General features: G+C 51.2%; 96 protein-coding genes and 1 pseudogene (1 of these 97 only partly in view). 23 read left to right on the top strand and 74 right to left on the bottom strand.

The window, feature by feature from the left end; translation table 11 throughout:
- The 8 genes from DFQ01_RS16905 to hemE form a co-directional block, all read right to left on the bottom strand.
- A protein-coding gene (locus tag DFQ01_RS16905) for an ABC transporter substrate-binding protein (protein ID WP_110045071.1) crosses the window boundary here: on the bottom strand, positions 1 to 177 show its beginning. It extends 1,632 nt beyond the left edge of the window; the window shows 177 of its 1,809 coding nt (coding positions 1-177); its start codon is at positions 175 to 177; its stop codon lies beyond the left edge, outside the window.
- Positions 178 to 263: 86 nt separating this feature from the next.
- Positions 264 to 1,163, bottom strand: a complete 900-nt coding sequence (locus tag DFQ01_RS16910) for a carbohydrate ABC transporter permease (RefSeq protein ID WP_110045072.1) — start codon at positions 1,161 to 1,163, stop codon at positions 264 to 266.
- A 13-nt stretch (positions 1,164 to 1,176) separates the two neighbouring features.
- Positions 1,177 to 2,145: an ABC transporter permease gene (locus DFQ01_RS16915; RefSeq protein ID WP_110045073.1), complete on the bottom strand. Its 969-nt coding sequence runs from the start codon at positions 2,143 to 2,145 to the stop codon at positions 1,177 to 1,179.
- A 562-nt stretch (positions 2,146 to 2,707) separates the two neighbouring features.
- A complete protein-coding gene (locus DFQ01_RS16920; protein WP_110045074.1) occupies positions 2,708 to 3,601 on the bottom strand; it encodes a DUF92 domain-containing protein in 894 nt (297 codons plus the stop codon).
- Positions 3,602 to 3,639: 38 nt separating this feature from the next.
- Positions 3,640 to 4,377, bottom strand: a complete 738-nt coding sequence (locus tag DFQ01_RS16925; RefSeq protein WP_110045075.1) for a glycerophosphodiester phosphodiesterase — start codon at positions 4,375 to 4,377, stop codon at positions 3,640 to 3,642.
- A gap of 182 nt (positions 4,378 to 4,559) precedes the next feature.
- Entirely contained in the window at positions 4,560 to 5,957 is a 1,398-nt protein-coding gene (locus DFQ01_RS16930) for a CapA family protein (protein WP_110045076.1), read from the bottom strand.
- Between the two features lie 404 nt (positions 5,958 to 6,361).
- Positions 6,362 to 7,321 carry a ferrochelatase gene (hemH, locus tag DFQ01_RS16935; protein ID WP_110045077.1) on the bottom strand — a complete coding sequence of 320 codons (960 nt, stop codon included), beginning with the start codon at positions 7,319 to 7,321 and terminating at the stop codon, positions 6,362 to 6,364.
- Positions 7,314 to 8,387 (bottom strand): uroporphyrinogen decarboxylase, encoded by a 1,074-nt coding sequence (gene hemE, locus DFQ01_RS16940; protein WP_110045078.1) that lies wholly within the window; start codon positions 8,385 to 8,387, stop codon positions 7,314 to 7,316. Before hemE ends, hemH begins: the two co-directional genes overlap by 8 nt.
- A 218-nt stretch (positions 8,388 to 8,605) precedes the next feature.
- Between hemE and DFQ01_RS16945 the strand changes: the two genes are divergently transcribed.
- Positions 8,606 to 9,817, top strand: coding sequence for an MFS transporter (locus tag DFQ01_RS16945; RefSeq protein WP_110045164.1), 1,212 nt, complete (start codon positions 8,606 to 8,608; stop codon positions 9,815 to 9,817).
- 46 nt (positions 9,818 to 9,863) lie between these two features.
- On the opposite strand, the gene DFQ01_RS16950 is transcribed toward DFQ01_RS16945, so the two are convergent.
- Positions 9,864 to 10,559, bottom strand: a complete 696-nt coding sequence (locus DFQ01_RS16950) for an O-methyltransferase (protein WP_110045079.1) — start codon at positions 10,557 to 10,559, stop codon at positions 9,864 to 9,866.
- A 143-nt stretch (positions 10,560 to 10,702) separates the two neighbouring features.
- On the opposite strand from DFQ01_RS16950, the gene DFQ01_RS16955 reads away from it, so the two are divergent.
- Together DFQ01_RS16955 and DFQ01_RS16960 are read left to right on the top strand one after the other, a co-directional pair.
- Complete coding sequence (locus DFQ01_RS16955) at positions 10,703 to 11,860, top strand: THUMP domain-containing class I SAM-dependent RNA methyltransferase (protein ID WP_110045080.1); 1,158 nt, start codon at positions 10,703 to 10,705, stop codon at positions 11,858 to 11,860.
- A gap of 440 nt (positions 11,861 to 12,300) precedes the next feature.
- The gene (locus tag DFQ01_RS16960; RefSeq protein ID WP_110045081.1) at positions 12,301 to 14,331 is read left to right on the top strand and encodes an LTA synthase family protein; all 2,031 of its coding nucleotides are present in this window, start codon (positions 12,301 to 12,303) and stop codon (positions 14,329 to 14,331) included.
- A 127-nt stretch (positions 14,332 to 14,458) separates the two neighbouring features.
- On the opposite strand, the gene DFQ01_RS16965 is transcribed toward DFQ01_RS16960, so the two are convergent.
- The 10 genes from DFQ01_RS16965 to DFQ01_RS17010 form a co-directional block, all read right to left on the bottom strand.
- Entirely contained in the window at positions 14,459 to 14,680 is a 222-nt protein-coding gene (locus DFQ01_RS16965) for a YuzB family protein (RefSeq protein ID WP_110045082.1), read from the bottom strand.
- Between the two features lie 12 nt (positions 14,681 to 14,692).
- Positions 14,693 to 14,995 (bottom strand): iron-sulfur cluster assembly accessory protein, encoded by a 303-nt coding sequence (locus DFQ01_RS16970; RefSeq protein WP_110045083.1) that lies wholly within the window; start codon positions 14,993 to 14,995, stop codon positions 14,693 to 14,695.
- A 105-nt stretch (positions 14,996 to 15,100) separates the two neighbouring features.
- Positions 15,101 to 15,370: a hypothetical protein gene (locus DFQ01_RS16975; protein WP_110045084.1), complete on the bottom strand. Its 270-nt coding sequence runs from the start codon at positions 15,368 to 15,370 to the stop codon at positions 15,101 to 15,103.
- 111 nt (positions 15,371 to 15,481) lie between these two features.
- Positions 15,482 to 16,690, bottom strand: a complete 1,209-nt coding sequence (locus DFQ01_RS16980) for a M14 family metallopeptidase (protein ID WP_110045085.1) — start codon at positions 16,688 to 16,690, stop codon at positions 15,482 to 15,484.
- Between the two features lie 189 nt (positions 16,691 to 16,879).
- Positions 16,880 to 17,689: a glutamate racemase gene (racE, locus tag DFQ01_RS16985; protein WP_110045165.1), complete on the bottom strand. Its 810-nt coding sequence runs from the start codon at positions 17,687 to 17,689 to the stop codon at positions 16,880 to 16,882.
- Between the two features lie 159 nt (positions 17,690 to 17,848).
- Positions 17,849 to 18,322 carry a YtxH domain-containing protein gene (locus tag DFQ01_RS16990; RefSeq protein ID WP_110045086.1) on the bottom strand — a complete coding sequence of 158 codons (474 nt, stop codon included), beginning with the start codon at positions 18,320 to 18,322 and terminating at the stop codon, positions 17,849 to 17,851.
- Positions 18,322 to 18,822: a DUF948 domain-containing protein gene (locus DFQ01_RS16995; RefSeq protein ID WP_110045087.1), complete on the bottom strand. Its 501-nt coding sequence runs from the start codon at positions 18,820 to 18,822 to the stop codon at positions 18,322 to 18,324. The genes DFQ01_RS16990 and DFQ01_RS16995 overlap by 1 nt, the downstream gene beginning before the upstream one ends.
- Positions 18,823 to 19,009: 187 nt before the next feature.
- Positions 19,010 to 19,699, bottom strand: coding sequence for a helix-turn-helix transcriptional regulator (locus tag DFQ01_RS17000; protein ID WP_110045088.1), 690 nt, complete (start codon positions 19,697 to 19,699; stop codon positions 19,010 to 19,012).
- A gap of 33 nt (positions 19,700 to 19,732) precedes the next feature.
- A complete protein-coding gene (locus DFQ01_RS17005; RefSeq protein WP_110045089.1) occupies positions 19,733 to 20,158 on the bottom strand; it encodes a DUF86 domain-containing protein in 426 nt (141 codons plus the stop codon).
- A gap of 173 nt (positions 20,159 to 20,331) precedes the next feature.
- Positions 20,332 to 20,619 carry a Dabb family protein gene (locus tag DFQ01_RS17010; RefSeq protein WP_110045090.1) on the bottom strand — a complete coding sequence of 96 codons (288 nt, stop codon included), beginning with the start codon at positions 20,617 to 20,619 and terminating at the stop codon, positions 20,332 to 20,334.
- Positions 20,620 to 20,842: 223 nt separating this feature from the next.
- Between DFQ01_RS17010 and DFQ01_RS17015 the strand changes: the two genes are divergently transcribed.
- Positions 20,843 to 21,100: a hypothetical protein gene (locus DFQ01_RS17015; protein WP_110045091.1), complete on the top strand. Its 258-nt coding sequence runs from the start codon at positions 20,843 to 20,845 to the stop codon at positions 21,098 to 21,100.
- 41 nt (positions 21,101 to 21,141) lie between these two features.
- Here the strand turns inward: DFQ01_RS17015 and DFQ01_RS17020 are convergent, their stop codons facing one another.
- The 3 genes from DFQ01_RS17020 to DFQ01_RS17030 all read right to left on the bottom strand — a co-directional run bounded on the left by DFQ01_RS17020 (position 21,142) and on the right by DFQ01_RS17030 (position 22,635).
- The gene (locus DFQ01_RS17020) at positions 21,142 to 21,525 is read right to left on the bottom strand and encodes a cupredoxin domain-containing protein (protein WP_110045092.1); all 384 of its coding nucleotides are present in this window, start codon (positions 21,523 to 21,525) and stop codon (positions 21,142 to 21,144) included.
- Positions 21,526 to 21,654: 129 nt separating this feature from the next.
- On the bottom strand, positions 21,655 to 22,056 hold the full coding sequence (locus DFQ01_RS17025; protein WP_110045093.1) for a YhjD family protein: 402 nt from the start codon (positions 22,054 to 22,056) through the stop codon (positions 21,655 to 21,657).
- A 102-nt stretch (positions 22,057 to 22,158) separates the two neighbouring features.
- A complete protein-coding gene (locus tag DFQ01_RS17030) occupies positions 22,159 to 22,635 on the bottom strand; it encodes a phage holin family protein (protein WP_110045094.1) in 477 nt (158 codons plus the stop codon).
- A gap of 234 nt (positions 22,636 to 22,869) precedes the next feature.
- Here DFQ01_RS17030 and trpB point away from each other — a divergent pair, with 234 nt between their 5' ends.
- Positions 22,870 to 24,036, top strand: coding sequence for a tryptophan synthase subunit beta (gene trpB / locus DFQ01_RS17035; RefSeq protein WP_110045095.1), 1,167 nt, complete (start codon positions 22,870 to 22,872; stop codon positions 24,034 to 24,036).
- 104 nt (positions 24,037 to 24,140) lie between these two features.
- Here the strand turns inward: trpB and DFQ01_RS17040 are convergent, their stop codons facing one another.
- The 3 genes from DFQ01_RS17040 to DFQ01_RS17050 all read right to left on the bottom strand — a co-directional run bounded on the left by DFQ01_RS17040 (position 24,141) and on the right by DFQ01_RS17050 (position 27,364).
- Complete coding sequence (locus DFQ01_RS17040; RefSeq protein WP_110045096.1) at positions 24,141 to 25,319, bottom strand: sn-glycerol-1-phosphate dehydrogenase; 1,179 nt, start codon at positions 25,317 to 25,319, stop codon at positions 24,141 to 24,143.
- Positions 25,316 to 26,125, bottom strand: coding sequence for an HAD-IIA family hydrolase (locus DFQ01_RS17045; protein WP_110045097.1), 810 nt, complete (start codon positions 26,123 to 26,125; stop codon positions 25,316 to 25,318). The genes DFQ01_RS17040 and DFQ01_RS17045 overlap by 4 nt, the downstream gene beginning before the upstream one ends.
- A gap of 438 nt (positions 26,126 to 26,563) precedes the next feature.
- A complete protein-coding gene (locus DFQ01_RS17050; protein WP_110045098.1) occupies positions 26,564 to 27,364 on the bottom strand; it encodes a DeoR/GlpR family DNA-binding transcription regulator in 801 nt (266 codons plus the stop codon).
- Between the two features lie 186 nt (positions 27,365 to 27,550).
- Between DFQ01_RS17050 and DFQ01_RS17055 the strand changes: the two genes are divergently transcribed.
- Positions 27,551 to 28,687 carry an NAD(P)-binding domain-containing protein gene (locus DFQ01_RS17055; RefSeq protein ID WP_281272020.1) on the top strand — a complete coding sequence of 379 codons (1,137 nt, stop codon included), beginning with the start codon at positions 27,551 to 27,553 and terminating at the stop codon, positions 28,685 to 28,687.
- Positions 28,688 to 28,806: 119 nt separating this feature from the next.
- Here the strand turns inward: DFQ01_RS17055 and DFQ01_RS17060 are convergent, their stop codons facing one another.
- Positions 28,807 to 29,736 (bottom strand): manganese-dependent inorganic pyrophosphatase, encoded by a 930-nt coding sequence (locus DFQ01_RS17060; protein WP_110045100.1) that lies wholly within the window; start codon positions 29,734 to 29,736, stop codon positions 28,807 to 28,809.
- A gap of 266 nt (positions 29,737 to 30,002) precedes the next feature.
- Between DFQ01_RS17060 and DFQ01_RS17065 the strand changes: the two genes are divergently transcribed.
- A complete protein-coding gene (locus tag DFQ01_RS17065; RefSeq protein ID WP_146216891.1) occupies positions 30,003 to 30,467 on the top strand; it encodes a CBS domain-containing protein in 465 nt (154 codons plus the stop codon).
- 91 nt (positions 30,468 to 30,558) lie between these two features.
- Here DFQ01_RS17065 and DFQ01_RS17070 read toward each other — a convergent pair whose 3' ends face one another.
- A complete protein-coding gene (locus tag DFQ01_RS17070) occupies positions 30,559 to 31,554 on the bottom strand; it encodes a glycoside hydrolase family 25 protein (protein ID WP_110045102.1) in 996 nt (331 codons plus the stop codon).
- 285 nt (positions 31,555 to 31,839) lie between these two features.
- Here DFQ01_RS17070 and fabV point away from each other — a divergent pair, with 285 nt between their 5' ends.
- Entirely contained in the window at positions 31,840 to 33,030 is a 1,191-nt protein-coding gene (fabV, locus tag DFQ01_RS17075) for an enoyl-ACP reductase FabV (protein WP_110045103.1), read from the top strand.
- Positions 33,031 to 33,647: 617 nt separating this feature from the next.
- Here the strand turns inward: fabV and dnaN are convergent.
- Positions 33,648 to 34,808: a DNA polymerase III subunit beta gene (gene dnaN, locus DFQ01_RS17080; protein WP_146216892.1), complete on the bottom strand. Its 1,161-nt coding sequence runs from the start codon at positions 34,806 to 34,808 to the stop codon at positions 33,648 to 33,650.
- 27 nt (positions 34,809 to 34,835) lie between these two features.
- Entirely contained in the window at positions 34,836 to 35,078 is a 243-nt protein-coding gene (locus tag DFQ01_RS17085; RefSeq protein ID WP_245946757.1) for a ribbon-helix-helix protein, CopG family, read from the bottom strand.
- A gap of 496 nt (positions 35,079 to 35,574) precedes the next feature.
- Here DFQ01_RS17085 and DFQ01_RS17090 point away from each other — a divergent pair, with 496 nt between their 5' ends.
- Positions 35,575 to 36,069 (top strand): P-loop NTPase family protein, encoded by a 495-nt coding sequence (locus DFQ01_RS17090; RefSeq protein ID WP_110045106.1) that lies wholly within the window; start codon positions 35,575 to 35,577, stop codon positions 36,067 to 36,069.
- A 414-nt stretch (positions 36,070 to 36,483) separates the two neighbouring features.
- Here DFQ01_RS17090 and DFQ01_RS31945 read toward each other — a convergent pair whose 3' ends face one another.
- Positions 36,484 to 36,744, bottom strand: coding sequence for a response regulator (locus tag DFQ01_RS31945; RefSeq protein ID WP_110045107.1), 261 nt, complete (start codon positions 36,742 to 36,744; stop codon positions 36,484 to 36,486).
- 483 nt (positions 36,745 to 37,227) lie between these two features.
- Between DFQ01_RS31945 and DFQ01_RS31680 the strand changes: the two are divergent.
- The 3 genes and pseudogenes from DFQ01_RS31680 to DFQ01_RS17105 form a co-directional block, all read left to right on the top strand.
- Positions 37,228 to 37,593 (top strand): annotated as a pseudogene (locus DFQ01_RS31680) (NucA/NucB deoxyribonuclease domain-containing protein); the annotation flags it as partial.
- A gap of 297 nt (positions 37,594 to 37,890) precedes the next feature.
- Positions 37,891 to 38,004 carry an excalibur calcium-binding domain-containing protein gene (locus DFQ01_RS31685; RefSeq protein WP_245946764.1) on the top strand — a complete coding sequence of 38 codons (114 nt, stop codon included), beginning with the start codon at positions 37,891 to 37,893 and terminating at the stop codon, positions 38,002 to 38,004.
- 69 nt (positions 38,005 to 38,073) lie between these two features.
- A complete protein-coding gene (locus DFQ01_RS17105) occupies positions 38,074 to 38,448 on the top strand; it encodes an NUDIX hydrolase (RefSeq protein WP_110045108.1) in 375 nt (124 codons plus the stop codon).
- 78 nt (positions 38,449 to 38,526) lie between these two features.
- Here DFQ01_RS17105 and DFQ01_RS17110 read toward each other — a convergent pair whose 3' ends face one another.
- The 7 genes from DFQ01_RS17110 to DFQ01_RS17140 form a co-directional block, all read right to left on the bottom strand.
- Entirely contained in the window at positions 38,527 to 39,486 is a 960-nt protein-coding gene (locus DFQ01_RS17110) for an aldo/keto reductase (protein ID WP_110045109.1), read from the bottom strand.
- A 141-nt stretch (positions 39,487 to 39,627) separates the two neighbouring features.
- Positions 39,628 to 41,100 carry a DHA2 family efflux MFS transporter permease subunit gene (locus tag DFQ01_RS17115; protein WP_110045110.1) on the bottom strand — a complete coding sequence of 491 codons (1,473 nt, stop codon included), beginning with the start codon at positions 41,098 to 41,100 and terminating at the stop codon, positions 39,628 to 39,630.
- Positions 41,101 to 41,189: 89 nt separating this feature from the next.
- A complete protein-coding gene (locus DFQ01_RS17120; protein ID WP_110045111.1) occupies positions 41,190 to 41,981 on the bottom strand; it encodes a Nif3-like dinuclear metal center hexameric protein in 792 nt (263 codons plus the stop codon).
- 51 nt (positions 41,982 to 42,032) lie between these two features.
- A complete protein-coding gene (locus DFQ01_RS17125; protein WP_110045112.1) occupies positions 42,033 to 42,599 on the bottom strand; it encodes a hypothetical protein in 567 nt (188 codons plus the stop codon).
- Positions 42,600 to 43,162: 563 nt separating this feature from the next.
- Positions 43,163 to 44,026, bottom strand: a complete 864-nt coding sequence (locus DFQ01_RS17130; protein WP_425452417.1) for a carbohydrate ABC transporter permease — start codon at positions 44,024 to 44,026, stop codon at positions 43,163 to 43,165.
- A gap of 60 nt (positions 44,027 to 44,086) precedes the next feature.
- Entirely contained in the window at positions 44,087 to 44,944 is an 858-nt protein-coding gene (locus tag DFQ01_RS17135) for an ABC transporter permease (RefSeq protein WP_245946765.1), read from the bottom strand.
- A gap of 184 nt (positions 44,945 to 45,128) precedes the next feature.
- A complete protein-coding gene (locus tag DFQ01_RS17140) occupies positions 45,129 to 46,790 on the bottom strand; it encodes a type 2 periplasmic-binding domain-containing protein (RefSeq protein ID WP_110045114.1) in 1,662 nt (553 codons plus the stop codon).
- A gap of 546 nt (positions 46,791 to 47,336) precedes the next feature.
- On the opposite strand from DFQ01_RS17140, the gene DFQ01_RS17145 reads away from it, so the two are divergent.
- On the top strand, positions 47,337 to 48,947 hold the full coding sequence (locus DFQ01_RS17145; RefSeq protein ID WP_174812595.1) for an S-layer homology domain-containing protein: 1,611 nt from the start codon (positions 47,337 to 47,339) through the stop codon (positions 48,945 to 48,947).
- A gap of 89 nt (positions 48,948 to 49,036) precedes the next feature.
- On the opposite strand, the gene DFQ01_RS17150 is transcribed toward DFQ01_RS17145, so the two are convergent.
- From DFQ01_RS17150 to DFQ01_RS17215, 14 genes are all read right to left on the bottom strand, one after another.
- Positions 49,037 to 49,822, bottom strand: a complete 786-nt coding sequence (locus DFQ01_RS17150) for an excinuclease ABC subunit UvrA (protein ID WP_110045116.1) — start codon at positions 49,820 to 49,822, stop codon at positions 49,037 to 49,039.
- Positions 49,823 to 50,015: 193 nt separating this feature from the next.
- Complete coding sequence (locus tag DFQ01_RS17155) at positions 50,016 to 51,383, bottom strand: ABC transporter substrate-binding protein (RefSeq protein WP_110045117.1); 1,368 nt, start codon at positions 51,381 to 51,383, stop codon at positions 50,016 to 50,018.
- Complete coding sequence (locus tag DFQ01_RS17160) at positions 51,380 to 53,236, bottom strand: sensor histidine kinase (protein ID WP_110045118.1); 1,857 nt, start codon at positions 53,234 to 53,236, stop codon at positions 51,380 to 51,382. Before DFQ01_RS17160 ends, DFQ01_RS17155 begins: the two co-directional genes overlap by 4 nt.
- Positions 53,237 to 53,257: 21 nt before the next feature.
- Complete coding sequence (locus DFQ01_RS17165; RefSeq protein ID WP_110045119.1) at positions 53,258 to 54,871, bottom strand: response regulator transcription factor; 1,614 nt, start codon at positions 54,869 to 54,871, stop codon at positions 53,258 to 53,260.
- A gap of 360 nt (positions 54,872 to 55,231) precedes the next feature.
- A complete protein-coding gene (locus DFQ01_RS17170) occupies positions 55,232 to 56,185 on the bottom strand; it encodes a DUF4871 domain-containing protein (protein WP_110045120.1) in 954 nt (317 codons plus the stop codon).
- 3 nt (positions 56,186 to 56,188) lie between these two features.
- On the bottom strand, positions 56,189 to 56,731 hold the full coding sequence (locus DFQ01_RS17175; RefSeq protein ID WP_245946758.1) for an RNA polymerase sigma factor: 543 nt from the start codon (positions 56,729 to 56,731) through the stop codon (positions 56,189 to 56,191).
- Between the two features lie 176 nt (positions 56,732 to 56,907).
- A complete protein-coding gene (locus tag DFQ01_RS17180; protein ID WP_110045121.1) occupies positions 56,908 to 57,894 on the bottom strand; it encodes a phosphotransferase enzyme family protein in 987 nt (328 codons plus the stop codon).
- Between the two features lie 44 nt (positions 57,895 to 57,938).
- A complete protein-coding gene (locus DFQ01_RS17185) occupies positions 57,939 to 58,727 on the bottom strand; it encodes a creatininase family protein (protein ID WP_245946766.1) in 789 nt (262 codons plus the stop codon).
- 157 nt (positions 58,728 to 58,884) lie between these two features.
- Complete coding sequence (locus DFQ01_RS17190) at positions 58,885 to 60,522, bottom strand: b(o/a)3-type cytochrome-c oxidase subunit 1 (RefSeq protein WP_110045123.1); 1,638 nt, start codon at positions 60,520 to 60,522, stop codon at positions 58,885 to 58,887.
- Positions 60,523 to 60,533: 11 nt separating this feature from the next.
- A complete protein-coding gene (locus tag DFQ01_RS17195) occupies positions 60,534 to 61,004 on the bottom strand; it encodes a cytochrome c oxidase subunit II (protein ID WP_110045124.1) in 471 nt (156 codons plus the stop codon).
- 16 nt (positions 61,005 to 61,020) lie between these two features.
- Positions 61,021 to 61,194, bottom strand: a complete 174-nt coding sequence (locus DFQ01_RS17200; RefSeq protein WP_110045125.1) for a cytochrome c oxidase subunit 2A — start codon at positions 61,192 to 61,194, stop codon at positions 61,021 to 61,023.
- Positions 61,195 to 62,188: 994 nt separating this feature from the next.
- Positions 62,189 to 62,674: a hemerythrin domain-containing protein gene (locus DFQ01_RS17205; protein ID WP_110045126.1), complete on the bottom strand. Its 486-nt coding sequence runs from the start codon at positions 62,672 to 62,674 to the stop codon at positions 62,189 to 62,191.
- A 30-nt stretch (positions 62,675 to 62,704) separates the two neighbouring features.
- Positions 62,705 to 63,250, bottom strand: a complete 546-nt coding sequence (locus DFQ01_RS17210; protein WP_110045127.1) for a DoxX family protein — start codon at positions 63,248 to 63,250, stop codon at positions 62,705 to 62,707.
- A 134-nt stretch (positions 63,251 to 63,384) separates the two neighbouring features.
- Positions 63,385 to 63,783 carry a cupredoxin domain-containing protein gene (locus DFQ01_RS17215; protein WP_110045128.1) on the bottom strand — a complete coding sequence of 133 codons (399 nt, stop codon included), beginning with the start codon at positions 63,781 to 63,783 and terminating at the stop codon, positions 63,385 to 63,387.
- A gap of 253 nt (positions 63,784 to 64,036) precedes the next feature.
- Between DFQ01_RS17215 and DFQ01_RS17220 the strand changes: the two genes are divergently transcribed.
- Positions 64,037 to 64,789 carry a Crp/Fnr family transcriptional regulator gene (locus DFQ01_RS17220; protein ID WP_245946759.1) on the top strand — a complete coding sequence of 251 codons (753 nt, stop codon included), beginning with the start codon at positions 64,037 to 64,039 and terminating at the stop codon, positions 64,787 to 64,789.
- Between the two features lie 89 nt (positions 64,790 to 64,878).
- Here the strand turns inward: DFQ01_RS17220 and DFQ01_RS31165 are convergent, their stop codons facing one another.
- Positions 64,879 to 65,022: a hypothetical protein gene (locus tag DFQ01_RS31165; RefSeq protein WP_174812594.1), complete on the bottom strand. Its 144-nt coding sequence runs from the start codon at positions 65,020 to 65,022 to the stop codon at positions 64,879 to 64,881.
- A gap of 71 nt (positions 65,023 to 65,093) precedes the next feature.
- On the bottom strand, positions 65,094 to 65,540 hold the full coding sequence (locus DFQ01_RS17225; RefSeq protein ID WP_110045129.1) for a DoxX family protein: 447 nt from the start codon (positions 65,538 to 65,540) through the stop codon (positions 65,094 to 65,096).
- Positions 65,541 to 65,818: 278 nt separating this feature from the next.
- On the opposite strand from DFQ01_RS17225, the gene DFQ01_RS17230 reads away from it, so the two are divergent.
- From DFQ01_RS17230 to DFQ01_RS31690, 6 genes are all read left to right on the top strand, one after another.
- Entirely contained in the window at positions 65,819 to 67,297 is a 1,479-nt protein-coding gene (locus DFQ01_RS17230) for an aspartate aminotransferase family protein (RefSeq protein ID WP_110045130.1), read from the top strand.
- Positions 67,294 to 68,496 carry a class II aldolase/adducin family protein gene (locus DFQ01_RS17235; protein WP_110045131.1) on the top strand — a complete coding sequence of 401 codons (1,203 nt, stop codon included), beginning with the start codon at positions 67,294 to 67,296 and terminating at the stop codon, positions 68,494 to 68,496. Before DFQ01_RS17230 ends, DFQ01_RS17235 begins: the two co-directional genes overlap by 4 nt.
- A 57-nt stretch (positions 68,497 to 68,553) precedes the next feature.
- A complete protein-coding gene (locus DFQ01_RS17240; RefSeq protein ID WP_110045132.1) occupies positions 68,554 to 69,759 on the top strand; it encodes an MFS transporter in 1,206 nt (401 codons plus the stop codon).
- A gap of 23 nt (positions 69,760 to 69,782) precedes the next feature.
- A complete protein-coding gene (locus tag DFQ01_RS17245; protein ID WP_110045133.1) occupies positions 69,783 to 71,390 on the top strand; it encodes a xylulokinase in 1,608 nt (535 codons plus the stop codon).
- A 204-nt stretch (positions 71,391 to 71,594) separates the two neighbouring features.
- On the top strand, positions 71,595 to 73,814 hold the full coding sequence (locus DFQ01_RS17250; RefSeq protein ID WP_110045134.1) for a methyl-accepting chemotaxis protein: 2,220 nt from the start codon (positions 71,595 to 71,597) through the stop codon (positions 73,812 to 73,814).
- Between the two features lie 280 nt (positions 73,815 to 74,094).
- On the top strand, positions 74,095 to 76,215 hold the full coding sequence (locus DFQ01_RS31690; protein WP_245946760.1) for a lytic polysaccharide monooxygenase: 2,121 nt from the start codon (positions 74,095 to 74,097) through the stop codon (positions 76,213 to 76,215).
- A 117-nt stretch (positions 76,216 to 76,332) separates the two neighbouring features.
- On the opposite strand, the gene DFQ01_RS17265 is transcribed toward DFQ01_RS31690, so the two are convergent.
- From DFQ01_RS17265 to DFQ01_RS17280, 4 genes are all read right to left on the bottom strand, one after another.
- Positions 76,333 to 77,865, bottom strand: a complete 1,533-nt coding sequence (locus DFQ01_RS17265) for an MFS transporter (protein ID WP_245946761.1) — start codon at positions 77,863 to 77,865, stop codon at positions 76,333 to 76,335.
- 68 nt (positions 77,866 to 77,933) lie between these two features.
- Positions 77,934 to 78,680 carry a TetR/AcrR family transcriptional regulator gene (locus DFQ01_RS17270; protein ID WP_110045135.1) on the bottom strand — a complete coding sequence of 249 codons (747 nt, stop codon included), beginning with the start codon at positions 78,678 to 78,680 and terminating at the stop codon, positions 77,934 to 77,936.
- A 91-nt stretch (positions 78,681 to 78,771) separates the two neighbouring features.
- Complete coding sequence (locus DFQ01_RS17275; protein ID WP_110045136.1) at positions 78,772 to 79,659, bottom strand: hypothetical protein; 888 nt, start codon at positions 79,657 to 79,659, stop codon at positions 78,772 to 78,774.
- Between the two features lie 172 nt (positions 79,660 to 79,831).
- On the bottom strand, positions 79,832 to 80,242 hold the full coding sequence (locus DFQ01_RS17280) for a VOC family protein (protein WP_110045137.1): 411 nt from the start codon (positions 80,240 to 80,242) through the stop codon (positions 79,832 to 79,834).
- Between the two features lie 275 nt (positions 80,243 to 80,517).
- On the opposite strand from DFQ01_RS17280, the gene DFQ01_RS17285 reads away from it, so the two are divergent.
- Positions 80,518 to 80,805, top strand: coding sequence for a hypothetical protein (locus tag DFQ01_RS17285; RefSeq protein ID WP_110045138.1), 288 nt, complete (start codon positions 80,518 to 80,520; stop codon positions 80,803 to 80,805).
- Positions 80,806 to 80,934: 129 nt separating this feature from the next.
- Here the strand turns inward: DFQ01_RS17285 and DFQ01_RS17290 are convergent, their stop codons facing one another.
- A complete protein-coding gene (locus DFQ01_RS17290; protein WP_110045139.1) occupies positions 80,935 to 81,558 on the bottom strand; it encodes a hypothetical protein in 624 nt (207 codons plus the stop codon).
- Between the two features lie 543 nt (positions 81,559 to 82,101).
- On the opposite strand from DFQ01_RS17290, the gene DFQ01_RS17295 reads away from it, so the two are divergent.
- Positions 82,102 to 82,755, top strand: coding sequence for a helix-turn-helix transcriptional regulator (locus tag DFQ01_RS17295; protein ID WP_110045140.1), 654 nt, complete (start codon positions 82,102 to 82,104; stop codon positions 82,753 to 82,755).
- A gap of 600 nt (positions 82,756 to 83,355) precedes the next feature.
- Here the strand turns inward: DFQ01_RS17295 and DFQ01_RS17300 are convergent.
- The 16 genes from DFQ01_RS17300 to DFQ01_RS17375 all read right to left on the bottom strand — a co-directional run bounded on the left by DFQ01_RS17300 (position 83,356) and on the right by DFQ01_RS17375 (position 106,534).
- On the bottom strand, positions 83,356 to 84,525 hold the full coding sequence (locus tag DFQ01_RS17300) for a sugar ABC transporter permease (RefSeq protein WP_110045172.1): 1,170 nt from the start codon (positions 84,523 to 84,525) through the stop codon (positions 83,356 to 83,358).
- Positions 84,526 to 84,623: 98 nt separating this feature from the next.
- Positions 84,624 to 86,144: a sugar ABC transporter ATP-binding protein gene (locus tag DFQ01_RS17305; protein ID WP_110045141.1), complete on the bottom strand. Its 1,521-nt coding sequence runs from the start codon at positions 86,142 to 86,144 to the stop codon at positions 84,624 to 84,626.
- 104 nt (positions 86,145 to 86,248) lie between these two features.
- On the bottom strand, positions 86,249 to 87,346 hold the full coding sequence (locus DFQ01_RS17310; protein WP_110045142.1) for a sugar ABC transporter substrate-binding protein: 1,098 nt from the start codon (positions 87,344 to 87,346) through the stop codon (positions 86,249 to 86,251).
- Between the two features lie 301 nt (positions 87,347 to 87,647).
- Positions 87,648 to 88,838, bottom strand: a complete 1,191-nt coding sequence (gene xylF / locus DFQ01_RS17315; RefSeq protein WP_245946762.1) for a D-xylose ABC transporter substrate-binding protein — start codon at positions 88,836 to 88,838, stop codon at positions 87,648 to 87,650.
- An 8-nt stretch (positions 88,839 to 88,846) separates the two neighbouring features.
- A complete protein-coding gene (locus tag DFQ01_RS17320) occupies positions 88,847 to 90,388 on the bottom strand; it encodes a response regulator (protein WP_110045143.1) in 1,542 nt (513 codons plus the stop codon).
- On the bottom strand, positions 90,363 to 91,829 hold the full coding sequence (locus tag DFQ01_RS17325; protein ID WP_110045144.1) for a sensor histidine kinase: 1,467 nt from the start codon (positions 91,827 to 91,829) through the stop codon (positions 90,363 to 90,365). Before DFQ01_RS17325 ends, DFQ01_RS17320 begins: the two co-directional genes overlap by 26 nt.
- Positions 91,826 to 92,806 (bottom strand): sugar ABC transporter substrate-binding protein, encoded by a 981-nt coding sequence (locus tag DFQ01_RS17330; protein WP_110045174.1) that lies wholly within the window; start codon positions 92,804 to 92,806, stop codon positions 91,826 to 91,828. Before DFQ01_RS17330 ends, DFQ01_RS17325 begins: the two co-directional genes overlap by 4 nt.
- Before the next feature lie 392 nt (positions 92,807 to 93,198).
- The gene (locus tag DFQ01_RS17335; protein WP_110045145.1) at positions 93,199 to 93,882 is read right to left on the bottom strand and encodes a TetR/AcrR family transcriptional regulator; all 684 of its coding nucleotides are present in this window, start codon (positions 93,880 to 93,882) and stop codon (positions 93,199 to 93,201) included.
- A 67-nt stretch (positions 93,883 to 93,949) separates the two neighbouring features.
- Entirely contained in the window at positions 93,950 to 95,149 is a 1,200-nt protein-coding gene (locus DFQ01_RS17340; RefSeq protein WP_110045146.1) for an FAD-dependent oxidoreductase, read from the bottom strand.
- A 142-nt stretch (positions 95,150 to 95,291) separates the two neighbouring features.
- Positions 95,292 to 96,098: an ABC transporter permease gene (locus tag DFQ01_RS17345; protein WP_110045147.1), complete on the bottom strand. Its 807-nt coding sequence runs from the start codon at positions 96,096 to 96,098 to the stop codon at positions 95,292 to 95,294.
- Positions 96,095 to 97,132 carry an ATP-binding cassette domain-containing protein gene (locus DFQ01_RS17350; RefSeq protein ID WP_110045148.1) on the bottom strand — a complete coding sequence of 346 codons (1,038 nt, stop codon included), beginning with the start codon at positions 97,130 to 97,132 and terminating at the stop codon, positions 96,095 to 96,097. Before DFQ01_RS17350 ends, DFQ01_RS17345 begins: the two co-directional genes overlap by 4 nt.
- 527 nt (positions 97,133 to 97,659) lie before the next feature.
- Positions 97,660 to 99,375: an assimilatory sulfite reductase (NADPH) hemoprotein subunit gene (gene cysI / locus DFQ01_RS17355; protein ID WP_110045149.1), complete on the bottom strand. Its 1,716-nt coding sequence runs from the start codon at positions 99,373 to 99,375 to the stop codon at positions 97,660 to 97,662.
- 82 nt (positions 99,376 to 99,457) lie between these two features.
- Positions 99,458 to 101,311, bottom strand: a complete 1,854-nt coding sequence (locus DFQ01_RS17360; RefSeq protein ID WP_110045150.1) for an assimilatory sulfite reductase (NADPH) flavoprotein subunit — start codon at positions 101,309 to 101,311, stop codon at positions 99,458 to 99,460.
- 463 nt (positions 101,312 to 101,774) lie between these two features.
- Complete coding sequence (locus DFQ01_RS17365) at positions 101,775 to 102,773, bottom strand: cell wall hydrolase (RefSeq protein ID WP_110045151.1); 999 nt, start codon at positions 102,771 to 102,773, stop codon at positions 101,775 to 101,777.
- A 441-nt stretch (positions 102,774 to 103,214) separates the two neighbouring features.
- Positions 103,215 to 104,120: a GNAT family N-acetyltransferase gene (locus DFQ01_RS17370; RefSeq protein ID WP_174812593.1), complete on the bottom strand. Its 906-nt coding sequence runs from the start codon at positions 104,118 to 104,120 to the stop codon at positions 103,215 to 103,217.
- Between the two features lie 110 nt (positions 104,121 to 104,230).
- Entirely contained in the window at positions 104,231 to 106,534 is a 2,304-nt protein-coding gene (locus DFQ01_RS17375) for a glycoside hydrolase family 127 protein (protein ID WP_110045153.1), read from the bottom strand.
- 131 nt (positions 106,535 to 106,665) lie between these two features.
- On the opposite strand from DFQ01_RS17375, the gene DFQ01_RS17380 reads away from it, so the two are divergent.
- On the top strand, positions 106,666 to 107,517 hold the full coding sequence (locus tag DFQ01_RS17380) for an AraC family transcriptional regulator (RefSeq protein WP_110045154.1): 852 nt from the start codon (positions 106,666 to 106,668) through the stop codon (positions 107,515 to 107,517).
- The last annotated feature ends 443 nt before the right edge of the window (positions 107,518 to 107,960 follow it).

Below are 107,960 nucleotides of genomic sequence, written 5' to 3' on the forward strand. Positions count from 1 at the left end.
GCTTGTGTCGCTAGTACTCGTTGTAGGACTGCTCGTAGAGCTGCTTGTGTCGCTAGTACTCGTTGTAGGACTGCTCGTAGAGCTGCTGTTGTCGTTGTTTCCACCACCGCATCCGCTAAGCAGCAGGATACTTGAAAGCGTTAGCACTGAAAGTGTTTTTGTGCTGTTCCACTTCATTGTACTTCCCCCTTATAGATGATCAAGCATATATTGTACTCAGGCAATTGCCTGTTTGTACCGAATGAGCGCAGACGAGCCGGAGGTTAAGACTTTACGGCTCCAAGCGTCATACCACCTACGAAATACCGCTGCAGGAACGGATACACGACCAAGATCGGTACGGTGACGACGATCGTAATGGCCATCTTGATAGATTCCGGCGATACTTGCGCCATTTGTTTCGCCAAGTCATTCGCATTGTTCATTGCGCTGCCTTGCTGCGTGCTGTCCAATATTTTCTGCAGCTCATATTGCAAGGTCGTGAGCGACGGTTTGTTGCCATTGTACAAATAAGTATCAAACCAGGCATTCCACTGTCCGACGGCCAAGAACAAGGCGATTGTCGCCAGCACCGGCTTGCAGAGTGGAAGAATCACTTTGTAGTAAATTTGAAAATCGTTGGCACCGTCTAGCTTGGCGGATTCTTGCAGCGCATAAGGCAATCCATCGATATAGGAGCGAATAACGAATACGTTAAAGGCGCTAACCAATCCCGGCAGCACATAAATGGCGAATGTGCCGATTAAGTGCAGGTCACGCATCAGAATATAAATCGGAACCAAACCCCCGGAGAAGTACATCGTGAGCGCCAAGAACACCGATATGAATTTTCGGCTCCTGAAGTCCGTCCGGCTTAGCGTGTATGCCAGCATCGAAGCGCTCATCAGGCCGATCAACGTGCCGATCAACGTCCGAAGGACCGAGATTTTGAATCCGGTGAGAAGAGAGGTATAACTGAAAATCGTATTATAGTTTTTCAGCGTAAACTCCCTTGGCCATAAATAAATGCCGCCGCGAACGGTGTCGATTGAATCGTTGAAGGATATAGCGAGCACGTTTATAAACGGATAGAGCGTGACGGCGACCATCAGTGCTATCACCGTGTAGTTGATGATATTGAAGGAGCGTTCGCCCCAATTCAAGTTAATAGATTTGCTGAACATATGCCTGTCCCCCTTACATGATGCTTTCTTTCGCGAATTTCTTGAAGAAGCCGTTCGCCGTAAACAACAGGAGGATGCTGACTACGGAATTAAACATGCTGATAGCGGTACCATAAGAGAAGTGTGCGATTTTTATCCCGTAGTTTAGTGCATACAAGTCGAGCACTTGCGAATAATCAACAACCAAACTGTTCCCGAGCAGCAATTGCTTTTCATATCCGTTGTTGAGCAGATGGCCGACGCTCAAAATGAACAGCACCATGATGGTGGATCGGATACCCGGAAGCGTAATGTTCCACATCTGCCTGAACCGACCGGCTCCGTCGACTTTGGCCGCCTCATAGAGTTCCTTATCGATACCTGTGATAGCCGATAAGAAGATGATCGCATTCCAGCCCGTTTCCTTCCAAATATCAGAACCCGTTACGATGCCCCAGAACCAATGCTCCTTGGCCATAAATTGGATTGGCTCGTGGATGATGTGCAGCCATATCAGCAAATTGTTGACGACGCCATCGAGCGACAGCATGCTCGTGACAATGCCGGCTACGACGACCCAGGACACGAAGTGAGGCAAATAAGTGATCGTCTGGGCTACTCGCTTGAAAGGCATGCTCTTCACTTCATTCAGCAATATCGCGAACAAGATCGGAATCGTGAATCCCGCGATCAACCCCAACACGCTCATCGCAAGCGTATTTCGAAGCACCAAATAGAAATCATGATCATGAAAAAGCGTTTTGAATTGATCGAAGCCAACCCATTTCTGTTCACTGAAAGATTTCGCTGGTTTGTAATTCTGAAACGCCATGGTCCAGCCCCAGATGGGGAGGTAATTGAAGACGAACAACCATAAGACAAAAGGAATAGACATCAACAACAAATATTTCTCACGTACGATTCCGGCCCAAAAGCGTTGTTTCTTCTTAAGGCCGGGTACGTCAACATTTTGGGTTGTTCCAGCAGATGGCAGCGTTTTCATTCATGTTGTTCCCCCTTTAAACTGAATAATTAAAAATGCTCGACTCCAACAGTTGTAATTAACTTGCTGCGATCCACACACTGCTCCCATTTCATTATTTAAAAGCCGCCATAAATGACGACAATTAGCAGATTTATGCATCACTATTCCATTTGCAAAACTTGTTCGATTCGGTTCATTCGGTTTAAACGATTGTGTAAGAGGTAAATGCGGGCATTCATTGTTTAATGAATTGATGCGAGAGGTATTACAAGATTTCTTTAGAGATTAAAGAGAGATTAAAGAAGGGTAACGATTCAGGCAGGTGAAGCAGATTTTGTCGATGCTTCGAAATCGTTTTCGTGTGGTGTGAATAAAAATAAGCGAATTGAACCGCATTCCACAAGTGTCAGCCATCATCACGATGTTATTGATAACTATTTTGGTAATGTAACTGCTTACAAACGCTTATACTCGTGATTATAGGATTGCTTTACGATCTTGTCAATGCTTTTATAAACCGTTTTCGGATACATTTTGTTGCACTACATAAATGCTTTTCGAAACAAAAAAATCAGCCAAATCATTGGCTGATTCCCCATGCAATGACTCCTCCGACAAAAGAAGAGACGATATTGACCGCATCATTATCCATGATTCGCCACCCCCGCAGAGGCTGAGAAGCCGCATCACAGTGAATGCTACGTTCTGTTTCAGAACCGCACACCGAGCATCGAAACATAACTTGTGCATAGGCACCGAGCAGTGAATCGAAAAAAGTTCCAGCGATCCCACCGAACAATGCTGCCACGATAACGCTAAAAATCGGTAGATCTGTCCATCCACCATACCCCTGCCAAGCCGACCCAACTAACATCAAACAAGCGGCAGCCAAACCAATTAACAACGACCCTGCCGCGGCTGCAAGACTGCCAGCCGCTGTAATTCCACCGCTCGTCCCAGGCGGAACGCGCTTCCCTGTCCGTATAGACACTGGCGGTTTTCGGCTCAACGAGCCCAGCTCAGTCGCCCAAGTATCGCCATTGACTGCTGCCATAACACCAACGAATGCATATAACCAGCCGATATGAGGGAACAGTGCATTCCCGATACAAAGCGCTAATCCGATGCCTCCATTCGCCCATACCTGGCTCGCATCCCTTGCGCCCGTTTTTTCGTATAACGATTCCGCCGCTGCTTTTCGATGCTGTTTTCGTTTCCATTTGGAAAGCAAGGAAGACGTCATGAAAAAGGCGAGCAGCGTGCCCATCCACACTAGCCCGCCAAATGCCGTATAGCCCATCCCCATTACGGCTGCAGCAATTGCGCCTCGTTTCGACAAGGCTCGATGCCGAACTGATACCCACGCAATCGCAGCTCCTCCTACTGCACCAATAATGGCTCGATAACCAATGCCAGAAGGATCATCGAACAGCCAAATCGGCGGCTGGAGTGTATCTATTAATCCATTTATCATACTTTCGCCTTACCTTTCACCTTATCCGTTTCGCTCCACTAGTTCTTCTTCTTCGGAATAACTGCTTCGCGCCACTTCTCAGGGTAGTTGGTACAAATCATAATTTCAGCATCCATAGCTGCGTATTTCTTGATCGTTCGAACATCATTAATCGTCCAAAGCATCGTCCGAATTGACGCTGTGCGCAGCGCTTGCAGACGCTCTGTATTCAACTGCCGATATCCAAGCGATAAGAAGTCTGCCCTAAGTTCCTTCAACTCATCGATAAGCGTATCCCGCCAACCGTCAATGATGAGACCAACCGAAATGTCCGGAGACAATGCCCGCACCTCTTGAAGGATTGGCTTATAGAAAGAAGTAATGACCACATCATGCTGAAGGCCATATTGATACAGCAGTTTTAGCACCTCATGTGCAAGACCTGGATATCGTCCGTCTGTCTTCAACTCGACGTTGAGACGACAGCGGCCACAGGTAAGCGCAAGGACCTGCTCCAAAGTAGGAACAGGCTCTCCGCGGTATGAATCACTATACCATTCCCCAGCGTCCAGCTGCTGGAGCTGATCAGCGGTATAGGCTTTCACTTCTCCCATTCCATTCGTGGTGCGGCTCAGTGTATAGTCATGGATGACGACTGGAATGTTGTCCTTCGACAGCTGCACATCAATCTCAATCCAAAATAAATGCTTCTCCTCTAATGCCAGCGAGATGGCTGCCAATGTATTCTCAGGCGCTCTACCAGACCAGCCACGATGCGCCACGCATGGATTACGCACGGCTGCATTCCTCCTTACATCAGGATCTTTGAGCGGAGCTCAAAGTCACTCCTCTTTGACATCAGGATCTTTGAGCATGACATCAGGACCTTTGAGCGTGACATCAGGATCTTTGAGCGGAGCTCAAAGTCACTCCGTTTACTCAAAGTCACTCTGCTTAATCAAAGTCATTCCGCTTTACATCATTGTGCAGTAATAATGCCAGCCTCATCGACTTTCACGCCGAATGCTTTCGAAATGCTCGTCAAATAATCCGTTAGCTCCTTCGCCTTCTCCGGCTCCACAGGCGCAGGTCTTGATTGATCCGATACCATCGGATGGAAGGTAAGATTACATTCCCCGTCTTTCGTGCAGACCGCATCCAGCACACCGGTCTCCTTCGTCCGAGGCGTTGTCGTTACATTGAATATAAAATTGCCAAGGCTGTATGCGATCCATTTGCCTTTATACTGTTCAAAGCCCTGCATGACATGCGGGTGGCTGCCAATGACGAGATCGGCGCCAGCATCAATAAACTGCCGCGCCAGCGTCGTCTGATGCTCAACGGGCTGATCTGCACGCTCAACTCCCCAGTGCACCATCATTACGACGAGATCAGCCTCTTGCTTCGCCTTAGCGATTGCTGCAACCGCCCTCGTAGAATCATAAGCCTCTGCTACACCTGGATGGTTCTTATCGGCTTTCCAGCTGCCTTCTGGCACGACGCGGCTAACGCTAAGATACGCAACCTTAATCCCATTGGCCTCAAGCACGACAGGCGCGAATGCCTCCGTATCATCATTGCCGCCGCCTACATTCGCAATTCCAGCATCTTTTAAAGCTGCAATCGTATCAAGCAGCCCTTCTGTCCCTTGATCCAGCGTATGGTTGTTGGCGAGACTTACAATATCGAAACCGGCTTCCTTCAGCGGCGGAAGCAAATCAGGTGACCCCTTGAACACATATTGCTTATTGGCCGCTGGTATGCCTCTTGTCGTAATCGGATTCTCCAAATTGCCAGCCGTTATATCCGGACTTAACAAATAATCAAGTGCGCCAGAGAACGGATAATCCAGCCCCTGCTTGCGCATTGTCGTTTCAACACTCGAGCCTAACAATAGATCACCTACAAATGCGAGGCGAATTGAACCTGTGGAACCTGTGCTGCTTCCAATGGCGCCTGTCGAACCTGCTCCCTCAACGCTTGAATCTGTCGTTGCGTTGCCTTCATTCGCTTCCGTCCCGCTCCCATCTGTTACGGTGTCGGTGTCGGTGTCGGTGTCGGTGTCGGTTGTTGAAGCCGATTGCTCAGCAGCATCCTCATCCGAGGACGTCTGCTCGTCAGTTGCTGCATTTGGTGTAGACGCATCATCTGTATGAGTCGCTTCATCTTTCTGTTCTTCATTTGCAGATGAATCGTTGTGCTGAGCCGTTTCCGTATTCGATCCCGATTGTTTATTAGGGAAAATCGTGGACCAGAATACAGCGCCGAGAATAAGAATAACGGCTAACATTGCTAGATTAATAGCCGCTAGTTTTCGAAAGCGACGGCTTCGCCTCTTCTTGTTCTGCTGGTGAGTGTCCGAACGCGATACATACATGAACGAATAACCTCCGTTATGAACAGTTATCTCTAATAGAATAGGTAGTTCTTAGGGACTTACCCATTATACCAGTATTCCAATCGTCCATGAAGGAGGCAAATGGGCTCTGCCCCTTTTAACCCCTGTTTTTTCCTCAAGAGTTCTACCCACCTAAATCCTCCCTGCTAGGGAGGACCCCCGGGGTTTCCCAACCCCGGGACCCCGGAAGGAAAAACGTGGGATGGACAGAGGTGCGGAAAGTCGCGGCGTGCTGGGAGTCGCGTGCCCCTGCGGGGCAAAGCTTACTTGTTGTGCGTAAAGATGAAATGTTGCAATAAAAAACGGAGATTGAAGATCAACCATACCGTCCTATTGGACTAGCACAATTGTCTTCAATCCCCGCTTGTTCCTGAGCTATTCTATTAAGCGTTACCCAGATTAGCAGCCGCTTCGGCGATTGAATCTGCCAGCGCCTCCATGTAGTATGGATCGCTGTTCAGCATCGCGATACGTTCCATCGACATGCCCAGCTCAGCTGTGAATGCTTTGGCCTCGATGTCGAGGTCATACAGCACCTCTAGATGGTCCGATACGAAGCCGATCGGAGCTACAAGCGCTGCTTCATAGCCTTCCTCACGCAGCGTGCGGAACGTCTCCAGAATGTCTGGTCCAAGCCACGGCTCGCGCGTTCTGCCTGCGCTTTGCCACGTAAACTGCCAGTCCTTTACCCCTGCTGCTTGCGCAACAGCTTCGGACGTTTCCAGCAGTTGCTTCTCATAGGGATCGTTCATCTCGCGGATTTTCTCCGGCAGGCTGTGCGCGCTGAACAATACTTTCGTTTTCACGCCTTCTGCATGGTTCTTCTCGGCACGCACTGTATCGGCAAGCTTCTGCAGTCCATCCGTTACGCGTTCCGTCAGTGCTGCAACGAGCTTCGGATGCAGGTGGTACGATTCAACGCCAGTAAATTCAATGCCGAGTTCCGACGCCTGCTCCTTCGCACGCTTCAAATAAGAGCCTACGCTCATAACCGAATAATGCGGCGCCAATACGATGCCGATCGCCTGCTTGATGCCATCAGCCGCCATGGCCTGCACGCCTTCTTCAATAAGCGGATGCGCATGTTTCAGTCCTTGATAGCATACATAGCGGCCCGGTGCCACCTGCTCCAGCTTATCCTGCAGCGTTGCGACTTGGCGATCCGTATTCTCGCGCAGCGGGAACACCCCGCCTACAATCGCTTCGTAACGACCGCGCAGCTCCTCAAGCAGCTCTGGCGTAGGTGCGTGACCACGGCGAATATGCGTGTAATACGCTTCAATATCATCCATGCTTTGTGGTGTCCCGTAAGACATCACAAGAACGCCGATTCGATTAGACATGACTTTTCGCTCCCTCTGGGCGGCTTGCTGCAATTGCATCAGCCGAATATTGATGCACGAATGCGGTCAAATCCTTCAGCTTCTCCAGCGAAGCTTCTGGGAACAAGCCATGTCCGAGGTTGAACACGAAACCTGGCTGCTCCAGACCTTGATCAATAATAGATTTGGCATGCGCTTCAATTACAGACTGCGGTGCTGTCAGTACAACCGGATCAAGATTGCCTTGTACGGCAAACTTGCCGCCCAGACGGCGTCTGCCTTCTGGAATCGATACACGCCAATCGAGTCCGATCGCATTAGCTTGCACGTTATGAAGTTCTGTCAATAGCTCGCCAGATGCGACACCTGGGAAGTAAATTTTCGGCTGCGGCAAATCAGACAGCTCCGCGAAGATCCGTTCAATGGTCGGCAATACGAACGTGCGGAAGTCATGCGGCGCGAGTGCGCCTACCCAGCTGTCGAACAGCTGGAATGCTTTGCCGCCTGCCGCCATGTGCGCACGCAGGTATGCGATAACCATATCGCCAAGCTTGTCCATCAGCTTAAACCATACTTGCGGTTCGCTATACATAAGCGCTTTCGTACGCAAGTAATTTTTCGACGGACGTCCTTCTATCAAGTAGCTCGCAATCGTAAACGGCGCGCCTGCGAACGTAATAAGCGGCACATCAAGCTCACGGTCGAGAATACGGATCGTCTCGATTACATGGCCGAGATCGCCCTCAACGTCAATCGGCTTCAGCCGCTCCACATCTTCTGCGCTGCGAATCGGGTTCGCAATAACTGGACCGATATTGGCTACAATATCAAAATCGATCCCGATCGATGCTACTGGGTTCATAATATCCGAATATAAAATAGCCGCGTCCACACCGAGCTTCCGTATCGGCATCATCGTTACCTCAGCGGCTAGCTCCGGCTGCCGGCAAATCTCAAGCAGCGAGTATTTCTCTTTAATTTTCCGATAATCGGGGTCGTAACGTCCCGCCTGCCGCATGTACCACACAGGCACGCGATCGACAGGCTCCTGCCGTACGGCACGAATAAATCGGTCGTTGAAGCTCATTTCCGTTCCCCATTTCCGCTATTATCTCTTCGTTTCCATTATGCCCGTTTTGGGAAGAGCTAACAACCGTCATACTTCGACCATCGTTGACAATACTTTGACAATCACATGAGGATCAGATGAAATTCAAGTAGCGCCCATACGTAAAATCGCCATAAAGCGTTATGCTATACTGGTAGCACTTGTCGCATCAACCATGAGAACGGAGGCAGATGATTGTGGAGCAATGGAAAAAAAATCTGGCAGTCCTCTGGGTCGGCCAGTTTCTCGTAATGGCAGGAATGACAATGATCGTTCCGTTCTTAACACTCTACCTGCAGAGCGACCTAGGGCTAAAAGGCGAGCATGAAACTTCCATGTGGTCGGGCTTCATCTTCGCCGCCAATTTCGTGACCTCATTCTTATTCCAGCCGTTCTGGGGCAAGCTGTCTGACCGTTACGGCCGCAAGCCGATGCTGCTTCGTTCAGGCTTCGGAATGGCGATCGTTATGGTCATGATGGGCTTTGCCACCCAGCCCTGGCAGCTGCTCGTCCTTCGTATGGTGAACGGTACGATTTCCGGATTCAACCCTGCTTCGGTCTCGCTGGTCTCTTCTACCACACCGAAGGAAAAGATCGGCTTCGCCATGGGCACGCTGCAGTCGGGCGGCATCGCAGGCACGATTCTCGGTCCTTTCATCGGCGGATTAATGGCTGATGCGGTTGGTTTCCGACCGATTTTCTACATAACCGGTATTATGATGTTCCTAGCTTCGCTGCTCTCGATGTTCATCGTGAAAGAGCGGTTTGACAAGCAGGCAGCAGCCACTGCTGCTCAAATGACCATTCGAGAAGGATTCAAGAGGCTGAGCCGCGTCCCGCAAATACCAGCGTTGTTCGCCGCAACGTTCCTAATTCAATTCGCGATGATGAGCCCGATGACGCTTATCCCGCTGCTCGTCCAGAAGCTTCACGGCACGACCGAAAATCTAGCCTTCTACTCCGGCTTCGTCGGCTCTGTCACAGGCTTGTCCAATATGATCGCCTCGCCGATACTCGGCAAGCTGAGCGACCGAATTGGCAGCGAGAAAATACTGGGCATCGCGCTCGTTGGCGCCGCGGTCATGTTCATTCCGCAGGCTTTCGCGCAAACCGTCTGGCAGCTGCTGCTGGCTCGGTTCGCACTTGGTATTTTTCTAGGCGGGCTCGTCCCATCCGTTAACTCCTTGCTGCGCAAATATGCACCCGATGGCATGGCATCGCGCGCATTCGGCTTCAACAGCAGTACGCTCGGACTCGGCAACATGGTTGGTCCGATTACAGGCGGCATTTTGTCCGGTTGGATTGGCATTCAGGGACTGTTCCTGCTGTCGGCGGTGCTCATGTTCGCTAATTCCATCTGGGTGTATCAGACGCTGTTGAAACGTTTGAAGGTACCTGCCAAGGGCTGATTGAACAAAGCCAGAAGGCTGCCGCAGCCCTTAGCGAGCGCCAATATTACTTCACAACCGCAAGCGCAAGCCCATCATAGGCTGGCAGCATCGCACCGATCAGCCGCTCATCGTTGGCGATTCGTTCATTGAATGCTCGGATCGCCAGAACGGATGGGCCATTGCGAGTAGGATCGATTGTTTTGCCACGAAGAAGCGTATTGTCCGCCGCAATGATTGCTCCCGGACGCGCCAGCTTAATCGCCCATTCCAGATAGTCCAGATAGCTCCCTTTATCCGCATCGATAAAGAAGAAGTCGAACTTCCGCCCCTCCTCTTCCAGCATCACGAGCGACTGCTTCGCATCGCCGATTCGGTATTCAACGACCTCACCGAAACCCGCTGCCTCCATATTGCGGCGCGCCACATCAGCGAACTCCTGCTTTAGCTCAAGCGATACAAGACTTCCACCCGGCTTCAAACCACGCGCTAGACAAATCCCGCTATAACCTCCCAACGCACCAATTTCCAGCGCATCCTGCACGCCAGAAGCATGCACGAGCAAGGTCAGCAAGCGGCCATACCCCGGCTCCACCGAAATGTCCGGCATATCATGTGCTGCCAGCTGCTCACGTACGCGTGTCCATTGTTCATCAACTGGGAACAGCTCGTCCACATAACGCTCTGCCGTTGGGCTGGACGCTTCTCCATCTAGGTTAGCGCCCGTATGGGCCTGTCCTTCATTACGTTGCTCATTCGCCATTGTAGTTCCTCCTACGTGTATCTTTGTATTGTTCTTATGTACATTTGTACAATTATACGCTTTTACCCTATACTTGATTGTATGATTTCTAAGAGCGGTGTACAAATAGCAATTGCCGCTTACGATAGGGAACGGGGATGACGATGACAGAACGTAAGATTCAACTGATTGCAACAGCGCCGATGGGACTGGAAGCAATCGTCGCGCGCGAGCTCAAGGAGCTTGGCTATACAGATCAGAAAGTGGAGAACGGCAGAGTGACCTTCACGGGAGTGCCTGCTGATATTTGCCGGACAAACCTGTGGCTGCGGACGGCAGACCGGGTGCTTGTAAAGATGGGGGAATTCGAGGCTACCACCTTCGACGATCTGTTCGAAGGAACGAAGGCGCTCGATTGGCCGGACTGGATTCCAGGCGATGGCGAGTTCCCTGTTGAGGGCCGCTCCCTCAAGTCGCAGCTGTCCAGCGTACCGGCGTGTCAGAAGATCGTGAAGAAGGCCGTCGTTGAGAAAATGAAAGAGCGCTACGGCACCGAATGGTTCCCAGAGGACGGCGCCCGCTTCGTCATCGAAGTCAATCTGCTTAACGATAAGGCGCTGCTGACGCTCGATACGACAGGTCCAGGCCTTCACAAGCGCGGCTACCGGAAGCTCGTAACGGAAGCGCCGCTGAAGGAAACGATGGCCGCTGCCATCCTGCAGCTCAGCCGCTGGGCGCCTCATCGTCCGCTGTACGATCCATTCTGCGGCTCCGGAACCTTCCTCGTTGAAGCTGCCATGATGGGCTGGAACGTGGCGCCCGGACTGCGCCGCTCGTTCAACAGCGAGCATTGGCCGCTCGTTCCAGAAGAGCTGTGGGAGCAAGCTCGCGAGGAAGCGTACGATCTCGTGAACGATGACATCCCGCTCGATATTGCCGGCTCCGACATTGACCCAGCTGCCATCGAGGTTGCAGAAGCTGCGGTGAAGAAGGCCGGTTTCGCCAAAGAGATCAAGCTGCGTACGCTCCCTGTATCAAAGGCGCAGCCGCAAGGCTCCTACGGCGTCATCGTGACGAACCCACCATACGGCGAGCGCCTTCTCGATGACAAAGAAGCGGAGAAAACGATCAAACAGCTCGGCTTCGTCTACTTGATGCTGCAGAACTGGTCGCTGTTCGCGATGAGTCCGTCGAAGCAGTTCGAGCAATCGTTCACGAGAAATGCAGACAAGAAACGCAAGCTGTACAACGGCCGCATCGAGTGTCAGCTGTATCAGTACATGGGCCCGCTTCCTCCGCGCAACAGGGAATCGGATTTGTAATAGGTTTTATTTGAGCATGGAGAGAGGGTAAAGCAGATGATCGTCTGCTTTACCCTCTTTTTCGTTTTTTAGCGTGGCAAAACCGCACTTAATTCGTTCTCACCCTACTTCAGCGCTGGATAAGTACGGCTAAATCGCGCTTAATCAAGCGCAAGACGGGTTATTGATACATACACGGAGCACTAAGAGTGGTTCAGGTACGCTTAGATAAGCGGAAGTCCCTTTTGTGTATAAATAAGAGCGGCTGCTCTACACTTCATTCGCATTCCAGGGCTGACTCGTCTAATACAAATGGCCGCGCCTCCTTGCTTATAACGACGCTAATAAGGCAACAATGACAGTATCCAACCATTCCCAAAACCTTGCAATGTCGATTTGCTAGACTATAATGATATATGGCTTATTAATTATTTGTTAAGAAAGAAGGCTTAATCGAAGTGATGGAAAGACCGCTGCAACAAGCTGCAAGACGCGGATTGCACGTGTCCGCCGGACTTCTTGTCCGTTTCCTTGCGGCGGACCTGTTGTCCTTTTACGTATTGATGATGCTGAAGCTGTTTATGTTTGACCGCTTTATTAACGTTCCGAACATGGCAATGAACGTCGATGACGTCTTCGTTGCGCTGGGCACGCTCGCGCTTGCCTCGTTCTGGACCATTCTGCTGCCGAAACGCGGTAGAATGATCACGCTTGTCGTATTGAACCTGATTTTAACGTCTGTCGTCTATGCGGACCTTGTTTATTTTCGCTACTTCCAAGATTTAATTTCCGTGCCTGTGCTGACGCAGGCCGGCCAAGTAGAGTCGCTGGGAGACAGCATCGACTCGCTGCTCGGATGGCGAGACCTCTGGTTCTTCGCGGATTGGCCCTTCGTCATCGCGCTGTCGATTATCGGATTCCGAGCGATCGGCCGTAAGAACAAAGCAGCGCGCCTTAGCTTCAACACCCGCAAATCGCCTGCGCTGCGCCGCTGGCTGTTCCGCGTATCGTTCATGCTGATCGTGTTCGCAACAGGCATTACGCTTGTGTTCGTACCGGTCAACATTGCGAAGCGGACGTGGGCGCAAGGATTGTTCGTCGGCAACTGGTGGAACCTATCGATCTACAACGTGACTGGCGTTCTCGGCTTCCATGGCTACGATGTTTATCGCTATGCGAATCAGCATTGGATCCACAAGGCCGTCGCATCCGATGACCAGATTAACCAAGCGGAGGAATGGTTCAAGGAGCGCGGAGATGTTCGACGCTCGCTTGAGGCTGATCCAACCTTCGGTGAATACAAAGGCAGCAACGTCATCATGGTGCAAGCCGAAGCGTTCATGAACTTCGTTATTGGCCAATCGATTGGCGGGCAAGAAATTACGCCGAACTTGAATAAGCTCATTACAGAAAGCGCCTATTTCGATAATTTCTCGCACCAGACGTCGCAGGGTCGTACGTCGGACGCCGATTTTGCCGTACAGTGCTCGGTGCAGCCGCAGCCAAGCGGCTCGGTATTTATCCAATATGCGCAAAATGATTTCGACTGTACACCAGCAGCGCTAAAGGCGGCGGGCTACTCGACTTCGGTATTCCACGCTTATGACGGCGGCTTCTGGAACCGGAATACGATGTACGAGCGGATGCAATACGACACGTTCTACAGCCGTAAGCATTTCACGATTGATGAACCGCTCGGCTGGTCGCTCGGCGACAACTCGTTCTTCCGTCAATCGGCTGACGTCATGAGCGAACAGAAGGAGCCGTTCTACTCGTTCCTGATTACACTGTCGAGTCACCATCCTTACACGCTGCCAGCAAGCTATCAGAAGCTGGACGTTGGGTCCTTCAAAGGCACCATGTTCGGTGACTACCTGCAGGCTGTCCATTATGTGGACGAATCGCTAGGCAACTTCGTCGAGCAGCTGAAGCAGGAAGGGCTGTGGGACCATACCATCTTCTTGTTCTATGGCGACCATGATAATTCGATTCGCGATTGGGAACCGTTCGAGCAGCTGCTTGGCCATCCGTTGAACGAAGTCGAGCGCGAGCAAGTACTCAAAGAAGTGCCATTCCTTGTCCATCTGCCGGACGGCAAGCATGCGGGAACGTATCATAACGTCGGCGGACAGCTCGATGTATCGCCAACGATTATGCATCTGCTCGACATCTCCAGTGCAGATCTTCATAAAGTCGGAACACCGCTCGTTCTATCGAAGCCATTAGAAGGCAAGAAGGTCGTCTATCGCAACGGCGCCTTTACGGATGGGAACGTGTACTACGCGCCACCGACGGACGGTATCCTCGAGCACGGCACTTGTTATGATGCAAACTCCGGCAAAACCGTCGACATAGCCGGCTGTATCGACGGTGCGAAGGAAGCACGCAAGGAGCTGAGCATCTCCGATATGACGGTGCAGTACAACATTATCGGCAGGCTGAACGAAATCGCAGCCGAAGCACAGAACAATTCGACTGCGAAAGCGTCTTAACGACCTGCAGACAGAACGCAAAGAAGGCCTCTCATCCTCCGAGTAATCGGATGATGAGAGGCCTTCTTGCGGAATAAAACGGCTGTCGCCGTTCATAGGACGACCAGCCGTTTTATTTTGCTGCGCATTATTTGATATACTGCTTCGCCTTCTCGATCGCCTCGTCCTCTGAGGTCGCCTTCAAGTAACGGCCGTTAATGAAAATAAACGGGTACTTGGCGCATGGTCCGCAGTAATTCTTGCAGCCGACCTTGATCTCAGATTCCGGTACCAGCTTCGCCAGCTTTGGCAGCATCGTCTTGACGCGGATGTGATTGCACTTATCGCAAATTCTTATGTCGTTAGGCATAATGGTTTCCGATTAGTGATCGCCGTGGTTGCCACGGGACGGGTTCGTCACGGCAAAGCCTTCTTGCGGTACGTAGAAATAGTCGATCCGAACACCGTCGAGGAAATCGACGCCTTTTTCCAAAAGAACATCGATGCCTGCATCCGTCGTTACCACTTCATCTTTATCCGTAGGCGTGTCCATGCCCAAGCCGTAGTGTGCGTGATCGCCATGCGCATGCGTCACATTTACGCGAACCATCAATCCTTCATTCTCCTGCTTGTCCAGCTCCGCACGAAGAACTTTCGCCGCAGCACGGGAAATTTTGCATTTCATAGTCATGTCGCTCCTTCAATCTATGTGATGAAATAAAAAGTCCACTTATCTTATTCATTGTATAGAATCCATCATCTAAGTTCAACCCGAAGCTGTATATTCCCCTCAACCAACATCCGATCCCGAGCCGGGTCCATGTATGCCATACTTGCGCTCGATCCACCTTGCGAACCACGTCGATGCAAGCAATGTAACGGCAATATCATCGATTGGAAAAAAAGGAATCGGCAGCAGGATATCAGGTAGTACCCAGTACAAACCGACGGGTATAAGGAACAATAGTTTATCTCGAAAAGCAATCTGCGGATTGCTCAGTAATACCCATACACGGCTCAGTATATGCTTCCATCGGCGAAACGACAACCATTTGTTCATACGGTTCACTCCATCTCCATCTCCGAATCAGTTCGGATATACGAATAGTATTCCACGCCAAATAAAGCTGCTAAACATTACGTTCAGCAGCCTCTTCGGTTTCATCTTGCCTTAAACGCGGAATGTCATCGCTTCAAGCAGCAGCTTGGCGATATCTTCGTACATGTCCTCGAATTGGGTGAGCGGGAGCGGATTAACGCCAATACCGGCTTCAATCGTAAAGCCCGGCTTCCGGAACGTTTGGATAAACCAGTCTTTATAACCTGCATCACTGCCTGTCAGCTTAACCGGACGATAGCTGCTCGAGACGCCGAGCCTGCATGCCAATGCTTCTGACTCGGCAGGCTCGTAGTCGCGATAATTCCAATAAATTTCCTGTCCCTGCGTATGCATAGCCAACACAAGCTCGAACTGCTGCTCCTCTGTAAAAGCAGCCATTGCCGCCGCTTCCGGCTCACTGAGCGGCCGCGGCCCCGGGTAATCGCGTGGACCTGGGCCTGGCGTGCCGCGACGGCTGCATTCCTCTTCCCAGAAAGCCGGGAACTGGTCATTCAGGTCGACGCCTCGTATGTTAGCCTTCCAGCGGCTGAACCGATGCGAGCCGCGATTCATCTCGAGCAGCTCGTTATACATCGGATGACCAGGATGCAGCCCTTCCTGCACGAGCGCTACGCCGTCTGGATTAACCATCGGGACAAGCCACAGCGTCACCTCGCTTAGCAGCTGCCGAACGTTCGCATTGCGCCAACTAGCACCGGACTCGCAGGCTTGTGCAGCATCTTCAACAAAAGTCATCAACAGCACACTTGTAATCCATTCATTCGCATGAAAGGCGCCATTCGCGTGTATAACATAAGGTCCGCTGCCAAGCTTTAGCGCCGTGATCGGCCTGCCCATTACACTATGGCCGATGATCGATGTCTCGACCGTCTCGTAACGGCGCGCCAATAAGCCGCAGTCACGCTGCAGCTCTTCAGGACCATATTCCGCCTGTGCATCAACAATTCGATTCGGCGGTCCTGCCGGAATACGCAGCAGTGTGCCTGCCGCCCATTGGCTGGCAGCCCCTAGGCTGCGGTTGGCAGCTTCAATTGCCGAAGAAGCAATGCCGAACAGGTTCGACAGCCTCTCCAGCGTATCGCCCTCTTGAATGGCATACCAAACGTCAGAGGTAGGGGGCACACGCAGCACTACGCCTGGTGGAATCGGTTCATTTTCGCTAATACGAGGATTGCAGGCAAGCAATGAAGCAGCGGACACGCCAAAATGTCGTGCGACACGCAAAAGCGTGTCGCCTGGGCGAACAGTATAGGATAGCACGGGATCTTCCTCCCTTTGATCGATCGATTACGATCACAATTGTCATTCATGATCTTCATCTTGCGATGCTTATCCATACATAATATTCGTTTTCATGACGGCTCATGACCGCTGATACATGCTTGCCTGCCTTGAGCGTTTATTGCTGCCCATTAGCGTTCTGACGAAGCGCTAATGGGACACATATAATTAGCCGATCTGCGAAACTTGCCAGACGACCGGTGTCAGTTCAATCTGCTTTCCAAGCCACTGTTTGGCTATAACTCGGAACATCGCTGGCTGCCCGCTGCAAAAAAACTGGTGAACGGGCATTACCTCGACGTCAGAAAGATTATTTTGCTCATGGAGAATCGTGCTTATTTCACGTGCTGTTTCCTCAGCCGAGCTTATGAGTACAACTTCAGGTCCCATTACTTCGCCAATTGTTTCGGCCAGAAACGGATAATGTGTACAGCCTAATATCATGCAGTCCATCGGATAATCTCGCAAGCCGCCAAGCGCTGCATGTACGGTAATGTATGTCTCCTCCGAACGAAAATTGCCCCGCTCCACGAGTGGAACGAACGTAGGACACGCTCTGCTAACGACATGAACTTGAGGATCCAGCTGCTTCAGCGCCAGCTCGTAGGCACCGCTCTTAATCGTTCCATCTGTACCGATAACACCAATAATACCTGAATTCGTTCTGCCGATTGCTGCTCTGGCGCCTGGGTGAATAACACCAACAACCGGAACATTCACCTGCTTCTTAATATCTTCAAGGGCAAACGCTGTCGCAGTATTGCATGCAATGACAATCATCTTCGGATCATACTGAATCAAATAATCTACAATTTCTCGCGTAAATTGTACAACTTCATCTGCCGGTCTTGTTCCGTATGGCGTGCGGGCGGTATCGCCGAAATAAACAATTTTCTCTTGTGGGAGCTGTCGCATAATTTCTTTGGCAACGGTAAGTCCGCCAACGCCAGAATCTAGTATCGCAATCGGCTGCTGCACATCCACACCGCTTTCTTTTTCAGCAATTGTACAGATTGCATTAGCATATGAACGCCCGCATCGAAATGTACCTGTCTCTACGCGTGTGCTTTTACAGCATATGCAGCAAGAAGACGACCGCATCCATCGGACGGTCGCCTTCAGCCGAGCAACTATTATTTAACCAATCGTTTGAAGGGGCTTCTCTTCAATAGCCTGGAATTGTACCTGCTCCGTCTCAGGCTCCAACTCCTCAAGCGCGCCTTCTGTTACGTCTTCTACCGAGTCCTCCGCGCCGTTAGCGATACCTGCCGTCAGTGTGCTAACGATAGCGGCTTCCAGCTCCGCTTCTGCCTTCGATCCAACGCCACGCCACGACTTCACGCTCGATACAACTGCCGATGCAGCATTCTTCGCACGATCCGCAACTTCCGAAGCACCGCCGCCAACCTGCTTTGCAATACGGCCTGTCGTCTCGCCTACTTGATGCGCGAAGCGTGATGTTGTATCTCCCACTTTTTGCGCGCCTTCCGCAATGTCATGACGCAGCTCTTTGCCCGCCTTAGGTGCAAACAGCAATGCCGTAATAGAACCGACAACCGCCCCTGCCAATGCGCCTAGCAGAAATCCTTTACCACTCGTTGATTTTGCCATTATAAATCGCTCCCTCCGTTGTTAGCGTGCCCATCGCCCTCACCGGAGCATGCAGGCTTCTTTACAACTTTGTCACGTACGGATTGCCATAGCTGCCAAGCCGTCATCCCAACCTCTGCCCAATCAAGCGCTTCATCAAGCCCTTTAAGCCGTTTGTTCTCAATCCGCTCCGCTTGCTGCCGTGCTTTATTCGCCATCGCCGCCGTCATAGCATTGACGGCAGCAGAGGCGTTCTCCACGGACTCGCCAAGCACGGATGCTGCCTGGAATAGGCCGCTTACCGCCTTAAGCTGCGTGCTGACCAGATCAAGTGCGACTTCGGCCCGCTCTGTCGTCCCCTGCATCCTGCGTATGAGCGTGTGCATTTCCTGCTCCAGCCGCTCAGCCGCCTGCTGCATCTGCTTCAGCCGAATCACGATGATCCGCAGCCCGATTAACAGGCCGATTGTCAAAATAACGAATACAACCGTCGCCGCAACCTCGCACAATACCGTAATCATGATCTAAGTTGCTCCTTTCCCGCATCGTCTCCCCGGTGGTAGTAGACGAATGCCTAATTTGTAATGACAGTATAATCAGTCTGGGCTTGACTCGACACAACGGACGAGCATAAAAAAGAACATCGCAATAACCTTACGGTTACGTACGATGTTCTTATGATTGGGCATTGTCGATACAAGCCCATGGCTAAGGTTGTAAATCGTCACCGACAGACGCTTGAATGGCATAAGTGCACTTGGCGCCGCCCTTCGCGAGACACTCCGTGCGCTCCACCTTCGCCTGCAGCAGCTCGGCGAACAGCTGCAGCTCGCAAGCACACGCCTGCTGATATGGCTTTGCGACCTGTGCAATCGGACAGTTGTACTCATGCAGCTGGTAGCTGCCTGCCTGGAGCTCTTCGACCTCCACCATATAACCACCTGCGTGCTGAATGGCCGCTAGCTCCTTGACCCGGCCGTCCAGCGACTTACCTGCCATACGTGGCGAGTAGCGTTCGATAAGCTTGCGCTTGCGGCTCTGGAACAGCTTATCGACCAGCGGCGCTGTCTCGGTATCCGCAGACAGCTCGTCCAGTATCTCCAGCGTCAGCCCGTGATAATTTTTTGGAAACAACGCTTCGGACTCTTCGGTCAGCTCGTACATATGCTTCGGTCTGCCCGCTCCGCGTTTGACAGATGTCTGATGAATAAAGCCATCGCTCTCAAGTGCGTAGAGATGTCTGCGTACTGCCATCTCCGTCAAGCCCAAGCTGCTCGCGAGCTCGCCTGCACTCTGTACACCTCTTGTCTTGAGCAGCTCCAAGACTGCCCGCCTGGTCGATTGCCCGCTTCGCAGCGATGGATGTTCCATATCGTCTCTTGGTTCGCTTCGGTCCATCCTATCCACCGCCCTCGCCTAAGGTCATACCAATTACAGCTGCAGCTCCTCTGCTAAGTAACGCTCTACTGCTGCCTTAAACCGCGCAAGCACAGTTGGCAATACTGGCGAAAGCTCATGCAGCTCCGTACGCGGCCACTCGTAGTAGTATTGGACAAGTGGTTTGCGAAGCTTCACAAGCGCCGTCAGCGGCGCTACCAGCTCAGCTGGCAGTACGTTCTCCTCAACGATAATATCGACCAGGTCCTCGTAGCTGCTAGCATCGCGCATAATAAATCCGTCAATCAGAAAGCTTCCCACATCGGTTACGGTTTCAATGGCAAGATGCAGCGCTCTCTCCTGCGCCATTCCTTCCAGCTGCGAGCCGCTCCAGCTTGCCGTTAAGTCCGTTAGTGTCTCGGCTATAGCAGGAATCGCCTGCAACCGTTGTTGAATCTGCTCGACATTTACATAATACATTGTCGGCTGGCGCTCCTTTCCAAGCCCGTATGGCTGATGCTTATTCTGCGTTGTGATCGGAGCCCGACTTGCGTCCCCGACGCTTCAGCCAAGCTACCATAATAATGCTGCTGATTATCACAATAATGAGATAAGTCAGCGGCTCGTATACGTCTCCCATGTGCTGCTGCTCCTTAGCTTACGTAATCGACGCTCACAGATGCATCGCGCACCTGCGACATATGCTCGATTACTTTCTTATGAACCGGATGCACTTGATACGCCTCAAGCGCCTCCATCGATTCAAATTTCGTCACAAGCGCGATGTCATACGAACGCTCCGAGTGCAGGACGTCGACGCCGACCTCCAGATGCTTCAGTACATCAATCTTGCCTTCCATGTCACGAAGCACTTGAGCTGTACGCTCAATGCTCTCCGCACTGCGATCCTTCAATTTGAACATAACGATATGTGTAATCATTCATATCCACCTCTTCGTATATAGTTTAGAACGCCGGGATGGCGTTTGAAAAGCTCCGATGAGAAAACCACTGCCGATGCTAATGCAGGATGAGCGATCTACTGCATTATGGAGCACAGCAGCTTCGTAAGCATAAGGCAGGTTTTATCGCCAATAATCCAGCCGCCGCCTTCACATAATAACGTCACCTACAAATTGACGTACAAAGGGGATCGGCCATTCGATGCGCTATTCAGTTACGATAGCAGCCACCCTTATCGGGCTGGCGATTTGCTTATTTAACGCTACAGGATATGATTCGCACAACTTCGTCTTCTTCATGTTGAGCGTCCCTGCATGGCTTGCAGAGCTGCTGTTCGACGTTCACAACGTCGCCATCCTGCCCCTGTATATATTGACGGTTCTTACCTGGGCGGTACTTGGCTTCGTAGTCGACACCATCATTAGCCGCCAGCGCGTTCGGCAAGGCGCACATGATTGAGACATAACAAGGAAAAGGAGCCGAGTCGGCTCCTTTTTCTCTTATTCTACAATCAATACCGATTTCATGTCCGCGTGGCCGACACCGCACATAACGGAGCAGTGAATTTCATACGTGCCAGGCTTGTCGAACGTTACGTCCTGCGTCAACGTCTCACCTTGTAGGTCGATGTTGAAGTCTTTGATCTCGAGGCCGTGGATACCGCTCTTGTTCTTCAGGATCAGTCGAACCGGTTGACCGGCTTTGACATGATATTCTTGCTGGTCGAATACGAAGTCGTTCGACGCTTCAACCTTCAGCAATTGCATGCCTTCTGGCAATCCTGCCGTCTCATCCTTCGGTTTCTCAGGAAGACCGAACGTGAGCAGGTATACGCTGAGTAAAGCTGCCGCTGAAAACACGACGAACATAATCCACTTGTGCATAAATCTGTGCTCCCCCTTGCAGGCATTAGTCTACTCCTTATAATACCCAACTTCGTCCAATCTTCTCAACCTCTAACTCCCAGGAGCACAAACTTTTTTCTACCGAATGTGACAAATGTATGAACAAAATTAGTCGCGTAAATACGTTTTCATCAGCCGTTCCGATTCCGCCTTCACGAATCCCCACACCATCGCAAATTGATGATGATAACCGCGGCATACATATTTGGCAACCATGCTGTCGTGCTGCTGGCTCTCCTCATAAATCTTAATGCCCGCATCGCGAAACTGCTTGCGCAGCGCAGCCAGATCAAGCAGGACACGGTCCTGCACCGCTCTCAGCATCGATTCGTACAGTCGAGGCAGCTTCATGCCTGAGCGTGCGACGACGCGAATGTCATGGTCTAATATGCGCATGACGATGCCGAGCAGCACATACCGCTTCACCATCGACTGCTCCGCCTCACTCTGTACCGGCGGAGGCGCTGTGCGCCGATCTGCAGGCGCAGGCTTCTCGTTCGTTACCGCCATTGATCGGCAACCCCCTTCAAACCAGTTCAAAAAAACAGAACACTTGTTCTTATTATAACGACAAACAGCCCGCTTATGCAAGCGGACTATATCATTAATCATTCATTTGGAATTGTCGCCTTTCGAGTCGCCCTTTTCTTCATGTTGACCGGTTTGACTTTCGTCATCTTGGTCATTGTCTTTGCTCCCCCCCTTATCCTTGAGCACTTCAATCATTTGTCTCAAGCTATCAGGAAGCGGCAGTCCAATCCTTCCGTAGTTCTCTGTAATCGAGATCAACTCATTGGCCAGATAGAAATAAATCGCGCCGGACATCGTGACACCCTCCAGATGGAGCAGCAAATCTATCTGATGCGCAAGCAGTACAATCAACAACGTCAACCCTTTACGAGTAAGCCCCCAAGAGCCGACATGACTGTTCAATCCTTTCTTCTCCTTCATCGAAGCAGCGATTCCAGTCAAGTAGTCGACCCCCATTGCAATAAGCAGCACCGTAAGTGATTGAGGCCATGCGCCAAATGCATACGTAAATGTGGTACCGACTACAGCAGCCATCGAGCAAAGCCAGGCAAGCGGCATATTCCCCCCTCCTTCATGATTGCCTGCATCTGACGCTTGCTTGATCAAACAAGCCGTCGACGCAGCATCGGGAATATATCCTATTTATATGTAAGCCTCGACAGGGTTGTCCCAGCCATCTGCCTATTTCGATCACTTCTTTCCTTGATATTCCTGCTGCTTGTACTTTTTTATGGTAGGATATAGAGGTGAGCAGAAGCTCGTTCAAAAGACACCCTATTGGAGGCGGTTTCATTGACGGCAGATCAACAAACGGCAGTAGGCTATTTCGGCCAATTCGGCGGAAGCTTCGTGCCGCCAGAGCTGCAAGAGGTACTGGATTATCTAGCAGAACAATTCAACACATTCAAGAACGATCCAGCGTTCAACGAGGAGCTTCGCTACTACTTGAAAGAGTATGTCGGACGGGAAAACCCACTGACGTACGCTGAGCATTTGACTGAGCAATGGGGCGGCGCTAAGGTGTACCTGAAGCGCGAAGATTTGAATCATACAGGCTCTCACAAAATTAACAACGTAGTTGGTCAAATTCTGCTGGCAAAACGCATGGGCGCGAAACGCGTCATCGCTGAAACCGGCGCTGGACAGCACGGTGTTGCTACGGCGACGGCATGTGCAATGTTCGGCATGGAATGCATCATATATATGGGCGCTGAGGATACTCGCCGCCAAGCACTTAACGTATTCCGCATGGAACTGCTCGGCGCGAAGGTCGTTGCTGTCGATAAAGGCCAAGGCCGCCTGAAGGATGCCGTCGACGAAGCGCTTAACGATCTCGTTATGAACTACAAAACAACGTTCTACCTGCTCGGTTCGGCAGTAGGGCCACATCCATACCCTACGATGGTTAAACATTTCCAATCGATCATCAGTGAAGAATCGAAGCGTCAAATTATCGAGAAGGAAGGTCGTCTGCCGGATGCCGTTATCGCATGTGCTGGCGGCGGCAGCAACGCAATCGGCTCCTTCGCCAACTATATTGACGAGCCGTCTGTTCAACTGATCGGCGTCGAGCCAGACCAAGCGCCTACAATGACGGAAGGCGTACCTGCTGTTATCCATGGCTTCAAATGTCTCGTCCTCCTCGATGAAGAGGGGAATCCGAAGCCAACCTATTCGATCGCTGCCGGTCTCGACTACCCGGGTATCGGACCTGAGCACAGCTACCTGCAAGAAATCGGCCGTGCGAAGTACGTAACGGTTACGAATGAAGAAGTGCTCGCTGCGTTCCAAGAGCTGTCCCGAACGGAAGGCATCATCCCAGCGCTCGAGAGCGCGCACGCTGTTGCCCATGCGAAGAAGCTTGCACCAACGATGAGCAAGGACAGCATCATCATTGTCAACTTGTCCGGCCGCGGCGACAAAGACGTGGAGCAAGTCTTCCACATGCTGAACAAGTAATCATTTTTTCTAGAGAACGAAAGAAAGCCTCGAGTACATCATGCCTATGCATGCGTGTTCGAGGCCTTCTCTTTATCTATATATCGAAAATAAGATTGCGTTGGTTAGCTTACTGCGGCTGCAGGTGCCGGCATTTCATTATAAGCACGCAGCAGCGTGCTGCGATTCGCGCGGATCAGATGCGCCTCCAGCAAGCTGCGCTGCAGCAGCTCTTCGTCGATACCAAGCTCTTCCGGCGTTGTTGGACCCCCAACAATGGCGAGCAGCCGCTTCAATTCTTCAGCTGCAGGAACAGCGGCGAGCGCTTGTTCCAGCTGCGGATCTGCAGCGAGCAATTCTGGATACTCTGCCGCCACACGGCGGTAATACGCAGAAATCGTTGCGCAAGCTACGCCAACCTTCGCACCGTGGAGCAGCGCACGGCGTCCAAGCCGCAGAAACTCCATTTCCCAATAGTGGGACAAATGATGCTCCGCACCCGACGCTGGGTGCGATTGGCCGAACAACAGCATCGCAAGCCCGGACTCAATCAGCGCCTCTGTCAGCGCACGAATGCCTGCCGTCTCGCGGCGGCCGATCGACTCAGCGTGATCCACACACTTGCGCAGCGCCTGTGCTGTAATAGCTGCAACGGCCTTGTCATACGGCTCGTTAGCCGCAGCAGTGCCATACGTCCAGTCGAACAGCGACGTATATTTGCCAAGCATATCTCCGAAGCCCGCTGCAGCCATAGCTGCTGGTGCCTCGCACAAAATATCCAAATCAGCAAAAATCGCATCCGGCGCAATTGCCGCGAACGTCTTCTTCTCGCCGCGAATAATGAGCGGCGCACCCTTGGAGTTGAAGCCATCAACCGAAGGGGCAGTTGGTACCGAAATGAACGGTATGCCCGTCAAGTAAGCCGAATAACGCGAAATATCATGAATCGTTCCCGAACCGACAGCAATGACTGCCTCTGCACGGGTCTGACGAATGTCCATCATCAATTGAACAAGCGATGCTTCATCGGCGATTACATCACCTTGTGCATCCGGCTTAATAAGCGTCGTCTGGACCGATATGCCTGCGTCGGCAATTCGAGGCCACAGCTGCGTACCTGCCGCTGCATGCGTGTTATAGTCAGCTGCAATCAACACACGCTTAAAGCCGCGGTCGTACAAATAGGGTGCTACCTGTCTGAGCGCACCTGACTCGATCACGATCGGATCGATTGCAATCGCGCCGAGCGCTGCATCATCCAGCCACGGTGCTGCTTCCTTCAAATTGTTCAACACTTGACTCATACCGTTCTCTCTCCTTTATCCCTTGCAATGCTGGCCAACTCCGCGATGGATGGCCATATCCAGTCCGGCCGCGCCGGCCACAATCCTACTGGCGCTTGTACCGTCGAACCCGTCAGCACAAGTGCAGTCTTCATACCCGCACGCTTGCCGAGCCCAATATCCGATTCCATGCTGTCGCCGATGACGAGGCATTGATTCGCCGCAAGTCCAAGTGCCGACAGCGCCGCTTCCGCCATTAAAGCCGAAGGCTTGCCGACGACAAGCTCTACCTCCGCACCTGTCGAAGCCGTAATGGCCCCAATCATACCTGCAACGTCAATCTGGTCGCCTGTAATACCAGGGAATGACCGATCGGCGTTCGTAGCAATGATGCGCGCGCCATGTCGTACAGCGCGGAAGGCATCGTTCAAATCTCGGTATGTCAACGTCTCGTGAAGTGTAATGACAAGCCAATCCGCATTCTCTGGCTGCTCAGCATGCACAATATCGAACGATTCCAGCTCTTCGCGCAAACCGGGATCGCCAAGCGTCCATACTCGGCAGCCTGGTGCATGCTTGCACAAATAACGAGCTGTTACCGTTGAGGAAAGCACAATCTCATCCATCGCTGCCGCAATGCCATACCGGCTAAGCCGTTCCTGACACATTGCACGAGAGATATTGCCGCGGTTACTTAGGAAGACAAGCCGCTTGCCCGCTTCTCGCAATGCAGCAATTGCTTCTGGCGCGCCTTCAATAATTTGATCCCCTCGGAACACCGTTCCGTCCAGATCGATTACGAATCCGTCCAATGTCGTCGCAATCATTGATGGATGCACATCCTTTTATAATTCTACCCACCTAAATCAGGACCACCTAAATCCTCCCTGCTAGGGAGGACCCCATGAGACTCCCGTCCCCTGGACCCCGGAAGGGGGAACGTAGGATAGACAAAGGCGTGGCTGCGTACTACGGTAAGAGGAATCGCGTGCCCTTTCGGGCATAGCTTACTTGTTGTGCGTGCTTGAAGCGCATGAATAAAACAATAGAGCGTTATAGATTCTGATAGAAAAGTGTACGTACAAAACGAACACTTATACCCATTCATACAATCGCTGATCTAGTGGCGATCCTTACCTTCTATTGTCCGTCCCGCGCCATTCGAATGTCAACGATTGTTTACTTTTATTGACGTTTTCATCCACTCTTCGTTCGATAAGCGAATACCAACGTTTAATACATCTAATTTCGTTGATTTATCGTCATTATTCCATCAAATGACGGTAATCAGCAGTGTTAGCAATGTGCACTTCGATTCCTGTAATCCCCCGAAGGAAATTCGGATCGGCTCCTTCGTCCGTAATAAGCGAATGAACTGCGCGTGTCTGTACGCTTGTCGCGATCGAACGACGGCCTAGTTTCGTATGGTCCAGCATCGCTACAATGCGCGATGCGTTAGCTGCCATCAGCTTCTTCAACTCTGCCTCATATAAGCTGAAGTCTGTCATGCCTTCTTCGAGCGTGAAGCCAAGCGAAGAGGTAAAGAACAGGTCAGCGTGAATCTCTTCAAGAATCGTTCGACCGAGCACGCCTTCCACCGAACCAGAGCCCGGACGCAGTACGCCACCGATCAGAATAACGTTAATTCGCGGATTGCGATTGAGTGTCAGCGCGGCTTCCACGCCGTTCGTCACGACTGTCAAATAATCGCAATCGACAAGTGACTTGGCAAGCTCCAGCACGGTCGAGCTTGCATCGAGCAAAATGCATTGTCCTTGATGAACGAGTTCGGCTGCCTTCCTGCCGATCGCTTGCTTCAGGTTCGCATTCAATTCACTGCGGGATGTAACCCGCATATCCTGCACCGATGAGGCTGGCTTCTTCGACCGGACAGGCACCGCGCCTCCGTGTGTCCGCTCTAGTAATCCCTCCTCCTCTAGCTGGCGCAAATCGGTGCGAAGCGTCCCTTCCGACACGTTCAATTGGCGAGCTAACTCCTTCACAATGACCTGTTTATGCTGCTGGAGCAGCTGTAATATTTGTTCCCGACGATGGGCTGCGAACATAAGCTCATTCCTCCTAATATTCCGTTGATGATAATTAGCTATCGATCATTATAACGGAATTCAGCAATAAACAACAACAAATGACGATACATCTAGTTACCTTGCATCTGACACTTGTAATCCATATTAATCCACTTATAATAGTCGGTATAAGTTAATATAAACAAGGAGGAGGAGGTTCCTATCATTGATCTTGCGATTATCGGAGCCGGTCCATACGGCATCTCACTAGCCGCACATGCTAGAGCAGCTGGTCTTTCTTATGCGCTGCTTGGGCTGCCGATGCACTTCTGGAAAGAACAAATGCCGCAGAACATGTTTATTCGCACGAACCCGTTGTATATCAGCCTTTCGGACAGTGAAGACAAATGGACGATTGAACGTTATTGCAGGGAGAACGGCATCCCGCTTGCTTCCCCATTTCCTCGACCCGCATTCGTCGATTACGGCTTCTGGTTCGCGCGTCACGCTGGTGTCGAGTTTACCTCCGAGCTGGCGGCTGCATTCTCACAAGCTCCGAACGGTTGGGTCATCACTACGCAATCAGGCGGGTGCCTTACAGCTTCTCGTATTGTAATTGCTACAGGCTTGCAGCATTTCAGCTACATCCCCGACGTGCTGCGCTCGCTCCCCTCTAATCGGGTGACGCATACCTTCGGTCAGACTGGATTTGATCAATTCCGAGGCCGTTCGGTAGCCATCGTCGGAAGCGGCCAAAGCGCATGGGAAGCAGCCGCACTGCTTCATAGGGCTGGTAGTGATGCGGAGCTGCTGTTTCGTCGTGAGGAGGTTCGCTTTGCTGGGGAAGACAATGCCGCCTCTGGACTTCGTTTAATCGAATCAGCCGAGCAGTTTTATAGGCAGTCAATCGAAGAGAAAACGGAACGTTGGAATACGCCTAGACAGGGCAGTGTCGCTTTATTCCTAAAGCCATATGTGGAAGGCAAAGTGAAAGTGACCGGCAGCGTCGAGATCGTTCGAGCAGACGTTCATGAAGACAGCAAAGTGCATCTCATCCTCTCCAATGGCGAGACCAGATTGGTCGACCACGTGATCTCCGCCACCGGCTACCGCATGAACCTGAATCTCCTCCCTTTCCTTGCGCCTGAGCTGCGCAGCACGATCCATCGGGAACCTCAACCCTTCCAAGGATATCCCCTCCTAAACGAGCATTTCGAATGCAGTGTACCTGGACTTTATTTTGCAGGACCGCTTGCCAGCCACACGCACGGTCCCGCCTTTGGCTTTATTGCCGGTCTACGCCAAGCTTGCCGTTCGATTATCCCGCACGCCGCTGGCTTGAAGAACGCATTAAGGGTGTAAGCGATAGGAAGAGGCAGCTAGAAATCATTCCAAGCGGTTTGGACCGCATAAAACAACAAATAAAAAACGGTAAGAGACAGCCGTTAGACTGTCTCTTACCGTTCTTCTGGGTGCAAATCTTACTTATTGAACGTGTCTGTGAGAATAGGCACGATTTGTTTCTTGCGGGATACAACGCCTTTCAGAACTGCCGTGTTGTTCGACAGCGTTACGTTGTAAGCTTGTTCAACGATGTTCGCGGAACGGCCGAGCGCGATAGCTACGGAATCGTTCGTCAGAATGTCCGTTACAACGAACAGGAAGAGGTCAAGACCTTTCTCTTCAATGATCGCGTTCAGGCCTGCTTCCACTTCGCCTTGGCGGGACAAAACATCGTTTGTGTCTACCGCGTTAACTTGTGCGATTTCAACTTTCGCGCTGCCCATCGTGAACTCTTTGGAGTCGATGGAGATCAGTTGTGCAACTGTTTTGTCGCTCAGATCTGCACCAGCTTTGAGCATGGCAAGGCCATACACGTCAGCGTCTACGCCAGCGATTGCTGCGAGCTCGCGAGCTGCGTCAACGTCTTCTTGCGTGCAAGTTGGCGATTTGAACAGCAGGGAATCGGAGATGATAGCGGACAGCATCAGGCCTGCGATTTCTTTGCTGATTTTAACGCCTTTTTCTTTGTAGATTTTGTTCAGAATCGTCGCCGTGCAGCCAACTGGCTCAGCGCGATAGTAAAGCGGATCGCTCGTTTCGAAGTTTGCGATACGGTGGTGGTCGATAACTTCGAGAACGCGAACGTCCGCGATGTCGTTAGCGCTTTGTTGGCGCTCGTTATGGTCAACGAGAATAACTTCTTTCGCTTCTGCTGCTACCGCTTCAACCAGACGCGGTGCTTCGATACCGAAATAGTTAAGCGCGTATTGCGTTTCACCGTTTACTTCGCCAAGGCGGATCGCCTCTGCGTCAACACCGATTTGCTTCTTCAGCTCCGCGTACGCGATTGCCGAACAAATCGTATCCGTATCCGGATTTTTATGGCCGAAAACTAGCACTTTTGCCATGATTCATTTTCGCTCCTTCGTCTATCGATATTCTTTAATGGTCAAATACAGACTCGTCCTTAAATAATAGCATACTTATCGGATTTTTTTCATTATGGAATCGACGAAATTTCGAGAGTTACTCCCAACAACCTTTACAATCGCTTTACGTGAATCGGCATTGCATTTAATACAAACGATATATGCTGGCAGTACCCAATATAAGTGCACTGCCACTCGCACGGGGGAGAAAGACTCTTACAATTCACTTGCAAAGGATGAACATTATGATGAAGTCACTCGTTTCAAAGTTTTTGCAGCGTTCTGTTGTTCACCCATCGTCTAACGGAGCACGTGGCTTGCAAATGTCTGCCGGTGATCTGGCTCGTCCAGTCCCTCGACTGACTACCAAATGGACCTGCAAACAGACCACTCAATTGCTGAACAGCTACACCACATCACCATGCGCTGTTGTATGTGATACCAAGGATCGTCCAGTCGGCCTCATTGTGCGGGATCGCTATTTTCTGCAAATCACGACCGGCGACTGGCACACGATGAACACAATGCCGATCACTAAGCTCATGAACGAGCCTCTTATTATTGATGCAGCATGTACGCTTACCCAGCTCAAAGAGCAGCTAATGCGGATGCCTATGCGGCTCAAGCAGCGTTATGTCATTGTAACGAAAGACGGCCAACTGAGCGGTGTAATCGTCCTCGACGATCGGTTATGCCCGGTTAATGACTAGCTGAGAGTTATTGGCACGACAAAAAGACGAACCTGCCTCCGTTTCTCACAGGTCCGCCAGTGTATGAGAATGCTGCGCTTCCGCAGCTCTGTTACCCTTGACCGTTCACAAGTGCATCGATTGCTGCTTTCGTCTCGGCGCTAAAGCTCCGAAAGAAAGCTACCAACTCCTCATTGCACAATCCTGCGTTGTACAACATCTGAATCATGACCAGTTCGGCGTGCCCCTTATCGTTGGACGTCGTAATATAACCCGATTTCTTAGCCGCGACAATCGCATCGTTCGCCCATGCCGGCGGCGTCTGATTGCCCGACATGTTCACGCGCTTCTCCAGTGCAGCCACCCTGTTCGTTAAATCCTCCATTTGCTGCTTCTCTGCGTCTGTCATTTCGTCTCCCCCTTCATCCGTATCATCGCTGTCATTGCGATATGCCGCTTCAAGCTCCTCTTCCGTTCCGTCATATTCATTCAAATCAACCGGTCCGGCAACGCCATCAACTTGTTTGCCGCCGCCTGGCCGTTCATCGCCAACTGTACCGTCGCTGTACTGAAGAAACGTCCACCTTTTCCAGGCCAATGTATCAGCTGGCGGATCAGTGGAGTATCTTGCCATCCAAACATCATAAGCGCTGAACGAAGCGTCAAAATTCGAAGCAAATCCGATATAGGTATAGATGATCGGACGAACGCCTGTCAGCCGTTCGATCTCTGTTAAGAATGCCATCGCTACAGCATGAACATCCGAGACGTTCATACCGTCCTGAATCTCTTCGTAGTCCATCACCGGCGGCAGCTGGAACGCTTCGATCCCACCCGCGTCTGCGATGGCAGCAGCGAAGTTAGCAGCCTCCTTCTTGGCTGCATCCGTCGATGCTGCATCGATGTAGTGATAGGCGCCAACAAGTATACCTGCATTACGTGCGCCTGCTGCATTTTTTATGAACATGGAGTCGCGGAACGTCTGACCTTGACTTGCTTTCAGAAAAGCAAAAGAAATGCCGTCCGCTTTCACCTTCGCCCAGTTGATATCCCCCTGATAATGCGAGACATCGATCCCCTGTGCATTACCTTCGCGTCTTGGCTGCATCTTGACTCCTCCCTCCTAAAAGTAATTTGCTTTCATCGTAGGTCCTGCTCCATGCAAGCAAATTACTTGCTTCGTAAGAATACGCTTAGCAATTGCTGCTTAAGACAACCCGTTCATTGTATGCAAGTAGCCCCCTCTATTGTCGCGGCCACCGTGCAACGATTTGAACATTTTTGGGCCTTACACTTTCGCTTGGAGGCGGTTTTCATATAAAATAGGAAGGAGCTGCTATGAAAGCAAATATAAGAATCTAAATTATGCTGCATACAGAAAGGAACGTTCCTAATGATTATTCAACCGAAATCCCGCGGGTTTATTTGCACGACCGCGCACCCGCAAGGCTGCGCTGGACAAGTTCAACGCCAGATCGACTACGTCACGTCGAAGCCCGCTATTAACGGACCTCGCAACGTACTCGTTGTTGGTGCATCGACGGGCTACGGCCTGGCATCGCGTATCGTCGCATCGTTTGGCGCTGGCGCGAACACGGTCGGCGTTTATTTTGACAAAGGGGCAGAAGGCGCTCGTACAGCAACAGCTGGCTGGTACAACTCGGCTGCTTTCGAAGCAGCTGCTGCTGAAGCAGGACGCAAATCGTTCAGCATCGTTGGCGACGCATTCTCCGACGAGATCAAAGCAAAAACGATCGACCTGATCCGCACGGAGCTTGGTCAGATCGATCTGGTTGTCTACAGCGTAGCTTCCCCGCGCCGTACGCATCCAAAAACAGGCGAATCGTTCGCATCGGTTATTAAGCCGCTGGGCGAAACGTACTCGAACAAAACGGTTAACTTCCACAACGGTGAAGTTTCGATCGCTACGATCGAGCCAGCTACGGAAGATGAGCGTCGTCAGACGATCGCCGTAATGGGCGGCGAAGATTGGGAAATGTGGATCGAAGAGCTCCAGAAGGCTGGCGTACTGGCTGACGGTGCTACGACGATCGCTTACTCCTACATCGGACCAGAAATTACGCACGCGGTATACAAAGAAGGTACGATCGGCGCAGCGAAGGACGATCTCGACGCAACGTCGAAGCGTCTGGACGCGAAGCTGAAAGAAACGGGCGGCCGTTCGTTCATCTCCGTGAACAAAGCACTCGTTACGCAATCGAGCTCGGCTATTCCAGTCGTGCCGCTGTACATTTCCGCACTGTACAAAGTCATGAAGGAAAAAGGCATCCACGAAGGCTGCATCGAGCAAATGTACCGCCTGTTCAGCGACCGCCTGTACAACGGCGCCGAAGCGCCAGTTGACGCACAAGGCCGCATCCGCCTCGACGACTGGGAAATGCGCGACGATGTACAAGCCGAGGTTGCTCAGCTGTGGGCTGACCTGACGACGGAGAACGTATACGACCTGTCCGATCTGAAAGGCTACCACCGCGAGTTCTTCCAGCTGTTCGGCTTCGAGACGGAAGGCGTCGACTACGAAGCAGATACGAATGCGGAAGTAGACATCCAGAACCTTCGTTAATCGATAGGTATAGTGAAAGGCACCGCGAACGCGGTGCCTTTTTTTGTGCTGGCTATTGGTGTAACTTGCTGCCGTTCGTGTAGGGATAGGATACTTTTCCGTTTTCTATCTCCACCCCGAGACCGTTTGTGAATGGATAGTATACTTTTATGTGGCCTATCTACATCTCAAGCACGCTGGCGGGTAGTTAGGATGCTTTTCTGTATACTAATCTACCCTCCAATAACGTTCTCGGGAGGATAGTATACTTTTATGTATCCTATCTAACGCCTCAAGCACGCTAGCGGGACGTTGAGCAGCCAGGTTTGGTGTGGCCCGGTGGCCCCCGCCCGCTCCAGCATAATACTAAACGGTTGCGACAGCGCCTATTGGGTGTGAAATCGGCTGTTTTCCCGGCTAACGGTTGCCATTGCGCCTATGCGGTCATTTTTCGATAAAAAGTCCGCGTTCCATCCGAATAACCGCTGCTGCAACCGGTAGAATTCAATACGTCATCTTTCTCGCATCATAAGCGCTGTGGAAACCGTTACAGTAGTGGTGGTTATCGCCGATGGATAGAAAAAACCAAGGACGTCAATGTAGGTCAATAGGGCCGAACGTAACGGTCAGAACCTAATCTAATTCACTTGCACCGCGGTACGAACGGGCGTGAGCAAAAATAACGCAGACGAATCACCCTCTCCATCCCTATCCGTTGGCTGCAAAACAATCGGACCTCGCTCGCCTGTATACCGAAGCCTAACATACGTGTACGCTAAGCACCGTACGATATCGGTCAGCATTTTACCGTTAAGAGAAAGCGAGAACTCGTCGCCTTCCATCGCTGCGACCGGTACGCATTCCTTACCATCACCAATAGCCGCAGTACGCGACACGATTCCTAGCTGTTCGCGAGTAGCCGTCATCCTAACGATCCGATCCCCTGCCAACACTGTTGCACGCTCCAATGCATGCTGCAGGCGAGCCGTCTCGATTGTAATCTCAGATTGATAAGTTCGAGGGATAATCGAATGGGTCGAAGGGAAAGTCCCTTCGATTGGTGCCAACTGAATATGTAAATTCGCCGTCCTGAATATGATCAAGTCGCTGCTTGCTTGCAGCTCAATAGGTTCGCCTTGGCCATCTAACATACCTGCCATATCGAGCATGCTCCGGCTAGAAACGATGAACTCTGCAGACTGCGGCATACTGCCTCGAATCTCAACTGGAATCGTACAAGTCGCGAGCCGAATCCCGTCTGTCGCCGTTAGCCTAAGCTCGCTGCCACCTAGGTAGGACATGCATACGCCAGTGAGAACAGGTCTGCTTTCTGAAGTCGATGCAGCTGTCGCCACCTGTCTAATAGCTGACTTCAGTGATTCACTTTCAATACGAAGACGGTAAGTAGCAGCAGCATTCGCGCTTCGATTGCGCTTCGGGTATTCATCCGCATCCATCCCGCACAATCGAATCGAGGAGCCCTCGGTCGAGATCGCGGCTACAATCGATTCCGTCCCATCGATCACGATCATGCCGTCATCCAGCTTACGTACGATTTCATAGAAATAACGCGCAGGGACAACGATACTGCCCGCTGCTTCCACGATCACCGCCGTCCCATCCTGCTGTATCCATGCTTCAATCGACATGCTTGTGTGACTGCCCGTCAGAATCAACCCTTCTGCTGTCGCCTCGATATGTATGCCTGTCAGAATCGGTATCGGATGGTTCACAGATACCGCCTTCAGGACATGCTGAAGGGCATGCATGAGACGCTCCTTCGTGATATGAACTAGCAACAACCTCTCCTGCCTCTCTGCATGAATCTACGAGGAATAATGCGTCTCTATCATATGGCGAATCGCTTCAGAACGAGATATCCCTTGGTCATGACAATGCTGCTCCAGCTTATCCCACATCTCGTCTGATAGAGTAAGCGACACCTTCTTCGTCACCCCGATGCCCTTGCGCCCTGCTCCCTCCCGCATCCCACCTCTCGTAAAGACGAAGCCGAGCTGTCCTTCCTTGTTCGCTACGCCGATCTTGATCGGATCATCATTCATTAGCATTTACACCACCTCAATATGAATTGGGTTACTTAATTCAAACTTCCGATATACTCATCATACCATATCTACCAGCTAAAGAAAATGAAGGATGAGTGAGGTGATAGAGAGTGTTAAACTAAGGAGTGAACGCCTCAAAAAATGAAGAGAAGATAGCAATGATATGGCGAATCTACTACTCTCAAGTTCATAGGAGCAAATCAAATGGCAGGGAAACACAGAGTAATACTAGTTGAAGGCCTGTGCGGCACAGGCAAATCAACGCTGGCAGAACGTCTGCATCAGTACCTGACACTTCAGGGTATCTCTTCTCACTTCTACGATGAAGGTGCACCCGGGCATCCGGTGAGCTTGAATGGGCACGCGTTTTTTAGAAAAGAGGAATTCGCGGGGCTTCTAAGGCGATATCCAGATTGCAGCAGATGTAGTTCGTTCACGAGTCATAACGGATGGAAGCAGCTATCTGATCCCTTATCGGGAAGTTAAAGAATTCAAAGAGATGGAGCCGCTCTTCACTGAATTGAAGTCATGTGAGTTATGCTGGACAGACTCACCACCTGCTTCTCAATCAGAGTTTACCTGTTCGATCCAGCAGCATTGGACGCGTTTCGCCGAACTCAAGAGCGATGCTGAGGATGTGTATGTGCTCGAAGCGGTATTTTTACAGCATCAGATTCACGATCTACTGCGTCATTATCAAGCGACTGATCACCAAATCGAGCACCATATTCGTGAAATCGCCAATCAGATCACAGCCATGAACCCTGTGCTTATTTATTTAACTCAGCCAAGTGTCCGAGAACAACAGACGTGGATTGCTTCTGTACGTTCGAAACCTCGCTTTGCATCTGAACAAAATATTAAATTTATGGAGAACCGTAAACGGATTGAACTGGAACTGCTTGATAAACTACCATTCCCCACCTATACAATCGACAATAAAGATCATAACTGGGAAGACGTCTTTAGAAGAATGATTAAGGCAATCGAATAACAACACAAACACGCCCAAGCGGATCTTCCACCTGGGCGCAACGCAGCCGCCTTCTATTTCACTTTCACCGTAATCTCAGCACTCGACGTAACACTGTTCTCATTGGCTAACTCGGCTCGGTATACATACGTACCCGGTTGTTATGCGACAGTACAGGCTTACCTGGATTCGCATCCGTTACTTTCACCGTCAGCGGCTCGCAGGTCGTCGTGCCGTAAGCATATCGTTTAGGGTTGGAAAAAAGCCGTTACTGGCTTGCATGATGTCGCCTCCCATCCGAAGTGGCTTCGGTACATGGAAGGAACGGTCCGGTCACGGTGGAGTGGGTCATGGAGGGATGGTTCTATCTCTTTCTTAAGCAAAGTTCCCAGGCGGGCAGGCTGAGAATGAAAGGAATAACGAGTGGAAGTGGTTTCACATGCCGCTCAGCACGATAAATCGAATTGAATCCGCCAAATATTCTCGTGTTTGACGAATCAGCTCCAGTCCATCCATGACCGGCATTCGAATGTCGGTAATAACAAGATCGGGACAGTATTGAACGATTGCTGCAAGCGCTTCTTCGCCATTGGACGCTTCGCCGCATACTTCAAAGCCTCTTGATTTCCAATCGACCAGCAGCTTCAGCCCCTCTAGCACAAACGGTTCATCGTCTACTAGAAATACTTTGTACAACCGTTCTCCCCCCTTTCACTCTACACACTACAGGTGAATGAGACAGCGCTTTTAACATTCAATTATAGCTATTATTTGCAGATTCGGATATCAAAGCAATAGTTCTAATGTTATATCTTACATAAACAGGCTTGATATTCGAATATATCCCTGCAACTGATATACTTATATCGCGAGAAAACCTCTATACGAGGCATTCTAGAATAAGCGGCTGGGCTGAGAAGTTGTTTTTTGTTACTAAGATTTTGTTCTTTCGTAATAGATTTGAAATCTTAATAAATTCTTATGTGGTAGAATAGTAGAGACTAAAGCACCTTTACATACGAAAGGAATGACTCCGACATGTGGCGCATCGTTGGATGGCTGGTTGTCCCGTTCCTGCATCTGCTCTTCAGGTGGCGGCGACTTAGCGGCCCGGCTCGTATATTCGGCATGATTTGGACGATCGGAATTGCGATCATTATTATTAGCACGGTTCAAACCATGCCGCAGGACACAGGCGGTACTGTTGGCACGCCAACAAGCGATCAATATGATGTAAAGCTCGTCTTCCCAGCTGATCGGTATCCCGAGACGGCTGACCATATTCAAGATGCAATCGCGAAGGGCGAATCGCCGATCTGTACGATCGATCGAAGCGAGTCCGATACGCACCGTGACGCGTCGCTGGCAGGCATCCCGACGAAGAAGGGCTATGACCGCGATGAGTGGCCGATGGCGATGTGCGCCGAAGGAGGCTCTGGCGCTGACATCCGCTACGTGACACCGAGCGATAACCGCGGGGCAGGCTCATGGATCGGCGGTCAGCTCAATGATTATGCCGACGGCACTCGCGTATGGATCGTGATTGATAATACGGAGGCGTCGAACGAAATTGGTTCGGATTTAGATGCAACTGCTCGAGCGGTTGCAAGCTCAGCGTCTAACTCAGGCGCAAGCAAGGCAGCGGATGCAGCTGTAGGAACTGACAACAACGCAGCAGCGGGCTCCGGAACGAAATCGAATGCGAGCTCTGGCTCCAATACAAGTGGCACAACCAGCAGTAGTAATGAGAATGAATCGACTACAAAGGCGAACCCTTCCGTTGAAACTAACGTCGCATCCGACGTCGCCTCGAACCATACGAGCAGTACACAGACCGAAATCGTGTACAAGAACTGTACCGACGTACGCGCAGCCGGTGCCGCGCCGCTGCATAAAGGCGATCCTGGCTACAGCAAGAAGCTCGATCGTGACGGCGATGGCGTCGCCTGTGAATAGGATGCGGGACGCTTGGAACGCGAAGCAGTTGACTCATACTTACAACTACAACCAAAGTGAGGCGCAGCTATGATTGCTCAAGCTATCGTGATTCAAGACCAACAGGTGCTCATGGTCAAACAGTACGTTCAGCGCGGCGACATCGTATGGAATTTTCCCGGAGGCGGAATTGAAGATGGCGAGACGCCGGAACAAGCCTGCGTTCGTGAACTGCGTGAAGAAACCGGCTATGACATACAGATTGTGCAGCTGCTACATGAGCAGTTCGACAAGTACACTTTCGTCGCTCGCATTACGGGCGGCGAGCTGCTGCTTCATCTTGCAAGCGCCTACAATGAGGATATTATCGACGTTGCGTGGATCAGCCTTGACGACGAGAGCAAATTCGATCCGGTTACGAAGCCGATGCTGAATTTGTACAAGAAGACAATAGGAGTGGACTAATCCTATATTGAATAAGGGAAGGGCGTCTTCGTTGACGCTCTTCCCTTTTTGGTTCCGTTCCATTCAGGCTTACGCGCACTACACCTTGAAGCTTCCGAGCTCGGATAACTCCTCGGATGTCAGCTTGAAGCGCATCGCTCCAGCCAGCTCCTCCGCATGATGCGGCTTAGAGGCACCCGGGATGGCGAACACGGTCTCGCCATTCGCATGAATGAGCCAGTTGAGCGCAATCTGCGTCGGCGATACGCCATACTGCTCGGCCAATTGTTCCATACGTGTCATCAGTGGTCGCGAGCGTTCAACTGTCTCCCGCTTCACGCCACCGTTGATCCGGCGTGCAGCCGAGATTCCTTGAAGCAGCTCCGGGTTACGATGAAATTTGCCGCTCAGCAGGCCCTGCTTCAACGGACTGTAGGCAATAATCGCAACACCAAGCTCCTTGGCCGTCTCCAGAATGCCGTTATGCTCGATTTGTCGATCCAGCAAACTATACTTAACTTGATTTGAAGCGAGCCGCAAGCCATAATCACGCAGCGTCCGATCCGCCTCTCGCATCTTCTTAGCAGAGAAGTTACTAACGCCGATATGACGAATATGTCCTTGTTCCGCCAACTTGGCCATCTGCTTCATCTCGCTGGTTGCCGAGGAGAAAGAGAACGGCTGATGCACCTGATAAAGGTCGATCGTTCTATCAGCCAATGCCTTCTTCCGCTCTCCAATCGATTGTGGTATGTTGGCGGCTGTTCGCATGATCGGCCACCACTTGGTCGCGATGCGCGACTCGTTACTGAGTGGTGCCAGCGCTTGAAGCGATGCGGCAAGCACCCGCTCCGACTCCCCGTTCCCATAGACCTCTGCCGTATCGAACCAGTTGATGCCGCCCTCCAAGCAAATTCGAATGATCTCGCGAACCTGCTCCTCTGGCAGCGTAGGCCAATATTTGCCGACTATACCGCCACGTCCACCGCTGAACTGCCAGGTACCAAGCCCAATCGGTGTTAATCTCAGGTCTGTTGCTCCTAAGTGCCGCAGCTCCATTGTCTACCACGCCTCCTCAATTTTCACTTCTCTTCTCCCATTCTTGTCTATCCTACTAAACGTCAAAAGGCTGATGGCTGCCATCCTACGATGACCCCCATACAGCCTCGAATATAGATGTTGTTATACACCAACCTCGGTCTAGCCCATCATCGACTCATTGACGGCGATATTTTGCTGGTCAGCAGATACCGATACTTTCGGCTTCCGCAGCGTCAGACCAAGAACAAAGCCAACCAACGCAAGGATGGACAGCAGCAGATAGGCATCATGGAACGCAGAGGACATTGCATCCGGAACGGGCTTCAAGCCATCCTTGATATGCGCCGTTGTTCGATTCGCAATAATAGTCGTCAAACCTGCGACAGAGAAGGACGTAATGACCTGCTGCGTAGCGCTTGTCAGCGATGTGACACGGCTAACTAGACTTGGTGGTGCGGATTGAATCAAATACGTATTGAGCGGAATGAACGACATCCCGAAGCCTGCTCCTAACAGAATACGCGGCAATAGGAACGCCCAAGGACTTTGATCGGGATCGATCTGCGCGATCAGGAATGCGCCGGCCGATACGAGCAGCAGGCCAACGAATAACAGCGGCCGTGCTCCGATGCGGTCGTACAGTCTGCCGCCGATCGGCATGAACGTTGCAGCGGCAAGCGCCTGCGGCAGCGTCCACATCCCCGCATGGAATGCATCCATCCCCATCAGCTTCTGCATGAAATAAGGAATCATGAAGATGATGCCGAACATTGTAAACTGCATCACCCACTGCACGATAATGCCGCGTGTGAACAGGGCCGAACGGAATACTCGCAGCTCTAGCAGCGGCTGCTGCTTACGCGTCAGCTCGACGACAGCGAACAGAATGAGTGCGATCGCACCGCCCACTAGCCCGATAATCGTCTTATCTGAAGACCAGCTGACTCCTCCTTCGCTAAGCCCATAAGACAAGCCGGCGAAGGCAAGAGGTCCAAGCACAATGCCCAGCATATCGAGTGATGTTGATGACTGCTTTGGCAGCTTCGGCAGCTGCCAGATTGCAAGCGCCAGTCCAATGATGCCAATTGGCAAGTTAATAAGGAAGATCCACTGCCAATTGACGTAGTCGACCAAATAACCAGCCAGCATCGGTCCGAGTGCCGGCGCCATTAGAATTGGAAAGCCCATCATCCCCATAATGCTGCCCGCCTTATCTGGCGGACTCATGCGGAACGTCATCGCGAATGCAATCGGCAGTACCATGCCGCCGCCAAGCCCTTGCAGCACACGGAATACGATCAACTGCTCCAGCGTGTTCGCCTGCGCGCACAAAACAGAACCAATCGTGAACAGCAGCAGTGAGATGATGAAGATTTGCTTCGCTCCGAACTTATCCGACATCCAGCCAGCGAGCGGAATAACCGCCGCTTGCGCAAGCGCATAGCCAGTAACCGTCCACTGCACATCCAGCAGCGAACGGCCGAAGTCGTCGCTTAATACCGGAATCGCAACGTTCATCGCCGTCGAATCGAGAATAACCATGAATATCCCAACGATAATAGCAATTAGCGGTCCAACCAGCTGTCGCATTGATTTGACAGGCGCAAACCCATCCGGTAATTGTGTTTCCATGTGCCCTCCTTAATAGGTCCTCTCGAGGAGGTCCCTCACACTGAGCGATGATGCTGAAAGTGTAGCGCACAAGGATATTTTTGGCAACGTTACATCAGCTGGAAAAGCGGTTTTTCAGAAATAAAATATACCGGCACCCCGTCCAGCGCAGTTCGCAGCTGATCCGCCAGCAGCTTCATGCCGGGCACTTCGCTCTCTGCATGCCCCAGCACGATAAGCGCCTTGTCCCTCCCCTGCTGAACAGCATCGGTAACATAAGCAGGCACCTCCCACTCCATGCCTTCACCAATAATGAACAAATCAATCGGCTCGGGATCGTTGAGCGGCAGCATGATGGAGGCTCCGCCCCGATAACCCGCCGACAGCCCGATACGTTGGCAAAGGGAATTAGGATCTCCAATGACGCGCACATAATGGATGCCTAGCTTTTGTTTCACTTCTTGCACGATTTCAACTAACGGTTGTGCCGCAGAGAGGGTGACGATCGAGGCATAATCTCGTACCTCTTCCACACTGCCGCTCCAGCCAAGATGCTCAACAAGACCTGCTGTTATGAGATCAGGCTGTGCCCGATGCACGCTGTCATGGTTGCGGTAGATGGCGATGCCGGATTGCCGAACCCGTTCATTTTTATCCAAAAATACAGCGTCCTGCTTCAGCTCTTCCACCGGATCACGATGGGCGTAGTGCAGTCCTTCATGCGTAATGAGCAGGCTTGCGCCTAGCGCCGCTGCTTCTTCAATAACCTGCTGCGAGGCCATGAATGCGACTGCAATCGCCTCTACTTTATCGTCTGGCTTGCCTGCTAGCAATCCGTCCACCGTATTCGGTATCGGCTGCTTCACCATTAAATCTATGACGGTTTGAACCGTAACACCCACCTGTCAGCACCTGCCCGTTCATGATTGATTGCTTATGTATGACATCCGCCGTTAGGTCGGACCCTTCACTGCTTTCTTCCATTCGCCTGCATATTTGCGCCGATATTTCACGTCGGATTCCTTCTCGATCAAATCGAGCGCCGTCTGCCGAATGAACGGCTCCGGTACTTGGTCATACAACCGACGCATGCTATGAACAATATCGTAACGAATCAAGGTATAGTTCTTCTCGTCGATGCAGTCCTCATAGCGCAAACACAATCCTTCGATGAGAAGCTCTCGCTGTTCCGGTCCTGCTAAGCCAATCTGCCACAAGGACTGCAGGCTATGCCTCACCGTAGCAAACTTCTCGTCTCTCGTAACGGCCATCAGACTCGGGAAATCGTCCATCATTCGCTTCTCAGGGTCACTCTTCGCCAACTTGCTCAGCAACTGCACGGCAATCGTTCTGCGATGATGGTCCGAATGCGTAAGATCGTTCTTCAGCAAATCCCAGCATTCATAAGCCCAATCCACAACCTCATCCGCCGCTGCCAACAGCCCCGTATAGCCCGCGTTGCGTATGTTCTTATCGGATGATTGCAGCTGCTCGATGTATAGTCGAATAAGCGCATCCACTCGATCGATTCCTCCTTCATTAAATGAACAGACTAGCTATAGTTATTGTATTAGCCTTTTAAATCCTAATCCCTCCCTTTTTGCGTATTATAAAACCTTTTTCGTTGACATTCAGGAATTTGCAGTCGCACTTAGCTTTTATCCCGTAATTTCAAACTTTCCTCATACCTCTACAGTAAAGCGCGTCCCGCAGGGACAATAGCGAGTACCCGCACGCATGGAGTATCACATCGAACACGTAGGCAGACGATCGAACCTTTATAGTTATATCCAGCCAAGAGCATGTCCCTCAAAGAGGGACAAAGCGGGCACACGTACCAACGTATCTAAACCAGTCCTGCGGGTGTCCAGAGGGCGGCGCCCTTTGGGGCCCTCCCTCTCAGGGAGGGTTTGGGTGGGTGGGCCCCGAGGTTTTGGGTGGGGTGCATCCCGAGGTTTTGGGTGGGGTGCATCCCGAGGGTTTGGGTGGGTGGCCTTCGAGGGTTTGGGTGGAAACCCAACAAAAAAAACGCCTCCCTTTTCCGCAGAAAAAACTGCAGAAACTAGAGGCGCCAGCCGCTTCATTATCCTTTTACCGAACCAATCATAACACCCTTCTCAAAGTACTTCTGAATGAACGGATACACGATCAGAATCGGCAGCGTCGATACGAGAATGACCCCGTATTTGACTTGGTCAGCGAATTTCTGAGCGTAGCCGCCAGCCGCGCCGCCAGCGCCTGCACCGCTCTGGAATACTTGGTTGGACAATAGGATGTCACGCAAAATAATTTGGAGCGGCTGCAGCTCATTGTCTCGAATATAAATGAGTGCGGTAAAAAAGTCATTCCAATGCGCAACGAGATAATACAGAGCAATTACCGATACGACAGCCTTGGACAGCGGCAGTGCAACCGTCCGGAAGAACGTGAAGTGGCTGCAGCCATCAATGGATGCTGCCTCGTACAATTCCTTCGGAAGCGAGGTTTCGAAAAATGTACGTGTAATGATCAGGTTGAATACGTTAACGCAGAACGGGAAGATGAATACCCACATCGTATTTGTCATGTGCAGACTCTTGATCAGCAGGTACGTTGGTATCAGGCCGCCGCCGAAAAACATCGTAATAACGAAGGCGAGCATGATAAACCGTCTAGCGCGGAACTCGGGTCTCGACAGCGCATAGGCAGCCGGCAGCGTGAACAGCAGGTTCACGAACGTGCCAAGCAGCGTGTATACGATCGTGTTGCGGTAACCCGTCCAAATCCGGGAGTCACCGAATATTTCTTTGAAACCGAACATGCTGATGCCTCTTGGAAAGAGCAGCACTTTGCCTGTCGAGACGAGCGTCGAATCACTGATCGAAGCGATACAGATGAAATATAGCGGATATGCGACAATCAGAAACGCTATTACAGACAGTACGGCGACACCAATGTCGAAGATCATGTCATTGGCTGATTTTTTTCGATAACGGATCATTTCCACAGCTTGCTACCCCCTCTCGCTCTACCATAAACTTATGTTCGATACCCGCTTAGCAATCGCGTTCGTAGCGAACAAGAAGAAGAAGTTAATGAGCGTATTGAACAGGCCGATCGCAGAGGAGTAGCTAATTTGATTCGATAGGATACCGATCTTGTACACGTAGGTCGCAATAACCTCGGATACAGGCAAATTAAGCGTATTCTGCATCAGGAAGATTTTCTCGAAGCCCGTGCTGAGCACGTTACCCATACTGAGAATGAACAGGATAATCATCGTAGGCACGATGGACGGCAAATCAATATGACGAATCGTCTGCCAGCGGTTTGCGCCGTCGATCTTGGACGAGTCGTACAGCTGCGGGTCAACGCTAGACAAAGCAGCCAAGTAGATAATGCTGTTCCAGCCGCAGTGCTGCCAAATATCCGATAGCACATAGACCGGAATAAAACTGTTCACGCTTGCCAGCAGGTTTACATCACCGTAGCCGAGGCGATTCATCAGGTTACCGATGATCCCTGTGTTCGGCGACAGCATAACGTTCAGCATACCGACCATTACGACGATCGAAATAAAGTGAGGCATATACACCGTCGTCTGCAGCGTCTTCTTCGCCCGCTTCGAGCGAATCTGGTTGATAAGCAGCGCTAGAAGGATCGGAGCAGGGAAGCCGATAATGATGGTGGCCAAGCTGATTTTGACTGTATTCCACATAAGATCTTTGAACAGGTAGTTGTCAATAAACATCTTGAAATAATAGAGTCCATGCCAAGCGCCACCCGTCAGACCTTTGGTATAGTCGTAGTCACGGAATGCAAGCTGAATGCCATACATCGGAATGTAGTTGAAAATGAAAATAACAATAATCGCAGGGATGACCATGATCCACAGCTGATAGTCGCGGCGGAATGTATTAAATATGTTCGGCTTTTTAGCTATTATGCTCGTTTCCCGATTCGGGACTGTTAGCTTCGTTTGCGTAGACATTTGATCGATCTCCCTTGTGAATAAAGATGCTGTGCACCAAGATGTGACTGGTGCACAGCATCTACGTCACTGGTAGTTTTTACTTATTAGCCTTGTAGTCATCATAGTATTTCTGCATGATTTGAAGATTTTGCTCTACGCCTGTTTTCTGCACGTTCTTAACGTAGCTATCCCATTCTTTGTCGATGCCGCCCTTGGTCACCCATTGCGAGAATTTCGCCATCGTCAGGTTCAACAGGTTCGTGTTGTTCAGTGCCATCATGTTGTTGTCGGCAGCGCTGTACTTGATGAACATGCTTGGCAGCACGTCATTGTCCTTGTCGATTGCGTTGATTGTATCCATAAGAGGTTCCGTTTGTTGGCCAACCGATTGCATATCCGTACCCAGCGTCAGGTTAAGCGAGTCTGCAATGTACATGGGGCCGTTGTCTGCCCAAGTCGACGTCCATTTCCAAGTACCCGGGTCCATCGCTGCATCCGTTGGCGGAAGTACCGCGTACGTATCGTCGCCATTGTCTTTGATGTTCGTTCCGAGGGAGCCGAACAGCACTTGCATACTTACTTTAGGATCGTACAGCTCGTTCACGAAGCGCATTGCTGCGTCTTTGTTTTTCGATTTTTCCGAGATCGATACCATGTTCACGCCGTAGTTCAGAGAGTTATAGTCATAGTCCCAGCCCAATTGCGTGTTGTCATCAGCCGAGTACTTCAGCGGCGCCATTGACGTGTATTGCGGTGCCAGCTGGTTACCGAAGCGGTCTGTTACTTCCCAGCCCCACGAGAAGCCGACTTTCGCCTTGTCGCCATCGCCGCGAGCAACCGATTGATATTTCGAGTAGTCTTGCGTGAATGCTTCTTTGTTGATCAGACCCGCTGCGAAGCATTTGTTGAGGAATTCAACAAACGTTTTGTAGCGCTCGTCTGTGAAGAAGTTTTTCACTTTGCCATCTTCTACGAAGTAGCCTTGGCCGCTGGCATCCGTCAGCGTGATGCCGAGGCTTCCGAGCAGAACCGTTGGCTGGAAGTAACCGAAACCGCCCGTTCCTACCGGCGAGAAGTCCATTGGGATTTCGTCGTTCGGGTCGCCATCCCCATTCGCGTCCTTCTCTTTGAACGCGAGCAGGACGTTGTACAGCTCATCCCAGTTCGTTGGCATTTGCAGGCCAAGGTTGTCCAGCCATTGCTGGTTAATATATTGTCTCGAGACCGTTGCCGGCCAGAAGCGTTGATACTTCGACAAGCCGTAAATTTTGCCATCTGTTTGCGTAGAGATCGTCTTCGTCTCTGGCTTCGCATCGAACATCGCTTGTACGTTCGGCGCGTCCTTCGCGATCAGATCCGTCAGGTCTGCGAACAGGCCAGGGAATTGAGCATAATCTGCGTCCGTAATGGCGTTAGGTCCAATAATGATGTCCGGAATGTCGCCACTTGCGAGCATTGCAGCTTTCTTCTGACCCCAGTCGGCTGAAATCTCTTGCCATTTGATCTCGACGTTTGCTTTTTTAGCAGCTTCCGTGAGCCACTCCATCTTAGCAAGCTCTTGCGTCAATGGGTGCTTCGTAAAGACAGCCGTCAGTTTAACAGGCGCGGAGCTCTGTGTATCCGTACTCGTTGTCGTGTCACTGCTCGTGCTGCTCGTATCGCTGCTGCTGTTATTGTCGCTATCGCTTCCGCACCCTGTCAGTGCGAGCGCCGTCAAGGAAGTAGCGAGCGCAAGCGTTAACCACTTTGTCTTCTTCATAGCTTCAATTCCCCCTGATTCTATAAAGTTGTGTCATTCGTGCTGTGCCACTTGTATGTGTCACCGTGTGCTTGACACTTTCATCATAGCAAGCGCTTTCACAGAGGAACAATTCGGAAAATCATTGGATAAGGGGGAGAATGATTAGGTGGAGCCTGGTAACCATTGTGTGCGGGGTCGCTTCGCGAGGGAATGTTCTTCCGATCGCCGTGGTTTTCGGATGCCTTGAACGACAAGGGTTATTGTGGGCATCCGAAAACCAAAGCGACCGCTGGCGCTTCTCCAGAACAATTCCCTCGCTTCGCTCGTTGGCACACGGCTCCGCCTAAACATTCTCCTTGGGGGTGTGGAGGTGAGAGACTTTCGCTTGCGCTGCGCTTAGCTTCAGTAGATAGATCCAAGTTACTTAACTCATTGCTAGATTGAGACCATTTTTGCACGATAAACACTGGAGTCTATCGGTGTTGGTATTTTTTAAGCCGTGAGCCGCCGCGCAATAAATGATAGTATACGAGGATATAAACTTTACGAAAGAGGAGGATGTTCGTGAAGCGTGTCATCGGGAAAATAGCGGCGGCATTTGTAGGTCTGTGCTTGATCGGACAATCTGTTTACGGCACATCGACGCAAAGCACGCTGCCTTTTACAGACATATCTAGCAGCTACGCCAAAGAAGCAATCATAGATTTATATTCGAAAAATATTATGAACGGCACGACGATTTCAACGTTCTCGCCGGATAAACCCATTACCCGCGCCGAGTTTACCAAATCGCTCGACACGCTGCTTGGCCTCGATAGCGTTGCAAGCGACGTATCGCCATTCACGGATGTTCCCAAGACTGCATGGTATTACGGCTGGATACAAGCGGCCGTGCAGCTCGGCATCGCCAACGGAACGAGTGCAAGCACGTTCTCGCCTACAAAATCGGTAACGAGGCAAGAGGCGGCTCAACTGCTCGTTCGCGCGCTGCAGCAAACGACATCGAGCAGCGCGGGCGTGAATGATTTCAAGGATGCCGGCAGCATCGCAAGCTGGGCACAGCCAGCCGTAGCCACGGCCAAGAAGCTCGGACTAATGAATGGCGACAGCGACGGCAAATTCCGGCCGACCGATTCGATCACTAGGGAGGAAGCCGCCGCGATGCTGGACCGGGTGCTTCAGAACGACGAGTGGTCCGCCCAGCTCAAGAAGGAAACGGCAGATTCGATCCGGCTTGGCTGGCAATACGGCCAGACGACGGCGGAATTCGAGCAAACCGTGCTTCAATCGAATGTGAATACGTTGTCTCCTCGATGGTATTTTATCGAGTCTTCGGGAACGATAACGGATAATACGGATAAATCACTTGTCACATGGGCGAACAAAAACAACAAAAAGATTTGGGCGATGGTCGGCAATCACAGCGATCAGCAGATGACGCATGAGATGTTATCGGACTCTACGACAAGAACTAAGGTCGTGAATAGCTTAGCATCCGCTGTCAAAAGCTACGGCTTAGCTGGACTGAATATCGATTTTGAAAATGTAGCGCCAGAAGACCGTTCTAATTTCACCACTTTCATTACCGAGCTGAAAACAAAGCTGTCGGCGATAAAAGCAGTGCTCTCGGTCAGCGTATCGCCGGATCTCGGTACGGATTGGACGGATGCGTTCGACTACGCCGCTCTTGGCAAGCAAGCCGATTATATCGTTATGATGGGCTATGACGAGTATTGGAGTGAGAGCACGACGGCAGGCCCTAATGCTTCGATTACGTTCGTAAGCAATGCCGTCGAGAAGCTGCGCAAGTCGGTGGCGGATAACAAAATCATACTTGCAATGCCGTTGTATTTGATGGATTGGACATTGAAAAGCAATGGCAGCGTTTCTTCCTCAAGTTATATGACGATTAAAGAGCAGAACAAGAAGATTACCTCTTCCTCGCTTCGTCCGGTATGGAATGAGAGCCTCGGCCTGTATACCGTTCAGTATACAGCTAATGGGGCCAAGCATCGCTTATGGATTGAGGATGGCCGTTCCTTGACCGCCAAGTATCGGCTGATCGCCAATGCGAACCTAGCCGGCTGGGCTGTCTGGTACGTGGGCGCCGAAAGCACCGATATTTGGACGAGCCTGCGCAATGCGGAGAAGTATTACGGATATGCGTTCTCATAACGCTGATGAGATCTAATACACAAAAGCCTCCTTGCGAAAGGAGGCTTTTGTGTGCGTTGCGACATTTAGCATTTATATCGTTATATCGTTTAGTTCGTACCTTGCGTACCTTGAATGAGCCGCTTGAGACCGATTTTGTCCAAATAGGCGAGGCGCGCTTCCAGTTCAGCGATGAGGTCGCCTGCTAATTCGATATCGCTGGAGTCGAGGGATGAAGGAAGCCTGCGCACGAATGCAAGAAGCTGCTGGACGGACATTTGCGATGCAGCCGCATAGGTGCGGCCTTGTATCGTAACGGACCGGCTCTCCGGACTTAGCTTCGTGCCTTCGCATAGCGGACACACAACAGGACCCGTAAAATAATGGATAAGCTTACGATTACCCTTCGACTTCGTGCCTGCGTCACGCATATGCCGAAGATCATTTACACATCCGCGATAATAGGCTGTAGCAGCCTTTTTCTTATACACGTAAGAGACGGGCCTCTGATTATATCCATACAGCAGATAATCTATAAACCTCTTATCCTGCTCAATCAGCGGCTTGTCATAATAAATGTCGAGCATTCTGGCCAGCTGTTTGATCATCTCTACAGGCGCGCAATAGGAGCCCGCCCACATCAGAACAGCACCCTGCTTCAATGACAGCTCCGGCGCGATCATACGCTCCGGTACAATATCGATCACCGTCCCGAACCCGTTACATACCGTACACGTCCCATCCAATCGGCTCTGGGCAAAATCGAGTGGTACGCTGCTGCCATCAGCTCGATTGCCAAGGGTTGCATAAATCGCTCGAAGCAGCTCGCGAATATCCATAATCGTACCAACCAATGCACCGGCTTTCGATGCATGAAACGGTTTAATTTGAACCAAATTCATCCCTCCTTCCAGCATTGTCGTTCCAAATAATTACAACCATTATATCGGGCAATCCTATTCCTAACAATACTCGTAATAATCATGATTACTGCTATTATGTTTATTCCACCTATTGACGTATCAAACCAAGCAGATCACCAATCACAATAGAAGCCGCCCGCATAATCGCGGACGGCTCCCCCATTTCCTATGGATAAGTTCCCTTAAACACTGCATTCACCTGTGACGCAATCTCTTCGAAAGCTTCCTTCACTGGTTTATTGCCAAGGAAAATATCGTCAATTGCAGGACTTAGAATCAAATTGATCTGCTCAATGTTGCGCAAATAGTAGTCGAACGAGTTTACGCCGTTCTCATACGTCTGCCGCATAACAGCGTCCTCGTAGCCGTCCGGATGACCAGGCTTGACCGTCGCCCATTTGGCAATGAGCTCCGGCTTCGTGTAATAGTCCTTGAGCAGCGGCATCCAGAGGCCGCTCGCATACATGTCAATGGCGTGCTCCGCATCGAGCAGCCATTTGTACAGCAGCCATGCTTCCTTCGGATGCTTGGATGTGGCTGACATGACGATTGGTTCACCGAACTGAATCGTCGTGCTCTTCTTCAGCTTGGGCAGAACACCTACTCCGAAATTTACTTTGGCCGCGGCTAGATCCAGTTGAATCCACTGGCCGTCAATGTTCATCGCAACCTTTTTGCTCTGAAGAGACAGCGTTGGCTCCGGTATATTTTTCGTCTCAATAGGTGAAGGCGCAACATGATGGACATAAATCAAATCGACCATCTTCTGCACCGCATCGATAACGGCCGGATCATCGAGATTCAAATGGCTGCCGTCTGCCGCAATCATGCTGGCATCGTTGGAAGGTACGAACAAATGCCACAAGTAGGTTGGAAGCCTTACGCCATATTGCTTGATATGTGCAGGATCGAAGTTGGCGCTTAGCGCGTTGTTGCCATTACGGTCAAACGTCAGCCGCTTGGCCGTCGTGACGAACTCGTCCCATGTCCATGCATCCTCCGCTTTGACTGGCGGCAGCGGGACGTTCGCTTCTTCGAACATGTCCTTGTTGTAATAGATCGCGAACGATTCCTCGGTTACTTTGACGCCGGCAATTTTGCCTTCATCCCAATACATGACGGCATTCGGAATAAGCGTCTGCTCATTCACCTCAGGATCAGCATCCATGAACTCCTTCAGGTTGTGCAGCTTGCCCTGCTCCGCCCATTGCAGCGCCGACTCCTTGTGCAGCAGGAATACGTCCGGTGCTTTGTTGCTCGCATACAGCGTCGTCAGCTTCGTCGCGTAATCGCCCGGGGCATAGATGCTGCTGACATGGATGTTCGGATATTGCTCCATAAACTTCGCAATCATCCGCTCTTGGGCAGCCCGTTCGTTCGCCGTTCCCCAGAACGCATAGGACAACTCGACTTTCGGCTGCCCTGTCGCTGAAGCGGGCTGACTTGCCGCAGCCTTCTCTGAACTACCTTCTGGCTGGCAGCCGGCAGCAAGCAGCAGGACGCTTAATAACAGCAGCAGCGGTCCCTTCTTCATGCGCTGGCCCCCTCCTTCATCATGCTCGTTTCTTGAAATGTTCCCATCTGAATAACAATTCGTGTCCCTTGTCCTTCTGTGGAATAGATATCGATACCGTAGCTGGCTCCATACAGCAGCTTAATCCTCTTCTCGACGTTCGCCATGCCTGTCGAGCGCACTTTGCCAGACCTAATGCCATCGATATGCTCTCTTGAAATCCCAACCCCATTGTCCTCAACGGAGAAAATGACGCGATCCTCGTCGATCCAGCCTTTGACCGCAATGATGCCGCCTTCCTCCATCTCAGCAAGCCCATGGATGATGGCATTCTCAACGAATGGCTGAAGGAACAGCTTCGGTACATTCATATTATGAAGTCGTTCATCCACCTCATAGGTGATGGTGAACAGATTCTCGAATCGAGAAGCCATTATATACATATACTTGTCCAGCCAGCCCAGATCGGTCTGCAGCGGCCATGTCTCGTCCTTATTGCGCGTTGTCGTCTGCAGCATCTCGGCAAGGCTAAGCATAATGCGGCTCATCTCAGTCTGATTGTTCTCCACGGCAATCCAATACAATGTCGTAAGCGTGTTATATAGAAAATGTGGGTTAAGCTGCAAATTGAGCGCCATCAGCTCCGCTTCTTTTTGCCGCAGCAGGGAAGCATAGTTCTCCTCAATGAGCGTCTGAATGCGTACATTCATCCCGTTAAAGGTTCGGACGAGCTCGCCAATCTCGTCATGTCCGCGTTCAGGTACATGAACCTGGAACTGACCGCGTTCCATCATCTTCATCGCTTTACGCAGTCGGATGATCGGCTTCGTAATCATAATCGACAGCAGATAAGCAAGAATAGCGGAAACGATCAGCATAATAGCAAGGAACACGATGGAATACGAACGTATCGCCTTCAGCTCCTGCAGCGCATCGGCAACCGGCACCTCAATATACGAGATCCAGCCCGTGCTCTCCATCTGACTGTAGCTGATCAGCATTTTCTGCCCGTTAATTACTTGCTGCATGCTGCCGCGCTTATTCACCGCCGCCGCATCGAACCATGAAGGCTTCCGCTCCGCGATTGGGTCGCCTGCAGAGCTGACGACGGAGTCGCCGTCCTTGTTCAGAATGCCGTAGGACAGATGCGTCAAGTTGCTCTTCTGCGCATATTCAGTGAACAATCTCCCGATGAATTCAGGTGTTAAGCTGACCATCAGCACGGGCCGTTTGATGCCTTGCGGCATGGTGCGGAAGATTCCCTTCTCATCGATAAAGGTCAAATTGAGTTCTTTCACGGCTGAGATGAGCCGATCGAACTCGAACGACAGATCGTTCATCCCCTCTTCTTGGAAGGTGTCTGCATACGAATACGTCGGAACCCAGGCCAAGTCGCCTTGGCTCTCAATGGAAGCTCGATACAGCTTGGAAGAAAAGAAATTATCCGGCGCAACGAACATCCGCACCGTGTTGCCGAACGTAAATTCAGGCGTAACGATGAAGGAAGAATAAATGTCGTCGCTGCCGAAATATTTGAACAAAATATTCGTGATCTTACGATCTGCAATAACGAGCGACTCGCTATCGTACGATTTCACATCAATAATGGCCTGGTACAGCTCATTGTCAATCGGGAGCACTTCGCTCTTGTCGCGAATGTCTCGCAGCTTCTCGTCCAGCAGCTGGTTGTTGTTCATCACAACATTGCCTAGACTCTCCTGCACGTTCCGCAGCATGTTGCTGGCGCTAATCTGATAGTAGGTGAAGCCGAGTATAATTATAATGAAGCTGACGAGTAAAAAATAAGATATAAACAGTTTAAGACGGAATTTGACATTACCTGTCCATTCCGTCATTTGTCTAAATATAGGCATCGGTCGGGTAGCCTCGATTCATCAAGATGAGAACATGCGGCGAAACTCGTCCGGCGGATAGAGATACAGCTTTTTGAACACCTTGTTGAAATATTTAATGTCCTTATAGCCAACCTGCTTGGCAATGTCCGAAACCTTCAAATCCGATTGCAGCAGCATGCTGCGCGCCTTCTGCATGCGGCTTTTGACGAGGAAATCCGTAAACGATTGGCCAAAATGATTTTTGAACAAGATGCTGAAATACGATGAGTTGTAATAAAACCGCTGTGCGACCGTTTCAAGCCCCAAATCCTCGTGCAAATTGTCCTCCAGGTACTCCTTACACTTCTGCATAATGAGCTCGCTTCGCGAAGACTTGTCCTTCTTCATCTGCACGATAATATCACTGAGCAGCTGAACGGCAATAACGACAGTCTCGCGCAGCGTATCCGCTTCCATGATCTCACGGTCGATCCGGTCCGCAATCTGACGATGCATCTCATCACCGATGACAAGCTCCGCCCGCTTCATACAGGTAAGCAGCAGCTGAATCGCACTGCATTTCATCCGGAAGGGTGTCGGGTAGCCTGCTGCAATCCGCTCCATCATGGCTCGAAGCGCGTCGCAAGCCTGCTCCAAACTTCCGGCAGTTACGGCTTCTTCTAGTGCTGTCGTGTCTTTGACCGCAATCATCGACGTTGGCGCCTGACGAAGCAGCTGCTCAAGTTCTTTCGCTGCAACCCACATGCCCTCTGGCGAGTAATAAAGATGCGCCAACGCGCTCTTCGCCGAATCGCAGCAATTGCGGATGTCGCGCTCCAAGCTCATCGTATCCAGGCCGATGCCTACACCAACTGAACGGTTATAGATGCCTTCAAGCTGCGAGAGTGAAGTACGCAGGCGCGCAAGTCCCGTTTGGCTCGATTCGTGGTCTTTCCATTCGATGACGGTATAGAGCCGTTCCCTCTCATGCTCAGGTGAAAGAACGAGCGTATTCGCATAAGGAGCTAGCGACTGCGTAATCGCGCGCTTCAGCATGCTTCTCCACTCGCGGTCGCTGTCCTTCGTACTGCCGGACTTCGTCTCCGCGATCAGAACCGTTCCATGCCCCGCGAATGTCGTATGACTGCGAAGCTCGATTTGTTCGGATACGGATAGCTCCTCTGTCATCCATTTATAGACGAGATGCTCAACATAAACAGGTTTCGTATGCGCCAGCTGATTCGTGAGGCTTTCCGCCTCTGTATGATGACTGATCTCTTTGGCGATCTGCTTTTCCAAGTCTTCTAATAGCGGCTGAAGATGATCCGTGCTCACTGGCTTCACAAGATAATCATTTGCGCCTAGCCGCAGCGCTTGCTGTGCTAAACCAAATTCGTGGAATACGCTTACAAAAATGACTTTGGTTCGTCGTTTCAACGAAATCGTGTTCAGCGACTCCAGAAATTCCATCCCATTCATGAGCGGCATCTGAATATCCGTGAACACGATATCCAATGCTCGGCTCTGCGTCATCTCCAGTGCTTCTTTGCCGTTCTTCGCTTCGTGAACGCGATAGTCCGGACGCAACGACCGCACCAATGCGGCCAAACCGCGCCGTTGCTTTGGTTCATCGTCAACGATCAACACTTCAAGTCCGCTTGTTGCTGCTGGCATGATGCGATCATCTCCTTCGACTGCTTGATCCGTTGAAAGAATCTACTCTTATTGTATGTTGAATCCATTTCATTGAAAATGCACAGAAGGGTGAAAATAATTGGAAAGGTCGACTGTTATTAGATCGTCATACCATCTATTAGCGGATGAAGACCAGACCGATACTCTATCTGCGCTGCATTCTATACATTCGTGTGAATAACACAACAAACGTCCGTCTCTACGAGAACAGTAGGTTTATTTTCGATGATCCTTTCGAAACATGCAATAGTATGATTTTTAGAAAATCGGACTTCCTTTATAAGAAAACGCCCCTTGGAAGGGGCGTTAGATTTATAGTGCTGATTGTTGCATCCATACTTATTTGGTTACTTCGACGACTATCGTATCTAGGAGTCTTCCTTTTACATAAGGAAGCAACCGCCAGCGCCCTGCCTCAGGCAGTTCCATTGTGGTGATGGTATGTCGGTCAGCACCATTCAATTCACCATCCAATGCATTCGCTGAGCTAATCGGATTGGAGGAATATACATCGATGATCTTGTCTGTACCTTGTTTTACTGCTTTAACCTCGAAAGGCCCGTTAAGAAGATCTTCGTCCCCCCAGAAATGCCACATATATTTCTGAGGTTTGTTAGCTGTGAACCCGGCATCAATGAATCCGACCTTTTGCTCTACGCCGCGCATCAGATAGGCTCCCGACCTGAATTCGGGCGAAACATCCCATGACGGCTCCTCTATTCGCAACTGCACGCTGCCATAAGGTCGATCATCCAATAACACCTGCAGCTCCCACATCCCCTCTAGCGGCAGCGCGAAGCTGACAGTATATCGTTCCAATCCCGAGTATCCTGAGCTGGGCTTCGTAATAACCTCACTAGACACCTCCTCCGCCGCTCCTGTCAATAGATGTACTGCACGGAGAGTTAATGTTCTGCCCATGAAGGTTTCTAACGGTTCTTCAAAATGAATCATATAGCCTGCAATTTCACCAGCTCTCGCATTCGGTTCTGGGTTTAAGGTAAATAATAGACGATCATTCTCATAATAAGAATTTTGTACCGCGGTCCCACTGTATCCTGTAGTTGTCGATTCACTCCATGGAAGAATCTCCACCTTACTGAGAAATAGCAGCCCAATACCAAGCGATGCAATGACCAACGGGACACATATGTTTCTTAACATTGGAATACTTCTTCTATTCTTCCTACCTGTACGCTGCAATACATTTTCCTTGAACCTCGCTGTGAACCGATTACTGGAAAAAGGCGCTTCTGCCATTTTGTGAGCCCAATCTGGTTTTTCCTCGCTCATACTCTACACCTCCTCACGAGATAGTATCCCGCTCATATATTTTTTAGCTCGATGTGATCTCGATTTAACCGTTCCTTCTGATACTTTCAACAGACTAGCGATTTCTTTATGCTTAAGACCATAATGATAATCAAGCACTAATACCTCTCTATATTTGCGAGGGAGCTGCATAACTGCATTCCAAACAGTTACGTTAGCGAGTCTGTCCATAACAACCTGTTCCGCAGCTGGTGCGGTTCCGCCCATCCATTTGTCGGTTAGTGTTACCTTACGGATGAAGGCGCTTTGCAAATAATGCAGCGCTTTGTTTCTCGTGATCGTTAATAACCAGCCTTTGACCGAGCTATTTCCTCGAAAATCGTACAATCCGTTATATGCGGCTATGAATACCTCTTGTGATATGTCGTCGGCAACATCAGATCGCTTCGTAATGAAATAGGCAAAGTTCCACACGTCATCCCCGAACGTATCCATTAATTCACGAAGCACGACACTCCGATCATAGCCATGCGCCAAATGCTTTAAGTAATCCCATTGTTCCGTCACAGCCTTCACCCCACTTAATAAGACCGAAGAATATACGTATTGGTTCCATATTTCAGGAAAATTACTTCATTGCATATACGGGTTAGATACGGGAGGGCCATCCATTACGGATGGTCCAATACAAAAACCGCCACTTGGCAGCAAGTGACGGCAGCATTAACTACTATGTGCTGTTTCTAAAATCCATCGATTACAGATATTCCTCTCGCAATGCGCATTGTGCTGTCCCGCAAGAAATCCCGTGTCCACTCATCCGGCTGACTTAAATCCCAGCTCCGATGCATGCCAATGACGACAATAATCTCACGAAGTCTCAGGAACAGCTCCAACTGCTCCCTCCAGCGGTCAGGCATATGAAGACCGGCAGCTGTGTATCCACGTTCGAAATGCACCATGAACTGTTCATACTGCTCCTTACGTTTGGACTTCGAGTCTTCCCCGAATACATACAATAGATAATAGAGCTGGATCGCGATGTCCTCGATATACCAGCTGTACTGGCATTCATCGAAATCGAAGAGCGTTATACCCGCAGCTTCATCAACCATGAAATTACCTACACTAATATCGCCATGTATTAGACCAAAGGTTTGTGCTGTAACCGACAAGCTAGACAATTCCGTTCGAATTGCTTCAAGAGCTTGAAGAGCTGGATGCTCTTGCGGCAAATAATCGTTAGCTCGCAGCAGGTATTCATTACTCTCCCATGTATGACGTTTAACCGAAGGCTCATACTGCATGGAAAGCTTATGAAGACGGCTCGTTATACGCCCGCATTGCTCATAAAGGGTGGGGTTATCGAGACATTCCGGATATCCGATTTTGCGACCGGGAGCGAATTGGAAGGAAGATACGTAGAAATTGATTGACTCTCCTTCTATTCGTTCAAAATCTAGTCCGGCAGCCGAAGAAATTGAATTGGCTACCGATAGTCCCTTGTCCGCTAGATAGCGGACCCAGTCGATCTCAGCGGCAAGTCCTTCTGGTGAGCGCAGCGTACCCGGCGTGAAGCGTAAAATATATTTTACACCTTCACGGATATAGGTATAGATGAAGTTCTGAAAGCCTCCAATGAAAGATAATTCACTAAAGCTGACACCAAACCGCGCTGCGCCAGCTGTTACATGCTCGTCCAATAGCAATTGCTTTATTTTAGGATCCATGTGCTCTCCTTGATCTCGTTGGATTCATTTCGTAAAGATTCAAGTCAAACTTCCGTTTTCCGACGATAGCCTTCCTCGAGGATTTGTTTAAGTCCCTCTGTTCTCTTCTTAATAAACACGCTCCAGAAAATCTCGCCTTTCTCGGCCAGCTCTTCCGGTGAATAGACGCCTTCCTCAAACCTCCCCCAGCAGCCATCCTCCGTCAGCTTGTCCCATCCCATATAATCGGCATAAAGACGATTGTCTGACGGGACCTCTGAGCCCATGGATTGCGTCTTGACTAAATCAGGACAAAGCCACATTGCCGTACACACGGATAACAATCCGCCGTGAATTTCGTTTAGTCCTGTTAATCCCGCCGCTGCTACCGCTTCTTCCCATGCAAGATGATTATGATGGTTTGCGGTAATTACGATAATTTCGGGGTATTTGTAATTGATGTGTTTAATGAATGCGCCTTCCCAATAAGAGCCTCCATGCCCGGTGCAGACCACAAACTTACGAAACCCTTGTCTGACTAAATTGCAAACAATGTCTTCTAACATTGCGGTTAGTATGTTCGGGCTTACGGTGACAGTACCTTTGAAATTGGCATGCTCCTCCGAAGTATTGAACGGAATGGCAGGCAGCACATAGGCATTTAATTCGCGTCCGTATGCAGTCGCATATAATTCAGCGATCAACGTATCTAGATGCATAGGCAAATACGGCCCAAATTGTTCCGTAGCACCAACGGATAGAATAGCCGTATCTATCCCGCTATCCCTAAGTTCTTTTGTTGTGTTTCTGTAGCTGAGTATACGAACACCCCTAACGGTCGTTTTCTGTACAATCTACCAAATTGTACTATATACCATCAATAAATCACTATATTATTCGATCGTTTACTTCCAAATCATTATAAATAAATGATTGAATGCGAGAGAAACTATGAAAGGACCATCCGTAATGGATGGCCCTCCCGCCTCTAACCTTATTCTTCTCTCTCTATCACCACGTCACATAACCCGGCGACTTGACCGTCGTCTGGAACATATCGATCAGCGGCAGCGTGTATGCGAACAGAATGAGGACAACTGCAATGCCGACCCACAGCCCCCAGCGCTCCAAGTAGCGTGGCGTCTCCTCCGCTCCTTCCGCCGTTTCGCCGATTGGATACTCCGTCTCGCCTTTCGGACCACGCATCAGATTGTACACGATGTAAGCCAGAATCAGCAGACCGATGAACAAAATCATACCGCCGATCGCCATTGCCACATGGTATGGCATCCACAGAATCGCATCCGGATGATCATCGTATGTCGTGTAAGCTGTACGTCTTGGATCGCCCAGCAGGCCAACCGTATGCATGGAGCCGGACATGAAGAACATCCCGATGCACCAGCAGATCGTCTGCGCAATGCCCAGTCGGTTCATTCTCGCTGTCAGCACGCGGCCTGTAATATGCGGAATAAGCCAATACGTAATGCCGAAAAACGTAAGTGCGACGCTGGTTGCAACTGTAAGGTGGAAGTGGCCTGTAACCCACAATGTATTATGGACGACTGCATTCATCTGGTTACTTGCGTTAATGATCCCGCCCGCTCCGGCCGGGATGAATACGAGCATGCCCATGAATGGCGCGAAGAAGCGAGCATCCTTCCACGGCAGCATTTTGAACCAACCGAACAGGCCTTTTGCACCTTTGGAACGACCATACAGCTCGAATGTAGCGAACAACGAGAAAGCCGTCATAAGCGATGGAATAATAACCATGAAGGTCAATACGACCTGCGTGTATTTCCAGAAGCCGCTAATGCCGGGCTCCATCAGCTGATGGTGGAAGCCAACTGGTATTGAGAACAGCAGGAACAAAATGAACGACATTCTCGCAAGCGAGTCGCTGAAGATTTTGCCTCCGATGATCTTCGGAATGATGACATACCAGCAAATGTACGCCGGCAGCAACCAGAAGTATACGAGCGGATGGCCAAAATACCAGAACAACGTGCGGCTTAGGACAACGTTGACCGTATCCACCCAACCGAACGACCACGGAATGAGCTGAACGACGACTTCAACGGCAACGCCGATCGTTGCGATTTGCCACAGCAGCATCGTTACGACTGACATATAGGCGAACAGCGGCGATACTTTGCCTTTATTCGTTTTGCGCCACGTCATGTACTGACGGAATATACCGAAGCCGCTCAGCCAGCTGCCCACAACGACAAGCGCCAGCGCGATGTAGAACCAAGGGGATGCTTTCATCGGTGCGTAGAATGTGTAGAGCACCGTTGCTTTGCCGAGCAGGATGACGATAACGCCGATTACCGTACCGACCGACATCGTCCAGTAGCCGATCCATCCGAGCTTACGGGCTGACGGAAGCAGCTTGCCGCCCAGCGTATGCGACACGCCGGAATACAAGAAACCGATAATGAAGTAGGTTGTAAAAATAAGCGCCATCAGCACGCCGTGTGCCGTCAGCAGCTCGTAATACCCGATGTTCGCAGGCAAGGTGATCATCCCGCTTCGCACCGTTCCCTGCAGCATACCCGCAACGCCGCCAAGCAGCAGCGCGACGAATGCGAACAGGATGTGCGCGAGCACCAGCTTGCCATCCCTTCGATCAAAAGGTTGTTTCATTCATACTCCTCCTACTTGACGACAATGGTAGTCTTCATATATTCATGGCCTGTACCGCAGTACTCGTTACACAGCACGAGGTATTCACCCGGCTTATCGAACTTGTGGCTAATATGGCTGACTTCGCCAGGCTCGATCATCATGTTAACGTTCGTGCCGACAATCTCGAAGCCATGAACAACATCCGAGCTCGTCACTGTAAAATCAATCGTAGCCCCCACCGGTACTTCCAGTGTTTGCGGCTCATAGCCGAATGCGTAGGCGATCATAACCGCTTCATATCGGTTGTCGCCCGTCTGCTTCAGGCCTGGGTTGTCGAACGGGGCCGTACTCGTCACCTGCGTCGGATCAATCGTATGGTGATGCTCACTCGGTGGTGACATGCCCATACCGAACGCTGTCGCGCCGATAACGACTAAAAATAGTGCGAGCATGGATATGCCGATGCTCAGCCAAATCTTTTCCAGACGATGAACATGCATGCGATACACTCCTTCTCTAATTTCGAGCGATGAATAGTAAGAATACCCCGATCCAGCTGATGGCAATGAATGCCCCTAGGATTAAGACGGAGACGAATGTGCCAGATAATCCTCCCGGCTCTCTCTTTTCCAGCTCCGCCTTGCTTAGCGCCCCCGCTTTGTGCTTCTCTTGAGGTCGGATTTCAGTCATGCGATAACCTCCTGTTTGGTTCGGATACTTTCATTGTAGGGCTGCGAGCCTTTGTACACTGTGCGAAACGTCACATGAGTTAAAATTAGGGGCTTCGCCCCTTATGACCCCTTGAGTTCTACCCACCCAAACCCTCGGGACCCAACCCACCCTAACCCTCGGGACCCTACCCACCCAAACCCTCCCTGCTAGGGAGGGCCCCAAGGGCGCTGCCCTCTGGACACCCGAAGGACTGGTCTAGATACGCAGGAGCGTCTGCCCGCTTTCGTCCCTGTGGGACACGCTCCCATATGATCTTGTTTGGCTCTATGGACACTTCTGGTGCATACGTGTTCGGTGTTCGGTGTTCTGCCTCATGCGTGCGTATACTCGCTTTCGTCCCTGCGGGACACGCTTAACTTTCTACCGATGCCCCTTGTTATAGCTCTAACGGACATCACGAGCGCTATTGGTCGTTTCTTACAGATAATTTACGCTAACGGACCACGGGAGCGCTATTTGGCTATTTTTGAGTAGAATTCGCTCGTTTGACCTTCAATAGTGTCATCTGGGTCCGTTAGGACTGAGGATTAGGCGATTGCAGCGCATTAGCGTCATCTCAGTCCGTTACAATCCACTTCCCCATAGCAATTGAAAGGCCGCCTCCAAAGTCTGGTTACAACTTTCGGGGCGGCTTTATGGTTCGACCTATAGCGTTCGCTCGCATGCTGAGCTCTAACGGACATCACGAGCGCTATTGGTCGTTTCTCCCAGATAATTTACGCTAACGGACCACGGGAGCGCTATTTGGCTATTTTTGAGTAGAATTCGCTCGTTTGACCTTCAATAGTGTCATCTGGGTCCGTTAGGACTGAGGATTAGGCGATTGCAGCGCATTAGCGTCATCTCAGTCCGTTACAATCCACGCACACGCACACGCACACGCGCACGCCCGCACGCGCCTCCCACCTTCCCCAAGCTAGCGGCGGCATGCATCAGCAGCAGCCTAATCACCTCACAGCCCGTTGTAGTCAATCTCCTCCATAAGCTTCTCGGTTACGGGGACGATGTTCTCGTCTTCTACGCGGAAGTGTTCGGTTACGATCATAAGCACCTGCTGGAGCAGACGAAGCCCTTCTTCCGAAGCGGCTCCATCTGCGGTTACTTGCAGGTAGGATTCGTAGAACTGAATCGCGATCAAGCCATCCTGCTCCAGTACGGCGACGGGACCGATCCCGCCGCCGCATATGGCAGATTTGGCCAGTGGGAAGATCGTCTGCCGTTCGCAATGCAAATGCTTTTGCCAGTCCTGCATGAACGAGACGAACAGTTCCCTTACTTCGCGGTGGTGGTCATCCCAGGCAGCGTAATTGTAATTACCCGGATGCCAATTGATTAGCATGCACAGCTCCCTTAATCGGACGGATAGCGCCTGGTGCTCTTCCTTCCATTGATCATAGGTGAGGTACAGGTCGAGCAGCGGGGAATTCGTTCGCTCCATCAGGTATCGTCCTCCTTAAGGTGCTTCCCATTATTTCAGAACAATTCTGCCCGTGCCGACTTCTTCTACTTCTTTACGATCACGATGCGTCAGTTTCGCCCAATATTTGCCGATGAGCGGCAGCAGATATGCATCAAGTCCGAAGCGTCCTGCGTTCGTACCAGCCGTGAAGACGATGAATCCAATGACGATCAGCCAAGGGTTCGTGCTTACCGTACCTGCCAGAAGGAACAACGTATTGAGCATGATGCCGAAAAATCCAGCAATCAATGTCAGACCACCAACGATGAGTCCAAGTCCAATCAGAAACTCGCCAAGCGGGATCATAATGTTAATGAGCTTCACATTCGGCAGTGCAAAATGCTCAATGAAATACGTGTAGTTCGGATAGAGCAGTTCACCTGTCGTTTTGTCCGCCAACGGTGTTTTGACCGCGTTATTCAGGAAGCCCGAAGCATCGAATCCACCCGTCAGCTTGTGCCAGCCCGGCTCCAGCCATTTCCACCCCAGATAGATTCTAATCAATGTAACGATAGCTGCAGCCCACACATTTTGTTTGTACCATTTCATAGCCATAATCGGCATCTCCTCTCGAATATCCCATTCTATTTTATTGTGAAAAAAATCACGTACTACCCTTTGAAAAAGCGCCCGCCTCGGAAGCTGCTCCTTCCATCTAGTAGACGGGCGATTTCGGCGATCCGCTGATCTTATTGAACGATCAGTTTACCCGTCATCTTCGCATGGCCGCCACCGCACATGATCGAGCAATGGAACTCGAACTCGCCTGCTTTGTCCGCCACGAACGTTACCGTCTGGTCGCCTTTAATTTCTTGATCGTAGCCCGACAGCTCGATTCCGTGATTGCCCTGGCTGTTCTTCAGCGTGATTGTCACAGTGTCGCCCTTGTTGACTTTAATTTCAGGCTGATCGAACTCAAAGTTCTTCGCTTCAATCGTAATTGCCTTCGTTGCCCCTGTTCCTTCGGACACCGCAGTGGAAGTGGTTGCTGCTGTGGAATCTTTCGTATCTTTGTCGCCGCCCCCGCAGCCAGTCATCGTCAATGCAATCGTGAGCACGATGCCCAGAGTCACTACCCATTTATTCATTGTGGAGTCCTCCTTCGTTTCGGTTACAGGTCCATCATAATCCGTTCCATCGGTTTATTATGTGATTTCTATCACATATTTAGGGATTACACAATTTTGACAAATTTCGATCGACTCCCCTATGCCTAAGTGTGATTTTCATCACGAAAATAGTGGTAATTCTTATCCCTTAATCAGGAAGTTCCCCGATTACGAATCCGTGCCGCTGCCTTACAATTTAAGTATCAGCTATATAAAAGGGGTGCCGATCGTTATGAATAAACTAGCGATTAATTATAAACAACCTATCGTAGAACGGACAGAAAGTCCTCTTCGCATGGATCGCTTCTTCACGAAGGAGCAGTTCACTCGTCTGGAAGAGCTCATGTATCCGAGACGGGCTGAGGCTGGCAGCTATCTATTCTGGGAAGGCGAGCCAACAGGCAAGCTCTACTATATACATTCGGGCAAAGTGAAGCTTCGCAAGTCGACGGAGGAAGGCAAAGATTTCATTCTATCGATTCTGCAGGCAGGCGATATCGTATTCGAGCCGGAGGACGGCATGCGGACCGTTCATAGCTTCAGTGCGGAAGTAATGGAAGAGGCGGAGCTGGGAGTTATCCAATGGAGCGACCTTGAGATTCTACTCTATCGGCACGGTGATTTGGCAGTCCGTTTCTTGAACTGGGTCGGGCTCATGCACCGTGTAACCGATTCGAAATTCCGTGATTTGCTGCTGTTCGGCAAGCCTGGCGCACTCGCTTCGACGCTCATCCGTTTGACCAATACGTATGGCGCTCCTTGTGCAGACGGCATTCTTATTACGCTCAAGCTAACGAACACGGAGCTGGCTGATTTCATCGGCACGACACGCGAAAGCGTGAACCGGATGCTCAATGCCCTTAAGGACGAAGGCACGATCGACATTCGCAAAGGCCGGATTGTCGTCCTCAAGCTGAACGCCCTTCGGCAAATTTGCAAGTGCCCGGATTGCCCTGCATGCCCGAAGGAAGTATGCCGGATCTGATACCGCATATATTCGTCTACGAAAAAAAGGCTATCCAGCGCCGCAGCCGTTACCGGTCTGTTCATCGCTGAGATAGCCTTGTTTATTTGCTACAGCAATGCCGTCTGTGTGTTCAGCTTCTCCGCCGTCTGGTCAGCAATTTCCTTCACGAGCGACGTGATGCCCTTCATCTGATCGAGCGATTGCTTGAGATCGCCTACGAAGTCGTTCATCCGCTTCATGCTGTCGGACACATTGCCTCACGCCCATATAAAAGCCAGCCGCCGAATCCATCGGCCGCTGGCATAATTACAGCACCATTCCATTAGTTGAACAATGGGGACGCCAGCACAACAACAGTCAGGAATATAATCTGAATGAGCGTCCTTACCGGCAGCGATGGTACGGGCCTGCCGCTGAGCGTAAGCTTGTGACGAGCCGCGTATATATTCGCCGGGAACATCGCGATGAGCAGCAGCACAAGGCCAATCGATGCGTAGAGCGAAAGTGCTGGGATCATAATCCCAATCGCGCCAGCGATTTCGAGATAGCCAGTAATCGACACGATCCGACCAGGCTGCGGAAAAGCTGGCGGCACCATCCGCACCAGGTCTTTGCGCTTCGCTCCCCAATGGGCGGAAGCCGTCAACAGCAGCATAATCGCAACGGCCGCCTGCAGTGTGGTATGCCACTCATCAAAATACGAAGCGCCAAGCAGACCGATCACACGAAACAACGCCCACGACACGATCAACGCAATTAACGGTATCAATGCGCTCCCCTCCTTCACGCTGATGCCTCCATCATACAAACGTAAGGAGCGGAATATGTCCGTTTCCGTTCTTTATCTGCAATCTAGCAGAATACGACATTGTTCGATATAATCGTAATGATTTGGTATATATTTGGAGTTTACCCGTTAGACAAACGTGTATAGACCTCGAATAATCCCTCATATTCTATTTCATAGAGGGAACGAATGGAATCCAGACAGGGCAAGCAACCGTTCATGCAAGAAATGCCACAATAAGACACTAAACGGAGGTATGTATGGACCGGACATTTTCGATTTCGCAATACCCTGATGTAAAGGCTGTGACCAGCCAGCTGGACCGATTGATTCAATTGCCGATCTATTCCATTAAGCCTGAAGTATTGAAGCGTTATGAACAGGAGTATTTCGCGGCAAAATGCACAAAGTCCAAAGAAATGATCGACGAAGCGGTCGGCATCATTCCCGGCGGTGTTCAGCACAACCTAGCCTTCAACCATCCGTTCCCATTAGTGTTCACCAAAGCTGAAGGCGCTTACTTGTACGATATTGACGGCAATCGCTACTATGATTTCCTGCAGGCTGGCGGCCCTACGGTACTTGGCAGCAATCCGATTGAAGTTCGTGAGAAAGTCATCGAGCTGTTGAATGACTGCGGTCCATCAACAGGTCTGTTCCATGAATACGAATATAAGCTCGGCCGCAAAATCGCAGACAGCATCGAGTCCGTCGACATGTTCCGTATGCTCGGATCAGGGACCGAAGCATGCATGGCCGCAATTCGCGTCGCGCGGCTCGCAACGAAGCACAAGAACATCATTAAGATGGGCGGCGCCTATCATGGCTGGAGTGACCAGCTTGCCTACGGCATCCGCATCCCAGGCTCCAAGTGGACGCAGGCGCATGGCGTTCCACGGTATGTTTTCAAGCATACGCAGGAATTTTTCCCGAATGACTTGAACGATCTGGAGCGGAAGCTCCGCTTCAACAAGCTGCGCGGCGGTACGGCTGCCGTTATGATCGAGCCAGTTGGTCCTGAGAGCGGCACGCGGCTTGTCGATTATGAATTCAACAAAGGGGTCGAACAGCTGTGCCGAAAGTACGGCGCATTGCTCATTTTCGACGAGGTAGTTACTGCATTCCGTATCGGGATGTCTGGTGCACAGGGCTATTACGGGGTTTCCCCTGACCTGACCGTATTCGGTAAGGTGGTTGCTGGCGGTTACCCAGCAGCCGGCGGACTTGGCGGCAAGAAAGAATATATGAAGTATCTAGGTGCAGGCATCGGTGGAGGCGGCAAAAAAGCGATGGTCGGCGGAACGATGGCGGCGAACCCGCTAAGCTGCGTAGCTGGCTACTATACGTTGTGCGAGATTGAACGTACAGGTGCGATTCAGAAGTCCGGCCGAATGGCCGATCGTCTCACCGCTGGGTTACAACAACTCATCGCCAAATACAACCTGCCATTCGTCGCATTCAACCAAGGCTCCATCTGCCACTTGGAGACGGTTGGCACGATGCATTTCGCCATCGATTGGATGAAGCCATGGCAAATTCCACATGTACTGAAGGAAACGTCCAAGCGCAAGCGCGAAATGGAACACATGGGCGCGGCTTATATGGCGGAAGGCATCGTCACGCTGGCGGGCAGCCGGATGTACACGAGCGGTGCGTATACGGAAGAAATGATTGATGATGCGCTCGTCCGGTTCGATCGTGTATTTGCCAATGTGGCAGAATTGCAGGCACACCAATGAGCCGCAGCAGCTTCGATATCGAGGAAGCGAAACAGCGCGTCGTTGCGGCGGGTATCCGACTCGTCGACAGCGGATTGATCGCTCGTACTTGGGGCAATGTGAGCCATCGCATCAGTCATGAACAATTCGTTATTACACCGAGCGGACGGGACTATCGCTCCCTTACACCCGATGATATCGTAACGGTGCAGATTGCGGACGGCGCTTACAGCGGCAGCATTAAGCCTTCGTCGGAGCGCGGCGCGCATGCAGCAGTCTATCGACAGTTCCCAGACGTTAACTTCGTCATTCATACGCACCAGACAGAGGCCTCGGTCATCAGCGCAAGCGGATTTAATTCCGTTGTCCTTGCTGAGGGGCCGCTCGCTGGCGAAGTGCTCTGCGGCGCTTATGCGCTGCCGAGCACGAAGAAGCTGGCGCGGAACATCGCTTCTTCTCTTGCGAATACAACCAGTCGTGCCGTCATTATGAAAAATCACGGTGCGATCTGCTACGGCGTCAACGATGAAGAAGCGTTCAACGTCGCTCTGGCGTTAGAGAGCGGCTGCCAACGTTTCTTGGCCGATGTCTATCGTCAACTAAGCGGTGATACACACGCTGAACCAGCAGCTATTAGTCAATTCGTGCTTGCGGGCGATATGCGTCAGGACGCAATGAGTCGCGGGGATGGGCCGTTTTACAACAGCCGCCGTATCGAAAACGGCTTCGTACTCAGTCAGGAGTCTCCGCGTGAGGAAATAATGATTCGGTTTGACGAGCGAAACAGCTGCGCGCCGGAAGAAGCTCAGCTTCACGAAGCGATCTATCAGAAGCATAAGCACGTTCAGTACGTGACATGGAACCGCAGCCCGGAAGTCGTGGCGTTCTCGCAGACGAACCTGAAGCTGAAGCCGCTGCTGGACGATTTTGCCCAATTAATCGGTACTTCCGCACGTGTGTCGGATGCTGATCCTGCTGCAGTCGTTGCTGCCTTAGGCCGCTCCTCTGCTGTATTCATTCGCGGGCGAGGCGCGCTATGCTGCGGCAGCACGCAAGAGGATGCTGCGGCAGTCAGTATGGTGCTGGATAAAAACTGTAAAGCGCATATCGGCGCAAGCCTTCTCGGGACCGTGAAGCCGATTCATTATTGGGAAAGCTTGCTCATGCGTTTCGTCTATCTCAAGCAATATTCTAAGCAAGCCACTAAACCTTCCCGTTGAAAGGCGGCGTTTCGAATACGAAGAGATTCCTTCTACCGATGGATCATTCTTTTGGCGATGGTGCCTATTATTATTTCGACCGAGACGATGTGGCTGTCCTTCGCTCCAATTGCTAGTCAAGCCGAAGCCTACTATGGCGTAAGCAGTCTAGCAATAACGTGGAGCTCGCTAAGCTATATGCTTATGTTCATTCTATTCTCACTTCCCGCTTCATGGGTCATCGATCGGTGGGGATACCGCCCTTCCCTCATCATCGGCGCTGTACTTACAGCGGTGTTCGGGCTGCTGCGAGCGATATTCGCGGAGCATTGGACACTCGTGCTCATCATGCAGTTCATTATCGCGATTGGTCAGCCGTTCCTGTTGAACATTACGACCAAAGCTGCAGCCAACTGGTTCCCGATGTCCGAGCGGTCAACCGCAGCAGGCATTCTGACGATGGCCCAATATCTCGGATTCGTCGTACCGATGGTCGTAGCGCCTATCGTCGCTGAGAGCTCCGGTATTCCTGATATGCTCATGGTGTTCGCCATCATCGGCATCGTCTCGGCAGTTATTGCTATTGCCTTCACGAAGGAAAAGCCGTTATCCGCTATCTCTGATGAAACGCCACCTCGGGAGGCTGTACGGCTCGAATCGATCAAGTCGCTTGTAGCAAACCGTCATTATTCGCTTATTCTGTTCGTCAGCTTTGTTTCCATTGGCATCTTCAATACCCTGCTTACGCTGCTCGAGACGATTCTTGGTCCACGTGGGTTTACATCGGAACAATCCGGTATCGTTGGTGCCGTGTTCATCGTTGCGGGTATTATCGGTGCCGTCGTACTGCCGCTCTTATCCGATAAAAAACAGATTCGCGTTCCATTCTTCATCGGTGCGATTGCGATCCTCCTCCCTGCGCTCATTGGTCTGACCTATGGGAAAGAGCTGGCATGGGTCGCTATTATTGCAGGCATCGCGGGCTTCGCCATTATGGGCGTTGCACCGATTTTGTTCCAGCACGGCTCCGAGGCTGCTTACCCGATTCCAGAGGGAACCTCGCTCGGGATGATTCTCCTCATGGGTCAAGTATCGGGAGCCGTGTTCGTCTATCTTTTTCAGCTGCTCGTTGATTCATCGGGATCGATCGTACCGCCGATGTTGATTTTCGCAGGAATGACCGCCATACTGCTGCCGCTCACCTTCCGCATGAAAGCTAGTGTGAGACAGTCAGCTGCTAACACGACCAATCAAACTCCGCTCGATCCTGGCTCGAGCCGATGAAGGCAGGTGCAGACTAACAAGCGATGAGCCATTATGTCATTACGTATGATGTTGGAACCTCCGGCGTCAAAACATGTGTGTATGCGATCGATGAATCGATCAAGCTTGTCGCGAGTTCGATGGAAGGATATAAGCTGACAATCCTCGAAGGCGGCGGCGCCGAGCAAGAACCGATGGATTGGTGGCACGCCATGCGCCGAACGACGAGACAGCTGCTGCAATCGCATGATATAGCGGCCGAGCAAATACAGGGGCTTTCATTTTGCGCACAAATGCAAGGGTTAGTTCTAGTGGATCAGCACGGTGAACCGCTTCGCCGTGCGATGAGTTATATGGACAGCCGCGCGGTGCGCGAGCATCGGGAAGGACTTGTTCACGGGCTGCGCGTCAGCGGGATGAACCTTCGCAAGCTGGCCCAGTCTCTCATCATTACACGTGCCGTCCCCGCCAGCGTCAAAGATCCGGTCTGGAAATACAAGTGGGTGCAACGCAACGAACCGGCCCTATTCGAACGAGTGTATAAGTGGCTCGATGTGAAGGAGTTTCTGCTCCATCGGTGCACAGGCGAGTTCGTCATGACGGAAGACAGCGCCTATGCGACGCTGCTGTACGATCCTCGTGAAGGCCGTAAACAGTTCAGTGCGCGACTGTGCAAGCTGTTTGGTGTTGCGGTTGAGCACATGCCGAAGGTCGTGCCGTCTACAGCGCAGGTCGGGAAGCTGACAAGCGAGGCTGCAGAGGCGCTTGGGCTTCGTGAAGGAACGCCTGTGTTCGGCGGCGGCGGCGACGCGGCACTGATCGGGGTTGGAGCGGGAGCCGTTGCACAAGGCGACACCCATATTTATCTCGGCACATCCGGGTGGGTATCGACAGTCGTTGGCAAGCAAATTCTCGACGCGAAGCATATGATTGCCTCCATCGTCGGAGCGAACACGACCGGCTTCCACTACTTCAGTGAGCTGGAGACGGCCGGCAAGTGTCTGGAGTGGGTGAAGAATCATCTAGCACTTGATGAGATTGGCGTTTATTTAGAAAAGAAACAGATCTCCGACTCGCAGGAGTCGATTCATCGGAGCCTGTATGATTACATGATGCACGCAATCAAGGATGTGCCTGCCGGCAGCAACGGCGTCCTATTTGCTCCTTGGCTGCACGGCAACCGTTCTCCGTTTGAGGATCCGAATGCGCGCGGTCTGTTTTTCAATATCGGCATTGATACGGGCAAAACCGAGATGATCCACGCCGTGCTCGAAGGCATCTGTTATCATCTCCGTTGGCAGCTGGAAGCCCAGGACCTGAAGGTCAAGACATCCTCTGCCATCCGGTTGGTCGGCGGCGGTGCGCTTGCTCCGCTCACCTGTCAGATGCTTGCTGATGTGCTTGGGCGCGAGATTGAGACGGTCGACAGTCCACAAAATGCCGGCGCGATCGGCGCTGCCGTTGTCATCGCAGTTGGTCTTGGCTGCATCGCAAGCTTAGATGAGGCGAAGCAGCTGATCAAGGTGAAGGCTCGTTACACGCCTAATCTAGCGAACAAGGCCGTGTATGATCATGATTTCGTGGTGTTCAAGACGCTGTATCGGAACAATAAGAAAGCATTCAGCATGCTGAATGCGCAGCGGAATGCTTAATGATGCGTATGCTTGTTATGATGATCTAACAAATGCAGCCCCTACGTCCTTGATGGACGTTGGGGCTGTTTTATTTTAAATTTCGATTTATATGTAATATTACATGACATAATTGTCGTTATTAATATATAATACCTATAATATCGATCTTATGTTAGGTAAAATAACACCTTTAGACAGCTTGACTTATGAGGAGTGGTAGATATGTTCGGGTGGCTTGGATTCAAAAAAGGACTTCCGCTATGGCGCTCTTATCGCTTGAACGAAAGCTTAAAATCCGATGCTGAGGAGATATTCGAAGGTATCGCAGAGACAAGGATGAACGTGCTCCATTCCTGGGCGAGAGATTATTGGCGCCACCTGGAGCGGCTTCGTGAGCAGCTGTTATCCACTTCCGATGCAGCAGCCCTATTGAGCAATCATAACCGTAGCGATTTGGATCATACGTTTACGGAAACATACAGCCGAGGAACGGACTTTACGGAGTTGTTCCTGCTTGACGACAAGAACAGCGTCGTCTACTCGACCTACCCTGTACATATCGGCTCTACCTATGAGAAAGGACAAGCATTCAACGCCGGCATTGCTTACGCTGCGGAGCCAGCACAAGGCCGCCCCTGCCTATTCGGACCATACAGCGATCCTATGACGCTTCGAATCGGCGCTAGATCTTCAACGTTTCATGATGCCATGACGGTGATGTTCATTCTACCAATCAACAGCGGTGACCGTATGGTCGGAGCACTGTGCGGCCGAGTTCCAAACGATGTTCTTGGCGATCTCATTCAACGGGAGTCTGGACACGTCTATCCGGATTCCGGCGATAACTACATCTTCATGGCCAAGCCGATGCTGAGCAAGCATATCCAACCCGGAACGGCACTGTCACGCAGCCGGTTTGAAGATCGAACCTTCACGCATGGCGAGAACCTGAAGGATGGGATTACGACAGATTGGGGTGTCGTCTCCGTCAAAGAGCACACGGAGCTGGAGTTAATGTTCACCGACCCTGCAACCGGCATGCTCCACCCCGGCGTTGCCAATACGATACGCAATGGCAGCAATCTGTTCGTCGAATTCCCTGGCTACTCGGATTACCGGCACATTCCGGTTATCGGCAAAGGCGTTACATTCCAGCTGCCGCATTGTCCGGATCTATGGGGCATGATGTGCGAAGGTGACTTGGAGGAAGTGTACCGTCAGCGCAGCGTCGGCTGGCGCCAATTCAAGCTTGGTGCAGCCGCTGTAGCTGTATCCGCAATTGCTGCAGCCGCGCTCATCTGGATCATTGCATCGCAAGCCCCTCTCTGGGCAATCGTAGTATCGGCTGGTTTGTCCCATCTCATCTTCGGATTGTTGTCGATCGCGTTCGTCCATAAGCGGGCTACTACGCGAGTCGTCGAGCGGCTGCAAGCAATCAATCGCTTTATCCGCATTAATGCTGAAGGCGAGGGTGATCTCACACAGCGTCTTAGACCAAACGACTTCGAGAATGACGAGACGAGAGAACTTGCGAAGTGGATCAACAACATGATCGATTCTCTCGAAAATATTATGCTGCGCGTCAAACACGCGTCAGACGATGTGCGATCGAGCCAGCATGCACTCATTCATTCCACTACCGTCACCGCGGAGTCCACCGAGCGTGTGAATCAGAATATGCACGTCATGCTGCGAAGTATCCGCAGACAGCTGAAGGACATTGACGTGGCGAAAGACGTAGCCGGCGAAATGAGGGAACAGCTTCGCTACATCGAACAAGAGGCAGATCGTCAGATCGCTACCGCACAAGGCGAAGTGGAACGGATTGGCGATAAAATGCACCATATTTCGGCCAAAGTACAGCAATCGAACGAAACCATTCGGACATTTATCCATACCGCCGAACAGATCCGTACCGTCCTGAACACGATCGAGGAAATCTCGGCACAGACGCACCTTCTCGCTTTGAACGCTTCAATTGAAGCCGCTCGCGTAGGCGAGCATGGACGAGGCTTCGCCGTTGTCGCTGCTGAAATTCGTAAGCTTGCCGACATGACGACCCGCTCGACAAGTGAAGTTCATGGCATTATTCAGCTCATCTATAAAGAAGCGCAGCAAGCCTACCAATCGATGGACGATGGCACGAAGGCTGTTGAAGAAGGCAACCAACTCGTTGCCGCCGCATCCAGCCTCCTCTCTGCTGCAACCGCTGAGGAAAGCCGTAAATCGCAGGTCGTCGACGAGGTTGTCGCCCTGATGGAGAAAATCGCAGCAATCAGTATGGAGAACCGTGCGCTCTCCACTGATGTCGAGTCCAAGGTACAAGAGCTCATGAGCGAGATCATGAGCGTCCGACATACGTCACAGACCGTCGAAGCTATTACGGTCCTTATGCAGCAGCTCGTTGGCCAATTCAAGCTGACGGAAGCGCGCGTACGATAGTAACAACAAGAGACGATCGATTTCCGAACAATGTTCGGAATATCGATCGTTTTTTTTGCATCCATACATTCGCAACATTAAGAACATGGATTAGGTTACCAAAAGAACATTGCTTGAAGATCGCGATGTGTAAAATATCTCTGAAGTAATTCCCAAGCGTCCTTCCATCCGCGACTCCATTCCGAGAAAGGAGGTGGTTCCTTTCATTAACGAATTGGCGTGATCGACTAGTCGGAACTGCTGTACGATCAATCAATTTAAGCGTAAGGGAGGCGTATGAATGACGTTACGATTTGGGTTGAAACAACCATCATCCAAGATTATGAGGCTTATCGTTGGCTCAAGTGCTCTGCTTCTAGTTCTCGTATGTTCCCTACTGCTAACGGACCGCGCCTGGGCGCATGGCTGGGTGGATGACAGCCGAGCGGATTTATGTATGGACGGCGTTAACGTGAACTGCGGTGCTGTAATGTATGAGCCATGGAGTGTGGAAGGCCGCGGGGACTTCCCGGAGATTGGGGTGCCGGACGGCCAGATTACTGGTGGAGGCAAGTACGCGCCGCTGTTTGAACAAACCGCGACACGCTGGGCCAAAGTGGACATGAGCGGCGGACCTTTTACTTTCCACTGGTCAATCGTCGCGCACCACAGCACCAACCGTTGGGACTACTACATCACGAAGCCAGACTGGGATCCGAACGAACCAATCACTCGTGACGATTTGGAGCTATTTTGCCGTTATGAGGACAACAGCGCCATTCCACCAGACGATGTCTATCATGACTGCGTCATTCCAAACGATCGGGAAGGTTATCATGTCATCATCGGAGTATGGGACATCTTTGATACAATCAACGCCTTCTACCAAGCGATAGACGTGAACCTATCGATCGATCCTTCCCAGCCGACAACGCCTGCGCCAGGCTACGCGGGCGACCCGAACCGTTTTGGCGAAATCCGTGATTGGAGCGTCATTCGCCCTTATAATGCCGGAGAGCAAGTCGTTTACAACGGCTATATCTGGCAGGCGAAATGGTGGAACCTTGGACAAGAGCCAGGAACGGCCGATGCATGGCAGCAGATCGGTCCGGTTACGGAGAACCCAACCTTGCCAGGAGAACCAACCAACCTGACGGCGACGGCGGGCAACACGCAAGTCTCGCTTTCTTGGGCAGCTACTACCGGCGCGACAAGTTATACGTTGAAGCGCTCCACGACTTCGGGCGGTCCGTACACTGATGTAGCTACCGTTACGACGACAAGCTACCTGGACACGGGTCTAACGAACGGCACGACGTACTATTATGTCGTAAGCGCTGCCAATAGCGTTGGCAGCAGTGGAAACTCCACGCAGGCAACCGCAACGCCGGCTGGTGCGGCGACCCAGGCGCCAGCAGCACCAACAGGTCTGTCGACGATGGGCCATGACTCGCATGTCATGCTGTCTTGGGCTGCTTCGACCGACGCAACAAGCTATACGGTGAAGCGCGCAACTGTCTCGGGCGGGCCATACACGGACATTGCAACGGTAACGTCCACTAACTATACCGACTTAGGTGTGACCAATGGCACGACATACTATTATGTCGTAAGCGCATCGAATAGCGTGGGCACAAGCGCCAATTCCGCACAGGCGAGTGCGACACCAACAAGCGGTGCTGCAATGGAAGCACCAGCTGCGCCAACGGGAGTAACCGCGACGGCGGGCAATGCGCAAGTGACACTCACTTGGTCAGCTTCGGCTGATGCAACGAGCTACACCGTGAAACGTGCACTCGTCTCGGGTGGGCCTTATACGGATGTCGCGACCGTCACAACGACGAGTTACGTGAATACCGGTCTAACGAATGGCACGACATACTATTACGTTGTGAGTGCATCGAATAGTATGGGCAGCAGCGCCAACTCCTCTCAAGCCAGCGCGGCGCCAACCAGCGGAAGCAGTACGACAGGCGGTTTAATCGTTCAATATCGCGCTACTGACACCAACGCTGCCGACAACCAGATCAAAGCCTCTTTCGTCATTAAAAATACAGGAAGCACCTCCGTAGATTTAAGCACGTTAAAGATCAGGTATTATTTCACTAAGGATGGCACGGCAGCAATGAATGGTTGGATTGATTGGGCACAGATCGGTTCTTCGAACGTCAACATTACGTTCGGCACCACCAGCGGCACGAATGCAGACACTTATGTCGAACTGAGCTTCACCTCTGGAGCGGGCTCCATCCTTGCCGCAGGGCAAAGCGGGGAAATCCAGCTGCGGATGTCCAAATCGGATTGGTCCAATTTCGACGAGAGCAACGACTACTCGTACGATGGGACGAAAACCTCGTTCACCGATTGGAACAAGGTTGCTTTATTCCAGAACGGCACATTAGTCTGGGGTACGACGCCATAATCAATCGGTATATCCAGCAGCAAACAAAGCCCTCGTGATGAGGGCTTTGTTTGTTTTGTTTGTTTTGTTTGTTTTGTTTGCTTTGTTTACTTCTAATCATACTGCAATTTCACACTACTACTGCTCCAACCCGTTCCCTTTTACAACCTCTACCTTCCTCGGCCAAAAAAGTACAGTTAGTGCAACCCCAACAATTGCAATACCGCCGCAGACAAACATCATCACATCAAGTCCGCTGACGAACGCTTCGTGTACAGACTTGAGGAGTGAAGCATCGTTTAGCTCGCTGGCTGCGATAACGCCAGACGATACATTGTGATGGACGGCTTCCGCCGTCGCATCGGGCAGAGCACTAACATCCACATTGCGGCTGTAAATACTGTTGAGCAGTGCGCCTAGAAAAGCAACTCCGATCGTGCCGCCGATCTGACGCATCGCCATAATAACCGCCGAACCGACTCCTGCCCGATCTTCAGGCAATGCGCCTATTGCAGCGTTCATCGCAACAGGCAGAACAAAGCTTAAACCAACGCCAACGCATACGAGCCATGCTGCCGTATAGCCATATCCCGTCGACACCTCCGTCAGACCCGCTAACCCAAAGCCTGTTGTAACAATTAGAAATCCTAACGCTATCGTCAGCTTCTCTCCTGCACGAGCAGATAGCAGACCGGATAGTCTCGAACCAACTACGACACCGCCGATTAGCGGCAGTATACGCAGCCCCGCCGCTTGTGCATCGAATCCCTGCACCACTTGCAGATAGAGTGGCAGCCCAAACAATATGCCGAATAAAGAGAAATTAACGAGCGTCGCCAGGGAAGCTCCCCATGTGAAACCTGCTCGACCGAATAACTTCATATCTACGAGCGGATGTGCTGATCTTCGTCCAAGCCAAATGAATACGCCTAGCAACAGCACGCCTACAATAACCGAAACAAGCGTAATGCCATCGTTCCAGCCTTCGTCACCCGAACGTGTGACACCATACGTTATCGCCGTCAAACCCAAGCTCGATGCGACGATTCCAGACCAATCGATTCGCTGCTTGCGCTTCTCAGCTGTTGACTCCGGCAGAAGCGCCATTAGTGCTGCAAGTGCGACGATAATAATCGGAACGTTAATGAGGAAGATCGTCCCCCAGTTGTAGTGCTCCAACAGCCAGCCTCCAAGAATGGGACCTAGCGGCAGGCCCAAAGCACTTGCTGTTACCCATAAAGTCATCGCCTTCGGACGTTCTTGCTCAGCGAACAAGAATGGAATAAGTGATAGTGATAACGGCATGAGGAGTGCTGCTCCTAGACCGAGTATTGCCCGAGAAATAATGAGTGCCTCTGAGGTCGACGAGTACGCACAAGCAACGGACGCTGCGCCGAACATAACTAGCGAGAGCAGCAGCAGCTTTTTCCGACTATATCGATCCCCCAACATTCCAGCGGGCAGCAGCATAGCGGCCAATACTAAATTATACGCATTCGCAAACCATTGCAGTTGACTTGTCGTTGCATCAAGATCAGTGGCAAGGACCGGGAGCGCAAGATTAAGCACGGTTGTATCAAGCCCGATTGTTAACACACTTAACGCAAGTACCGCCAGCACCCACCATCTGGTCTTACTGTTGTGCAAATTGAGCACCTTCAACTTCATCATCACCTTTCTTCATTTTAAAACTAACTAGTTATTTATATTTTGGTTAAAAGAATACCGCCTTTATTTCCTTACAATAAAGACGGTTCCATTAGCCCATAAACAACGAATTTAACGAGCTGCTCTCGCGCATATACGGAATTGCCGCCCATGCCAGACTCGCCATCGATATCACCTGTCATATCAATATTGAAGCGTGCAAAATGCTGCATAGAGAAGCCCACGTTACTGAGCAGCAGAATCGGCAAATAATAAGGGTCCAGATCCACCCTAATCAGCCCGCTCTCCTTCGCTTGCTTAGCCAGATTGTAGAATTGCGTAATATCGTCCGGTCGATACGCAATCTGATTCCACGTCTTCCAGCCTTCCGCGGCTTCCCACGAATAAATCTTTAAGAAACGCGGGTTCTGCACTAAGAAGTCATACGTGCTGCGTACGACTGTTTCAAGAAACAATCTGAATTTGCCAGCATCCTTCGTTAGCTGCTCATCATTCAAGAGATCGCCCGACACATCTGCAAGCATCTGATCACCGAGCTGATCGGCACGCTTGACGACTTCCATGTACAGCCCTAATTTATCGGTAAAATACTGATAGATCAGGCTCTTGTTATAGCCCGAAGCGCTCGCTATCGCATCAATCCGAGCAGCCGAAAAGCCCTGCTCCGCAAAAATCTGTTCCGCCGCATCGAGAATAAGCTCTCTTGTTCGCGCCGCATCATACGTTTTCTTCGACTTTCGTTCCTTCTGTGTAATGCCCGCTCCCGCCTTCGCAACATTTCTAACTAACTGGTTAGATTTTAATCTCCAATCGATCATCCTGTCAAGTGCTGTTCGCGGAGAAATCTCGAAGAGAATTCATTCAGAAAGAAAACCCGCGTCAGATAGCTGCTGCAGGTTTCCTCAATCGCTATAGATTCCTCTCAGCGTCAAATTCGAAGTTCGACAGCTTAAATTGTCCATCCTGATAGGAAACATTGGCATTTAAATAACCAATGTACTGTGGTGTTGCAATCTTCTCGAATAAAACACCAATACCAAAACTCGCCTGAATATCTTTATTATCATCAAATCCATATCCCACAATGTCGCGAATTCCCAGGTTATCTCTAGCCGCCCCGAACTCATCATGATCATAATAATTCTTCATGATAACTTCTGTCTTCTTGTCCCCGACCTTCACTTCTGCCGTGAGCTCTTCCGCTTCCTTGATCGGTTTGAATGAGATAGCCGGATAGACTTGATCCAAGTAGTCATTCTCCAGGAATTGATGGTCCTGCAGCTTCGGATCTTCCTCCATCTCGATCATATGCAGCTGTTCGACGGAAACGCCGGTGCCAGAACCAATGTACAGAATGATGGCGAGTTCATCATGACCATCGGCATCGTAATCTTTCACAGCCAATCTAGGCTCGATTCCTCTTGGCGTATTGTAGATCCAATCGTATTGTTGAACGAGGTCGCCGATATGAAGCTCAACTCCGTTATCGAGGCCATACATATAAATGTTGTTCTCAGGGATGGATGCAATTAATTTCGATTCCGCGCCGTCTTCCTTGCCTTCATCTGTTGTTGACGATTGGCTGTCGTCTGGCGCCTCTTCTTGCGTTTCATTCGCAGCATCATTCGCTCCGTCAGACGCTGCTGTCGAGTTTTCGACCTGTTCAGTCTGCGGATTAGTATCCTGCGATGCTGCCGACTGTTCATTCTGGGCACCACAGGCCGACAATAAGAGGCTGACTGCCATACATGACACGATTAGAAATGATGCTCGTTTGCGGAACTTTGAACCTTGCAAGTGAAATGCCCCTCTCTGCCGATCTTTGTCATTACTCTCCTATACCGACGTTATTATGGGAAAAATGTTGCAGCTATAGCCTACCTTGATGCGCAAAGTTTTTCTCTGTCTACTCAAAAAAATAAAGCTCACCGCTATTCGCGTTGAGCTTTGATCCTTTTACTTCAACCAACTAACGCTGTGGCTGCTGCGCCTCTGTGCTGATTTGCCATTTGATGCCGAATTTGTCCGCCAGCCGTCCGAAGAGTGTACCCCAGAACTGCTTCTCAAGCGCCATAATGACGCGGCCACCTTCCGACAAATTCGCAAATGCGCGCTGCGCTTCTTCATCTGTCTTAAATTCGAGGTTCAGGTCGTATCCATTGCTTGGTTCTGGCTGCTCATGCATCGTATCCGCAATGAAGAAGTTAACGCCTGCAGCAGTAAACGACATATGTATGATTCGATCCTTGAGCGCTTCATCGGTTCCTGGTGCTTGTCCATAGGTCATCTGATCATTGATCTGTCCACCAAGCGCCTGCACGTAGAAATTGGCCTGCGATCTAGCATCCTCGGAGTAAAAATACGGTGTCAGCTTCGCCACTTACGAATCACGTCCCTGTTCATTAGGTAGCTTACACGATCCATCTTATCAAAAGCGGTAGTAAAGACAAACATGAACGGCGTTCACAGATATAATCTCATTTCAAAGCATGAATACGTCTTCATACGGCTTCTTCCTTTGCATTCGTTACTTTCTTCGCCAACCCTCAACGGAGTTTGCCAAATAGGTATAGTTGTCCTAGCGCAAATGTACATCCCGCTACATATGATAGATTAGAAACACAAACCACTCCTCCTACAAGGAGGTGATGCATAATGACTATGCTGCTCACAGGCTGGATGCTCTACTCACTTTGGGTCGTGCTTGGCTTCATGGCACTCGATTTCCTCGTCGGTCTCTATCACGCACTTAAAACGAAAGACTTTACGCCATCGCTCATTCTCAGCTACCTGCAAGACATGCTCTATTACGTCCTCCCACTGCTGCTGCTTGCCAGCATCTCTGTTCTCGACTCGACCGGCTGGATCGTACTGACAGGCTACTATATTGGTGCCTTCGGAATCGCACTCAAATATTTGCTATCGCTCAAAAGCAAATTGTAAACGCCTTCTCCACCTGCCCTGGGCACATACCTAGGGCATTTTTTTGTTGCGCATGTGTATGAAAAAAAACCACGTCAGAGGACGTGGTTCGCTTACAGCGTAATGCTCGTGTGATCATCATGAATGAGATTACTCAATGCCATGCTCTTCGCGAATGTTGTACAAGCCTTGAATGAGCAGCTCCGCAGGGTCGCGGTTCAGCAGCAAGTGCGTAATCAGCAGATGCAGCGGGAAAGCGCAAACATTATTCCCATCGACAATACTTGGGAATCCTGCTTCAAGGACAGGTCCAAACTTCTCGTGCAGCGCGAGATCGACATGTACGGGCTCTGGAGCGAATTCTTCACGAATTAACGCTACGCATTGCGGTACGAGTACTTTGTCGACGATGAATTTCGCTTCATCCTCGCTCTTCGGCGGCGTAGGAATCCCTCTGCCACCTTCTTGCTTCATCAGTTCCACGAAGAAGGAAGCGAGCCATTCAGCTGGATCGTTGCCCGATTGGAATCGGTTGACCAGCTCACGCAGGAAGAAGCCACAGGAATAAACTTGATTCGATGCGTTCTTCACGTGATAAATGAATACAGGGCCGTACATTTCCTGTGTTACCACATGTCCTTCCACTTCGTTGTAATGCATACGCAGTGCTACAAGGCAGTTATGATGAACAGCCTTGACCAGTTCAACCAACTGCGGATCAGGTTCGGCTGTTTGATTGCCTTTAACTTCATCATTGGTCGTCTCGTTGTTCATCCTTTTCATCACCCGCTTCCATCATATCATTCGATGGATTAGCCAGTCTAGTCAGAGTCTCATTTTATCGAGCGATTCGACAAAGAAAGTTCGTTCCTACTCACGATATTTCGGCAAATTCCGGCCTTAGAGCCCATCTTCTCTGGCTGATCAGAGCTTATTGCGCTGTTACGGACGGATACTGACTGTGACGGACTCGGATGATAAGATTTTGTGTTCCTACCTATGCTAACGGACTCCAGTGACGCTAATGCTCGAATATGAAACATATTTCTTCGCTTACGGACTGAAAAGTCACTATTCGCCCAATGTATCTCGTTTCCGCACGGTTTTGAAGCAAATAAGGTTCGTGAGGTCCATTACATCTATAACGTGATCGATTTGACCAAATAAGGTCTCTCTAGTCCGTAACAATCACACTCCTCTTGTAGCGTCGCTGCCAGCTACACTAGTAGCATCACATTCGGTCGTGAAGCACACGCGCTTCGATACTTGGTATCGGGGCGGCTTTTTTACGTCCAGCTGACCATAAGGAGGAGCGTAATGACTAGGTTTGAGCTCAAATACGAGGAATGGCTGCTGCAGCAAATTGAACAAGAGGACCATCATCGGAGGCGAGAATTGTTGGAGAAAGAGCTTGGCCACGGTACGGTCGAGTTTCTGCGTTCCGTCTGGTTCCCTACGGTAGGGAATTTCGACCACCTATACCCTGAGTGGGAGGTTCGCGATTTCAACAGCGGCTACCGCTATGTTGATCTTGCCTATATGCCAGGTGGCGGCGTTAAAGGTGGGATCGAGATTAAAGGGTATGGGCCACATGCAAGAGATCTCGATGTGAAGCGATTCAAAGACTTGTGCTGGCGGCACAGCCTAATGGCGCTGGATGATTGGATCTTTCTCCCCATTGCTTACCCATCCATTAAAGAAGAACCGTGGCGCTGCCACCAGCTCGTTCTGGCGTTCGTCGGCAAATTCTTATCGATGAATGCACCATCCAAGTTGAACGCTTTTGAAGCGGAAGCGATTCGATACGCACGGCGGATACTGCGTCCGTTCACCCCCAATGAACTAGCCGAGCATCTGCGCGTAACGGACCGTCATGCTAGGCGAACACTAAAAACACTTGTTGATCTCGAAATGATTCATGTCGCGAGCGGGAAGCGAAGGTATCGTACATATGGGCTGCGAGTCGATTAGCTGGCAACCGTGAGGTACCTTTGTTGCTACTCAGATAAACGAATGGTGCTAACGGACACAGATGCCACTATTGCTGAACTATTCAATTCATTTACACGCTTACGGACTGAGAAGTCACTATTCGCCCAATTTATCTTGTTTCCGCATGGTTTTGATGCAAATAAGGTTCGTGAGGTCCGTTATGCATATAAAGTGACCAATGCGGTCAATTAAGGTCTCTATAGTCCGTTAGCGCGGGGAACGGCGTTGATATGTTCTTGCGCTAGGGACTGGAGGGGGCGCTCGAGTGTTTCTAGCGGAAGAAGCAGCGTTACTTATCTGGAAAGGTTTTTACAATTGCTTTCTAACGCAGGGATTACGAGTCTGCACAGGTGCTTCTAGTGTCAAGATCAGCGTTACTTTTCTGGCGAAGGGGCTTACGTTTGTCTTCTAGCCTACAATCGAGCGGAAAGCTGCGGCTGGCGGAATTTATCGCAACACAACAAAGCCGCGCTCGACCCGGCACGTACTTCGTGCTAAGTTGAGCGCGGCTTGCTGAGCGCCAAGGCGGGCGCAATGTAGATAAATGAGCTCCTCGCGTCCACCCGCGTCGGCTGCCCTTTACCCTCTTTTCTTGCGCGTCATGACATCGAAGATGACGGCTGCGGCGAGGACGCCGCCGCGGATCATGTACTGGTAGGAGATGCCGACGCCGAGCAGATTCATACCGCTGGACAGCGATGCCATGACGATAGCGCCGATGATGGAGCCGGTTACTTTGCCAACGCCGCCTGCTGCAGACACGCCGCCAACATAGGCTGCCGCGATCGCATCAAGCTCGAACAGCGTACCTGCTGTCGTTGTTGCCGACTGCAGGCGTGCTGTGTACAAAATGCCCGACAGCGCTGTCAGCATGCCCATCGAACCGAACACGATATACGTGATCTTCTTGACGTTAATGCCGCTCAAATGCGCTGCCTCTGGGTTACTGCCAACCGCGTAGATGTGACGCCCGAGCACTGTGTTATTCATCAAGAAGTGGTAGATCACAACTACCGCCAGCATAATGATAACTGTCCAGGAGAAGCCATTGTATCCCGCAAGAATCCAAGTGATATAAGCGATGATCGCTGATACGAACACCAGCTTGATGGCGAATATACTCTTCGACACCACTTCAAATTGATAACGCTGCTTGTTGCGGCGCTTCGCGAATTCAAAATAAATGTAGAGCAGAATAACGACTACGCCGAGAATGAGCGACAACAGCTTCAATCCGGAAACTTCCGCAAGCTCCGGCAGATAGCCATTGCCAATTGCGTTGAAATGACTATCGTCAACGTTGATCGTACCCGTCTTCTCGGTCACCTGCAGGAGCGCCCCGCGGAAAATCAACATACCTGCAAGCGAAGCGACGAACGATGGAATACCAACGGATGCGACCAGCACACCGTTAAACATGCCGATCACAACGCCAAGCACAAGAATGACTGGAATCGTTACATAGAACGGCATTCCCGCCTGCGTCATGAGAATGGCGGCAATCGCCCCCATGAAGCCGGCCGCGAAGCCGACCGACAGGTCGATGTGCCGGATAATGATGACGAGCGTCATGCCAACTGCCAGAACCGCCGTGTAGCCTGTAGCGTCCAGCAGGTTACTGATGTTGCGGGAGGACATGAACAGTCCATCCGTCATGATCGAGAATGTAAGCATAATGACGAACAAGGCGATGTACATCCCGTATTCCCGAATGTTTACTTTAAGCAGCGATTTCGCCTCATTGAACATGTTCGCCTGTGTTCCTTCCGAAGCTGGCAGCTTATGCCGCCCCCCACGAACCGACGATGTATTGGCGTTTTTGAGCGTGTTGGTCATCGATGATCCTCCTATTGCGTTGCAAATTGCATGATTTTTTCCTGATCGGCCTCTTCAATCGACAGCTCGCCCTTCATACGACCTTCCGCCATGACGTACACGCGGTCGCTCATCCCGAGCACCTCGCCAAGCTCGGACGAGATCATGATGATGCTCATCCCTTCGCTGATCAGACGGTTCATAATCGTATAAATCTCGAACTTGGCGCCAACGTCGATGCCGCGTGTCGGCTCATCCAGAATAAGCAGCTTCGGGCCAACGAACAGCCACTTGCCAAGCGATACCTTCTGCTGATTGCCGCCGCTTAGATTGCCGACGATTTGCTCGATGGACGGCGCCTTTACATACAGTGAATCCTTGTACGACTGCGCGACCTTCACTTCTTCGTTGGCGTTAATCACGCCCTTGGAGGATACGCCATGCAAGTTCGCGGCCGTAACGTTGCTCTTAATGTCTTGAATGAGGAACAGCCCGTCTCCCTTGCGATCCTCGGTCACATACGCAATGCCTGCACGAATCGCATCGCTGGTATGCCGGAACGTGGCTGGCTTGCCATTCACCGATAGTTGTCCCTGCAGTTTATAAGACTTCGGATTGCCGAAGATGCTCAGCGCAAGCTCCGTCCTTCCGGAGCCCATCAAGCCGGCGATCCCGACGATTTCTCCCTGTTTGACATGCAAGTTCACGTTCTTCACGACGGCTCTGCCGAGCTTGGAATCGTACGCCGACCAATCGCGTACTTCAAGAATCGTACTGCCGAACGACTTGTTCGCACGCTTCGGATAAATATCTTCAATCTCACGGCCAACCATGTTCTTGATGATGACGCTCTCGGATATTTCTCCTTTGGACGCATCCAGCGTACAGATCGTACGCCCATCGCGGAGCACGGTCGCCTTATCCGCGATCGAGATGACTTCCTTCAGCTTGTGCGAGATCATGATGCACGTAATGCCTTGACTCTTCAGCTCACGCAGCAGCGCGAGCAGGTTTTCACTGTCATTCTCATTGAGTGCTGCCGTCGGCTCATCGAGGATGAGCAGCTTAACATTTTTGCTAAGTGCCTTCGCGATTTCGACAAGCTGCTGCTTGCCCACGCCAAGATCTTTAATCAACGTTTCCGGATTCACATCCAGCTTCACTTTGTCGAGCATCTGCTTCGCCTGTACGATCGTCTGATTCCAATTGACCACCGCACCACGCCGCACTTCATTCCCCGCGAAAATATTCTCGTACACCGTCAGGTCCGGGAACAACGCCAGCTCCTGATAGATGATCGCGATGCCTGCCTTCACGCTGTCCGCGATTCGGCCGAACGTCTGCACCTGACCCTCGAAGACGATATCGCCCTTGTACGAGCCGTGCGGATAGACGCCGCTAAGCACCTTCATCAGCGTGGACTTGCCCGCGCCATTCTCGCCGATCAGGCAGTGAATCTCGCCTCTGGCGACCTTGAAATTAACGTCGGCGAGCGCTTTGACGCCCGTGAATTCTTTGGAGATATTGTTCATCTCTAAAATATAGTCGCTCATCGTATGCACTCCTTAGCCAAACCACGAATACAAGCGGAATAGTGATAGACGAATCTATCACTATTCCCGAACTTACTTCACGATTAATCTGTTTAATCCGAAGCTTACAGACCTTTGAATTGATCTGCTTTGTAATAGCCCGAATCGATGAGTTCTTTCTTGACATTGTCTTTATCCACTGGGATTACCGTCGTTTGCTTCGCTTTCACATCGATTTTGCCATTGTTATACGAGCCTTGCGTTTCAGGGCTTTTGCCGTCGAGGATGTCAACTGCGAGGCCCATTGCGTCTTTAACGAGCGTACGAACGTCTTTGAATACCGTCATCTGCTGTTTGCTGTCGATTACATATTGAATCGAAGCAATCTCAGCGTCTTGACCGGTTACTACGTAGCTCTTAATTGCGCTATCGGAAGCGAATACGTCTGCAATGGAGCGAGCCGTGCCGTCGTTCGGAGCGAGGATGGCAACGTCGCCTTTCATATCTGCTGCTGCAGACGTAAGATGCGTTTGCGCTTTGTTTTTCGCTTCGTTCGGATCCCAGTTCGTCGTCACTTGGCCAATGATCTTCGCGAGCTCCTCGCGCGACAGCTCTTTCTTGTCTTTCAGCGCAATCGCTTCGCTGGAGTTAGCAACTTTGAATGTGCCGTCCGCGATTTTAGGCTGCAGAACGTTCCAAGCGCCTTGGAAGAAGATGAATGCGTTGTTGTCGGATGCTGCGCCAGCGTACAGGTACAGCGGTTCGCCGGAGCCTTTTGCATGATCAACAAGGTATTGCGCTTGTGCAGCACCTACTGCAAGGCTGTCGAACGTTACGTAGTAATCCACTGCGTCCGTGTTCGTAATGAGACGGTCATACGCGATAACCGTGATGCCTTCTTTCTTCGCATCTTCCACTGCTGCTGCCGCTGCAGCGCCGTCCTGCGGGCAGATGATCAGCACTTTGATGCCTTTGTTGATCAACGTCTCTACGTTCTCTTTCTCTTTGTTGGAAGAGCCTTGGCTGAACAGAATTTCCGTCGTATATTTCGAGCCGCTCAGCGCGTCCTTGAAGCGCTGCTCATCCTGCACCCATCTTGGCTCATCCTTCGTCGGGAGCACGATACCAACGCTTACTTTGTTGTCTTTGCCGCACGCCGTTACGATTGCCGCGAATAGCATAATGACCAATACAATTGCAACTGTTTTGAAGCCCTTCTTCATCTTTCTTAACCCCTCTCGGTAATGGTCTGCATCCCTTACAGATGCAAATATAACACCCTGAACTTCCAATGAAAGCGTTATAATATAGCACTCTTTTACGACCATCTGGACATTTTTAACACGGACAGGTTCAGAGGGGGTTAATTTGCTAGGTTAGCGAGGCACAAGCGACGAAATAGCGTTCCATAGTGATATCTCTGCATAAAAAAGACAGCCGTACGCGTAGGTACGACTGTCTAATGAAACGTTGTTCGTTATGTTTAGTCTGACCAGGCGGTACAATCTCTCACGAGATTGCCCTCTATGATTGGATCCCATCCACTTCCGTCTGCTCCTTCACGTTCTTATACACGTCCGCATGCGAATGGAAGTTATCGGCGATGATCGTCTCATCGATATTGAACTTGTTTACAGCGATTGGAGAAAGCAGCACGGACGGCACCTCGATCTTGCCGTTATTCACCTTACGGTCAGCACCGGATGGCTCTCCTAAGGCAAGTCTCATCGCAAGCTCCGCCGCCTTATCCGCCAGCAGCTTGATCGGCTTGTACACCGTCATCACTTGCGTTCCTTCGACGATCCGCTGGGCAGCCGCGAGATCAGCATCCTGACCCGCAACCGGAATCTTCCCTGCTAGTCCTTGCAATTGAAGCGCCTGAACGACCCCTCCTGCCGTCGCATCATTCGCCGCGATGACGGCGTCGATGTTGTTACCGTTCGCGCTAAGCGCATCCTTCATATTCGCCAATGCATTAACAGGCGTCCAATCCTTCGTCCACTGATCGTATACGACCGTAATGTCACCTTTATCGATCAAAGGCTGCAGCACGTTGAAGACGCCTTTTTTGAATAGATGCGCGTTATTGTCCGTATCGGCTCCTCCGATATAGACGTACTTGCCCTTCGGCACTAGCGACGTGATCGCCTTCGCCTGCAGCTCTCCTACCTGCTCGTTATCGAACGAGACATATAAGTCGATGTCGGAGTTCTTCACGAGCCGGTCATAAGCAAGCACCTTAATGCCGGAGGCATGCGCCTTCTGCACAATCGCTGCGGTCGCATCGGCATTATGGGGCACAATAACAAGAATATCGACGCCTTGGGCAATCATCGTCTCCGCCTGCGAGATCTGCTTGGCATCATCGCCGTTCGCCGCCATGATCACAACCTCAGCGCCAAGCGCCTCGGCCGCGTCCTTGAACAAATCACGGTCCTTCAGCCAGCGCTCTTCGAGCAGCGTATCCATCGAGAAGCCGATTTTGATTTTTTTGTGACTCGTATCTTGCACATTGCCGCCAGCAGCATGGCTGCCATCGCTCCCACTACTCGAAGTACCACCTGAACCAGCAGTAGTTCCTGTTCCACCTTGCTCTGACGTTTCACCGCTGCTGCTGTTGCCATTGCCACTATCGCAGGCTCCTACCGCCACGCAGGACAGCATAAGCAGCAGGACGAGCACGAGCAGCCTGACCCGCTTCACGCGTTGTCTCATCCGCCTGTCTATCCCCTTCGGCCAAGCAGCGTCTTCCGATATTCAGTCGGCGAGACGTCGCACATTTTTTTGAACACCTTGCTGAAGTAATTCGGATCATGATAGCCGACCTCGAACGTAATTTTTTTCAGACTCCACTCGGGGTTGCCCATCAGCTTCTTCGCCTTCTCAATCCGGCATTCGGTTAAGAAATCGATATAGTTGACGCCTAGCTGCTCCTTGAACATTTTGCTGATATAGAAGGGGCTTAAGCCTACGCGCTTGCCGATTGTATCGAGCGAAATATCTTTATGCGAGTTGTCCATAATGAACTGCTTAATCAGCTGTATCGTATCCGGTGCCACATGATCCTGATGCTCTGCAAGCGACTGACGCATCCGATCCAGCAGCAGGCCAGACTCGGCGCGCAGCTGGCGATAATCCTGCGATTGGAACGAGAACACAGGCGTATCCGTCTCAACACCAAGCTCCAGCAATGCACGCGTTATAAGCCAGAGCAGCTCAAGCACACGCTGCTGCGCCTGCAGGAGGTCTGCACCCTCGTGCTCATAGCGCCGAATGAATTCCGTCACCTCCGCATTCACCTGGTCCCACTGTCCAAGGCGAATGAGCTCGAACAGCTGCTTCTCCAGCTGCTTCGCTGGATAACCATCACTCGTAACACCCAGCACTGGCGTATCGGCGAAGAAGCGGAATTTCACGGGTACGGTCGTGTCCATAGACGCGACCAGCGCCTCCTGGTAGGACTGCCGAATCTGTTCTAGCGATTCGCACACGTTGCCGATGCCGACGAACCAGCCGGAGCCGGCATCCGCCTTCGCAGCAGCGAGCAGCTCGCGAGCGATGGACCCAGCCTGTGCACGGAACGACTGGCTCGGATCGCGGAACGCGATGATCGGAATTTGCCGTCCATACAGGGCGCCGACCCAACCATTTTTCATCGAACGCACCTTGTCCTTAACGACCGTATAAAGTGACTCCGATCCCGGCGGCAGCAGAACCGTCATCGCAAACTTATCGTTGTTCGTCCCAACGCCAAGCAGCCCAACCAGCTCGTCCAAATGCACCTCGTGCACATGATCGAACAGCAGCTGCGTTACGATATCAGTCTCGACGATCGGCAGCACCTTGTTCAGCGTATCACGATGAAGCAGGCTCGTCTGTGCACTCCTGCGCTCCTCCTCGATCTGCGCCAGCGCTTTCGCAACCGTCGCTACAATCTCGCTTGCCTTGCTCGGCTTCAGCAGGTAATCCTTGACCCCCAGCTTGATCGCCTTCCGCGCATATTCGAATGTATCGTAAGCCGTCACCATAATGAATTTCATATCCGGATAATCGGTCGACAGATGCTCAATCGCCTCAATCCCGTTCATACCCGGCATCTTAATATCCATCAACACCAGATCAGGCTGGAACTGCTCGGCGATTTCGATCGCCATCATGCCATTCTTCGCCTGTCGAATGTCGAGATCAGGAATCCCCTTCAGCAAAATCGCCTGCAAACCTTCCCGCTCAATCTGCTCATCATCTACGATCAGGAGCTTCGTCATCCTTCACCGATCCTTTCGTCTTCGGAATCGTCAATATTACCTTTGTGCCGTGCCCCAGCTCGCTCTTAATATCTATGACGTCATCTTGTCCGACAAAAATACGCAGACGCTTCACCACGTTGCTGAACCCTATCCCTGTCGAGTGCCCTTCCGTCTCGAAATTATCCTCGTCGAGAATTTGCCGAATCTTAACCTCCGACATGCCGGGACCGTCGTCCTCGATCTCAATCGTGACCCGCTCCCCGCTGTCTATCACGCGAAACGTGATCTTACCGCCATCCTCTCGCGGCTCCACCGCGTGAATGACAGCATTCTCAACAATCGGCTGCAAGGTCAAGCCAGGCAGTTGAATCGACAGACAGCTCTCATCAATCTCTAGATTGAATTGCAGCCGTTCGGTGAACCTAGCTTTCTGAATTTCGATATACTGACCAAGTACTTTGACCTCATCCTTAAGCATCATCGTTCGATCGAGCCGCTTCAAGTTATATCTAAGCAACCCCGCGACGCTGGCGAGAAGATCGCTCGTCTCTTCTGACCCTTCGAGATAGGCTTTCTTCGATAACATATCAAGCGTATTGAATAAGAAGTGCGGATTAATCTGGCTCTGCAGACTCCGCAGCTGACTCTCGCGCAGCAGCAGCTTGTTCTGCTGCAGCTCATTCTCGAGCTGGGCTTTCTGCTGAATCTCGGAGATCAGATTGTTGATGTTGATGCGCATCCGTTCGAACATTTTGGCAAGGAACGAAATTTCGTCATTCGATGATACCTCGACCTGCAGATCGAAGCGTCCTCGCGATAGTTCTCTTGCTGCCTGCGTCAACTTGAGTATCGGCCTCGTAATACTCGAAGAGAACCAGTAAGTGAAGAGCAGCAGCATGAATGTAATCGTCAGCATGAGCCAAATGCCAAGCTTCTTCAGCTCCGTCGATTGGTTGATCATATCGCGGTAAAACCGATCATACGTCTTCAAATCATCATCGAGCAGCGTAAGCGTCGTCTCCGATATGTATTTGGATATACGCGTCGCCTCGGAGAACGCTTTATCGGAATCCTCCGACTCTTTCTCCGATTGGAACAAGAGCGAGCGATCGGTCGTCTCGATTAAACTGTCGATTAGATTCATATAATTCGTCAACGCAAAGTCGCTTTCCTCGCTGCGCAAATCAAGCATCGCAATTCGTGCCTTCCGCAGGCGCACTTTGCTCGCATCGATCTGGGCTAGATTGACCTCCGTGGGCGTGAGCAAGTAGTTGTACAGCGACGTTATCGTCTGCTGACTGGCGTTCGTCACTTCGTTCATGCTCAAGTAGCGCTGCAGGATTTCATTATATTGATCCATCGTCTTCTGATTATAGTAAGTAAGCGTAATCCAAATGGCAGCCATAATAGACAAAACAACACCGGCGAGAATCCATATTTTCTTCTGAATGCTGTTCATGGCCGCTCCGCCCGCTTGAGCATCCGAATGTCCGTCAAATAACCTTCCGTATTCAGCGGCACTGTTGTCCCACCTAGCCATTGGATCATCCGATCAACGCTTATGCGTCCCATATCCTCAGGCGACTGCTCGATCATGCCGTCTAGATTACCGGACTCCAGCAGCGACATCGCATCTTGGCTGTCATCGAAGGAATAAATAAAATAAGGCCCTACCCTTGCTCGTCGGCCGATCTCCTGCACCATCGCGCCGGCAAGATTCGCGTTAACGGCAATAAACGCATCTACGGTCGGAAGCTCGTTCATTGCATTTTGCGTCGTGGCAATGACCTGCTCCTTCGTGTCTTCGGTCTCTGCATATTTCGTATAGATGTTCGGATGATTCTTGAGAATATCGTCAATGCCTTTCAATCTCTGCTGCTGATAATACTCATTGCGGCTGTCGCCCATTAATATGACTTTGCCGGAGTCACCCATATCCGTGAGCAGCTGATTAGCGATCATCTGTCCAGCCAGATACTGATTAGAACCGACATACGTTCGCCTTAAGCTGTCTACCATCGGGACATCATTGGCTACCGTGATGATCGGAATACCGTTGAAGGCCGCTTTGATCTTCGTCAGGTTCTTGAATTCGTCTGAATCCAGCCCTTGAACAATAATACCGTCAACCTTCGAGTCGATGGCGATCTCGATTTTTTTCAAAAAATCCTCTTCGTTCTTGTCGTAGCTTCCCCATACCTCAATGCTCGCTCCATCCTTCTCTGCTTCCTCCTGTGCACCTTGGCTGACTTTATTCCAGAATGGCGTCTCCAGCTCCTGCGTAATCAGGACAAGACGATATTCCGGTTGATCGGAAACAGGGGTGCGCGGCGGCAGCTTGACCTCAGAACGGAATACTTTGCCCGCGGACAACGACGTAAAATAAATAAGAATGATGCATATCAAACCGAGTATAGCGACGATCGATTTACGCAAGGGGTCAATCTCCGTTTCCATGTAAGGTGAGTAATAACCAGCGTATACCAAGTAAGCGCATTCATCAAGATGTGGTTTAACGTTAACATTCAAGGTGATTCGGCTGACGTCATCCTCTTAGCGGTACAGCGTCTTTCATTCCGAAGAACTATAAGCTCACATATAAGCAAAAGAAAAAAAGCTGACTCGCTCAGCATCACTGTAATTGCGATAGTGAACGAATCAGCTTTTTAGGGCGTGTCTGAAAACGCTGAACGGAGCAGATCTAGTCGAATTTTCGTTCCAGGCAAGGCGCTTTTTTGCAGGCGTACCGGAGGTACGTCAAGGAAATGCAACGCAGCATGGGGCGAAAAGGCGGCAAGAGATGCCCTTGAACGGTTTTCAGACACGCCCTAGGTCGTTTGTTTCAGTAATCCTTGCACAATGACATCGAATCCCCAGCGGAATCGCACCTTGCCGTTGTCTGGATGTCCTCCGGTCAGAAACTCGTCCCGCATGGCGGTGAGCATCGGATATTGCCGAGGATCAAGCTTCTCGTAAGAAGCCGTTAACGATTGCAACGTCGTTCCTTGTTGATCTCGCGACGCCTGCTCGAAAGCGACCGAAGACGCGTACAGCAGCACCATGTCCGCGCCCCAAGCGGCGGCGGCAGAGCGGATGCCTCCTTCATGCAATCGACCTAGCACGTACTCCGTTAACGCTAGCGAATGAGGACCGTTCGGCATGGTGGACATGGCGAGAGAAGCGATGCCTGGCGTCTCGTGGAGCACTTGAACGTAAGAAAATAATGCTTCGAACAGGTTGTCCGACCAGCTGCCTGCCGAAGGGTCTGGAAGCTGTACTTGCGCTAAGCTGTAATCCAGCACATAGGCGCTGAGCTCCTGCACATTCGTTACATACACGTATAACGAGGATGCACCTGTATCGAGTGCTTTGGCAATTCGGCGCATGCTAAGACCGTCTGCCCCTTCCTGCTTCAGCAGCTCCAGGGCGGTCTTCACAATAATTTCTCTGCTAAGCGGTTCCTTAGCGGGCCGCGAACGGCGGCTAACAATCGTACGGTTTGAGTTGTCCATACAACACTTATATCATGTTTGGCATCGGTTCGTAAATGTAAGAGAAGCGTCGCTTGTAACGCTTCAATTATACGTTTGATTGCTGGGCAAACTCTTGGTAGATCTGATCGAACTGCTCCTTTAACCGCTGGGCAGCGTTGGCGCCGAATATTAACTCCAGGTTGTCTCGAGACTGTCTAGCTGATTCAGACGAATAACGATACATGCTTGGCTCGTATTGTGCAATTGCCTGATCGAGATCACTGCCATGACGGATGATCGCAAGCGCCAGCTCCGCGGCATCCTGCATCGCCATGTTCACGCCCTCTCCGGCAAAAGGGGACATCAAATGCGCTGCATCCCCGATCAGCGTGACGCCTGAACGACGTTCCCACTGGTGGCCAACAGGCAGCATATAGACGCGTCTGCCGACTAACTTATCGCTCGCATAGCGAATGTACTTCTGAAGCGATGGATCCCAATCTTCGAAGAGGCTCAGCAGCTGCTGCTTCGCCACTTCCGGGCTATTGAGATCGATACCGCAAGTATCAAGCCAATCGCGCTCCGCCTTGAAGCAAAGGTACACTTTGAGCGATCCATTCCCGTTCAGTTGACCCATGATCGCTTTCTCGTCCGATAAGGCGAACATTTTGCCACGAGCATTCAGCGCCATAAGATCAGGATGCGCATTCGCCACATCGGGAATGTTCAGCTCAATCATTGTGATGCCGGCATAAGCCGCGTTAACATCTGTCAGCAGCGGACGGACATGCGAGAAGGCCCCGTCTGCACCAACGACCAGATCCACAATATCGGTAAAACCATTCTCGAATCGCAGCTCGTGCTGTCCATTACCCAGCGGCACAGCCTCGGTCAATTTATAACCATACCGAATGACATTCGGGTTCAAAGCTTCGAGCAGCATCCCGCAGAGGACGCCGCGATCAATCTCGGGACGAGCGCCATGTGCATCTCCTTCGGCTGCTTCATCCATGTAGAGCTTGCCCGTCTTATCGAATAGACGGAAGTCTTCTCCTTCATAGCGGGCCAACGATTGAAACCTCTCATAGAGACCCGCTTCCTTCAATGCGACTTGACCCGATTCCTCATGAATATCGAGTGACCCGCCGCGTTCCCGATTCGTGTCATGCAGCTCGCGTTCGTAAATAACTGCCTCAATCCCGTTCTTCTGCAAAATCATTGCAAGCGTCAGTCCGCCCGGACCCCCGCCGATAATGGCGATTCGTTGTTTACGTTGGGCTTGTGTTTGTTGTGCCGATGCTGTCATATTCTAATCCGCTCCTTTAATGTGCGATTCGATTATCTACTGTCTTGGTTTTGATTATACGTTAACGAACATCGTTCGTAAAGAACAGTGTTCGTTAAGTTTCTGGAAAAGCACGCCCATGTTATGGCGTGCTTCATAAGGATTACGTGCGGCGCATATAAGCGCGAACGGTAAGAGGAGCGAAGATCGCTACGATAACAGCTGCTCCAATAAGGGTTATACCAAGATCCGAGCCGATTGTAGCCGAGTTCGTCAAATCTCGAACAGCGGTAATAAGATGCGAGACCGGATTGATTTTGGCAAACCATTGCAGCCAGTTCGGCATCGTATCGACGGAAACGAATGCGTTGGACAGGAATGTCAGCGGGAACAGAACAAGCATCGAGATGCCTTGTACGCTGGACGCCGTACGTGCGATAACACCAAAAAATGCGAAGATCCAGCTAAGTGCCCACGAGCACGCAATAACAATAAGGGCTGCAAGCGCGACATAACCAAGGCCGCCTTCCGGACGGTAGCCCATGATGTAGCCCATCGAGAACGTCAGAACCGTCGCAATCGTATAACGGACCGTATCTGCAAGCAGCGCTCCTGCGAGTGGTGCTATACGTGCGGTTGGCAGCGACTTGAATCGGTCGAACACGCCTTTGTCCATGTCTTCGCGAAGCTGGGTACCTGTTACGACAGAGGTCGTAATGACGGTCTGAACCAATATCCCTGGAATAATGACCGGCAAGTAGCTCTGTACGTCACCTGCGATTGCTCCACCGAAGATGTACGTGAACATGAGCGTGAAAATAATGGGCTGCAGCGTCACGTCGAATAGCTGCTCCGGCGTCCGTTTGATTTTGAGCAGGCCACGATAGGCCATCGTTAATGAGTTGCGTATCGTCTGCGAGAAGCTCGTGCGATTTTTCAGTTGCTGCGTTGCTGCTGTTGTTGTTCTCATCCTCTTACCCCCACTGCTTTCTTATTCGATTGTTCCGATGCCGACTGCTCCTGTGCGTCCTCTCTTGCACCCTGTCCTGTAATGGTCAGGAACACCTCGTCAAGTGTCGGCTTCTGTACGCTCATCTCAGCCAGATGAATGCCCTCAGCGCGTAGTGCGATGAGCAGGTCCGTCACAAGATCCGCATCCTTCATCGGCGCTGTAATCTTCGCCGCTTCCGAGGATACACTCGTCTGAACCTGAAGCACCTTCTCAATGAGGCGGCGAGTTTGAACGATATCCTTAGCATCCTGCAGACGCAGGTGAAGCGAGGACGTACCAACGGAAGCCTTCAGTTCATCTACCGTACCTTCCGCGACAACGTGGCCAAGGTCGATAACGGCAACCCGGTCAGCCAACTGGTCCGCCTCGTCGAGGTATTGCGTTGTCAGCAGCACCGTCGAGCCCGTCTTCACAAGGCGGCGAATCGTCTCCCACATTTGCGTCCGCGTACGCGGGTCCAAACCTGTCGTTGGCTCATCGAGGAAAATAAGCGGCGGCTGCGCAATCAAGCTCGCTGCCAAGTCCAGTCTGCGGCGCATGCCGCCGGAGAAGTTCTTCAGCGGACGCTTCGCCGCTTCCGTCAGGCCGAATTCCTCCAGCAGGTCCGCTGCCTTCTTCTTCGCCTCTGCACGCCCAAGTCCAAGCAGCCTTGAGAAAATCACGAGATTCTCCGTTGCGCTCAGCGACTCATCGACCGATGCATACTGTCCCGTTACACCAATCAATTGACGCACGACTTGCGACTCCTTCACCACATCACGGCCAAAAATTCGCGCCGATCCCGCGTCCGGTCGCAGCAGCGTCGCCAACATGCGAATCGTTGTTGTTTTGCCAGCGCCGTTTGGCCCAAGCACGCCGTAGATTGTACCGGCTTTGACGTTCAAATTTACACCATCTACCGCTTTATTGTCCCCGAATACTTTCACCAAGCCGCTCGCTTCAACAGCCCAATCGCCGTTGTTCGGCTCATAGATCCGATTGCTCTTACTCATTTCGAATTCCTCCATCCGTTTGCTCAACTCGTTTATAGTGCTATCTTAGCGAGCGTATATAAACTGAATTTAAACAAAGATATACTAAAGATGAAATGTGTTAAAAACCATATTCGAACGGTATTGTCTGTACGACTAGGTGTAGGTCGATGTGCGTCGACGTTGTTCCTCGGTACGGTTTCGTGAGGTCGGGCTGATGCGCGGATCTCTGAATTCTGCTTTTCACACAGCTCTCAACGATCATTGTCCGATCACATGATGGCTTAACGGATGCTGCAGTGGCTATTTGGGCTAAAAGCAGTCATTCTGCGCGCTAACGGTTGTATGTGAGGCTAAACGGTCGAAAACGCTCCAGAGCGTGGATTCTAGCGTAAATAAGCTCAGCTGCAACCGTTCAAGATGTGCCACGTCGATTATGAGCCGAATAAGCGCAGCTGCAACCGTAAGCCGGTGCTTAACTAAACGCAAAAAGATCGCCCCACCCTGCTTAGTTAGCAGAATGGGGCGATCTTTTCTATAACAAGTGATTAATCGTGGAAGTTCGTGCCGTCCGTTACGGCCTTCACATAACCTGTGCGAACGACAAAGTCGCCGAAGTGCTCGCCTTTGTCACGTTCTACCGCAAAGTGATTGATGATTGGCTTGAGCGTCTCGATAATCTCGTCTTCTGCGATGTTCTCGCGGTACAGCTTGCTCAGACGATCACCGGAGAAGCCAGCGCCCATGTATATGTTGTAGCGGCCTTGTGCCTTACCGATAAACGCGATCTCGCCAAGTGCAGGACGCGCGCAGCCGTTCGGGCAGCCCGTCATACGGATGTTGATTTCTTCATCACGCAGGCCAGCTTCCTCGAGAATCGGCTCGAGCTTGTCGATCAGCGTTGGCAGGTAGCGCTCAGCCTCAGCCATCGCCAGACCGCAAGTCGGAAGCGCGACGCACGACAGCGCGCTGCGGCGAAGTGCCGAATAGTTGCCGCCTTCTTCAACACCGTGCTCTTTGAGCAGTGCAGCAATCTTCGTTTTCTTCTGGCTCGTCACGTTAGCAATAACCAGGTTCTGGTTCGCCGTCAGACGGAAATCGCCCGTATGGATCTTCGCGATTTCGCGCAGCGCTGTTCTCAGCTTGATGCCCGCCGTATCAACGACGCGGCCGCCTTGTACATACAGCGTCAAATTCCATTTGCCGCCTACGCCTTTAACCCAGCCGTAGCGGTCGCCTGTGTTGTCGAAGCTGAACTCGCGTGCTGGCTGAAGCTCCCAGCCAAGGCGGTCATGCAGCTCGTCAACGAACCAGTCGAGACCGTGACGGTCGATCGTATATTTGAAGCGCGCGTTCTTACGAACGGAACGGTTGCCATAGTCGCGTTGGATCATTACTGTTTTCTCTGCAACATCGAGAATTTGATCCGGCGTTACGAAGCCGATAACCTTCGCAAGCTGCGGATACGTTGCTGTATCGCCATGCGTCATGCCCATGCCGCCGCCTACGCTTACGTTGAAGCCAACAAGCTTGTCGTTCTCGACGATTGCGATGTAGCCAAGGTCTTGCGAGTAAACGTCTACATCATTCATAGGCGGTACTGCAATACCGATCTTGAACTTACGCGGCAGATAAACCTTGCCGTAGATCGGCTCAACTTCCTCTTCGCCGCTCTCTACTTTCTCGCCGTCGAGCCAAATCTCGTGGTATGCAGGCGTCTTCGGCGCCAGATGCGACGTCAGCTTCTGGGACCAGCCGAACACTTCGCTATGGATGTCGGATTGGTACGGATTCGGGTTACACATAACGTTACGGCTTACGTCGCCGCAAGCTGCCAGCGTCGTGAGCAGCGCTTGATTGATTTCTTGAATGGTGTCTTTCAGATTCCATTTCAGTACGCCGTGCAGCTGGAACGCTTGACGCGTCGTCAGCTTCAGGCTGCCTGTGCCGTATTTGTCAGCGAGTTCGTCCATAAGAAGCCATTGTGCCGGCGTCGACAGACCACCTGGCGTAACGACGCGAAGCATGAATTGATAGTATGGCTCAAGCTTCTGCTTCTGACGCTCGTTGCGATGGTCACGATCGTCCTGCATGTAGCTGCCATGGAATTTCAACAGACGGTTGTCCAGCTCTGGCAGACCACCCGTGATGCGGTTCGAGAGCGATTCCGTCAGCGATCCGCGCAGGTAGTTGCTCTCGAGCTTAAGTTCTTCAACGTCGCTCGGCTTGCCGCCAATAGGCTGTACCTTAACTTTTTTACTCATTGCCATTAGCTCCTTTGCCCCCATGATGGGTCCATGCTCTTGCGTAACACGTTTCTATCGATATGCGCTCTATCCCCAGCGCTTAATATACGTCGCGTTGATAACGGCCTTGCTCTTGCAGCGCCGATACGTATGCAGCCGCTTCGTCAGCGGATTTACCGCCATGTTGTTCGATGATCGACAGAAGAGCCTTGTGCACATCATGTGCCATATGCTTCTCGTCGCCGCACACATAAACATGAGCACCGTTCTCGAGCCATTGATACAGTTGTGCGCCATTCTCCAGCATCCGCTGCTGTACGTACACTTTCTCTTTCGAATCACGGGAGAACGCAACGTCCAGCTTCGTCAGAACGCCGTCTTTCAGCATGCGCTGCCAGTCCGTCTGATACAGGAAGTCTGTTACGAAATGGCGGTCGCCGTAGAACAACCACGTTTGGCCTTGTGCGCCCGACTCTTCACGATCTTCAAGGAATGCACGGAAAGGTGCTACGCCTGTACCTGGGCCGACCATGATAACTGGCGTATCCGGATTAACCGGCGGCTTGAAGTTCGGGTTCTGCTGAATGAAGATCGGCAGCTTATCGCCTGGCTGGAGACGCTCGGACGTATATACGGAGCATACACCTTTGCGCTCGCGGCCATGCGCTTCGTACTCGACCTTGCGAATCGTCAGATGCACTTCTTCTGGATGTGCTTCCACGCTGCTCGCGATAGAATACAGGCGTGGTGGCAGCTTGCGAAGCAGGTTCGCGATGTCAGCAGCCTTCAGCGTCCATGGTGCAAAGTCGCGCAGCAGATCGAGCAGGTCGCGGCCGTTCATGTAAGCTTTGAGTTCTTCTTTATTGTTAACCAGCTCTGCGAGTTTGCTGTTACCCGAGAAGGCAACGGCTTTCTCCAGCAGCGGCTTCGTCAATACTGTAATTTCAAAGTGATGCAGCAGCGCCGAACGGAGCGACGACGTTTCGCCTGCTTTGCCCGTTACAACTGCTTCGTCTGCGTTGAATTTCAGTTCTGCGATGATATCGTCAACGAGCGCTGGATCGTTCTGCGGGTAAACGCCTACAGCGTCACCTGGCGCATACGTCAAGCCCGAGCCTTCGAGCGACAGCTCGAGGTGGCGTGTCTCGCGATCCGAACCTCTGCCGTTCAGGTTGAGGTTGTCGAGCACTTCCGCCATGAACGGATTTGCACGTGTATATTCCGATTCAACAGCAGCTGTTGGTGCAGCCGCCGATGCCGTACCGGATGCAGCTGGTGCAGCGGATGCTGCAGCAGCGCTTACTGCGCCCTCAACAGCTGAGAGCCAGCCAGCAGCTGCGTCTTCGAAATCAACGTCGCAGTCAACACGATCAACGATGCGCTCAGCGCCGAGTTCAGCAAGTCTCACGTCGAAGTCTTGGCCTGTTTTGCAGAAGAACTCATACGAAGTATCCCCAAGCGCAAGAACAGCGAATTTCGTACCTTCGAGCTTCGGCGCACGTTTGCCGAGCAGGAATTCGTGGAACGTGAGCGCGTTATCTGGTGGATCTCCTTCACCGTGCGTGCTCGCTACGATGAACAGGTAAGGTACTTCTTTAAGCTTGTTCGTTTTATATTGGTTCATCGCCGAAAGCGTTACGTCAAAGCCTTGACCTTTCAGCTTCTCAGCCAGACGTCCAGCCAGACGCTGCGAGTTGCCCGTCTGCGATCCGAACAGGATCGTCGCTTCACGAGGCAATTGCGGGGCTGCTGGTGCTTCCACGACTGCAGCAGGTGCTTCGAATGCTACAGCAGAAGCAATTTGAGCTGCTGCGCCGCCAGCATTGCCAGCACGATAAAATGTTAGAAATCCGCTTAACCAGTTAATTTGAGCTTCCGTCAGTGTTGGGAGCAGCTTATTGATTAGTTCCGCTTGCTCACTCGTAAACGGGCTGTTCGTCACTTGAAGTTGCAACAACATCCACCTCACATCAATCTTTAAAATCCGACTACGTTACTGTGTTTTGACCTTATCTTCATAGTAACCTAGTCTCACGCTAGGTTCAATCCATTCGTCGATATTTGTCTATAAACAATCTTATTAGATTTATTATTTTTAATTATAAATGAAGTATTCTACCGGCCCAAACCGGGTTTTCTACCCACCCAATCCGAGAGTTCTACCCACCCAAACCCTCCCTGCTAGGGAGGGCCCCGGGGTTTCAGCTTATGCTCCCGATGTGGTTTCCTTACGGAAACCTTTACCCCTGGACCCCGGAAAGTTGCTGTGGGATGGACAGTGGCGATGGTGAGTTACTGCGTGGTGGGAGTCGTGTGCCCTATGGGGCACAACTTTCGTTCGAGCGTAAATATGTAGAAGTCCCGGAACAACAAAGCCCCACCTGCCTGTGGCAAGTGGGGCTGCATTCTTTATATATTTACTTGGCGAAGCTATGATGGCCAATTGTAGCAACGACATCGAGCGAGGACCAGAATGATCCGCTTGTGACATCAGGGTTGAAGAAGTAGACGGCGTCTTCAACGTTATTTTTCCCATTCAGGGCGTCCTTAGCGGCGCGCAGTGCGCTTGCCTTCGGCTCGACTTTGTCGAGTGTGCCGTCATGGGCCGGCGGGAACTGCTTGCCGGAGTAGATAACGTCGTGAATCGTGTTCGGGAAACGTCCACTCTTCACGCGATTAAGAATCACGTTCGCTACAGCAAGCTGACCTTCATAAGATTCGTACCCCGCTTCGATCGTCGTAATCTTCGCGAGCAGAATCAAGTCCGCCTTCGTGTAAGACGCTGCGGGTTGGTCCCAGAACGATGGAAGCACGACACGAAGCTTCGTACCTTCCTTAATCGTCGACTTGCCGGACAAACCATTGCGGTTCAACAGCGAAGCCTTGCTGATCTCATTATCCTTAGCGGCTTGTTCAATCGTATACGTATCCGTAATAACAGCAGGCTGTACCGATGCAATCGCAACCACATTGCTGTTCGTATTGTATTGCAGCTGCGCGTGCAGCACTTCAGCAAGTGTACGGATCGGCACATAGAGTCTGCCATCCTCCGTAAAAGGAAGCGCATCCATACGATAACGCACATCGTTGAAATATACGACCGGCACTCCGTTACCGAACACAATCGTATCGTTCAATGCAGTCTCAATCGTCAGCTCTTCATTGTCACTGTCCCAGCTGACACTAGCGCCGAGCAGCGTCGCAATGCGTCCTGCAGGTACGTACATCCGATCATCCTGAACCCGGATCGGATTGCCGAGCTGCACTTCTTTGCCATTGAGCCATATCGATGTATCCGCAGTCGCCGTTGATTGGGCTGCGAACGCGAGTGATTGTGGGCCGGCAATGCTCAATATCAACATCGCAAGTGCTACTATGAAAGTTATTTTATGTTTAATCTTGATTCCTCTGATCATGTGTACCTCCCAGCTCAGATATGAGGGTTAAGGCTTCCACTCTCTTTCGGGCTAGGCAAATTGTACCATGGTTTTCGTCCAAGGCGGCATTAAGCTTTTCACAGAATTCACCTCGGAATGATTTTCCCCCCGTGTTTTCGGGCAAAATAACAACGAGGCCCTCTCGAAATAGATAGCCTCGTTTCCCTAAATTATGAGAGTTCTCTCAGAAGATTTTCATTTATTGCAGATAACTTGCAAGCGCTGGATAGTCAATATTTAAGCTTACTTTCAGCTTTCACGGGCACCCGTATTGTTAAGCGCTAATGTTGTCACATCCGTATCGGATGCCGAGTATGTCTTCACAATCGGATAGCATGATTCGCTGCACGGGTCAAAAGTATCAGCGTGCCAATTAAGTAGGTACTGAGTCCTATATCGAAAATGACGCATGTGATCCATCTATATTTTCTTCAATTCGTGAAGCCATAGTTCTGGCGGTCTGCTTAAACGACTTTCCGGCCTATAGTATCGTTGTACAATGTGGTGCAAGGACCTCGTCTTAAAGCCGAGACGTTCGTAAAGCTTCTGCGCTGGATTGCCTTTGACAACCCACAGTTCTACCGTTGATTCACCTCGGCGCATGATCTCGTTAACGAGGAACGACACCATTGCACCGCCATAACCTCTAGCTTGCCGATCTGGCCGCACCGCCACATGACGAATATCCGGGCCATCAATGACACCTACTGCCACGATCTCGCCGTCTGACAGCATCACAAACCGATTATTGCGATCCTCTGCGAAGCTGATACGTTCCCACTCTTCAGGCTCGTAATAAAAAGTTGGCATGATGCCCACGCACTCCCGCATGAGATAGAAAGCAAACTCGCTTACATAGTGGCAAGTGAGGTAATCCTCATCTTCATATTGTCGAATCGTAAACGAGGACCCTGGCAATGGCTCTCCTTCACGCTCCATTAGATAAGAGGAATGAACCACATAATAGCCATGCTTGTACAGAAATTGCAGCGTGTCGGAATCGCCATCGATACATAGGCCAGAAGAACGTTCGACTGCTTCACTGCTCGCCAACAGTTGATGCGCTTTCTCCATCAGCCTCGTGCCGATGCCTGTTCTTCTGTAGGGTGGACTGACGTAAACCGTTGTGCCCGTCCCTCGTTTGAGTCCGCTCAACGACAGGAATCCCGCCATTACGCCTCCATAACGAGCAACATGCAAGCCTTCTGGGTAGTTCCGTTCATTTTGTTCAAAAATATCGCGGAAGTGTTTATCCTCTCGCAGCATTTCATGAGCAGCCGCTCTATCACGTTCAGGGTTGTAAGCTTCAATCAACAGATTGTCCATTGATAGGTTCCCTTTCGATTGGATTAGACATGACAAGAAGCAATAGATTACCATAAACAAACAGAGGCGAACACCCTCTATCAGGGCGTTCGCCATCTAATTGTATAGAACTAGGATTTGCTCAACTCATCATGCAGTGCACGGTCGATCATGCGGATGCCGAATACGCCGCCGACGATACCGCCGTTCGCCGATACGAACTTCACTTCCACTTGCTCAGCGCCGCTGATCAGCTCGCTAGGGATATCGTAAAGAACGTCGAACAGCTTCTCGCGATGCTCAGCTTCGAGACGCTGACGTCCAATCGCTTGGCCGTTTACGAGGATGTCGAACTCGCGCTCCACGCGTCCATTTTCCCGATGAACCGCACCGTCGCTGCCGAAGTAAGTCACTTGCAGCGCATGTGTCTTGTCAGCCTGTACCTTCATCCGGTAGCTGAAGAAGCCGTCCGGCTCAGCCACGCGATAGCCTTCATGGGCATGCGCGGAGTAGCCAGAATCCGAATGGTGTGACTGACCGTTGTGCTCAACCTCGGACTGCTGCTCATGCGGCTTCACAACGTCGATCGTGATGGCATGCAGGTATTCGCGCTCCGCCTTCTCTTCATCAACATAGTTGACGTACTGCTCTTTGTTCATCAATGTCCAGTAGATCGTGTAACGCTGATGATGCAGCTGGAAGAATGGAATGAGCGTAATGCGCTGCTCGCCTGGTTCGCCCACTGGATCGGTGATGAACGTCAATGGAGTGCCTTCAACCGGCTTGATCCACGACTTCAGGTCTGTCTCGTCCGTCACAAGAACGGGAACTTGAATGATTGGATGATGGTGCAGCTTCAGGTGGTTATCGATAATATCGCACTCTGGGAAATTCTCTGTGCCAAGCGCACCTGCCAGAACGATCGGGCCGTACATGAAGCCAACTTTCTTCTCGTCGTCCTTCGCACGATGGACATGCAGATCCATCGGCAGCGTCACTTCGATCGAATCGCCCGTGTTCCAGCTGCGGTCGATTTCAAGATAACCGTTCGTCGAACTGGAGAATGTGTCCGTGCCGTTGACGACAGCCGTCACTGCACCTGCTACCCAGTAAGGGACGCGAATGCGGAGCTTGAAGCTTGCATTGTCTGCTTGCTCGATAACGACTTTCGTTGAGTTTGTCGTAGGGAATTCCGTATGCTGCTTGATGACCACATTGCGATCTTCCAGCACCGCTCTGGAACCGATGAACAGATTGACGTATACCGCTTCTTTATCCGAGTAATAAATATCGCGCGGATAAAGCGCTGGATTCTCCATGCCCGTACCTGTGCAGCACCAGAACGAATGGTCATGCGTGCCGTACACTTTGAAATGGCCCGGCTCAGTAGAGATGAAGTACATTTTCGCACCTGTCTCAGGATCTTGCGATGCGAGAATATGGTTGTAGAGCGCGCGCTCGTAGAAATCCATATATTCGGCTTTCGGCGTCCAACGGAACAGAAGGCGCGTCAGCTTCAGCATGTTGTACGTGTTGCACGTCTCCGCTGTCTCTACGCCAAGCTTCTCGGTGTTCTTCGCACGGAAATGTTCGAAAATACTGTTACCGCCGATAATGTACGAGCGGTTGTTCGTGACTTCATCCCAGAAATACTCCGCCATTCTCCGGTATTTCTCTTCGCCTGTAATGTCATACAGCTTCGCTGCGCCGATGACTTTAGGGATTTGCGTATTGGCATGCTTACCTTCCAGCTCGTCGACACCGTTGGAGAGCGGCTCAAGAATCGCTTCATGGCAGAAACGGATGGCCAAATCGAGATAGTCTTTGTTGCCCGTAATGGTATAAAGGTCGGCCATCGCTTCATTCATGCCGCCATGCTCGCAGATGAGCATGCGTTGGAACAGCTCGTCCGACAGATTGTCGGAACCCCTCTTGGCCCAATCCGACAGCTTCACAACAACTTGCAGCGCCTTCTCATTACCCGTCAGCTTGTAGGCATCGATCAGACCTGCGTAAATCTTGTGAATGCTGTACCATGGAACCCATGAACCGCCCAGACCAAAGTTATGAACCTCGAAGTCCCCATTGCCGAAGAACACATTATCGAAGCACTGCCTTGGGAAGCCGCTTACATAACCGTCCGGATCATGCGACTGCACGTGAGCCAGCTCATCAACCGTGTAGTTCAGCTTAGCGAGAATCACTTCATCGCCCGTTACCGCATACATCGCAGCAGCTGCCGACAGGAAGTGTCCAACGGAGTGGCCCGCGATTGCTGTCGACTCCCAGCCGCCGTAACGTTCATTTTTCGGTTGAAGGCCAGCAGCCTCGTAGCAAGGCGCCATGAGACGATCCACATCATGCGTGATCAAGTAGCTCTTGCCCATTTCTTGCGATGCTTGGAATATACCATCAAGGAGTGTTGTTCTCGTCATGTCTATATCGCTCCAATATATACGATTTGATTATTTACGAGTATAAGTTTATCCTTTAGTCTAGCGATATTCTACGAATGAACCAAACGATTTCTTATAATATTTCACACAACTGCGCAGGTGATTTATCGATGAGCAAAATCCTATTCGAGCTCCCTCCTCTACCTTATTACATAACAATTGGACGCAACGAATACATAAAAGGCGAACAGCATCCGAATCGGCGGAACCTTGGCATTTTCGACTGGATATTCGTTGTGAAAGGGACGCTATATATCGGGGAAGATGAGTCGCAATGGGAGGTCGGGCCCGGACAATCGCTGCTGCTGCTCCCGGATCGCTACCACTATTCAACCGCACCTTGCGATGAAGAGATGGTGTTTTATTGGATTCATTTTGTATATGAAGGGAAGTTTAGCTCGTATCGTGACGCGGATTATTCCATGATGATCCGGCATGCGTGGGCGAATCCTTATAAGCTGAGAGTGCCGCAGTATACGGCGCCGCGGCAGTTCGCGCGCATCGAGCGGCTGCTGGAGCAAATGCTTGCTTACACGGAGACGACCGGCTCGTCCGCCTATTGGCGGGAGCAGCAGCATTTTATGGACCTGATTCATCTATTAGAAGAGGATGACACGGGAGATAGCACGACCAACGCGGTCATGCGGCTGGCGGAGCGGACGGAGGCTTATCTTCGCACGAATTATCAGAAGGAACTGTCGAATGAGACGCTGGCGGAGGCGCTGCATTTTCACCCGAATTATGTAGTGCGCTGCATGAAGGAAATCTACCAATGTACGCCGATGGAGTATCTGATGCGCTACCGGCTCGAACAGGCCAAGCTGCTGCTGCTCAAGACCGAGTGGTCCGTCGCGCATGTTGCTGAGTACGTGGGGTTCAACTATGTGCCCTATTTCTCGAGCTGCTTCAAGCGACATACGACGATGAGCCCGCTCGCTTGGCGGAAGCTGCATGCGAAATAAATGATTGGGGAAACCTCTTGTTGGTGGACAGCTAGAGCGCAAGAGCCTCGTTTGCGGCTGGTTCTACGTTAAACTACTTCTGGATTCGCGGCTAACGGTTGCCAGCGTGGCTATTGCGGTTGTTTCGCTCCAGTTTGCCGGGTAACGGTTGTCAGGATCGCTATTGCGGCGAAATGAGAGGTTTTTGCCTAGTAAATATGTAGATAAGCCCTGTGGCAACCACTAGATTCCTGAAACAGACGATTGAGGCGAAATAAGCTCCACCGCAACCGTCCCTCGTATTTAAGGGTTTCTCTCACGAATGCTCAACCATTCGCAGGATTTCAACTATTAAGATGTCGGATGAAGCGATGGAATTAGGGCTGACAGTTGTTGATGACACAGTCGGGGTATGCAGGAACAGAAGTTGCGTTGATGCGCACTTCTCTTTAAGTTCTACTGCA

This window comes from Paenibacillus cellulosilyticus (assembly GCF_003182255.1).
Classification (GTDB): Bacteria; Bacillota; Bacilli; order Paenibacillales; family Paenibacillaceae; genus Paenibacillus_T; species Paenibacillus_T cellulosilyticus.

Excerpts from the sequence above, each read along its gene's own strand:
- DFQ01_RS16910 (WP_110045072.1), bottom strand. The coding sequence starts at position 1,163 with ATGTTCAGCAAATCTATTAACTTGAATTGGGGCGAACGCTCCTTCAAT.
- DFQ01_RS16915 (WP_110045073.1), bottom strand. The coding sequence starts at position 2,145 with ATGAAAACGCTGCCATCTGCTGGAACAACCCAAAATGTTGACGTACCC.
- DFQ01_RS16920 (WP_110045074.1), bottom strand. The coding sequence starts at position 3,601 with ATGATAAATGGATTAATAGATACACTCCAGCCGCCGATTTGGCTGTTC.
- DFQ01_RS16930 (WP_110045076.1), bottom strand. The coding sequence starts at position 5,957 with ATGTATGTATCGCGTTCGGACACTCACCAGCAGAACAAGAAGAGGCGA.
- hemH (WP_110045077.1), bottom strand. The coding sequence starts at position 7,321 with ATGTCTAATCGAATCGGCGTTCTTGTGATGTCTTACGGGACACCACAA.
- hemE (WP_110045078.1), bottom strand. The coding sequence starts at position 8,387 with ATGAGCTTCAACGACCGATTTATTCGTGCCGTACGGCAGGAGCCTGTC.
- DFQ01_RS16950 (WP_110045079.1), bottom strand. The coding sequence starts at position 10,559 with ATGGCGAATGAGCAACGTAATGAAGGACAGGCCCATACGGGCGCTAAC.
- DFQ01_RS16955 (WP_110045080.1), top strand. The coding sequence starts at position 10,703 with ATGACAGAACGTAAGATTCAACTGATTGCAACAGCGCCGATGGGACTG.
- DFQ01_RS16960 (WP_110045081.1), top strand. The coding sequence starts at position 12,301 with ATGGAAAGACCGCTGCAACAAGCTGCAAGACGCGGATTGCACGTGTCC.
- DFQ01_RS16965 (WP_110045082.1), bottom strand. The coding sequence starts at position 14,680 with ATGCCTAACGACATAAGAATTTGCGATAAGTGCAATCACATCCGCGTC.
- DFQ01_RS16970 (WP_110045083.1), bottom strand. The coding sequence starts at position 14,995 with ATGAAATGCAAAATTTCCCGTGCTGCGGCGAAAGTTCTTCGTGCGGAG.
- DFQ01_RS16975 (WP_110045084.1), bottom strand. The coding sequence starts at position 15,370 with ATGAACAAATGGTTGTCGTTTCGCCGATGGAAGCATATACTGAGCCGT.
- DFQ01_RS16990 (WP_110045086.1), bottom strand. The coding sequence starts at position 18,322 with ATGGCAAAATCAACGAGTGGTAAAGGATTTCTGCTAGGCGCATTGGCA.
- DFQ01_RS16995 (WP_110045087.1), bottom strand. The coding sequence starts at position 18,822 with ATGATTACGGTATTGTGCGAGGTTGCGGCGACGGTTGTATTCGTTATT.
- DFQ01_RS17000 (WP_110045088.1), bottom strand. The coding sequence starts at position 19,699 with ATGGACCGAAGCGAACCAAGAGACGATATGGAACATCCATCGCTGCGA.
- DFQ01_RS17005 (WP_110045089.1), bottom strand. The coding sequence starts at position 20,158 with ATGTATTATGTAAATGTCGAGCAGATTCAACAACGGTTGCAGGCGATT.
- DFQ01_RS17010 (WP_110045090.1), bottom strand. The coding sequence starts at position 20,619 with ATGATTACACATATCGTTATGTTCAAATTGAAGGATCGCAGTGCGGAG.
- DFQ01_RS17015 (WP_110045091.1), top strand. The coding sequence starts at position 20,843 with ATGCGCTATTCAGTTACGATAGCAGCCACCCTTATCGGGCTGGCGATT.
- DFQ01_RS17020 (WP_110045092.1), bottom strand. The coding sequence starts at position 21,525 with ATGCACAAGTGGATTATGTTCGTCGTGTTTTCAGCGGCAGCTTTACTC.
- DFQ01_RS17025 (WP_110045093.1), bottom strand. The coding sequence starts at position 22,056 with ATGGCGGTAACGAACGAGAAGCCTGCGCCTGCAGATCGGCGCACAGCG.
- DFQ01_RS17030 (WP_110045094.1), bottom strand. The coding sequence starts at position 22,635 with ATGCCGCTTGCCTGGCTTTGCTCGATGGCTGCTGTAGTCGGTACCACA.
- DFQ01_RS17040 (WP_110045096.1), bottom strand. The coding sequence starts at position 25,319 with ATGAGTCAAGTGTTGAACAATTTGAAGGAAGCAGCACCGTGGCTGGAT.
- DFQ01_RS17045 (WP_110045097.1), bottom strand. The coding sequence starts at position 26,125 with ATGATTGCGACGACATTGGACGGATTCGTAATCGATCTGGACGGAACG.
- DFQ01_RS17050 (WP_110045098.1), bottom strand. The coding sequence starts at position 27,364 with ATGTTCGCAGCCCATCGTCGGGAACAAATATTACAGCTGCTCCAGCAG.
- DFQ01_RS17060 (WP_110045100.1), bottom strand. The coding sequence starts at position 29,736 with ATGGCAAAAGTGCTAGTTTTCGGCCATAAAAATCCGGATACGGATACG.
- DFQ01_RS17065 (WP_146216891.1), top strand. The coding sequence starts at position 30,003 with ATGATGAAGTCACTCGTTTCAAAGTTTTTGCAGCGTTCTGTTGTTCAC.
- DFQ01_RS17070 (WP_110045102.1), bottom strand. The coding sequence starts at position 31,554 with ATGCAGCCAAGACGCGAAGGTAATGCACAGGGGATCGATGTCTCGCAT.
- fabV (WP_110045103.1), top strand. The coding sequence starts at position 31,840 with ATGATTATTCAACCGAAATCCCGCGGGTTTATTTGCACGACCGCGCAC.
- DFQ01_RS17085 (WP_245946757.1), bottom strand. The coding sequence starts at position 35,078 with ATGCTAATGAATGATGATCCGATCAAGATCGGCGTAGCGAACAAGGAA.
- DFQ01_RS17090 (WP_110045106.1), top strand. The coding sequence starts at position 35,575 with ATGGAGCCGCTCTTCACTGAATTGAAGTCATGTGAGTTATGCTGGACA.
- DFQ01_RS17105 (WP_110045108.1), top strand. The coding sequence starts at position 38,074 with ATGATTGCTCAAGCTATCGTGATTCAAGACCAACAGGTGCTCATGGTC.
- DFQ01_RS17110 (WP_110045109.1), bottom strand. The coding sequence starts at position 39,486 with ATGGAGCTGCGGCACTTAGGAGCAACAGACCTGAGATTAACACCGATT.
- DFQ01_RS17115 (WP_110045110.1), bottom strand. The coding sequence starts at position 41,100 with ATGGAAACACAATTACCGGATGGGTTTGCGCCTGTCAAATCAATGCGA.
- DFQ01_RS17130 (WP_425452417.1), bottom strand. The coding sequence starts at position 44,026 with ATGATCTTCGACATTGGTGTCGCCGTACTGTCTGTAATAGCGTTTCTG.
- DFQ01_RS17135 (WP_245946765.1), bottom strand. The coding sequence starts at position 44,944 with ATGGTCATCCCTGCGATTATTGTTATTTTCATTTTCAACTACATTCCG.
- DFQ01_RS17140 (WP_110045114.1), bottom strand. The coding sequence starts at position 46,790 with ATGAAGAAGACAAAGTGGTTAACGCTTGCGCTCGCTACTTCCTTGACG.
- DFQ01_RS17155 (WP_110045117.1), bottom strand. The coding sequence starts at position 51,383 with ATGAAGAAGGGACCGCTGCTGCTGTTATTAAGCGTCCTGCTGCTTGCT.
- DFQ01_RS17160 (WP_110045118.1), bottom strand. The coding sequence starts at position 53,236 with ATGCCTATATTTAGACAAATGACGGAATGGACAGGTAATGTCAAATTC.
- DFQ01_RS17165 (WP_110045119.1), bottom strand. The coding sequence starts at position 54,871 with ATGCCAGCAGCAACAAGCGGACTTGAAGTGTTGATCGTTGACGATGAA.
- DFQ01_RS17170 (WP_110045120.1), bottom strand. The coding sequence starts at position 56,185 with ATGAGCGAGGAAAAACCAGATTGGGCTCACAAAATGGCAGAAGCGCCT.
- DFQ01_RS17180 (WP_110045121.1), bottom strand. The coding sequence starts at position 57,894 with ATGGATCCTAAAATAAAGCAATTGCTATTGGACGAGCATGTAACAGCT.
- DFQ01_RS17190 (WP_110045123.1), bottom strand. The coding sequence starts at position 60,522 with ATGAAACAACCTTTTGATCGAAGGGATGGCAAGCTGGTGCTCGCGCAC.
- DFQ01_RS17195 (WP_110045124.1), bottom strand. The coding sequence starts at position 61,004 with ATGCATGTTCATCGTCTGGAAAAGATTTGGCTGAGCATCGGCATATCC.
- DFQ01_RS17200 (WP_110045125.1), bottom strand. The coding sequence starts at position 61,194 with ATGACTGAAATCCGACCTCAAGAGAAGCACAAAGCGGGGGCGCTAAGC.
- DFQ01_RS17205 (WP_110045126.1), bottom strand. The coding sequence starts at position 62,674 with ATGGAGCGAACGAATTCCCCGCTGCTCGACCTGTACCTCACCTATGAT.
- DFQ01_RS17210 (WP_110045127.1), bottom strand. The coding sequence starts at position 63,250 with ATGGCTATGAAATGGTACAAACAAAATGTGTGGGCTGCAGCTATCGTT.
- DFQ01_RS17215 (WP_110045128.1), bottom strand. The coding sequence starts at position 63,783 with ATGAATAAATGGGTAGTGACTCTGGGCATCGTGCTCACGATTGCATTG.
- DFQ01_RS17220 (WP_245946759.1), top strand. The coding sequence starts at position 64,037 with ATGAATAAACTAGCGATTAATTATAAACAACCTATCGTAGAACGGACA.
- DFQ01_RS17230 (WP_110045130.1), top strand. The coding sequence starts at position 65,819 with ATGGACCGGACATTTTCGATTTCGCAATACCCTGATGTAAAGGCTGTG.
- DFQ01_RS17235 (WP_110045131.1), top strand. The coding sequence starts at position 67,294 with ATGAGCCGCAGCAGCTTCGATATCGAGGAAGCGAAACAGCGCGTCGTT.
- DFQ01_RS17240 (WP_110045132.1), top strand. The coding sequence starts at position 68,554 with ATGGTGCCTATTATTATTTCGACCGAGACGATGTGGCTGTCCTTCGCT.
- DFQ01_RS17245 (WP_110045133.1), top strand. The coding sequence starts at position 69,783 with ATGAGCCATTATGTCATTACGTATGATGTTGGAACCTCCGGCGTCAAA.
- DFQ01_RS17250 (WP_110045134.1), top strand. The coding sequence starts at position 71,595 with ATGTTCGGGTGGCTTGGATTCAAAAAAGGACTTCCGCTATGGCGCTCT.
- DFQ01_RS31690 (WP_245946760.1), top strand. The coding sequence starts at position 74,095 with ATGACGTTACGATTTGGGTTGAAACAACCATCATCCAAGATTATGAGG.
- DFQ01_RS17265 (WP_245946761.1), bottom strand. The coding sequence starts at position 77,865 with ATGATGAAGTTGAAGGTGCTCAATTTGCACAACAGTAAGACCAGATGG.
- DFQ01_RS17270 (WP_110045135.1), bottom strand. The coding sequence starts at position 78,680 with ATGATCGATTGGAGATTAAAATCTAACCAGTTAGTTAGAAATGTTGCG.
- DFQ01_RS17285 (WP_110045138.1), top strand. The coding sequence starts at position 80,518 with ATGACTATGCTGCTCACAGGCTGGATGCTCTACTCACTTTGGGTCGTG.
- DFQ01_RS17290 (WP_110045139.1), bottom strand. The coding sequence starts at position 81,558 with ATGAACAACGAGACGACCAATGATGAAGTTAAAGGCAATCAAACAGCC.
- DFQ01_RS17295 (WP_110045140.1), top strand. The coding sequence starts at position 82,102 with ATGACTAGGTTTGAGCTCAAATACGAGGAATGGCTGCTGCAGCAAATT.
- DFQ01_RS17300 (WP_110045172.1), bottom strand. The coding sequence starts at position 84,525 with ATGTTCAATGAGGCGAAATCGCTGCTTAAAGTAAACATTCGGGAATAC.
- DFQ01_RS17305 (WP_110045141.1), bottom strand. The coding sequence starts at position 86,144 with ATGAGCGACTATATTTTAGAGATGAACAATATCTCCAAAGAATTCACG.
- DFQ01_RS17310 (WP_110045142.1), bottom strand. The coding sequence starts at position 87,346 with ATGAAGAAGGGCTTCAAAACAGTTGCAATTGTATTGGTCATTATGCTA.
- xylF (WP_245946762.1), bottom strand. The coding sequence starts at position 88,838 with ATGAGACAACGCGTGAAGCGGGTCAGGCTGCTCGTGCTCGTCCTGCTG.
- DFQ01_RS17320 (WP_110045143.1), bottom strand. The coding sequence starts at position 90,388 with ATGACGAAGCTCCTGATCGTAGATGATGAGCAGATTGAGCGGGAAGGT.
- DFQ01_RS17325 (WP_110045144.1), bottom strand. The coding sequence starts at position 91,829 with ATGAACAGCATTCAGAAGAAAATATGGATTCTCGCCGGTGTTGTTTTG.
- DFQ01_RS17335 (WP_110045145.1), bottom strand. The coding sequence starts at position 93,882 with ATGGACAACTCAAACCGTACGATTGTTAGCCGCCGTTCGCGGCCCGCT.
- DFQ01_RS17340 (WP_110045146.1), bottom strand. The coding sequence starts at position 95,149 with ATGACAGCATCGGCACAACAAACACAAGCCCAACGTAAACAACGAATC.
- DFQ01_RS17345 (WP_110045147.1), bottom strand. The coding sequence starts at position 96,098 with ATGAGAACAACAACAGCAGCAACGCAGCAACTGAAAAATCGCACGAGC.
- DFQ01_RS17350 (WP_110045148.1), bottom strand. The coding sequence starts at position 97,132 with ATGAGTAAGAGCAATCGGATCTATGAGCCGAACAACGGCGATTGGGCT.
- cysI (WP_110045149.1), bottom strand. The coding sequence starts at position 99,375 with ATGAGTAAAAAAGTTAAGGTACAGCCTATTGGCGGCAAGCCGAGCGAC.
- DFQ01_RS17365 (WP_110045151.1), bottom strand. The coding sequence starts at position 102,773 with ATGATCAGAGGAATCAAGATTAAACATAAAATAACTTTCATAGTAGCA.
- DFQ01_RS17370 (WP_174812593.1), bottom strand. The coding sequence starts at position 104,120 with ATGGACAATCTGTTGATTGAAGCTTACAACCCTGAACGTGATAGAGCG.
- DFQ01_RS17375 (WP_110045153.1), bottom strand. The coding sequence starts at position 106,534 with ATGACGAGAACAACACTCCTTGATGGTATATTCCAAGCATCGCAAGAA.
- DFQ01_RS17380 (WP_110045154.1), top strand. The coding sequence starts at position 106,666 with ATGAGCAAAATCCTATTCGAGCTCCCTCCTCTACCTTATTACATAACA.